Below are 115,343 nucleotides of genomic sequence, written 5' to 3'. Positions count from 1 at the left end.
TATCTCTGAATTACCATCAGAAGCAGGTAATACTCCAATAGAACTTATAATATTACTTGTACTGCTTATAGTTAATAAACCATCTAAACCTCCAAAAGTTATCCCTCCTGTATAAGCAGGACTTGTAGAATCAGCCCCTAAAGTTACATAACCTTTTGTTAAATTAATAGTTCCAGAACCTGCAATAACTCCGTTAAACTCTACAGGGTTAGAACCTGCACCTAAACTATTATCTATATTAATTGTATTAGCATTTAAATTAAATGTATTTCCAGTTGCGAAAACAAGATATGAGTTATCTCTATTTCTATTATGAATATCTTTACCGTCAACATTTACATCTATATTACAATCTATTGTCCAAGTATCATTAGTGATTCGGTTTCTTATGATTTGATGATCAAAAGCAGTTGTAGTAGCACCAACAAGAGTTAAAGTACCTCCAGAAATTGAAACAGAAGGTGCTGGATTGTTTGTTTGAATTGATCCTATAGATTGATTACCATTCAAGTCTAGAGTAGCCAGCTGAAGAACGGTACCAGTTCCAGATGCTATTGTATTACTTGACCAATTTGTATCTAAAGTCCAAAGAGCATCGGTTGTTGCATTAAAGGTTCCGTCGGTTTGCGCATTTAATTGAAAACTACTTAGGCCAATAAAAGCAAATAGCAAAAATGCTGTTTTTTTCATGTTAAAAATTTTTAGTAATTGTTTTTTCATGATTGTTTTTTAGTTTTAATTAATTAGGTTTATTATTTACAAAGTTAGGGGGTGTAGTACGAAAACGATTTCCTGATACTCATCATTCTTTTGCTCAAAGTCATCATTTTGATCTTTTTGAGTATTCTGAAGGAGTTACACCATGTAACTTTTTAAAAGAAGTTGAAAAGTAAAAGTTAGATTCTATACCAACCTGATACATTACCTTAGCAACGCTAAAACCACTATTACTAGTTAATAGTACTGCAGCTCTTTGTAATCTAAAATTGTGTAAAATGCATTTGGTACTTGACCCAAGTTGTTTTATAAAAATGAGACGAACTTAAGCCTTCTTTTTTTTGCTCAAAACTATCATTTCGACCTTTTTAAGTATTCTGAAGGAGATATACCGTGCAGTTTTTTAAATGAAGTTGAAAAGAAAGAGTTAGATTCTATACCAATCTGATACATTACCTCAGCAACGTTAAAACCACTATTACTAGCTAATAATTCTGCAGCTCTTTGTAATCTAAAATTACATAAATATACATTTGGCACTTGCCCTGTAAGTTGTTTTAATTTTCTATAAAAATGAGAAGAACTTAAACCTTCTTTTTTTGCTCAAAACTATCATTTCGACCTTTTTAAGTATTCTGAAGGAGATACACCATGCAGCTTTTTAAATGAAGTTGAAAAGTAAGAGTTAGATTCTATACCAATCTGATACATTACCTCAGCAACGTTAAAACCACTATTACTAGCTAATAATTCTGCAGCTCTTTGTAATCTAAAATTACGTAAATATACATTTGGCACTTGCCCTGTAAGTTGTTTTAATTTTCTATAAAAATGAGAAGAACTTAAACCTGCTTCTATAGAAAGTTCTTCTACTCCAAAATTTGAATTAGATAAATTTTCTTCTATTATACCTGTAATTTTCTCTAAAAACGTTACATCTCTTTTAGATAAACCTAATTCTTTTTTATTTTTTGGAGGCAAACTATTTTTTGAAAAATATTCTTTAATCTTATGATTATTTTCAATTAATTTTTTCAAACGAAGTTCTAAGTGTTTTAAAGAAAATGGTTTGCTAATATATTCATCTGCTCCAAACTCTAACCCTTTAATTAAATCGGCATTATCTCCCAAAGCAGTTAAAAGTAACACGGGTAATTGACAAGTTTCTGGATTCGCTTTTATTCTTTTACATAATTCAAAACCATCCATCTCTGGCATCATAACATCACTTATAATAGTACTAAATTCTGCTTTTTTAATTTCTTCTAATGCTTCTACACCATTGTTTGCTATTGTAACATTATAAGAATCTGAAAGGGCACTTTTTAGAAAATCTTGTATGTCTAGCTCATTTTCTACAACTAAAATATTGTGTTTCTTTTTACTTTGTTGCTTACTACTATCACTTTCTAAATTTTTAGGCTGTAAAGGCACCCAATTTTTTATAAATGATTTTTTTACACTATTTTCTTCAATTGAAACTTCTTCTAGTTTTGACGATGGAATAATAACTGTAAAACGTGTTTCTTTATTCGGTTTACTTTTTGCAGAAATACTACCATTAAATAAATCTATCAAAGATTTACAAAATGACAAACCAACACCTCCACCACTTACATTACCTTCCTGATTTCCTAATTGATAAAACCTTTCAAAAATATTCTTTAAATTTTCTTTTGGAATCCCTTTTCCAGTATCTACAACATCAATTTTAATACTTTTAATATTTTCTACAAATACAATTGAAGCATCAATATTTATAGTTCCTTGTGCTGGCGTATTTTTAAACGAATTTGAAAGTAAGTTAAAAAGTATTCTTTCAACTTTTTCTACATCTATAACAATTTCTTCATTTGGAGAACTAATTTTATAGTAAAAATTAATATTTTTTTCTAAGGCATAATTTTCAAAAGCTTCTGTTGTTGGATATAAAAAATCACCTAAAGTAGATTTTGTAAAGTTTAAATTTAGAAAACCTTGTTCTGCCTGTCTAAATGTTATTAATTGGTCTATTAAACTTAAAAGTCTGTGAGTATTTCTCTTAATAATCGTCAAAAAACGCTCATTTTCTGGGTTGATATTATTTTCTATTACTCTATCTAAAGGACCAGAAATTAATGTTAAAGGTGTTCTAAACTCATGAGATAAGTTTGTGAAGTATCTAAACTTACCTTGGTTAATAACCTCCATTTTATCTTTATCTATTTGCTCATAAATCAATTTTTGCTTTAACTTTTCATGCCTAACAAAATAGAAAACGATCCCTATACCAACTCCTAAAAACATCAGCATCAATAAAGAGTAACTCCACCAAGTTTGATACCAAAGCGGTAAAATAATTAAAGTTAATGTTTTTGTTGAGGCACTCCAAATACCATCACCATTAGCAGATTTTACTTTTAACTTGTATGTACCAGCAGACAAATTGGTATAAGTTATACCAGATTTACCTTTATTTATTTCTACCCAATCTTTATTAAAACCTTCTAATTTATAGGCTATTTTATTTTTTGCTGGCGCAGATGTGTGTTCTGCAACAATATTAAAAGATATAATTCGTTGATTTTTACTTACAGTAATAGTATCTGTTTCTGAAATAACTTTATTTAGAATAACAATATCATCTAATTTCTCACCTATCGTTATAGGTTTATTATTAATTAATAAAGAGGTTATTAAAACCTTTGGAGGTTGTTTATTTAAAACCATTTTCTTCGGATTAAAAATAGTTAAGCCATTTAATCCCCCAAAATACATCAATCCAGATTTTCCTTTTGTATAAGCAGATTGTCTAAAGTTGTTGTGAAACAAACCATCACTAACATCAAAAACATTTACTTTATTAGTTTCTTTATTAAAACGAACTAATCCCATATCTGTACTAATCCATAAATCATTGCTGTTTTTCTGTGCTAAGATTCCATAAATTGCATCATCTGGCAAGACATCGTTTTTTCTAAAATAATCCATTTTAATAGGATTATGATCACTGTCTAACGTTAATTTATTTAAACCACCACCAAAAGTACCAATCCAAATATTCTTTTTATCATCTTCAAGCAAAGTAAAAACTCTATTGTAACTTATTTTACTACTCCCTGTTTTATTGTCTTGGTATTGTCTTATTACTTTAATATTTCCATCTTTATATTTACATTGTAATAAGCCATAATCTGTTCCAAACCATAATTGATTGCTACTATCTTGCAAGAAAGATTGCACTCTACTTGCAGCTATTTTTAAGCTAGATTTTATCTTAATTTTTGGGTTTCTTTTTTGCTCTATTTCTTTCCAGGGATTTTCTATTACTATAATTTTATTACCAGATAAAACAATATCTGTTTCATTTATCTGAGCAATTTTTCTTGTTAAAAATAATTGTGCATTATTATCTTTTGATAAAAATTGAATTTCTTTAAAATCTTTTTTTATGGGGCTGTATACAAATACTTTTTTATCGGTACCAAACCAAATATAATTTCTTTGATCTTGATAAATGCATCTTATTATATCATTTTCTTCAATAGGTAATTTACTTTGTAAATCTTCAAACTTAATTTTATCTAGACTGTTTTCATTAATTGTATCTATGCTTCTAAATAGTTTTTTATTATAACCAGAAACCCAGATTTTGCCATTATTATCTTCAAGTATTGATGTTATTAAATTATCACCAATAGAAAACTTATTATATGGGTTGTGTGTGTATGAGTAAAATGGTTTTTGAAAAAGGTCTAATTTATTAATTCCACCTTGTGCAGTACCAATCCAAAGAACATTAAAACTATCTTGAAAAACGGCATTAATTTGATGACTACTAATACTATTTTTATTCTTTGAATCGTAATTAAAGTGACTAAAGGAATTTAAAATGGGGTTATATTTATACAATCCATCTCCTGTTGTACCAATCCATATTGTATTTTGATTGTCTTTAAAAAGACTATTTACAAAGAAAGAAGTTTCTTTATTTTGAATCTTTATTTTTTTAACTAAATATTTTGAGTTTGAGTCTAAATTTGAACTATATAAACCGTCGTTTGTACCAATCCAATATATGTTATCTACTTTAATAATTTCAGTAATATCTTTATTATTAAAGTAATTAAATTCATCTAAATTAAAAGTCGCATTATTTACCAAAGAGAATTCTGATTGATAACTAACTTTTTTCAGTCCATTATTTGTTCCTAAAATTTTAGAAGAATTTAGTCCAAAAGCAAAAGTATTAATTTTTATATTTTCTGTTTTTTCATCAAGAATATTATCAGACACTTCAAAAATACCTTTACTAACATCTTTTAATTTACATCTTATTAATTCTTTAGATGAAGATATCCAAACAAAACCATCGTTTTCAGAATCAATTTTATTTACATCAATATTATATTTAAGCGGCACTGTAAAAAAGCGTTCTAACCAAGGCACATAAATGTTAACACCTACATTTGTTCCTATCCAAAGTATTCCGTTTTTATCATTAAACAAATAAGTAATATTATTACTAGAAATTGCTCCATCACTCTTAGATTGAGTAGTAAATGTTTTAAACTCATACCCATCATAACGAATTAAACCATTTGGGGTTGCATACCATAAAAAACCATATTTGTCTTGTTCTATGGCATTTACTGTATTTTGATTAAAACCTTCTTTATTAGAAATTCTCTCAAAATTTTGAGAACTAATTTGTTGAATACATAGTAAAAATACAAAACCAATGAAAAATAGAACTCTGTTCATATTACTTTTTAATTTTCACTAAATATAAATACTAGATTTTATTTTTCAATAAATTCTTGTAATTTTTTTACCATAGAACTACTACCACAATAAAAAGGAGCTCGTTCATGAATATCTGTAGGAACAATATCTAATATATTTTCTACACCATTAATTGCAATACCATCTGCTTGCTCTGTTAAAAAAGCTATTGGATTACACTCATAAAGTAGTCTTAATTTTCCTTCTATATTTACTGTGCTATTTGGATATAAATAAATACCTCCTTTTATCATATTTCTATGAAAATCAGATACTAAAGAACCAATATACCTATGTGAATAAGGTCTGTCTTCTTCTACTTTTTGACAGTATTTTATATATTTTTTTACGGGTTCTGGAAAATGACTATAATTACCTTCATTTACAGAGTAAATATTTCCTTTTTCTGGAAATTTCATATCTGGATGAGAAAGATAAAAAGAACCAATTGCTGGATTTAGTGTAAATCCATTAACTCCATCACCTGTTGTATAGACTAACATTGTAGAAGTACCATAAACAACATAACCTGCCGCAACTTGCTCTCTACCTGGTTGTAAAAAATCTTTTTCTTCTACTGGTGTTCCTATTGGTGTAATTCTTCTAAAGATTGAAAAAATTGTTCCTACAGAAACATTCACATCAATATTAGATGACCCATCTAAAGGATCCATAAGAACTACATATTTACCATTAGATTTTTTGTCTAATCCTTCTATAGTTAAAAATTCATCATTTTCTTCAGAAACAATACCACAAACAATGTCTCTATTTTTTAAAGATTGTATAAATGTATTGTTTGCAAAAACATCTAATTTTTGTTGATCTTCACCTTGTACATTTACATCACCAGAATTTCCAAAAAGATCTACTAAACCTGCTTTGTTTACTTCATGGTTTACAACTTTTGCTGCTAAACGTAATGCATTTAAAAGGCTGGACAACTCCCCACTCGAAAAAGGAAAAGAAGATTGATTTTCAATAATAAATTCTCCTAAAGTTCTTTTTTGTTGGTTCATAGATTTTTTAATAATAATTAAACTTATAAATAAGATTTCATCATTAACGCAGCACCTAACGCGCTTTCGTTTTTACAATCAGAAATTTTTATTACAATATCATTTTTTAGTAATTTTAAAAATGATATAAATATTAGATTTTTATTAAATCCTCCAGAGATAAAAACCTCTTTAATAGAAGAATTTTCATCAGAAATTAATTTAATTCCTTTAATTACTTTTTTACTAATTTCAAAAACTAGTTGATAATATGCAGTTTCATAGTTTGCATAGTTTGCTAATAAATTTGGATGTGCTTCAAAATCTTCATCTATTCCTTCGGATAAGAAAACACGTGAATTTTCGTATAATATTTCTTGACACAATTTTTTATTTAATTGAAGATGTAAATGTTTGTTTACATCAACTTTATAAAACTCACTTAATGCTGTTAAGTAAACTTCATGTATTTTTCCTAAAAACTGCATAGATGATTTTATCTGCTGCTTTTCTGGAGTCATAAAGCACAAACAATTATTTTTTAACTGTTGTTGTGTTAAACTATCTTTACTAAAAGGATTCATTGCTATAATCCAAGTTCCTGTAGATAGTAATATAAATTCTTTATTTTTTCTTTTTTCTAACAACGGAATGATCGAAGAAGAACTATCGTGTAAACCAGTTCCTATTGCAATATTTTGACTATTAAATTCTACACTTACAGCTTCTGTACCTTTCTGGGGAGTTGGTAAATTTAATTTATAATCAGAAACCCATTTATGGTATTCCATATTATCAAAATCCCAAGTTGCTGTATGTGCTCCTACAGAAGTAAAATCTGCAGTTATATTTTTTGTAAAAAGATAACTTAAGTATTGTGGGTAATGTAAGATAGTATCTACTTTACTCCAAAATACTGGTTTTTCTTTTTGTAATTTTAAAATTTGAAGCCCAGTATTTAACATTCCATAAGCAGGAGAAGCTGTTTTTCTAGAAAACTCTTCTTTTCCTCCATAAGATTCAAAAGGCTCTTTGTAATCTTCTATGTCTAATGGCTTTAAATAATTATATAAAGGTGTAATTCTTTCTCCATTCTTATCTAAATAAATTAGACTAGCTCCATGTGTAGAAAAATTAATAGCTTTTATAGAATATTCACCTTCAGATTGTATTCTTTTAATTTCACTCTTTATCCAATTTTCGATAGAATCTATATCATCACAAGGATATCCATCTTCATCAGAAACCTCATCAAATTGTGTTGAATTTTGATATACATCTTCAAAGTTTTCATCAAACAAAAGTATTTTTTTATTTGTCTTCCCTATATCAATAACAGCAATTACGTTTATCATGACTGTTCAAAATTTAAGAAAGGTGTTTAACTTAAAAAGTCAAACACCTTTTAATAGTTATTCTTTAAATCCGTATAACGGACCGTAATTTTTACAAGCTCTGTAATCAGCTCCTTCTAATCCTTCTCCAAAAGCAGACCATGCACTTGGTCTAAATACGTCATCTTCACTAACATTATGCATGTTCACAGGAATACGTAACATTGCTGCTAAAGAAATTAAATCTGCACCAATATGTCCATGAGAAATTGCACCGTGATTTGCTCCCCATTTAGCCATTACTGTATACACATCTTTAAAGAAACCTGTACCTGTTGTTCTAGGCACAAACCATGTAGTTGGCCAAGTAGGATTTGTTCTTTCATCTAAAACTTCATGAACATCTTCTGGCAACTCAACACTCCATCCTTCTACAATTTGTAAAACTGGTCCAATTCCTTTAACCAAGTTTATTCTACACATTGTCATTGGTAACTCACCTCTCGTTTTAAATTGTGATGAAAAACCACCACCTCTAAAATATTCTGCAATTGCTGCAGGCCACTTTGTATTATCTAAACATCTTTGAACTTCTTTTTCAGAAATATCCCAGAATGGTTTCATTGTAGGGTTTCCTTCAGCATCTTCTTGTTGTGCAGTTGCATCTAACGTTGTAGATCCAGAATTGATTAAGTGGATAATTCCATCTTTAGCAATACCTGTTAATTTTTTACCTGTAACTCTTTCTACAGACTCAGGACTCCAGTACGTACGTACATCAGAGAATAACTGAGCTTTGTTTGTTAACAAGTGTCCGAACAACATAGAAATTGCATTTAAACAATCGTTTTCTGTTGCAAAAGTATATGCTTGTCTAATTCCATTCCAATCAAAAGATGAATTTAAAATAGACTCAGTATAATCTGCATTTGGTTGGTAATCGGTCCACTGACGTTGACCTTGGAAACCTCCCATAATTGCATTTCTACCTTTAGATTCTTCACCAAAGCCCATTTCTTTTAACTTTGGGTTTCCGTTCATTAAATCTTTACAGATTAAAGTCATTTTCACAACTTTTTCCCACTCAGCTTCTTTTACTTCTGCTGATTTTTGAGCTTCAGGGCTGTTATAGTCTTTTCCTTCTATACAGTTTTCTTTTGTCCAAGCTAATGCTTTTGCATATTCTTCTTGATCAAAAATACCTTCATCTATACGTCTTAAAATTTCTACAGATTCTACAAACTCAGATCTAACACCTAAGTAATCTTGTAAAAAGTTTACATCTACCATAGAACCAGCAATACCCATAGAACTATATCCTATAGATAAATAAGATTTACCATTCATTTGAGCAACAGCCAAACCACCTTTTACAAAACGTAAAATCTTTTCAGAAACGTCTTGAGGAATTGTTTGATCTCCACCATCTTGAACTTCTTTACCATAAATACCAAAAGCTGGTAATCCTTTTTGAGAATATCCTGCCAAAGCAGCTGCTAAATACACAGCACCTGGTCTTTCTGTTCCATTAAATCCCCAAACTGCTTTTGGAGTTGAAGGATCTGTATCCATAACTTCTGTTCCATAACACCAACATGGAGTTACTGTTAATGAAACTTCTACTCCTTCTCTTTTAAATTTATCTGCGCAAGCTGCTGCATCTGCAACACCTCCAATAGTAGTATCTGCAATAACACATTCTACTTTTTCTCCACTAGGAAAACGCAATGTTTCCTCAATTAGTTTAGCTGCAGCCTTAGCCATGTCCATTGTTTGAACTTCTAAAGACTCTCTAACCCCTAATTCACGTCCATCAATCACAGGACGAATTCCTACTTTTGGTAGTCTACCAATTAATCTACTCATGATTTATAATGTTTTTAAGTTTAAATAAACTGTTCTAATTCCGTTAATTGATCGTTAGACAAACCTGCTGGTTTAAAACCTGCTGCCCAACATGTTAACAATAATTTAGCTCCTTTGTTTGATACATCTAAAAAGTCCCAAGCTTTCATTACATCTGGTGCTGTTGCAGTAGCTCCGTGTTTTTCCCATAAAGAAACATTTCTAGTTTTAAAAGCTTCCATAGTTACTTCTGCTAATTGTGCTGTACTAGATAATGCATAAGGTGTGCAATGAACTCCTTTAGGTACAAATACTCTCACCTCAGGACACATCATCCATAATTGTCTATTTAATTCTTCTTCATCATCAAATAACTCATGATGACTCATACAAATCAATTCAATTGGATGCGTATGAACAACTGCTAAATTTTCTGGGTGATATTTAGAGTTAAATAAATGGATACTTGCATGAGAAATCAACTCACATGTTGGTCCAAAATTAGGTCTGTTTCCTCCCCAAATAATAGAATATGCTGATGCATCTTCATTTATATAAAGAATACATGATACTTCTTCTAGCATATCTACTAAATCTCTTAAGTAACATCCTGTTCCAGTAATATAAATTACAAATCCAGCTGATTCTTTAGGAAAATCGAAAGGAACTTCTTCTCCAATTCCCTGAACATCTTCTTTTTTAAAAAACGATGTTAAGTTCATGGAAATATTACCAGCATTTCTTTCTGCCCATTCTCTTTGCCATAAATATCCTGCTACTTTAGATACTTGTTTTAATTCTTGTTGTACTTCAATTGGAAGTTTTAAAGTCTTCATAATCTATTCATTAATTTAGTCAACAAAATTATTAGATTATTCAGTTTAAAAAATATTCAAAAAACGTATTTTTGTATCTAATTTAAACATTGTTTAAAAAATGAAGATTTCTAAAAACACAGGATTAGGAGATCCCTCTACAAACAATCAAAACTTTATTAACCTAAAACTAAAGCTGTTATGCTGCAGATACTGGTTGTTAGATTTATGGGATTGCCATGATATGGTTTTTCCATACTGGAGAATATATTGGAACAAAAATGAAGGTGGTGAATTAATACACAATGATAAAATTACATCTATGAGACCAGAGATGTTATACATTATTCCTCCGTTTACATCATTTTCTTCTCGATTTACCAAAAACCATATTTACAAAACAGGTATCCATGTTTCAGGTAAACATTTAACAAATACTATTGAAGAAATCAACTATGAAGATAAATCGTTGTTTCATTTCTTTACGCATTTTAATTTAGGAGTACCTTTTGATAATGTGTATCCTCGTATTATTGAAATTGAATTAACCGATTATTTAAAAGAAAGGTTAACATACTTAACAGAAAGGTTAAAAATAGAAAATACAGACTTTAAATTAACTTTTAATTTAAAATTACAAGCTTTTATAAAAGAAACACTTACTAATATAGGTCCAGAATTATGGAAAACTATAAACATGGATGACCGAGTTTTAAAAGTAATTCGTTTTATAGAAATAAATGTAAATAAAAAATTAAGTAATTCAGAAATTGCAGACGTAGTGCATATGGCCTCAAATTCTTTTGCTAGATTATTTAAACAAGAAATGAATATTTCTGTTCATAATTTTATTCAGAATAGAAAAATTGCAAAAGCTTGTGATTTATTTGAACATTCTAACAATACAATTGAAGATGTTGCATTTAATCTAGGGTTTTCAGATCGATATCACTTTTCTAGAGTTTTTAAATCCGTAACAGGCTTAACACCTGCTGTTTATAAATCAGGGAAATACACCTAACAGCACTCCTTTTAATCAAGGAAAAATCATCACGAAAAAGGTAAATGTTTAAATTGTACATATTATTGATTGTTCTAGATAAATACTTTAGAGCATTCTATTTATATGTTTGTACAAAACCAAAATATTAAATTTCTTATTCGCTTATAGAAAACACATTCCTCAATAAGCATAAGTCTATAATTAACCGTAAAAACCTTTTAACATGAAACAATTTGATCAATTTATAAACGGAAAGTTTGTTAAATCAACTTCCACAGAAGTAATTGAAATTTTAAACCCTTGTACTGAAGAGGTGTTATCATTAATGCCTGTAGGAAGTGTTACAGATGCAAATTTAGCGTTAAATGCTGCTCAAGCATCACAACATGCATGGAAATCTCTTCCAGCAATTCAGAGAGCAAATTATTTAACTAAAATGGCTACTATTATTCGTGAAAACAGAATTTCTTTAGCTAAAACACTAGCTGCAGAACAAGCTAAAGTAATAGGGTTAGCTCAAGTTGAAATTGATGTAACTGCAGATTATTTTGATTATTATGCAGGTTTTGCAAGAAGAATTGAAGGAGAAATTATACAAAGTGATCGTGCAAAAGAGCACATCTTTTTACATAAAGCACCAATTGGTGTAGCAGTAGGTATTTTACCTTGGAACTTTCCATTCTTTGTAATGGCTAGAAAAGTTGCAGGTTCTTTAATTACAGGAAACACATGTGTAATTAACCCAAGTTCTATAGCACCTAATACAGTTATGGAGTTTGCTGAGTTAATTGAAAAAATAAATATTCCTGCCGGTGTATTAAATTACGTTTGTGGTAAAGGTAGTATTGTTGGTAATGCACTTTCATCAAGCCCTATTACAGGTATAATTAGTTTAACTGGTAGTGTTGGCGCTGGTCAAATGGTAATGGAAGCTGCTTCAAAAAATATTACAAAAGTATCATTAGAATTAGGAGGTAAGGCTCCTGCAATTGTATGTGCAGATGCTAATTTAGAATTAGCTGTTAACGCTGTTGTAACTTCTAGAGTTACGTTTAGCGGTCAAGTATGTAACTGTGCAGAACGTCTTTATGTAGAAGAATCTATTCATGACCAATTTTTAGACATGGTTGCTGCAAAAATGAAAACTTTAAAAGTTGAAGACGCATTTTCTGAAAACAACCCGGATATGAGCTCTTTAGTTTCTAAAGCGCAATTAGATAAAGTTTCTGAAATGGTAGAATATGCGAAGAAAGAAGGAGCTGAAGTTGTTTTAGGTGGGTCTAGAACTCCAGGATATGATAAAGGGTATTTTTATCAACCAACTTTATTAACTAATGTAACTCAGAACATGCAAATTATTCAAGAAGAAGTATTTGGTCCTGTTTTACCAGTGATGAAATTTAGTACACTTGATGAAGCAATTGCTTTAGCTAATGACTGTGAATTTGGATTAACATCTTCTATATTCTCTGAAAACTTTAATAAAGTTATGCATGCTGCAGAAGAATTACAGTATGGAGAAACATATATAAACAGAGAACATTTTGAAGCAATTCAAGGTTTTCACGCTGGATGGAAAAAATCTGGTATAGGTGGTGCTGATGGTAAACACGGAATGGAAGAATACCTTCAAACTAAAGTTATTTACGCACAATACAGGTAAGAATTTTCTGACATAAAATAAAACACTTTTAAATTCCAAGATAACCTCTCAAATCAAGTATCTTTTTAAAAGTGTTTTCTTATTTTTAAAAATAAATATATATATATAATGAGTAACTTAAAAAAAATACCCGTAGTTTCAAAAGAGTATTTGCTTCCATTTATAGTAATAACTTCATTATTCTCTCTATGGGGGTTTGCAAATGATATTACGAACCCAATGGTGGCAGCCTTTGGTACTGTTATGGAAATTTCTACAGCAAAAGCAGCATTAGTACAATTGGCTTTTTATGGTGGTTATGCTACAATGGCAATTCCTGCAGCTTTATTTGTAAGAAAATATAGTTATAAAAAAGGAATTCTTTTAGGTTTATCATTATATGCTGTTGGAGCATTATTATTTTTTCCTGCTGCAGAATTTGAAGTATTTGGTTTCTTTTTAGGATCTTTATATATCTTAACTTTTGGGCTAGCTTTTTTAGAAACAACAGCAAACCCATTTATCCTTTCTATGGGAGATTCAGAAACAGCAACTCAACGTTTAAATTTAGCACAAGCTTTTAATCCTATTGGTTCATTATTTGGAATGTTTGTAGCTTCAAAATTTATCTTAGTTGCTTTAGATTCTGATAAAAGAAACGAAGCTGGAGAACTTATTTTTTCAACATTAAGTGATGCAAAAAAAGCAGTAATTAGAACACATGATTTAGAAATCATTAGAAATCCTTACGTTATTTTAGGTTTTGTTGTTATTGCGATGCTTATCTTAATTGCTGTTATTAAAATGCCACAAAGAACAAAAGTAGAAAAACATTCAAGTGCGGCAGATTCTTTTAAGAGATTATTTAAAAACGGAAAATATAAAGAAGGCGTTTTAGCACAATTATTTTATGTAGCAGCTCAAATTATGTGCTGGACGTTTATTATTCAATACGCAGGTAATTTAGGTATCGCAAAATCAGAAGCACAAAATTACAATATTGTTGCGATGTCTATTTTTTTAGGAAGTAGATTTATTAGTACTTTTTTAATGAAGTATATAAACTCAAAAAAATTACTAATGATTTTTGCTCTTTGTGCAATGACAACTATATCTGGCGTAATTTTAATTGAAGGAATAACTGGTTTATATTTATTAGTTGCTACTTCTGCATTTATGTCTTTAATGTTTCCAACCATTTATGGTATTGCATTAGATGGCCTTACAGAAGAAGATACAGCTTTAGGTGCAGCAGGTTTAGTAATGGCAATTGTAGGTGGTGCATTAATGCCTATTTTACAAGGATTAATGATAGACATGGAATCTATTGGACCATTCTCTGGAGTTAATTTCTCTTTTATATTACCATTTATTTGTTTCTGTTTTATTGCTTTATATGGTTATAGAACATTAAAATTTTATAAATAAAATTTTCGATTTGATGAAGAGATATTGTTTTGCTCTAGATCTAATTAATGACCCTAAATTAATTTCAGAATATAAAAAATATCATGAAAAAATTTGGCCAGAAATCACGAAAAGTATAACATCTGCTGGTATTGAAAACTTAGATATTTACTTAACTGGTAATCGCTTATTTATGATTATGGAAGTAAACGATTCTTTTACTTTTGAAAAGAAAACTATGATGGATTTAGAGAACCCAAAAGTCCAAGAATGGGAAAATCTTATGTGGAAATATCAACAAAAATTACCCTTCGCAAAAGAAGGTGAAAAATGGATGTTAATGGATCAAATTTATAAATTAAAATAACCTCTCAATGAAAGTAGGATTATTCATTCCTTGTTATGTAAATCAATTATATCCACAAGTAGCAATTGCAACTTTAGAATTACTAGAGAAGCTAAATGTTGATGTTTATTATCCATCAACTCAAACGTGTTGTGGACAACCTTTAGGAAATTCAGGATATGAAGACGACTCAAAAGGAGCTTGTCAATTATTTGTTGAAAATTTTAAAGAATATGACTATATCGTAGGTCCTTCTGGAAGTTGTATTTATCATGTTAAAAAACATTTTGACATTTTAGAACAAACACCAGATGTAATAAAAGTTAGAAACAATGCTTATGAATTATGTGAGTTTATCACTAAAATATTAGGTAAAACTGATTTAGGTGCTAAATTTCCACATAAAGTAGGTTTACACAAAAGTTGTCACGGATTACGTGGTTTACACTTAGGATCTTGTTCAGAAAGAATGGATCCACATTTTTCTACTGAAGAAAATTTATTAAATGCTGTTGAAGGATTAGAATTAATGTCCTTAAATAGAAAAGATGAATGTTGTGGTTTTGGAGGAACATTTTCTGTTTTTGAAGAAGCTATTTCAGTAAAAATGGGAAAAGATAGAATCCAAGATCATATAGATAGTGATGTAGAAGTAATTACAGGAGCAGATCATTCTTGTTTAATGCATTTAGAAGGTTTAATTAATAGACAAAAAAAACCTTTAAAAGTGATGCATATAGCAGAAATATTAAACAAAAGTATATAAACAACTATGGCTCACGCAGAAAAAGCAACAGAATTTAATAAAGACGAGGCTAAGGTTAATTGGCACGACAAAGCTTTGTGGTATGTTAGAGAAAAGAGAGATAAATCAGCGCATGGTGTTATTGGTTGGGAACATTTAAGAGATGTTGCTTCTGGTATTAAAGCCAATGTTTTATCTAACTTAGATAACTATTTAATTGAATTTGAAAAAAATGCTCAAAATAATGGCATAAAAGTTCATTGGGCTTCGGATGCAAAAGAACACAATGAAATTGTTTCTAAAATATTAGCAGACAACAATGCTAAAAAAGTAGTAAAAAGTAAGTCTATGCTTACTGAAGAATGTCATTTAAACCCACATTTAGAAGCGCAAGGTATTGAAGTTGTTGATACAGATTTAGGTGAGTATATTGTACAAATTGCAAAAGAAACACCAAGTCATATTGTTTTACCTGCAATTCATAAAACAAAAGAAGAAGTAGATGAATTGTTTCAAGAACATTTAGGAACTGAACCAAGTGGTGGAAATCCTGAATATTTAACAAATGAAGCAAGAAAACATCTTAGAAATAAATTTTTAAATGCAGATGCAGCTATAACTGGTGTAAATTTTGCTATTGCAGAAACTGGCGGAATTGTAGTTTGTACAAATGAAGGTAATGCAGATATGGGTTCTCATTTAGCAAACGTTCATATTGCTTCTATGGGGATTGAAAAAATTATTCCAAAAGAAAAAAATTTAGGAGTCTTTTTACGATTGCTTGCAAGAAGTGCTACAGGACAACCAATTACTACCTATTCTTCTCATTTCAACAAACCTGCTAAAGGAAAAGAAATGCATATTGTTATTGTTGATAATGGAAGAACAGAACAATTAAGTAGAGAAGATTTTAGAGCATCTTTACACTGTATTCGTTGTGGTGCTTGTATGAATACATGTCCTATTTACAGAAGAAGTGGTGGTCATAGTTACGATGCTACTATTCCAGGACCAATTGGATCAATTTTGTCACCAGGAAAAGACTTGACAAAACATAGTTCTTTACCATTTGCATCTACTTTATGTGGATCTTGTTCTAATGTTTGTCCTGTTAAAATTAACATTCACGAACAGTTGTACAAATGGCGACAAGTAATTGTTAAAGATGTAAAACAACCTGTTGTTAAGAAATCTATTTTAAAAGTTGCAGGAGGAGTTTTAGCTAATCGAAAATTATATAATTTTAGTGGTAGAATGGCTAGGTTTATGCTAAAGTATGCTCCAAGATTTATTGTATACTCTAAATTGAATGCATGGGGTAAAGCTCGTGATTTACCTGAAGTAAAAGGTCAAAATTTTGATCAATGGTATAAAGTTAAAAGAAAGAAATAATGGGTAGAGAAGCTATATTAAAATCGATTAAAGAAAACAAACCAACAGGTATTCCTCTACCAGAAATAGATTTAAATAATTTTATCGAAGACATCAATTTATTAGAAGAATTTAAAGAAAAAGCTCAAGTAGTTGGTGGTACTATTAATGAATTAGAATCTTCTGAAACTATTGAAGATGTAATAAAAAAACAATATCCAAATGCAAAAGAAATTGTTGACTGTAGTAAGAAGTTAACTTCTTTGACATCAATATCAATTTCTGAGGAAACTAATCCAAAAGATTTACAAAATATCGATTTAGCGATTATACAAGGCGAATTTGGCGTTGCTGAAAATGGTGCTGTATGGATTTCTGAAAATTCGTTTCCAGTTAGGGTTTTACCTTTTATCACAAATGATTTGGTTCTCGTTTTAGAAAAAGAAAAAATATGCCAACATATGCATGAAGGATTTCAATTGATATCAGAAAGAGAGAGAACGTTTGGAGTTTTTATTTCTGGTCCATCAAAGACTGCTGATATTGAACAATGTTTAGTTGTTGGAGCACAAGGAGCAATGAGTTTATCTGTTATTTTGATATAAAAATTAGACAAACCTAAAATATTGTAATATCTTTTTTTTAACTATTGCAAATCATAAGTTGTTTACTCACAAAAAATAACAGTTATTAAAATAAATTTAAAATTTAATTGAAAATACCTATCAGTTGATGATTTAAGAAAAAGAGCAATGGTAAAAGTGCCAAAGGTTGCTTTTGAATATTTAGATGGTAGATGTAATGAAGATTTCAATTTAGATAAAAACAGAACTGTTTGGTCATACATATGATGTGCCTTTTGGAATTGCTTCTGTAGATTTACAAGGACTGATGTAACCAAATTCTCGAGAGATTTTGGCTAAATCTGCAAAGAAACATAATATTCCATTTATATTAAGTACAGTTAATACTTCTAGTATAAAGCGTATGGCAGAAATTACAGAAGAAAAATCATGATTTTTATTATATCACCCAGCAGAAGAAACTGTAAAACGTGATTTGTTAGATAGAGCTGCTGCTGTTGGTACAGACTTACTAGTTATTTTAGCTGATGTGCCTACATTTGGATTTAGACCATGTGATGTTTTTGATGGATTGGCAATGCACCCAAGTATGAGTCTTAAAAATATTATTGAAGTAATGAGAAAGCCAGATTGGACTTTACAGACTTTAATGCATGGACAGACAAGTTTTAAAACTTTGAAAAAATATATGCCCAAAAAAGAACTTAGCTTAAAAAAGTTAGGAGAATTTATGAATGCTACTTTTTCTGGTAGATTAAATGAAGATAGAATTGCTTCAATTCGCGATCATTGGAAAGGTAAATTAATTATAAAATGAGTAGTAAGCAAAGAAGATGCTAAAAGATCTATTGATTTAGATGGTATTATTGTATCAAATCATAGAGGTCGTCAATTAGATGCGGGGCAATCTTCTATAGTTGCTATGAATTATTTAGTAAAAAAAAGTTTTTAGAAAATTACAGTTCATTTCCTGAATTGCACAAAAAAGTTTTAAAACAAGGAGGAGTAGAATGGAAACTTCTTATTGAACATCCACAAGATTATTATGTTGCAGATAGCGGATTCGCTAGACACCTCAAAAGCCTTAATCTTTTAGATTGAGGCTTTTTTTTGTATATTACAAAACGAAACATAAGATATAAAGGTCTTTATTTATGATTTTATGACATTTGTCATGAATCATAAAATTTGTTAAAAGTACTTTTGATTTATATTAAAGTAAGCCTAAATACAATTTGAGTTAAATCATTTTTTAGATAAGAGAAATAAAAATCATATTGAAAAATAAAATAAAAATTTTACCAAAAGAGTCTAATTGGAGAAAAACGGCATTATTTTTTATAGCTGTCATTATCGGTTTAGGTTTGTTTATGGCAAAAGAATCTAAAGTGATTTCTTATCTTTCAGACGATCCTCAAGCTTGTGTAAATTGCCATGTGATGACACCAGTTTATAATAGTTGGATGCATAGTTCTCATAGACAATGGGCAAAATGTAATGATTGTCATGTACCCCATGATAATGTTTTTAATAAATATTTCTTTAAAGCCAAAGACGGTTTGTATCATGCCTCCGTTTTTACAGCAAGAGCAGAGCCAGATGTAATTGAAATGAAAGAAGCTTCTCAAGAAGTGGTTCAAAACAATTGTATTCGCTGTCATGTTCAGTTAGTAACTCAAACAAAGTATGATGGTTATTTAGAAAATCATAAAGAGAATAGAACTACAAGAAAATGTTGGAGTTGCCATAAACAAGTTCCTCATGGAAAAGTACATGGTTTATTAACAATTAAGTTTAATGTTGCGCCTTTGCCAACAGATCAAGAAGAAACTGTTATTCCTTCTTGGTTAGCTGAAAAAATAAAAAAATAAATATTTTAAGATGAAAAATAAAGTACTATTTGTAGTAACAATTATAGTGGTTTTCTTATTAGGGCTTTTAGCCTCGAGTATTGTAAATAGAAAATCAGAAGCAAAATATAAATATGTTCCTCAGGTAAATATTTCTGAAAATGAACCAAGAAATGAGGTTTGGGGAGAAAATTTTCCATTAGAATATCAATCTTCATTACAAACATTAGATACTACTTTTGCCTCTTTTCAAGGTGGTTCTGCAATGCGTGATGTTTTAGAAGAAGATCCTAATTTAGTAATTCTATTTGCAGGTTATGGTTTTTCAAAAGATTACAATCAAGGTAGAGGACATGCTTATGCAATTGAAGACCTTAGAAACTCATTAAGAACTGGTGGACCTAAAGGAAAAGGTGATGGACCAATGCCAGCAACTTGTTGGACCTGTAAAAGTCCTGATGTACCAAGATTAATGAACGAAATTGGTGTTGCTGAATTTTATAGTGGAAAATGGGCAGATAAAGGAGCAGAAATTGTAAATAATATTGGTTGTGCAGATTGTCATAATCCAAAGACAATGAAATTACAAATTTCTAGACCAGCACTTGTAGAAGCTTTTGATGCTATGGGTAAAGACATTAATAAAGCAACTCATAACGAAATGAGATCTTTAGTTTGTGCTCAATGTCATGTTGAATATTATTTTGATAAAAAAATATCTGGTAAAGAAGGAGTTCCTTATTTAAAGTTTCCTTGGGAAAACGGTATGACTGTTGAAGCAATGGAAGAATATTATGATAATATTAAATTTTCTGATTGGACTCATAAAATTAGTAGAACACCAATGTTAAAAGCACAACATCCAGGATATGAAACTTTCGTAACTGGGGTTCATGCAGATAGAGGTGTTTCTTGTGCAGATTGCCATATGCCTTATAAAAGTGAAGGTGGTCAGAAATTTACAGATCACCATATTCAATCTCCTTTAAACAATACATCAAATGCATGTCAGGTTTGTCACAGAGAAGATTCTAAAAAGTTAATTGCTAATGTTTATGAGAGACAAAACAAAGCAAAAGAAAATAGATTAAACTTAGAAGATTTATTAGTGAGAGCTCATTTAGAAGCAAAAAAATGTTGGGATTTAGGTGCAACAGAAGCACAAATGAAAGATATTTTAGTAGATATTAGACACGCTCAATGGCGTTGGGATTATTCTGCAGCATCTCATGGAGCTTCTTTTCACTCACCTGTTGAAACAGCAAGAGTTATTGGAGGAGGTTTGGTAAAAGCACAAGATGCAAGAATAAAATTAGCAAGAATGTTAGCTACTTTAGGTCATAACAAACCAATAGATATGCCAGATGTTTCTACTAAAGAATTAGCCCAAGAATATATTGGTTTAGATATGAAAAAATTAAGAGCTGAAAAGGCAGCATTTAAGAAAAATCTATTACCAAAATGGTTAGAAGAAGCTAAAAAACGAGAAGATAAAATGGAAATTAATACAAATGCTTCATTAAAAAAATAAGCATCAATCAATAAAAAGAAAGATACCTTTTTTAATTTAAGAAGGTATCTTTTTTATGTATAAAAACTAAAGCGCCATTCAATGAATAGATTATCAAAAATTTTTTCCTCATCTTTTTTAGCAATTATCTTATTGCTAACATTTGCAGTATCTATGGCTGTTGCAACTTTTATAGAGAATGATTATGGTATAACAACTGCTTGGAAAATTGTTTATGATGCTTGGTGGTTTGAAATGGTAATGTTAGGTTTAGGAGTTTGCTTTATTTTTAATATTTTTAAATATAATTTATGGTCTCTCAAAAAATGGCCTATTTTATTATTTCATTTATCATTTGTGGTTATTCTAATTGGAGCAAGTATTACAAGATACGCTTCGTATGGAGGAATTATGAGGGTAAGAGAAGGAGCTTCATCAAATGTAATATTATCTAGTAATAATTACATTCACATTCATTTAACAGACGGAAAAAAAACAAAGACAATTAGTAAACAATTAAGTTTCTCTCCTATAAGTAATAATAATTTTAGTGTTGAAACAGATTTTAATAATCTACCTATTACTGTTTCTTATAATAACTTTATTGCAGACGCTGTTCCTCAAATAGTAGAAGATACTAAAAATGGAAAATTTATAATTGAAATGGTTGTTTCTGCAGGTAACGGAAGAGAAACTGTCTTTTTAGAAAGAGGAGAAGTAGAAGCTATTGGAGCGCATCAACATAAAATTGGTTTCGAATCTGATGAAGAAGATGTCATTAATATTACTGAAAAAGAAGGTGTTTTTAACATTCTTTCTCCCAGAGATTTAAGCTCATTTGTAATGGCTACTGAAACTGCTAGTACAATTAAAAAGGATAGTTTACATGCTTTAAATTTGAGAACATTATATAGAGATGGAGATGCATCTTTTGTGCTTTTATCATATCACCCAAAAGGAAAAATAGATTTGGTTAGTGGTGCTGAAAAACCTAAAGATAATGATGAACTAAAAGACGATGCTTTAATTGTAAATGTGAAAGTAAATGATAAACTTAAACAAACAAAATTACTTTATAGACAAGGGTTTTTACCAACAGAACATAAAGTAGAATTTGATAATTTAAAAATGTCTTTATCTTATGGTTCTAAAATTATTAGAACTCCTTTTTCTATTCATTTAGATGATTTTCAATTAGATCGTTATCCTGGTTCTACAAGTCCTTCTGCATATGCAAGTGAAGTTCAGGTTATTGATGGAGAGGAGCGTTTTTTACATAGAATTTTTATGAATAATGTTTTAGATTATAAAGGGTATCGTTTTTTTCAGGCAAGTTATGATACTGATGAATTAGGTACCGTTTTATCTGTAAATCACGATGCTTTAGGAACAAATGTTACTTATTTAGGATATTTTTTAATGATGATTGGTATGTTTTTTACTCTTTTTGGTAAAGGATCTCGTTTTACTCAAATTAACCAAAAACTGAAAAAACTAAAGAATAAAACGGCATTATTGTTATTAATGTTCTTATCAATTACAAGTAGTTCTTTTTCTCAGCAAAAAAATCCGGTAATTAATATTGAAACAATTCAGAAACAAACTATAGACGTGCAACATGCAGATTTGTTTGGACGTTTAATGGTACAAGATTTAGATGGACGAATAAAGCCAATAAATACATTGGCTTCAGAGTTTTTGAGAAAACTAACTAGAAAACCTTATTTTAAATTTACTCAAAATGGAGAAAGTATTCGTTTAGATGCTAATCAGGCGTTTTTAGCAATGCAATCTGCAGCCAATGTTTGGCAGTACATTCCATTAATTAAGGTTGATGAGAAAAAAGGTGGAGAATTGTTTTCGAACTTAAAGATAAGCGAAAATGGCATGGTTTCTTTTGTTGGTATGTTAGATGATAAAGGAGATTACAAATTAGGAAAAGTAGTTGAAAACGCAAATAAAAAGAAACCAGCAGAAAGAAGTGAGTTTGATAAAGAGGTTTTAAAAGTTGATGAGCGCTTCAATATTTTATACAATGTTTTTTCTGGAAATTATTTAAAAATTTTTCCAAACAGTAATGATGAGAATAACAAATGGCATAGTCCAACACACGATTTTAAAGATTTTCCTATTGAAGATGGAAACTTTGCTAAAAGCATAACTGCTACTTATTTTAAAGATGTAAACAATAAAAATTGGGTTGCTGCCAGTGAGAAACTAGAGTACATAAAGAAATTTCAAGATGTTTTAGGAAAAGAAATTATTCCGAGTAGAAAAAGAGTAGAAGCAGAATTATGGTACAATCAATTAAACTTAAATTTTTGGTTGTTTCAAGTGTTTTTTGTTTTAGGAACCCTACTTTTAATTTTATCAATAGTAAAAATTCTAACAAGAAAAAAGCTAGTAGATGCTATTTGGAACGGAACCATTGTTTTAACCCTTATCTTTTTTCTTTGCTTTACAGCAAACATCATTTTAAGATGGTATGTTGCACAACATGCACCTTGGAGTAATGGTTACGAAATGTTAATCTTTGTTGCATGGGTTTTATTACTGTGTGGTTTGTTAACGTTTAGAAAATCAGATTTTTCATTGCCACTAGCAACGTTATTTTCAGGAGCACTTTTATTTGTAAGTTATTTAGATTGGTTAAGTCCAGAAATTACCAATTTAATGCCTGTTTTAAAATCATTTTGGTTAAAAATCCATGTTGCAACCATTGTAAGTAGTTATGCGCCATTAGCACTTTCTGCAATTTTAGGTTTTATGGCTTTGTTATTAATGATTTTTAAAACGGAAAAGACAAAGAAAATCATTAATATTAAAATTAAAGAACTTACTTATATCAATGAAATATCAATGACAATTGGTTTGTTTGTATTGGCTGTTGGTACTTTTTTAGGCGGAATTTGGGCAAACGAATCTTGGGGACGTTATTGGGCTTGGGATCCAAAAGAAACTTGGGCGCTAATTAGTATAATTGTGTATGCAATAGTTTTACATTTAAGATTTATACCCGCTTTAAGAAGTAATTATGTTCTAAATACAGTGAGTGTTTTTGCTTTTGGATCTATAATTATGACCTCTTTTGGAGTAAATTATTATTTATCTGGTTTACATAGTTATGCAGCAGGAGATCCTGTACCAATCCCAACATTTATTTATGTATTAGTTGCGATAGTTATTATAGTTTCTGTAATGGCATATCTTAGAAATAAGAGGTTTAAGAAGGGTAAGTAGTTGCCAGTTGTCTCTTTTAGTGAAAACAAAAAAATGTTGAGTTTTGTAGCTACAATATAACTAATACAGTTTCATTTTTTAATTTAAATTGAGTTAAATAACTGTAAAATAGCGATTTACTTATAGTTGGTAAATTGCAATTCACCGAACTTTAACTACCGTTTATCGAAAATTAATATAAAAGACTGAAGTTCATTAGTACTTTTGTTGAACCAAACAAAATACTATAAATTATGTTTTTACAAATTTTACCACCAGACAACGTTGCAACAGCACAATCAATCTTTGAAAGCCAATTAGTACCTGTACTTTTAGGTTTAGCAGTTTCAGTTTTTGTTATTATAAGAATTGCCAAGTTTTTAAGTAAAATAAAGGTGAATAGAAAACCAAGTTATACTTCAAGAACTGCATAAATTAAAAAAAGGTTTAATAGGTAACCTTTAGAGTTTTTTAACAAAAACCTATTTTATTTTCTTCATATTTGCTTTCTGTTTACTTTTATAAAGTAATGTTTAATATTGAATCTTAATTTATTATTTTTATAGATAATTTATTATTGATTTTAATTTACTCAGAATGAAAATATATCCAATAGAGACTGGTAATTTTAAGTTAGATGGAGGGGCAATGTTTGGTGTTGTTCCTAAAACTATTTGGCAAAAAACAAACCCAGCAGACAATAATAATTTAATAGATATGAGCATGCGAAGTATGCTTATTGAAGATGGAAATCGTTTAATTCTTATTGATACTGGTTTAGGAGCCAAACAATCTAATAAATTTTTTAGTTATTACTATCTTTTTGGAGATTTCTCTTTAGATACTTCATTAGCAAAACATGGTTTTCATAGAGATGATATTACAGATGTTTTCTTAACACATTTACATTTTGATCATTGTGGAGGAGCTATCGAATACAATTCTGATAGAACTTTTTTACAACCTGCTTTTAAGAATGCAAAATTTTGGTCTAATGATAAACATTGGAAATGGGCAACAGAACCAAATGCAAGAGAAAAAGCATCCTTTTTAAAGGAAAATATCAATCCTATTAAAGAAAGCGGACAATTAAATTTTATTCATAGCAATTACAAAGATCAAATTGGTTTTGATATCCTTTTTATGGATGGTCATACAGAGAAACAAATGTTACCTATGTTATCTTACCAAGGAAAAACCATCGTTTTTATGGCAGACTTATTACCAACTATTGGTCATATTCCTTTGCCATATGTTATGGGTTATGATACAAGGCCTTTGTTAACGATTAAAGAAAAAGCAGCATTTTTAAACCAAGCTGCAGATAAGGATTATTACCTTTTTTTAGAACATGATGCTTACAATGAACTTTGTACAGTTCAACATACAGAAAAAGGGGTTAGATTAAAAAACACACATAAATTTTTAGATATATTTAATTAAGATAAGAGAGATTATGAGAATTTTAAAACCAATTTTATACACAGCAGTTGCTGGGTTAGTTTTTTCTAGTTGTAAGTCTATTTCTAGCCTTCCAGTTCCTCAAGGTTCGGATGTAGCAATAATAGCTGTAGCTAAAAAGGCGCCATTAACAGATGAACAAAAAAATAACTGGGGACATTTAGATTTAATAAAAGACTCTATTCCTGGAATGTCAGTAGACAAAGCATACAATTTCTTAAAAGGAAAAAAGAGTGTAGAGGTTGTTGTTGGTGTTGTAGATTCTGGAACAGATTTGGGTCATGAAGATTTAAAAGATGTTGCTTGGGTTAATAAAAATGAAGTTGCAGGAAACGGAATTGATGATGACAAGAATGGTTATGTAGATGATATTAATGGATGGAACTTTTTAGGAGATGCTTATAAAGAAAACTTAGAAGCTGCTAGAATTTTACACAATCCATCTTTAGAAAGTGCTGAGATTGTTGCAGAAATTAAAGCAGCACACGAAAAGAATGTTGCAAATGCTGGAAAAACAAAAATTAGATTCGAGCAAATGCTAAGTGGAGTAAAAGGAGCAGATGAAAGTTTAGCAAAGCACCTTGGTAAAAAAGACTATACTGCTAAAGACGTAGAAGCAATAACAACTGAAGATGCTTCATTATTACAAAGTGTTGCAGTTGCAAAACAAATGTATAGTTTTGGTTTATCTTCTTTAGGTCAAGCACAAACAGAAATTAAAAAACAATTAGATAAGTCAATTGCTTTATTAAATAATGAGTATACAAATTATAGAAAAGGAGACAATCCTGAAGATATTAATGATTCTCCAGGTTATGGAAATGGAAATCCAGGGGTTTCTATTAAAAGTGAAGCTCATGGGTCTCATGTTTCTGGAATTATTGGAGCATCAAGAAATAATGGAAAAGGAATGAATGGTGTAGCAGATAATGTAAAAATTATGGCTGTACGTTCTGTGCCTGATGGAGATGAGTATGATAAAGATGTTGCTTTAGGTTTACGTTATGCTGTAGATAATGGAGCAAAAGTAATTAATACTAGTTTTGGTAAAGGATATTCTCCTCATAAAGAATGGGTGTATGAAGCAATTCAATATGCAGCAAAACATGATGTATTAATTATAAATGCAGCTGGTAATGATGGTAAGAATATTGATGTAGAAAGAACATATCCTAATGATTCTAAAGATTTATTAACTGAGGTTTCTGATAATGTATTAACTATTGGAGCAATGAGTGCAAATTATAACGAAAATTTACCAGCTGGTTTTTCTAATTATGGTAAAAAGAATGTAGATATTTTTGCTCCAGGTGTAAAAGTTTATTCTACTACACCAGAAAATGAATATAAACACTTTAGTGGAACATCAATGGCTGCACCATCAACAGTAGGAGTAGCTGCTTTAATACGTTCTTATTATCCAAAATTATCTGCAAGTCAGGTAAAACACATTATTATGAACTCTGGAACTAAAATTAATTTACAAGTTACAAAACCAGGTTCTAAATCTAGAGAAAACCCAGAAGGAGAAAAAGTTCCTTTTGCAGATTTATCAGTTTCTGGTAGAGTTGTAAATGCTTACAATGCCTTAATAATGGCAGAAAGAATTGTAAGTAGAAAATAATAATTATTTAAACCAGCAATTTTTTAATTGCTGGTTTTTTATGAACTTTAATCAACGTAAAATGAGAAAAATATTTTTATTAGGATTATCAATTATTGCATTAATTTCTTGTAAAGTTACTAAAGAAGCAACTTTTGTAGCTAAAGAAACATATTGGCAGCAACATGTAGATTATACAATGGATGTTGATGTAGATATAGAAAAATATCAATATAAAGGAAAACAAACATTAGTATACACTAATAATTCTCCAGATAAACTAGATAAGGTATTTTATCATTTATATTTTAATGCATTTCAACCGGGTTCTCAAATGGATATTAGGTCCTTAAATATTAAAGATCCTAGTAAGAAAATTGGAGATAGAATTAGTAAATTAAAGCCTAATGAAATAGGTTATATAAAAGTAAATTCTTTAAAGCAAAATGGCGTTGCTGTTGCTCATGAAACTGTGGGTACAATTTTAGAAGTAAAATTAAATCAACCTATAAAAGCAGGAGAAACTGTAACTTTAGAAATGAATTTTGATGCGCAAGTACCTGTTCAAATTCGTCGTTCTGGAAGAGAAAATAAAGAAGGAATTGCATTATCAATGTCTCAATGGTATCCTAAATTAGCAGAATACGATTTTCAAGGTTGGCATACCCCACCTTATATTGCAAGAGAATTTCAAGGTGTTTGGGGAGATTTTGATGTAACTATTCATATTGATAAAAACTATACAATTGGTGGGTCAGGTTACTTACAAAATCCACAAGAAATAGGTCATGGTTATCAAGATGTTTCTAAAGATTTAAACTTGCCAAATGGCGATAAATTGACATGGCATTTTAAAGCGCCAAAAGTGCACGATTTTATGTGGGCAGCTGATGATGAATACAATCACGATGTTTTAAAAATGGAAAACGGAATAGATTTACATTTTTTATATAAGAAAAATCTAGAAGAAAAATATTTAAAAAACTGGAAAGATTTACAACCTAAAACAGCTGAATTAATGACCTATTTTAGCGAAAACATTGGTCAATATCCATATAAACAATATTCTGTAATACAAGGAGGAGATGGAGGTATGGAATATGCAATGTCTACTTTAATTACCGGAAAACGTAAGTTTAGTAGTCTTTTTGGAGTAACTGCACATGAAATGGCACACACTTGGTTTCAATTTTTATTAGCATCTAACGAAAGTTTACATCCTTGGATGGATGAAGGTTTTACAAGTTATATTTCTACTAAAGCTTCTTATGAAATCATGAAAAAAGGTGATAAAAATCCAAATGCTGGTCCTTATAAAGGATATAATAGAATGGTGAAATCTGGCGCAGAAGAAGTGCTTACAACTCATGCAGACAGGTATCATACAAATAGAGGTTATAGTTTTGCGAGTTATGGAAAAGGAAGTATGTTTTTATCACAATTAGAATATGTAATTGGTGCAGAAAATGTTGCTAACGGACTAAAAAAATACTTTACTGATTTTAGTTTTAAACACCCAACACCAAATGATGTAATTCGTTCTATGGAAAAAGTTTCTGGTATTCATTTAGGATGGTATTTAAATGAATGGACACAAACCTTACACACTATAGATTATGGTATAAAATCTGTTGTAGGAAATAAAATTACCTTAGAAAGAATTAGCCAGATGCCAATGCCAATAGATGTTGAGGTTACTTATTTTGATGGCAGTAAAGAGAGTTTTAATATTCCTCTAGAAATAATGAGAGGTAGCAAGCCAACAATAGCAACAATTTTAAAAGATTGGGGTTGGGCTTATCCTACGTATTCTTTTAACGTTTCTAAAAAAGTAAAATCTGTTGCTATCGATAAAAGCCTTTTAATGGCTGATGTTAATTTAGAAAACAATTTTTTTGAAGTGAAATAAATTATAAGTTTAGATGAAAAAAAGCGAGGTGAAAACTTCGCTTTTTTGGTTTAATGAATTAAACTGTCAATTTTTTCATTAGGAATAAAACCTTTTAGCATTAAAAATACACCACAAACAATTAGTATAATTCCCATAATTCTTTTTAAACGGTAAATTACCAAATGTGTCATTTTGTTTTTTAGCTGTTTTGCTAAAAGTATTTTTCCTAAATCTGTTACTGAATAACCTAATATGATGGTTGCAAAATACCAAAAAATTGCGTTTTCATTCATTTTTAAAGTAGGTCCAATCACAAGAACAGTACCCAACCAAAAAGCTAAAACACCAACATTTATAAAGTTTAAAAAGTAGCCTTTTAAAAAAAGTTTCACATAATTACTTTTAATTGGCACATCAATAATTTCGGCAGATTCTAAGGCTTCTTTTTTGTTTTGCCTATCAAAATAAGTAATGAGTCCGTAAATTATTAAAACTAAGCCACCTATAAAGAATAAACGAGGATCATCTTTAATTTTTTCTAATAAAGATCTACTTCCATAATAAGCGATTAAGATAAAAGTTACATCACCTAAAATAACACCTAAATCAAAGGCAATTGCAGCTCTAGCGCCTTTTAAAATACTGGTTTGTATCAGCATAAAAAAAACAGGGCCTATCATAAAAGCCATGAAAAAACCTATAAGAAAAGCATTTTTAAAGTCGTAAAAATCCATAGTATAAAAATACTGCTTTTTAATTTAAGGGTAAAAAGAAAGGATGGAAAAACCATCCTTTGTAAATAAAATATTATTGTGAAATTTGTTTACACATCATCAAAATCAACAACAATTTTTGCTGTTGTTGGATGGGCTTGACAAGCTAAAACAAAGCCTTCTTTAATTTCATCATCCGTTAAAATTGAGTTTTTTACCATAACTGCTTTTCCTTCTGTAACTTTACACAAGCAAGAGCTACAAACTCCACCTTGACAAGAGTAAGGTGCATCTAAATTATTACGTAAACTTGCAGCTAAAATATCATCTGTTTGTTGCATTATAAAGGTGGTTTCTTCATCATCTAACAAAACAGTTATTTCAGTGGTTCCTTCTTTAACTTCTGCAGCAGCTTCTTCATCAACCGAAGCAGTAAATAACTCGAAATGAATATTTTCTTTAGGAATATTGTTACTTTCTAAAGTTCTAGAAACTTCTTGTATCATTTCTTCAGGACCACATAAAAAAGCTTCATTAAAAGAAGTTTCTTTATACATGTTCTTTACAAAATAATTAGTTACGTTTTGATCAATTCTACCTCTTAATTCATTTTTTACATTTTCTCTACTAAAGATAAAGTGTAAGTTTAAGTTTTTAGGAAACGATTCTTTTAAACCTTTTAATTCACTAAGAAAAATAGTGTCAGCTTCAGATTTGTTTCCATAAACTAAAGTAAATGTTGAAGAAGGTTCGGTTTCTAAAACCGTTTTTACCATCGATAAAAGTGGTGTTATTCCAGAACCAGCAGCAAAACCAATATAGTTTTTGTTTGCTTCAGGATTTAAAATAAAACGCCCTTCTGGAGCAGAAATTTCTATTTCATCATCAACTTTTAAATCTGAAGTTGCATACACAGAAAATGTTCCGTTTTCTACAGCTTTTATAGCGACTCTTAAATCTTCACTTTTTTGAGTAGAGCAAATAGAATATGCTCTTCTTATTTCTTTTCCGTTTAATTCTTTTTGCAGTGTAATATACTGTCCTGCAGTAAAATTAAACTCAGATTTTAGATTTTCGGGTATGTTAAATAAAACAGAAACCGCATTTGCGGTTTCTTGTTTAATCTCTTTTATGGTTACTTTTTTAAATGTTTCCATTAAATGTATTTTATACCAAATTATTTGCTACTAAATATTCGGCAATTTGAACTGTGTTTGTAGCTGCACCTTTACGTAAGTTATCTGCAACAATCCACAAATTTAAGGTATTTTCTTGAGATTCATCCCTTCTAATTCTACCAACAAACACTTCGTCTTTATTATGTGCATTAATTGGCATTGGGTATACATTATTTGCTAAATCATCTTCAACAATTACACCAGGAGTTTCAGATAAAATTTTACGAACTTCTGCTAAATCAAAATCATTTTCAAACTGAACATTTACAGCTTCAGAGTGTCCACCAGCAGTAGGAATTCTAACAGCAGTTGCAGTTACAGAAAAAGAATCATCACGTAATATTTTCTTTGGTTCTTTAACCAATTTCATCTCTTCCTTTGTGTATCCATTTTCTAAAAAAACATCACAATGAGGTAATGCATTTCTTCCAATTTTATGAGGATACGCCATTTCGCCTTCAATACCAGCTTCTTCATTATCTAATTGTTGAACTGCTTTTACACCAGTACCAGAAACAGATTGGTAGGTAGAAATTACTAAACGCTTCATTTTATATTTTAAATGTAAAGGAGCTAAAGCCATTACTAACTGAATTGTAGAACAGTTTGGATTTGCAATAATTTTATCATCTGCAGTTAAAACATCTCCATTAATTTCTGGAACTACCAATTTCTTAGTTGGATCCATTCTCCAAGCAGAAGAATTATCAATAACAGTAGTGCCCACTTCAGCAAATTTAGGAGCCCATTCTAAAGAAGTATCTCCACCTGCAGAAAATAAAGCTACATCTGGTTTCATTTTTACTGCCTCTTCTAGAGTAACTACTGTATAATCTTTTCCTTTATAAGATAGTTTCTTACCAGCAGATCTTGCAGATGCAACAGGTATTAATTCTGTGATAGGTAAATTACGTTCTTCTAAGACTTGTAACATTACTGTTCCAACCATTCCAGTTGCTCCAACTACAGCTATTTTCATCAGTATTTATATTTATTGATATTAATTATGGTACAAAGATGCTAACAAATTATATACCCACCATTTTTTTGATAAATATTTACCAAAATAATTTCTATTGTTTAAATTTTAACAAGTTGATATAATTTTCGTAAAAAGAAAAACCTTTCAGCTTTTAAAAACTGAAAGGTTTTATTATTATTAAATATTTAAAAGTATACTCTGATGGACTTATATTTATTAAAAGGAACGTAGACTTTTAGATTAACTAATGTTTATAAATATGGTAGAATACCATAGCTAGATTCTAACATTCCAACAGCAAGCATTGCTATAATACAGATTACAAGTATACTTAGAGGAATAATCCATTTATCTACAAAAGATAATGTTTTAGGTCTTTCTTTATCTCCTATTAATCCATTATTATCTAAAAACATGGCTAAAGCCCAAGCTAGTACTGGGTTTGTTACCATGGCTGTAAAAATACATATTCCAGCAGCCTGAGAACAAGAACTTTTCTTAACCATTTGAATTCCAGCTTCAATCATAGGTAAAAATACACCAACTAATAAAGCTATAGATCTTACAGGAGGCCAAACAGCAACGTCCATAGGAGTTCCCAAAATAGCAACAGCCATAACCATTATTCCTAAAAGAATAGCTCCTGCAGGTATTGGTCTTTTTGCAATTGCAGCAGGAATCATATAAGTTCCCCAAGATGAAGTAATATTACCTCCACCAACGGCTGTACCTACCATTTGGCGGATAGAACACATTGTCATAGTATCATCAACATCCATTAATACTTTTTCTGTTTTTTTAGGGTAATTCATTTCCTGAAAAATACGATGGCCTAAAAAATCTGGTGACCACATTGCTACAGCTAAAATAGCAAAAGGTAATGAAGCTATAAAATGTTGTGAGTTTGGTAGACCAAGCATCCACCCTTCTTCGGTGCTTCCCCACCAATATGCGGGATTAAGATTTGGTAATCCCATTTCAGTTGTAAATTGAAGGTCAAAACTAGCTCCACCAATTAAGGCAATTATTAAAGCAGTAATTGCACAGGCAGGAATAGCTAACCAACGTTTTTCTATTCTAGCTAAATAACTATATAAAACTACTGTAATTGCTAAAATAACTAAGCCTAGATACCCCATAGAACCAACTTCAATTGTTGAAGATTCTAAACCCATACTCCAATTTTGAATGGTTTTAATTTGAACTAAAGCGCCAGAAAACCCTAAGAAAATTAATAAGCCTCCGGCAACTCCTTTACTAGTTAAGTTTACTAATCGAGAACCACCTTTAACAAAACTGAGTATTAGTCCAAAAACACCAATTAAAATAGCCAATGCTAAAGGATGAGCACCTGCTAAGGCGATACTTGCAATAAGAGGAATCATTGGTCCATGATTTCCTGCTAAATTTGCCTTTGGATTAAAAAAACCAGAAGCTAAAATTACAAACAAAAGTGCTGGTATTAACATCTCTACTCGAGATACCTCGATGGCAAATTCTTTACCAAGGGTTACATGATCCCAAGCTTCAGTTAAACCATCTGCCCAAGCCATCATAACAGATGAGTACATTGCAATAATACCAAGTGTTCCAGCAAAAGCAGGAACTAAATCTTCCCATTCAAATCTAAAATCTCTTCCTGGAAGATTTAATTTATATCTTCTAGGTTTCATGATTTGTAATTCATGATCTAAATATTCTGATCGATTCTCAAATTCTGAAGCGGGTCTATGTTGTTCTTTATAAGTTTTCATACTATAGTCTTTTTGGGAGCTAAATTTGTTTCTTAATTAAATTCTTGTTGAAAGTTACTCTTATAATTAAATATTTAATACATTATTTTTTTTACAAGGAAAGCTCTAAGAATCTTGTATAATGGAAAAAATACTTTCTTTAAATGTTGGCTGAATTTATTGAATTAAGAACAAGGTTAGTTAATTTTTACTTTTTTGAAATAGTTACTTAAAATATCTGATGCTTGTTGTAATTCTTCTTTTGTGTTTTCTCTAGCGTCTTTCAATTCATATTTCCAACCTAAAGCTTCCCATTTATGGATGCCTAGTTTATGGTAAGGTTGTAATTCTATTTGTTCTATTGTTTTATAATCTTTGAAATAGTTTCCTAATTGATGTAGCAATTCTGGGGTGTTAGTTATTCCTGGGATTAAAACATAACGCAACCACATTTTTTTACCAGAAGCTTCTCTATGTTTTGCAAAATTGAATGTAGTTTCTATATTTCTTTTACCAGTAATATGTTGAAAACCTTCTTCAGTCATGTGCTTAACATCTAGCATTATTAAATCTGCATAATTATCTAATAATTCAATAACTGGATGATTTAACATACGTCCATTAGTATCAATATTAGTGTTAATTCCTTCTTCTTTTAAGCGTTTAAAAAACGGAATTAAATTAGTTGCTTGTAATAGTGGTTCTCCACCAGAAACGGTAATACCACCTTTATCACCATAATACCCTTTCATTTTAATGGCTCTTTGAACCAAGTCTTCGATATGATGTTCCTCGCCTCCATGAGTGTCTATAGTATCTGGATTATGACAATACAGGCATTTTAATTTACAACCTTGTAAAAAAATAACTGTTCTAATTCCTGGTCCATCATGAGTTCCAAAAGACTCAATAGAATGAATGTTTAATATGTTTTTTGAAGTTTTAATAACGTATAAGTTTAAATGAATAAAAAAAGGGATTCGAAAAAATAAAATTAGTACTTTCTTAAAAAGTAGGCTCTAAAAAGAGTCAATTTTATTTTTTGAATCCCCTATAAAATACATAAAAAGGACTACATAGATTCGTGGAACGAACGTGAAATTACTTCCATTTGTTGTTCTTTAGTTAATTTTATGAAATTAACTGCGTATCCAGAAACTCTAATTGTTAATTGAGGGTGATTTTCTGGATGCTCCATTGCATCTATTAAAGTTTCTCTATCGAATACATTTACATTAAGGTGTTGTGCACCATTTTCAAAGTATCCTGTCAAGGTAGCTGCTAAATTGTCTATTCTTTCTTCTTCTGTAGATCCTAATGATTTAGGTACAATAGAGAATGTATTAGAAATTCCGTCTTGAGAATCTTTATAATCTATTTTTGCTACAGAGTTTAAAGAAGCAATAGCACCATTTGTGTCACGCCCATGCATTGGGTTTGCACCTGGAGCAAAAGCAACACCTAAAGCTCTACCATCTGGTGTTGCACCAGTTTTCTTACCATAAACAACGTTAGACGTAATTGTTAACACAGACATTGTTGGTTCTGCATCTTTATAAACTTTTAATTTTTTTAATTCATTATTAAAGTCTTCAACACCATTGTGAGCAAAAATATCTACTCTATCATCATCATTTCCATATTTAGGGAATTCTCCTTCAATTTTAAAGTCTACAGTTAAACCTTCTTCATTTCTAATAGGTTTTACTTTTGCGTATTTAATTGCTGATAAAGAATCTGCTACAATTGATAAGCCAGCGATACCATAAGCGATATTAATTTGTGGGTTTGTATCAATTAAAGCCATTTGAGCTTTTTCGTAGTAGTATTTATCATGCATGTAATGAATAATGTTCATTGCATCATTGTAAACACGAGCTACTTGTTTCATAGCTACTTTAAAATTCCCCATTACTTTATCGAAGTCTAAATATTCGCTGTTATCAGCTTCAATTCCATCAACCATCTGAGTTCCTGTGATTTCACATTTACCTCCATTAACAGCTAATAATAAAGTTTTAGCTAAGTTTGTTCTTGCTCCGAAAAACTGAATTTGTTTTCCAATTTCTTGATAAGAAACACAACAAGCAATTCCATAATCATCAGAACCTCTTGATGTTCTCATTAAATCATCATTTTCAAATTGAATAGATGAAGTATCAATTGCTACTTTTGCACAGAATTTTTTAAAGTTTGCTGGCAATAAAGGCGACCATAAAACAGTAATATTTGGTTCTGGTGATGGGCCTAAGTTGTATAAAGTATGTAAGAAACGGAAAGCAGTTTTTGTAACTTTAGAACGTCCATCGTTTAACATACCACCAATTGCTTCAGTTACCCAAGTTGGGTCTCCCGCAAAAATATCATCATAAGCAGCCATTCTTAAGTGACGCACCATTCTTAGTTTCATCACAAACTGATCTATATATTCTTGTGCTTCAACCTCAGTAATTGTTCCATTCTGTAAATCTCTTTCAATATAAATATCTAAGAAAGTAGAAACATTACCTAAAGACATTGCAGCTCCATCTTGTTCTTTTACAGCAGCTAAATAAGCCATATAAGTCCATTGTACTGCTTCTTGAGCAGTTTCTGCAGGTCTATTTAATTCTAAATTGTAATGATTACCCATTACAATCATGTCTTTTAATGCTTTAATTTGTTCAGAAACTTCTTCTCTTAAACGAATAACAGCATCTGTCATTGGTCCTTCAATATTTGCTAAATCGTATTTTTTAACAGCAATTAACTTGTCAATTCCGTATAAAGCTACACGTCTATAATCACCAATTATTCTACCACGAGCATAATTATCTGGCAATCCTGTTAAGAAACCTAAAGATCTAAATTTCTTGATTTCTGCATTATAAGCAGAAAATACACCATCATTATGTGATTTTACATATTTAGTGAATAATGTATTCACTTCTTCACTTGGTTCTAAACCTTGTTCTTGTAATGCTTTTTGAACTACTTTGTAACCTCCAAAAGGTTTCATAGCTCTTTTTAAAAGTGAATCAGTTTGTAAACCAACAATTGTTTCATTTTCTTTGTCGATGTAACCAGCTTCAAAATTAGAAATTGCAGAAATAGTTTCTGTATCAATAGAGTGTACTCCACCATTTTCTCTTTCTATTTGAGTCTCTCTTATACAAACTTCCCAAAGTTTTTGAGTTTTTTCACTTGCACCAACTAAAAATTGGTCATCTCCATAATAAGAAACGATGTTTTTTACAACGAAATCTCTAACATTGATTGATGTATTCCAAGCTCCCTTGTTAAATGCTGCTTTTTGTGGTTTTTCTAAGATTATTTCTTGTACTTCCATTATATAATTTATTTTTTATGTATTTATGTAATCCTCATTAACGCTACAAATCTACTTCTGAAGTATTTTTCAAAATATGATAAATATTAGTTTTTGAAAATATTTAAGAAAACGTTGTAGTTATTTTTAGGTTGATAATCAGGTAGATAAAAAGGGTTGTTTTTAAGAATTCAATTTTAAAAATTAATTACATTTGCAAAAATATTTAGTTTAACCTAATTAGTATAGTATGCAACTGTACAATAAGTTAAGCGCAATAGAACGCGCTGCATTAATTGATGAAGCTGGCAAAGACCGCCTCACAATATCATTCTATCAATATTATAAGATAGAAAACCCACAATTATTTAGAGATAAGTTATTCCTAGAATGGAACGCTTTAGATGTACTTGGTAGAATTTATGTTTCTTACGAAGGCATCAATGCTCAATTATCTGTTCCTTCAGAAAACTTTTATACTTTAAAAGATCAATTAGATAGTATTTCTTTTTTGAAGGATATTCGTTTAAATGTTGCTGTAGAACACGATAATAAATCATTTTTAAAACTAAAAGTAAAAGTTAGAAACAAAATTGTTGCTGATGGTTTAAATGATGCAACTTTTGATGTTACTGCCAAAGGAGTTCATTTAAACGCAAAGGAATTCAACGAAATGTTGGCAAATCCTGATACAGTTTGTGTGGATATGCGTAATCATTATGAAAGTGAAATTGGGCACTTTGATGGTGCTGTTACTCCAGATGTAGATACATTTAGAGATTCTTTAGATATTATTGAAGAAGATTTAAAAGATAATAAAGAAGATAAAAATTTATTGATGTATTGTACAGGTGGAATTCGTTGCGAAAAAGCATCAGCCTATTACAAGCACAAAGGATTTAAAAATGTTTTTCAGCTTGAAGGTGGAATTATAGAATACACTCGTCAGGTAAAAACAGAAGGAATAGAAAATAAGTTTATTGGTAAAAACTTTGTTTTCGATCATAGAAGAGCAGAACGTATTACAGATGATGTGGTTTCTAATTGTCACCAATGTGGAAAAGCCTGTGATGAACATACAAATTGTGCAAATGAAGCGTGCCATCTATTATTTATTCAATGTGATGAATGTTCAGAAGCTACAGAGAACACCTGTTCTACAGATTGTCAAGAAGTAATTCAATTGTCTTTTGAGGAGCAAAAAGAATTAAGAAAAGGAAAAGGAAATAGTAATAAGATATTTAAAAAAGGACGTTCAGAAGTTCTAAAATTCAAAAAGTAAAATCATGCAAAAAATCGAATTAATGGCGCCAGCAGGAAACTTTGAAAGTTTACAAGCTGCCCTAGATAATGGTTGTGATTCTATTTATTTTGGAGTAGAACAACTTAATATGAGAGCAAGAGCTTCTATCAATTTTACTTTAGATGATTTAGAAGAAATTTCTAGAAGATGTTCAGAAAAAAATGTTAGAACTTATCTTACATTAAATACCATTGTTTATGATCATGATTTATTAATTGTAAAAACATTGATAAAAAGAGCAAAAGCAGCAAATATAACTGCTGTAATTGCAATGGATCAAGCTGTAATTTCTATGGCAAGAGAACAGCAAATGGAAGTTCATATTTCTACACAAATCAATATTACAAATATTGAAACAGTAAAGTTTTATGCGCTTTTTGCAGATACAATTGTTTTGAGTAGAGAGTTGAGTTTGCGTCAAGTAAAAAAGATTACAGAAGCTATTGAGAAACATCAAATAAAAGGACCTTCTGGAAGATTGGTGGAAATTGAAATTTTTGGTCACGGAGCTTTGTGTATGGCAGTTTCTGGCAAATGTTATATGAGTTTACATTCTGCAAATTCATCAGCAAACAGAGGAGCTTGCAAACAAAATTGTCGAAAAAAATATACAGTTATAGATCAAGAAACTGGGTTTGAAATGGAGTTGGATAATGAATATATTATGTCTCCAAAAGATTTATGTACCATCGATTTTTTAGACCAAGTTGCAGATGCAGGAATTAAAGTTTTAAAGATAGAAGGTAGGGGTAGGGCGCCAGAATATGTTGCAAAAGTAATTAAATGTTACAGAGATGCCATTGATAGTTTAGCTAATGGAACTTACGATAAAGAAAAAGTAATATCTTGGATGCAAGAATTAGAGAAAGTTTATAATCGTGGTTTTTGGAACGGATATTATTTAGGTCAAAAATTAGGAGAATGGAGTAAAGAATCTGGATCTCATGCAACACAAAAGAAAGTCTATTTAGGTAAAGGAGAACACTATTTTGACAAAGCAAAAATTGGTCAATTTAAAATTGATGCCTACGACGTAAATATTGGCGATACAATTCTAATTACTGGGCCAACAACAGGAGCTCAAGAAATGGAATTGAAGCAAATGTTTGTAAATGACAAACCTTCAGAAAAAGCTACAAAAGGAGATGAGGTTACCATGAAATTAGACTTCAAAATTAGAAGATCTGATAAATTATATAAGATTGTTAAAACTGAATTTGCTGAGAACTAATGGTTGTAATTACGTTGCAAAGAAATAAATGTATTGGTTGTAATTACTGTGTTGAGGTTGCTCCAAGTCAGTTTCAAATGTCTAAAAAAGACGGAAAATCAGTGTTGTTGCATTCCACAGAAAAGAAAGGTTTTTTTACGATAAAATCTTTTGATGAATCTATTTTTGAATCTTCTAATGAAGCAAAAAAAGTGTGTCCTGTTAATATAATAGAAGTGAAGCAAATTTAAGAAATACATAAATTTAATATAGAAAGATCTCAATTTTTGAGGTCTTTTTTTTGTTTAATTAAATACAGTAATACTTAATTAAGAGGATAAGATGTTAGTTTTACACTTATCTTGGAACAAATAGACCTTTTTAAGAACAAATAATTTTAGAATACCTTTTTTTTATTTAAACTTGTCTAGTAATTATTTAATTTGAAAACCTTAAATCATAATAAAAATATAACTTTTTTATTATCGCTGTTATTTGCGTGTCAATATTTTTGTGCACAAGATTTAGATAGCATTTATAAAAAATTAGAAATAGATTTATTAAGGTTTCATAGTCCAATTGTTATTAAAGAAGTAGATAGTATACTCCACAAAAATGAAGTTTCTGGTTTTATTATAAATGATTTAAAAGCATTAAAAGTAGAAGCATTAGCTGAGTATAGTTTTTTTGTAGAAGCATTAAATCTCTCAAATGAAGTTTTATCAATTAAAGATAGTTTAAGTGAAAGGGCAGAAGTTCGAATTCGAATACAAAGAGCATTAATTTTTGAGTATTTTGAAAAAACGAAGGAAGCATTTTCTGAGTTAGATAGACTAGAAGAAATTTATACTACTAGAATAAAATATAGGTATTATGGACAGTATTTATTTAGAAAATCTTCTAGCTATAGAGTTTTGAAACCAGTAGAAAAAAGCGACAGTATTGCATTGTTTTATGCTAATAAAGCTGCAGCTTTTGGAGATCTTTATAAATATTATGATGTTAGTGCAATTGCTAAAATGTTACAAAGTTTTTTTGTTGATAAAAATGATTATATAAATAGAACAAGGCTTTTAAAAGCGTCTTTAAAAGACTTTAAACTTTTAGAAAATCCTCTTTCTGTGAGTATGATGTATACTAGTTTAGCTCGTATTTATCAAAAAAATAAACAGTTAGCAAAAGCTCGAAAATATTTAGACTCAGCACTTACTGAAGCAAAAGTAACAAAAGATTTATATTTAATGTCTTCTGTGTTTAAACAAAGATCAATTTTTTTAGAAAGTATAAACCAACAAGATTCTGCGCTCTACTATTTTAAAAAGTATCATAATGCTGAAACAGAGATTAACTATGAAAAGCAAAACTTAGAGGTTGCAGAAATTAATTTTAAAAACGAATTAAAGTATCATAAACTAGAGGTGTTAAAATCTAAATCTGAACTTTTAGAATCAAAAAAGAATAATTATTATTTGATTGTGTTTTCAATAGGATCTCTTTTTTTAATAGGGTTAATATTTGTTTTATATAGAAGGTTGAGTAAAAAGAATAAAGAAGTATTTTCTAGAAACGAAAAATTGAATCAAAGTATTAATGAGAAAAAAGTTCTGCTTAAAGAACTTAATCATAGAGTGAAAAATAATTTATCTTTAATTATAAGTTTAATCAAATTTCAATCAAAAGAATTTGATAATGATATTTATAAGGAGAGTTTTGTTCATTTAGAGAACAGAATAAATACAATTGTAATTGCTCATGAGCAGTTTATTTATTCAGAAAACGAAATAGAAGGTAAGTTTTATAATCTACAAGAGTATTTGCAAAAGATATCAGAACCTCTAATAAATTTATCTACTCGTAAAATCGACTTTAAACAAAAAGTAAAAAATATTAGAATAAATTTAGATACAGCACTTCCTATTGGAATATTAATGAACGAATTAATAAGTAATAGCTTAGAGCATGGAGTTACCAATGATGTTCTTGTAATTAGAGTTTCGATAAAAAGTGATGGCAATAATATTTTTATTAACTATTTTGATTCTGGAAGTACTTTTAAAGTTAAAGAAAATAATAATAGTTTAGGGTTATTTATTATTGATAGTATGATTGCACAACTTAACGGGACTTATACAAGGAAAGGGTCTGCGTATGAAATAGTTTTAAAACACAAAAATTAAAATCTAATATGGAAAAAATAATAGATTCTAAAAAAAGTATTTTAATAGTAGAAGATGAGTTGTTAATTGCTTTTCAGCTAAAAAACGCTGTCATTCAACAAGGGTATTTATGTGCAGGAATTGCAATTAACTATAATTCTGCAAAAGAAATTTTAGACTCTACTAAAGTAGATTTGGTACTGTTAGATGTAAAAATTTCTGGAGAAAAAACAGGTTTGGATGTAGCTTTATTATTGAATTCTAAATTTGGTATTCCATTTTTGTTCATCACTTCATTTAATGATTCAGAAACATTAGCAAATATTAAAAAACTTTCACCAAAAGGTTATATAAATAAACCCATTAATGAAGCCACATTACTAACTACAATTGACATTGTTTTTGATAATTTAAAAGATAAAACAAAAGAATTTATAAATATAAATATAGGGACAACTACATATAATATTAATTTAACAGAATTATTGTACATAGAATCAGAACATGTTTATGTTAGGTTGCATTACAGAACGAGAAGCCTTTTAATAAGAAGTTCTTTAATTAATTTTTTAGATTTATTACCAAACAAAGTATTTTTACAAGTAAACAGAAGTAATGCTGTAAATATTAATTTTATTGAAAATGTTGGTGCTAGAGATATTAAAATAAATACTGAAACAATAAAGCTCTCATCAAAATATAAAGAAAACTTTTTGAGTATTTTTAATTCTTAGTTGGTTGTTTAGTTATTTTAAAAATAAATATTAGGTAAAAACACCTGTTTTTTAAAATAAATTTGAGAGTTCAGAACAAATTACCCTCTTTTCAGAACATAATTTATTTTATAGTATAAATTTTAAGATATTTTTAATCGATTTTTTAACAAAAAACATAAAAAATGAAATTAAAATTATTTTTAATCTTTTTAATGGTGGGGGCTATTAATGGATTTTCACAAACAACTTTCACTCAGAAAACAAGCTCAAATCTAACTAATGCTGAGAGTTTTAAATTTAGCCAAATAACAACATCAGCAACAAATGGTGTAGCTGCATCTGGTTCTAATATTTATGTAGCAACTACTTCTGGGTTATTGATTTCTTTAGATGGAGGAGTTACTTTTGCCACTAAAACAACTTCAAATGGTTTAGGTTCTGATAGTATAAACGATGTTTTTTTAGATGGTACAATTATATATGCAGCAACATCTGCAGGTATTTCTATTTCTTCAGATGGAGGAAATAGTTTTGTAAATTATGCACCAGGATCTTTTCCTTTAGCAAATAATATTCTAGATGTTTATGCAAGCGGTAATAATATATATGTAGCTTCATTTTATAGAGTTTTTATTTCTACTGATGCAGGATCTACTTTTGTAGAAAAGTATACTTCAGACGGATTAGGTAAAGAGTTTTATAGAGGTATTGTTGCAGATGGTTCTAATGTATATGTTGCTAACGATGGTGGTTTGTCTATTTCTACTGATGGCGGAGTTTCTTTTACAAATAAAACAAAAGCAGATGGTTTAGCCAATACAGGAGCAAATGGAGTTTCTTTTAGTAATGGAGTATTATATACAGCATCAGAAGGATTTGATCCTGTTGGAGGAGTGTCAATAACTACAGATAATGGAAGTACATTTAATGTAGTACAACAATCTGATGGATTGGCAGCCAATTCAGTAAACTGTGTTTACAGTAAAGATGGTAATGTGTTTGTAGGAACAAGCGGTTCATCAATTTCAGTTTCAAATGATGGAGGTTCTACTTTTACAATTTACAGTTATTATGATGGAATAATAGGAGTAGTAAATGATATTTACTTTGATAATAATAAAATTTATGTTTCAACTAATAATGGGTTGGTTATTGGAGAAGAAGCTTTAAGTTACACACAGATACCAGATGCAAATTTTGAGCAACGTTTGATTGATTTAAATATTGATTCAGATGGCGTTATCAATGGAAAAGCCTTAACTACTGATTTAGAAGTTGTAACCACTTTATCAGCACCAATTAATACGATAACAGATTTCACTGGAATCGAAGCGTTTAGAGATTTAGAAGTATTGAATATTTATAATGCTCCAATAACAAGTATTGATTTATCCAACAATTTACAATTAAGAGAATTATATACAAGTAATCAAACAGTTATTGAAGGTAAATTTTTAACTTCTTTAGATATTACGAACAATGTATTATTAGAAAAGTTGGAAGCAACCAATAATGCGATTACGAGTTTAGATGTAAGTAACAATCCATTGTTGAGAGTGCTTGATATTTCGGAGAATGAGTTAACAACACTAGATGTTTCAAATCAAACAGGATTATTAGAGTTAGATTTTGCAAGCAACCAATTAACAGCAATTGATGTTAGTAACAATACTTTATTGACTAAGTTACAAGGAAATGCTAATAATTTAACAGGCGCAGTAGATGTAAGTCAGAACACAGCGTTATTAAACTTAACGTTAAATAACAATGCCAATTTAGGAAACATAAATGTTGCTACAAACATAAATTTAACGAGATTAAATTTATCAACAACAGGATCAACAAGTGTAGATGTTTCAACCAATGTTGCCTTAGAAGAGTTCTTTGTGGCAAGTAATATGCTTACAGCATTAGATGTTTCAACAAATACAGCCTTAAGACAAATAGGATTTGCTTACAATCAAATTACATCTTTAGACTTAAGTACAAATGGAGGCTTAACAGTAATTAGAGTAGAGAATAATGCATTAGAGAGTTTAAATATTCAGAATGGAAACAATGCAAATATTACACAGTTTGATATCAGTAAAAACCCTTTATTAGAATGTGTTTTAGTAGATGATGAGAATGTAGTTTCAAATTTAAACAACAAAGATGCACAGACAAGTTATTCTAGTGTAGCATGTTTTTCAGCATCCGATTACACACAGATACCAGATGCAAATTTTGAGCAACGTTTGATTGATTTAAATATTGATTCAGATGGCGTTATCAATGGAAAAGCCTTAACTACTGATTTAGAAGTTGTAACCACTTTATCATCACCAATTAATACGATAACAGATTTCACTGGAATCGAAGCGTTTAGAGATTTAGAAGTATTGAATATTTATAATGCTCCAATAACAAGTATTGATTTATCCAACAATTTACAATTAAGAGAATTATATACAAGTAATCAAACAGTTATTGAAGGTAAAGTTTTAACTTCTTTAGATATTACGAACAATGTATTATTAGAAAAGTTGGAAGCAACCAATAATGCGATTACGAGTTTAGATGTAAGTAACAATCCATTGTTGAGAGTGCTTGATATTTCGGAGAATGAGTTAACAACACTAGATGTTTCAAATCAAACAGGATTATTAGAGTTAGATTTTGCAAGCAACCAATTAACAGCAATTGATGTTAGTAACAATACTTTATTGACTAAGTTACAAGGAAATGCTAATAATTTAACAGGCGCAGTAGATGTAAGTCAGAACACAGCATTATTAAACTTAACGTTAAATAACAATGCCAATTTAGGAAACATAAATGTTGCTACAAACATAAATTTAACGAGATTAAATTTATCAACAACAGGATCAACAAGTGTAGATGTTTCAACCAATGTTGCCTTAGAAGAGTTCTTTGTGGCAAGTAATATGCTTACAGCATTAGATGTTTCAACAAATACAGCCTTAAGACAAATAGGATTTGCTTACAATCAAATTACATCTTTAGACTTAAGTACAAATGGAGGCTTAACAGTAATTAGAGTAGAGAATAATGCATTAGAGAGTTTAAATATTCAGAATGGAAACAATGCAAATATTACACAGTTTGATATCAGTAAAAACCCTTTATTAGAATGTGTTTTAGTAGATGATGTAAATGCAGTATCAAATTTAGGTAACAAAGATGCTCAGACGAATTATAATAGTACAGTTTGTCCAAATGCGTCAGATTACACACAGATATTAGATGCAAATTTTGAGCAAGCATTAATAGACCAAAATATTGATAGTGATGGAATAATTAATGGTGAAGTTTTAACTTCTGATATTGAAACAATTGCTGAATTAACAATTTCAGATTTAAACATCGCAGATTTAACAGGAATACAAGATTTTGCAGAACTTGTTTATTTAGATGTAAGAGGAAATGAATTAGTAAGTTTAAACCTATCTTCAAACACAGGTTTAGAAACTGTTTTTGCTCAATTTAATGATTTAACGAGTATAGATGTTTCTAATAGTTTAGGTTTGGTGGAATTAGCATGTCAATTTAATTTTATTGAAAGTTTAGATGTTTCAAATAATACAGCCTTAATCACTCTAAGTTGTGAAGCAAATCAAATACCAAGTTTAGATGTTACAAACAATGTGTCATTAGAAGCTCTAAGTTGTGGAGCAAATAATATAGCAGCTATTGATGTAACAAACAATACAGTTTTAACAATTTTAACGGTAGATAATAATAAACTTACAACTTTAGATGTTACAAATAATACTGGATTAGAAATTTTAGGTTGTGGTACAAATGATATTACATCTTTAGATATTTCAAATCAGCCATTATTAAAGAATTTAAATACAAGTAAAACGAAATTAACTTGGTTAGATGTAACGAATAATACTGTTTTAGAAATATTATCTTGTCAGCATAATACTTTAACTTCTTTAGATGTTAGCAATAATATAAATTTAGAAATCTTAAGAGTAGATAATAATTCATTAACAGGGATAGATGTTACAGAAAACACTCAAATACATGAATTAGATTTAAGATCAAATTCTATAGTTAATATTGATGTTAATCAAAATACACTTCTTACAAAATTATTATTAGCAAACAATTCTTTAGAAAGAGCATATTTAAAAAATGGTACAAACTCTTTAATTACAACTTTTAGTATTAATAACAATCCAAATTTAACTTGTATTGCAGTTGATGATGTAGCTTTTTCTAATACAAATTGGACTGATAAAGACCAAGATGCTAATTATAATACAGATTGTAATTCAGAATGGACTGTATATACAACAGATGAAGAATTAGAAACAGCTCTAGTAACTGCAACAGGTCTAGATACAGATGGAGATGGAGAAATAACCTACGAAGAAGCACAGGCATTTACAGGGACATTAGATTTAACAGGTAAAAATATTTCTAATGTAATAGGTTTAGAAGCATTTACTAATGCAGATATAATTGATGTTTCTGGAAACATTATTACAGATGTTAGTTCTTTATTAAAAGCAAATTCTGTTATAGTACAATCTAAAACAACAGGTGAAAAAAGAAGTTTTAATAGAACAGAAAATAATGTTAAAAAGCTAATTCTATCTGATAATTTAATAGAAAGCATAGATATTTCTGAAGTTAAAAATATCACTGAGTTAATTGCTAGAAACAATAAATTAACTTTCTTAAATTTAAAAAATGGAAACAATTCAACTTTAGAAATTGTTGATGTTACAGGTAATGCTAACTTAGGGTGTATTGAGGTTGATAATGTTGCAGATGCAGAAGCGAATGAAAATTGGAAAAAAGATGCTACAGCAATTTACAGTACATCTTGTAACGCTTCATTATCAATAGATGATAATTTCTTAAAAAACAACATTAATATTTATCCTAATCCAGCGGCATCAATTATTAAGATTTCTATATCTAATGGTTTACAATTAAAATCAGTTGAAATTTTTAATTTAGTTGGAAAAAGAGTTGTTAAAACAACAAAAGAAACTATAAGTGTAGCGCATTTACCATCTGGAATTTACTTTGTAAAAACTAGTACAGATAAAGGTTTTGTAAACGCAAAATTGATTAAAAGATAATTTTAATCCCCCATTTTTTAAAAAAAGCTACTGAATTTTCAGTAGCTTTTTTTTTTTAACACCTTACCTCATTCCTTTAGAATTCGTGTATTTTACGAATTAGAGAAATAACAACAGTTTATTTTTTTCTACAAATTCTCATTAAAAGGATGCGGATTCTAAAAAGAATAAAATTTAATAAAAGGATTATACTACTTTTGATGTAGAATCAAAAAAGTAGTTCTAAGAACTTTAATTTTGGTATTTTTTCATTCTTAGAGAATGCGTATATTTACGAATTAGTGAAGATTAGGCGATGTTTTTGTATTAGCTTGATAATCAATTTATGAACCAAGAGGTTTTTGGCCTTTATAGAGTTGTTTTTTAGTGGATTTGCTGCTAATAATAATCCTTAAAGAATATCAACTATAAAAATATATATACTTACATGGCATGTGGAAGTTGTGGTACAACAGAAAATGGAGTACCAAAAGGTTGTAAGAGTAATGGTAATTGTGGTACAGGAACTTGTGGAAGTGGTAGTAATAAACTTGCCGTTTTCGATTGGTTGTCTAACATGACTCTACCAAGTGGACAAGAAAGATTCAATATTTTTGAAGTTCGTTTCAAGAACGGAAGAAAACATTTCTATAAAAACCCTGATAATTTACCCATAACAATGGGAGATATTGTAGCTACAGAAGGTTCTCCTGGGCACGATATTGGTACAGTTTCTTTGGCAGGAGAATTGGTAAAAGTGCAAATGAAAAAGCGCAAAATCACTGCAGATCATGAAGATGTAAAGAAAATTTACAGAAAAGCAAGTCAAAGAGATATTGATATTTGGCAGCAAGCAAGAGCAAAAGAAGAAGAAACTCAAAGAAGAGGAAGAGAAATTTTAGGACGTTTAGGTTTGCAAATGAAATTATCTGATGTAGAATATCAAGGTGATGGAAACAAAGCAACTTTCTATTATACAGCAGATACAAGAGTAGATTTTAGACAATTAATTAGAGATTTAGCAAGTGCTTTTTCTATTCGTGTAGAAATGAAACAAGTAGGCGCAAGGCAAGAAGCTGCACGTTTAGGCGGCGTTGGTTCTTGTGGTAGAGAATTATGCTGTTCTACTTGGTTAACAGATTTTAGAAAAGTAACAACATCTGCAGCTCGTTATCAACAATTGTCTTTAAATCCATTAAAATTAGCAGGACAATGTGGCAAGCTTAAATGTTGTTTAAACTTTGAGCTAGAAACCTATTTAGATGCTTTAAAAACGTTTCCAAAACAAGATGTTGTTTTAAAAACAGAGAAAGGAGATGCTGTTTTTGTAAAGATGGATATTTTTAAAAATCATCTTTGGTACACATATAAAGAAGAACGTTTCAAATGGTTTAGACTTACTTTAGATCAAGTTCTAGAAATAATTGATCTCAATAAAAATAATGAGAAATCTATTTCGTTAGAAGAATATGAAGCTGATGTAGAGATTCCTGTAAAAGTAGATTTTGAGGATGCTGTTGGTCAAGATAGTTTAACACGTTTTGATGCGCCTAAAACTAGCAAACGTAAAAGAAATAACAGAAATAGAAATAAGAAAAAACCTGTGGCTGCAGTTGCTAACAATAATAATAAGCAAAAGCCAAATCCAAATCAAAAAAGGAAACCACAGGCAAGAAAGCAATCTAATAATAACCCAAATAAGCAGAATAATCAACAGAAACCAAAACCTCAGTCTAGGCAAAAACCAAAAACTCAAGCAAAAGCAAAGCAACCAGAAGGAGAGGTTAAGAAGGTAAATAAACCAAGAAGAAATAATAAAAATCGTAAAAATAATAATCCAAAAAATGACAACAATTCTGAAAATAAATAAGTTTTCAATTGTTTTAGTATCTGTTTTTTTAATGTTTTCTTGTAATGATAAGGTTGATTTTAATGAATATAAATCAATTGATAATGAAGGTTGGAAAGCGAATGAAAAAGTATTGTTTGAGTTTGATGTAAAAGATACAATTTCACCCAAAAATTTATTTATCAATATTAGAAATAATAATGAGTATGGATATAGTAATTTGTATGTTATTACGGAGCTTATTTTTCCAAATAAAACCATTGTTGTAGATACTTTACAATACGAAATGGCAGATGAAATGGGTAGATTTTTAGGTACTGGTTTTACAGAGATTAAAGAAAATAAATTATTTTATAAGGAAAAAAAGACGTTTCCAGTTTCTGGAAAATACATGTTTAATGTACATCACGCAATGCGAAAAAATGGCGCTATTAATCCAATTGAATTTTTAAAAGGAATTCAAGATGTTGGTTTTAGCATAGAAAATTAGAAATAAATTCCCGTTTTCACGGGAAAGACAAATTAAAGAAATCTCAAAAATATTGAGAAGTAATTTTTATTATGACAACAAAAAAAGTGACAAGTTTTAAAAAATATATCAAATGGTTTTGGGGAATCGTTCTTGGAGGGTTTTCGTTACTAATATTAATATTTTTATTTGCTTCATGGGGGTTTTTAGGAGCTTTACCAACGTTTGAAGAATTAGAAAATCCAGAAAATAACTTAGCTACAGAAGTTATTTCTGCTGATGGAAAAACATTAGGTAAATATGCTACAGAAAATAGAACACCAATAAAATTTAAAGCTTTACCAGACAATTTAGTAAAAGCATTAGTAGCAACAGAAGATGAACGTTTTTTTGAACATTCTGGTATTGATTTTTACAGTACAGCAAGAGCAGTATTAAAACCAGGAAGTGGAGGAGCAAGTACAATTACGCAGCAATTGGCTAAAATGTTGTTTACTGGAAGAGCTTCTAGAAACATTTTTTTAAGAATTGGTCAAAAAGTTAAAGAATGGGTTGTAGCACTAAAATTAGAAAAGCAATACACCAAGCAAGAAATTTTAACCATGTATTTAAATAAATACGATTTCTTAAACCAGGCAGTTGGTATTCGTTCCGCAGCAAGAATTTATTTTGGTAAAGAACCAAAAGAATTAGATGTACAAGAATCTGCTATGTTAGTTGGGATGTTAAAAAATTCATCATTATACAACCCTCTAAGAAGAGAAGAAAGGGTAAAACAACGTAGAAATGTTGTTTTAAAACAAATGAATAGAAGTGCGTTTATTACACTACAGGAAAAAGATTCTTTGCAAAAATTAGACTTAGGTTTAGATATTCATAAAGAAGGTCATAGTGATGGATCTGCAACTTATTTTAGATCTCATTTACAAAAAGTACTTAGAAAATGGGTACAAAACAACCCAAAACCAAATGGTGAAGAATATAATATTTTTAGAGATGGTTTAAAAATTTATGTAACCATAGATTCTCGTATGCAAAAGTATGCAGAAGAAGCTATTGAAGAACATATGTCTAATTTACAATCGTACTTTTTTAAGGAACAAAAAAGAAATAAAACGGCTCCTTTTTACGATTTAGAAAAAGATCAAATTAAAGGGATTTTAGATAGAGCTAAGAAAAATTCTGATAGATATAAGCGTTTAAAAATTGCAGGAAAATCTAATAAATATATTGATAAGGTTTTCAAAACAAAAACAAAAATGAGTGTTTTTTCTTGGAAAGGAAATAAAGACACCCTTATGTCTCCAAACGATTCTATAAGATATTATAAATACTTTTTACGTTCAGGATTATTGTCAATTGAACCACAATCTGGTCATATAAAAGCGTGGGTTGGAGGTATAGATAATAAACATTTTAAATATGATGCAGTTGCTCAGCAAAAAAGACAAGTTGGTTCTACTTTTAAGCCTTTTGTATATGCAACAGCCATTAATCAATTAAAATTATCTCCTTGTGAAGAGTTTCCTAATATACCATATACAATACCTAAAGGAAAATATGGAATTCCAGAAGAATGGACACCAGAAAATTCTAATAAAAAGTATGGAGGAATGCTTACTTTAAAAGATGGTTTAGCAGGTTCTGTAAATACAATGTCGGCAAGATTAATAGATATGGTTTCTCCAGAAAACGTAGCACGTTTAGCAACATCTGCAGGTATTGAGAGCGAAATTCAAGCAAATCCATCAATTGCACTAGGAGCAGTAGATTTATCTTTAATAGAAATGGTAAGTGCCTATTCTACGTTTGCAAATAAAGGTTTACGAGTTTCACCAATGATTTTAACAAGAATTGAAGATAAAAACGGAACTGTTTTACAAGAATTTATACCAGAAACTAAAGAGGTTTTAAGTGAAGAATCTGCTTATGTGGTGTTAGATTTATTAAAAGGAGTAACACAATCTGGTTCTGGTGTTCGTTTACGTTTACCATGGAAAAAAGCAAGTTATATAACAGGTCATCCTTATAAATTTACAAACCCAATTGCTGGTAAAACAGGTACTACACAAAATCAATCTGATGGTTGGTTTATGGGAATTGTACCAAATTTAGCAACAGGAGTTTGGACAGGTGGAGAAGATAGATCAACTCATTTTGCAGGAATTGATAAAGGACAAGGAGCAACAATGTCTTTACCATCTTGGGCTTTATTTATGCAAAAATGTTATGCTGATAAAACATTAAATATCAGTCAAGAAGATTTTGAAAAACCAGACAATTTATCAATCAATATTAATTGTGTAGATAAATCTGATAAAAAAGATGATGACAAGAAAGAGGTAATTCCAGAAGAAGATACAGACTTTTAATTTTGCTAAATTTACTTGTATTGAACTAATTTTAGTATTTTTAAATATAAATCATAAAGAGAATTAGTATGATAAATAAAAAAGTAAACAACGTACAAGAAGCTTTACAGGGTGTTAAAAGTGGAATGACTTTTATGCTTGGAGGTTTTGGTTTGTGTGGAATTCCAGAAAATGCTATTTCAGAATTGGTCAAATTAGATATTAGAGATGTTACTTGTATTTCTAACAATGCAGGTGTTGATGATTTTGGATTAGGATTACTTCTTCAAAATAAACAAATCAAAAAAATGATTTCTTCTTATGTTGGCGAAAACGATGAGTTTGAGCGTCAAATGTTATCAGGTGAATTAGAGGTAGAATTAACACCCCAAGGAACTTTAGCAGAAAAATGTAGAGCTGCACAAGCTGGTTTTCCTGCATTTTATACACCTGCTGGTTATGGAACTGAAGTTGCAGAAGGAAAAGAAACAAGAGATTTTGATGGAAAAATGTATGTTTTGGAGCCTGCATTTAAAGCAGATTTTGCATTTGTAAAAGCTTGGAAAGGTGATGCTGCAGGGAATTTAATTTTTAAAGGAACTTCAAGAAATTTTAATCCAAATATGTGTGGAGCTGCAACAATTACAGTTGCAGAAGTTGAAGAATTAGTTCCTGTTGGAGAACTTGAACCAAATAATATTCATATTCCAGGAATATTTGTACAAAGAATCTTTCAAGGAAAAGATTATGAAAAGAGAATTGAACAACGAACTGTAAGACAAAGAAATTAGTTATGGCTTTAGATAAAAATGGTATAGCAAAAAGAATTGCACAAGAAGTTCAAGATGGATTTTACGTAAACTTAGGAATTGGGATTCCAACTTTAGTTGCTAATTATGTAAGAGATGATATTGAAGTAGAATTTCAAAGTGAAAACGGAGTTTTAGGAATGGGGCCTTTTCCTTTTGAAGGAGAAGAAGACGCAGATATTATAAATGCAGGAAAACAAACCATAACCACAATGCCAGGAGCAAGCTTTTTTGATTCGTCAATGAGTTTTGCAATGATTCGTGGTAAACACGTACATTTAACAATTCTTGGAGCAATGGAAGTTGCAGAAAATGGTGATATTGCTAACTGGAAAATTCCAGGAAAAATGGTAAAAGGAATGGGTGGTGCAATGGATTTAGTTGCATCTGCAGAAAATATTATAGTTGCAATGATGCACACCAATAAACGTGGTGAATCTAAGATATTAAAAAAATGTTCTTTACCCTTAACAGGGGTTGGTTGCGTAACTAAAGTAGTTACTAATTTGGCTGTATTAGAGGTAAAAAATAATGCGTTTCATTTATTAGAAAGAGCTCCTGGAGTTTCTATTGAAGAAATTAAAAAAGCAACAGAAGGCACTTTAGTTATAAATGGAGAAATTCTAGAAATGAGTATTTAATATGAAATTATTTAAAAAAACATATTGGTTAATTTATCCGGTCTTATTAGTGCTTTTTTTATTCATTTTTGATCAAATTTATACAACAGATAATTTTCTTTTAAAAGTTGGGATTTGTGGTCCTTTAGCTTATATTTTATCACCAAGAAAAAAGATAATAGAAAATCAAACAGGAAAGTTCAAACAAATTACCTGGATTTTTCTTAAAAACTCAATTATTTTAGATAAATGAAAATAATATCATACAATGTAAACGGAATTAGAGCAGCTTTAAAGAAAGGATTTTTAGATTGGTTAGAAGCCGCAAATCCAGATGTAATTTGCATCCAAGAAACCAAAGCACATAAAGAACAATTAGATTTGTCTTTGTTTGAAAATGCAGGTTATCCTCACCATTATTGGTTTTCTGCACAGAAAAAAGGATACTCTTCTGTTGCCGTTTTTTGTAAAGAAAAGCCAAATCATATAGAATATGGAACAGGAATAGAATCGATGGATTTTGAAGGTAGAAACCTTCGTGTAGATTTTGACGATGTTTCAGTTATGAGTCTATATCTTCCATCAGGAACAAATTCAGAAAGATTAGATTTTAAATTCAACTTTATGGACGAATTTCAGGAATATGTAAATGATTTAAAGAAAGAAATTCCAAATTTAGTAATCTGTGGAGATTATAATATTTGCCATGAAGCAATAGATATTCATAACCCAAAAATGAAAGGAGTTTCTGGGTTTTTACCAGAAGAAAGAACTTGGATTGGAGATTTTATTAATAGCGGGTTTATAGATAGTTTCCGTTTTTTAAATCAAGATAAACAAGAATATTCTTGGTGGAGTTATAGAGCAAATTCTAGAGCAAATAATAAAGGTTGGCGTTTAGATTATGCTATGGTTTCTGAACCTTTAAAAGAAAATATATCGAGAGCTTATATTTTACCAGAAGCAAAACATTCAGATCATTGTCCAATTGTAGTTGAGTTAGATATTTAAAATAGATGATAAAAAACCTAATTATATTCCTTTTTTTAACCAATGCTGTTTTTTCGCAAGAAACAAAAGACAGTATTTTTAATATAGAAAAAGATACTTTATTCGTTAAAGTAAAAACAGATACTTTATTTATAGCAAAAGATTCTCTTGTAAAACCAGTTAAAGAAGAGTTGTTTTCTGATAAGGATTTAAACACAATTGATAGCTTATTGGTAGAAGAAAAGTTTTACTCATCATTAGTAGATTCATTAAGTTATGTAATTAATGATAAAGATATTATTGGAAACACAACATCAGTATTAACAACAGATTTGCTAAAACTGCGTCTTTCTAATTTAAATGATAAAACTCCATTTAACCTAGGATACAATTCTTCCTTAGAAAAAGTAATAAACAGTTATTTATTATATCGAAAAAAGTATTACCCAGCTTTAATGGCAAAAGCAAAATATTATTTTCCAATGTTTGAGCAACATCTAGATCAGCATGATATTCCTCTTGAAATGAAATATTTAGCAATTGTAGAATCTGCATTAAGACCTAAAATTAAGTCTAGAGTTGGTGCAACAGGTTTATGGCAATTTATGTACGGAACAGGAAAACAGTTTGATTTAAAAGTAAGTTCTTATGTAGATGAACGTCAAGACCCTGTAAAAGCAACAGTTGCAGCTTGTAAATATTTAAGTCAGTTATTTACAATTTTTGGCGATTGGGATTTAGCTTTAGCAGCGTATAATTCTGGACCAGGAAATGTAAGAAAAGCAATAAAACGCTCTGGAGGGTATAAAAATTATTGGAATATAAGACCTTATTTACCGAGAGAAACAGCAGGCTATGTTCCTGCATTTTATGCAACAATGTATATTTTTGAGTATGCAGATAAACATAAAATTTACTCTGAATTACCAAAATTTTTCAATTTTCAAACTGATACAGTTCGTATAAAAAGAACCATTAGTTTCGATCAAATTGCAGAAAAAATAGATGTTGATGAAGAAGTTTTAGCAGAACTAAATCCTTCTTATAAGCTAGATATAATTCCTTTTGTAAAAGATAGAAATTATGCTTTAAGATTACCTAGCAACAAAATTATTGCCTTTTTAGATAAAGAAAAAGATATTTATGCTTTGGCTGATGCAGATGATTCTCAAAGAGAAAAACCATTGCCAAAATACTTTGAAATGGATAAACGAATTCGTTACAAAGTGGTAAGTGGAGATTTTTTAGGAAAAATTGCAAATAAATTTGGTGTAAGAGTAAGTGATCTTAAACGTTGGAATAGTCTAAAAAGTAGTCGTTTAAAAATAGGACAAAGATTGTATATTTATCCAAAGAAACTTGCATTCTCAAAAGGAAAATCTACTAAAAAGAATGAGTTAAAACCTTCCATAAAAGGACCCCACAAAGTTTATATAGTTCAGAAAGGTGATTCACTTTGGAGCATTTCTCAAAAATTTAAAAATGTTTCTGTCGATAAAATTAAAAAATGGAACAATATTTGGAGTGCTAAAGGTTTAAAACCAGGAACTAAACTTAAAATATTTAAAAGCTAAACTCATGAAAAAATTATATACCCTATTTGCAATTACAGTTTTACTCTCATCATGTGTAGGTAAAGATAAATTTGTTTTACGTACATCAATCGGTAAAGTAAATAAAGTAATGGTAGTTACTAAAGCAAGTGACTGGACTGGTATTATTGGTAAAGAAATAAGGAATTCTTTTGGAGAATTAATGGTTGGTTTACCACAACCAGAATCACTTTTAACGGTTTCACAAGTTGCTCCAAATGGTTTTGGAAATATGATGAAAGTTGGTAGAAATATTTTAGTAATAGGTGTAAGTGATAAAGAAGAATATTTTGTTAGAAATAACGTTTATGCACAACCACAAACTATTATTTACGTGTATGCAAAGGATGATGAAGGTGTTGTGAAATTGTTTAAAAAGCACGAAAAAGAAATCATAAAAACGTTTATACAATCTGATATTAACATGACTCAGAATTTGTTTGCAAAAAACAAATTAGACGATTCTCAATTTAAAACTCTACAAAATTTAGGAATTTCATTAACCATTCATGATAAATTTAAAACTGTAGATGATACAGGAGATTTTTTGTGGTTACGTCATCATTTAACTAGTGGAATTGCAAAAACTGGAAGTAATAATATTTTAGTGTATTCAGTTCCCTTAGAAGATGAAACTCAAGTAGCAGATAGTATTGTAGCTGTTAGAAATAGAATCGGTAAGAAATATATTCCTGGTTCAGAACCAGAAACGATGTACATGATTACTGAAGAAGCATACACTCCTTTTACTTTTGATGCAACTATTGATGGAAAAAAAGCGTATGAAACTCGTGGAAAATGGGAAGTTCAAAACGATTTTATGGCGGGTCCATTTTTAAACTACACTGTAGTTGATAAAAAAAATAACAGATTGGTTATTTTTGAAGGATTTACCTATGCCCCTTCTGTAAATAAAAGAGCTTTTTTGTTTGAACTTGAAGCTATCGCAAAATCTATGAGGATTAAATAAAATTAACATAATTATAAATTGAAACCGAAAGTATTTACTTTCGGTTTTTTTATGGGATTTAATTATCAATTTCATATTTCCTATATTTGGTATTCAACCAAAACAATTATAATATGAAATTTAATCTTTTAATGACAGCATTTGCTGCTCTTGTGCCTATGGTAATCGGCTTTTTATGGTATGGTCCAATGTTATTTAAAAATGCATGGATGAAAGAAGTAGGTTTTACAGACGAATCTATGGAAGGTACTAATATGTTTAAAATGTTGGGTCTAAGTTATGTGTTGAGTTTTCTTTTTGCTTTTTTATTACAAACATTGGTAATTCACCAATTTGGAGCACAATCAACTTTAATGGCAGAACCAGGTTTTGCAGAAGGAACAGGTGAAGCATTTACATATTTTCAAGAATTTATGGCAAATTATGGCGATCGTTTTAGAACTTTTGGTCATGGAGCCTTACATGGAGGTTTATTAGGTGTATTTGTAGTTTTACCAGTTATGGGTACTAATGCTTTATTTGAAAAGAAAAGCTTTAAATATGTTGCTATTAATGTTGGTTACTGGATAGTGACAATGGCTATTATGGGAGGTATTCTTTGTCAATGGGTATAAAATTATATCATTTATAAAATAAAAAACCACGCATTATGCGTGGTTTTTTATGAATTAAAAATAAGTTTAGTAACCTATTTTTACTCTTACTTTTTGTAAAACATTATTGGCAACTTTTGTTGCTTTTTTTGCTCCAATTTCTAGAGCTTCATCAATTTCATGTTTATTTTCCATAAAATGATTGTAACGCTCTCTTACAGTAGCAAATTGCTCAATAATTAATTCGTATAAAGCTTGTTTAGCATGTCCATAACCATAATTTCCACCTTCGTAATTTGCTCTCATTTCTGCAATTTGAGCTTCAGAAGCTAATAATTTATACAAACCAAAAACGTTATCAGTATTTGGGTCTTTTGGTTCTTCTAAACCTAAACTATCTGTTTTAATAGACATTATTTGTTTTCTCAATTTTTTATCAGACAAGAAAATATTGATAATGTTATTTCTAGATTTGCTCATTTTTTCACCATCAGTTCCAGGAACTAATTTGGTGTGTTCTTGAATTTTAGCTTGAGGAACAACTAACGTTTGTCCTACAATATTGTTAAACCTATTTGCAACATCGCGAGTCATTTCTAGATGTTGTAACTGATCTTTACCAACAGGAACAATTTCTGCATCATACAATAAAATATCTGCAGCCATTAACATTGGGTAGGTAAATAAACCTGCATTTACATCTCCTAATCTATCTGCCTTATCTTTAAAACTATGGGCTAATGTTAATCTTTGATAAGGGAAAAAGCAACTTAAATACCAAGTCAACTCTGTTGTTTGAGGCACATCACTTTGTCTGTAAAAAACAGTATTATTTATATTTAAACCACAAGCTAACCAAGTGGCAGCAGTGCTATAAGTATTTTCTCTCAATTCTTTTCCATCCTTTATTTGGGTTAAAGAATGCATATCAGCAATAAAAAGAAAAGCTTCGTTTTCTGGGTTATTAGCCATTTCTATGGCTGGTAAAATAGCACCTAATAAATTACCTAAATGTGGTGTTCCTGTACTTTGAACACCTGTTAAAATTCTTGACATTTATCTTATTTTGAAATGCAAAAATAATCAAACAAAAGAATATTACTACATTAGCATATATGAAATATTTACTTTTTCCATTTCGTTTAATTTGGCGACTATGGTTTTATTTTTTAATGTTTATAACCATATTGTTAATGGTACCTTTATTATTGGTGCTTTTATCTGATGAAAAGTATTATAATTCTTTCTGGAAATTGATGAGAATATGGTCTTTTCTATTAATCTATGGTATGGGTTTTAGGTTAAAAATAGATAAAAAGCAAAAAACAGATCCTAAAAAAAGTTACATGTTTATTGCAAATCACGCCTCTTTATTAGATCCTTGGATTATGATAGCTATGAATAAAAACCCAATATTATTTGTTGGAAAAAAAGAACTAGTAAAACTACCAATATTTGGATTTTTTTATAAGAAAGCTGTAGTAATGGTTGATAGAGGCGATCCCAAAAGCAGAAAAAATGTTTATGCTAGAATTAAAAAAAGATTAGATACTGGTTTGAGTATTGCAATTTTTCCTGAAGGATTAGTTCCTGCAGAAAATGTGATACTTGCTCCTTTTACAAATGGAGCATTTAGTTTAGCTATAGAATATCAAATGCCAATTGTTGCACAAGTTTATTATGATGCAAAACGATTTTTTTCTTGGAATTTTTTTAAAGGAAGACCTGGTGTTTTTAGAGTAAAACAACTTAAATTTACAGAAACTAAGGGTTTATCAAATGATGATAGGGTTAAATTAAAAGAAAAGACGTTTATAGTAATGTATGATGAATTGTTAAATGATAAACGTTATATGAAAGATACAAATAGACCAAATAATGAGCGAGAAATTAAATCACCTTTATAGTAAATCCGAAGAAAATTTAAATATTTGGTCTCATGGTTTAGGTTTAATTGCAAGCATTATTGCATTTCCCTTTTTAATTATTAAGGCATTTTCGTATTCAAATTTTTGGGATGTTTCTAGTTTTATAATTTATGGGTTGAGTTTAATTATTCTTTATGCAGCTTCCACTTTTTATCATGCAGCTACAAACCCTAAGAAAAGAAGAAAATTAAATATTTTTGATCACGCTGCAATTTATGTACTAATTGCTGGTAGTTATACACCTTTTTGTTTGGTAGGTTTAGAGTCTCAATTAGGTTGGTATATGTTTATTGCAGTTTGGGTATTTGCTTTAACAGGTATTATTCTCAAACTTTTTTTTACAGGAAGATTTGACAAAATTTCAACTGCAATGTATCTTTTAATGGGTTGGCAAGTCATGTTTTTTATAAAACCTTTAATAAGTGCATTATCAAGTTTTAGTTTAAATTTGTTAATTGCTGGAGGTGTTTTTTATACAATAGGAGCAATATTATATTCTATTAAAAGAATGCCTTACAATCATGCAATTTTTCACGTATTTGTTTTATTAGGTAGTGTTAGTCATTTTTTTGCACTATACTTTCTGTAGCTAAAAACTTCTTTTAAAATGACTTAAATAATTTTTAAGACCTTTAAACTGGGTAAAAGTTTGACAATCCCATAAAAAAAAATTACTTTTGTAGTGCTTAATGATATTAACCTTGGTTAATACATTAGGTGTTATAAATCTTATTTAGGGGGTAGGTTTATTAAATTTCCTCGAACTTTTGTTCGAGGTTTTTTTATGCCCAATTTTTAAAAGGAAGCTTACTAATGCTTGAATTATAGTATTTTATATTACCAGTAACTTCTTTTCCTAACCAGTTTGGTTTGATGAAAGTCTCAAATTCAGAATTTAATTCTACCTCTGCAATGACTAATCCGTTATTATCTCCGTAAAATTCATCAACTTCAAAAGTATGCTCACCTGCATTCACTAAATATCTGGTTTTTTCAATTATTGAAGGTTCACAAAGTAAAAGTAAACTTTCTGCTTCTTCTTTTTTAATTTCCTTTTCCCATTCAAACCTTGTTGTTCCTGCTGTGTTAGATTTCCCTTTAATTGTCACAAAAGCTTTATTATTAGCAATTCTAACTCTTACGGTTCTATTTTTATCAGAATTTAAATAGCCTTGTTTAATGTGTTTTTGTGTATAGCTTTCATTTTTATAATCATCATTTTTCACCAAAAACTTTCTTTCTATTTCTACACTCATAAAATCTTTTGATTTTTGTACTAATGTAAGGTGTTTTATCGTTATTGTAACAATTAATAAATATCTTTGAGAATCAAAATTAAACAATGAGAAAACACTTTTTACTTTTTAGTTTATTTTTTTCACTAATACTTTCCGCTCAAACAGATTACAGTGATTCTTGGGAGGATTTTTATTCTTATAACAATGTAAAAGATTTTGTAAAGGTAGATGATGTAATTTATGCATTGGCTGATAATGCTGTTTTTACTTATAACATAACCACAGAAGAGATTAATAAATTGTCGTCAGTACAAGGTTTATCTGGAGAAACTACATCTTCAATTCACTATAATACAACTTTTAAAAGATTATTTATTGGATATGAAAATGGGTTGGTAGAAGTAGTAGATGGTGATGGTACCATTACTATTTCATCAGATATTGTAAATTTTAATCAATCGGGTAGAAAAGTTATAAATGATATTACAGAGGTTAACAATAAGCTTTATTTATCAACTCCTTTTGGAATTGTGGTTTATGATATAGAAAATTTAGAGTTTGGAGATACTTATTTTATTGGTAATAATTCAAGTTCGTTAGAAGTTAATCAAACGGCTATTTTTAATGGATTTATATATGCAGCTACAGATAGAGGACTTTTTTCGGCAGATTTATCTAGTAATTTATTGATTGATTTTAACAATTGGAATGAACAATTTTCTGGAAGAAATTTTAGTAATATTACATTTTTTAATAACCAAATTTATGTTACAGAAGGAAGTAAGTTATTTCAATTAAATACAGCTATTTTAACGGAAGTAAGAAGTTTTTCTCAAACGATTCTAGCAATTAAAGCTGCTAGTTCTCACTTATCTATTACATTAGATACTTCTGCAATTATTTTAGATTTATCAATGAATGAAGTTTTTAATTTTTCTCCAAATACAGAATTTGATTATGTTTTAAATAATTCTTTTTTTGATAATAACAATGCTTTTTTGGCAACAAAAGAATCTGGGATTTTAATTACAAATTCAGGTCAAATATCAAATTATAAGGAAATACACCCAGAAGGACCTTTGTCTAATGATATTTTTTCAATTACAACAAGTAATAATAGTATTTGGGTTGTGTATGGAGGTTATACATCTGCTTATGTTCCATCTGGAAATAGAAAAGGATTTAGCAACTATAATGGTGTAAATTGGATAAATAACAAATTTTCTGAAGATTTACCAATCAAAGATTTGGTTGATGTAACTATAGATACAAGTAAAGAAAATAAGGTTTTTATTGCTTCTTTTGCTCAAACGAGTAATGGTAATATTTTTTCTGGAGGTGGGCTTTTAGAAGTAGAAAATAATGAAATTACTAATTTTTATCATTCTAAAAATAGTCTTTTAGAAGATGTTTTTCCAAATTCTACAAATAGTATTACAACAAGAGTTAGTGGGGCTAGTTTTGATAGTCAAGGAAATTTATGGTTGGCAGATGCATTGGCTTCAAAAAAATTAAAAAAATTATCTGCAAGTGGAACATGGTCAAGTTATGATTTAAGTAGTTTGCAAACAAATACAGCACAAGAAACAAATATTGTTGTTGTTGATAGAAACAATAGTATTTGGATTGGTACAAGAAGAAATGGAGTTTATGTTTATAATGAAAACGGAGATAGAAAAAAAGCATTGGTTGCTACAACAAACTCAGGAAATTTACCAGACGTAAATGTAAGAGCTATTGCTGTAGATGGTAGTAATAGAGTTTGGATAGGTACACAATCTGGTATGGTAATGTATAATAATGCTTCTGGAGTTTTTGATGACACAACACCTAATGCTAGTGCAATTGTAATTAACGGAAATGAAGATGGATTTGGAGAAAGACTTTTAGGAGACCAAACTATTAATTCTATTGTTGTAGATGGTGCAGAAAATAAATGGTTTGGTACAGATAATGGAGGTGTAATTTATACAAATCCAAATGGGCAAACAACTTTGGCTAATTTTAGTACACAAAATTCTCCTTTACCATCTAATAAAATTGTAAAAATTGCTATAGATAATAGTTCTGGAAAAGTGTATTTTGCTACTAATAAAGGTATGGTTGCTTATAATAGTAATGTTGCACCTTTTGGAGATGTTTTAGGCGATGTTTATGCATATCCAAACCCTGCTCTTAAAAATCATGAAAAAGTTACTATAGATGGTAGAAATGGAACACACTTGCCAAAAGGAACAAATGTAAAAATTCTTGATGTTTCTGGTAACTTAGTTTATGAAACCAATGTTGTAGAAGGGCAAGAATTAGAAGGAGGAAAAGTTGTTTGGAATAAAAAAAATCTTGCAGGAAATAAAGTTGCTTCTGGAGTATATATAGTTTTATTATCTAATGATGATGCATCAGAAACTGCAGTAACTAAAATTGCAATAGTAAACTAATGGCTTTAATAACTACAAAAGCAATTGTTTTAAGTTCTCTTAAATATAGTGACTCAAGTTTAATCGTAAAATGTTATACACAAGAGGAAGGACTAAAATCTTACTTAATTAGAGGTGTTCTAAAAGCTAAAAAAGGAGGATTAAAAATAGCCTATTTTCAGCCATTAACTCAACTTAATATTGTTGCAAGTCATAGTAATAAAGGTTCTTTAAATTCTATAAAAGAAGTACAGGTTTCTAACCCATATAAGACAATTTATAAAGATATTATAAAACAATCTGTGGTGTTGTTTTTGTCAGAAGTTTTATCTTATTCCATTAAAGAGGAAGAAAAAAACAAAGCGCTTTTCGAATATTTAGAAACGGGGCTTATTTGGTTAGATTTACATGATAAAATTGCTAATTTTCACTTATTATTTTTATTGAATTTAACTCGTTTTTTAGGATTCTATCCAGACTTATTAGAAAAAGATAAATTTGGGTTCGATTTATTAGAAGGAAACTTTACAAATCTAACTTCTCAAAAAAATGTGATATCAGGAAGCAATTTTTATCAATTTAAGAAGCTGTTAGGCATTAATTTTGATGGTATAGAAAATATGTCTTTTAGTAAACAAGAAAGACAGGTGGTATTAAAAATAATAATTCAATATTTTGAACTACATTTGGACGGTTTTAAGAAACCAAAATCATTGCAAATTTTAGAAACTGTTTTTAGTTAATGAAGCATATATTTTTCATATTCGTTTTTTTAGTAAGTAGTGTTACTTTTTCTCAGAAAGTAAAGATTATAGATAAACAAACAGGTAAAATAGTAAGAAACGTTACTGTTTTTAATAATGCTTTAACTATTAATTTATCTTCAGATAATAATGGTTTTGTTGAAATTTCTGAATTTAAAGAAAAAGAAGTTATTGTTTTTTCTCATATTTCATATGCGTTGTTAAAAATTAAAAAATCTTTATTACAACAACAAAATTTTACAGTTTTTTTAACCAAACAATCAGAACAATTAGATGAGGTTGTTTTGTCTGTTTTTAAAAAAGCGGAAAAAACAAATAGAATAGCAGAACAAATTGCTGTGATATCAGCAAAAGATATTCAACAAGTATCTCCTCAAACTTCTGCAGATTTATTAGCAACTATACCAGGTATAAAAGTACAGAAATCTCAATTTGGAGGAGGAAGCCCTGTAATTCGTGGTATGGAATCTAACCGTGTTTTATTAGTGGTAGATGGTGTTAGAATGAATAATGCTATTTATAGAAAAGGGCATTTGCAGAACTCAATAAGTGTTGCACCTAATATGTTAGATAAAACCGAAGTTATTTTTGGTCCTTCTTCTGTAGTTTATGGTTCTGATGCATTAGGAGGTGTGATTCATTATTATACAAAAACACCAAAATTATCTGAAGAAAATGAAGTGAAAAGTCAGTTTTTTTCTCGTTTTTCAACCGTTAATCAAGAAATTACAACTAATGTTTCTGCAGAATTAAGTTTTAGTAAATGGGCTTCTTTTACAAGCATTTCTTATAGTGATTTTGGAGATTTGCAAAGTGGTTCAAGTCGAAATCATGGTTTTGATGATTGGGGTAAAGTATTTTATTATTCAGAAAATTTAAATGGTAACTATAATGAAAATCCTACTATAAATTCTGATCCAACCTTATTAAAAAACACAGGTTATAATCAAACTGATGTTTTACAAAAATTCTTTGTTCCTCTATCTAAAAACACAGATTTAAAAGTAAACTTACAATATTCAACTTCTTCAGACATCCCAAGATTTGACAGGTTAACAGAATTAGATGATGAAACAGATGTATCTGATTTAAAATTTGCTGAATGGTATTATGGACCACAAAATAGATTGCTAATTTCTTCTCAACTATTAATTAATCCTAATAAAAGTTGGGTAGAAAACGGAACCATTACTGCTGCGTATCAAAATTTACAAGAAAGTAGAATTCAACGTAAATTCTATGATGATGGTTTGCCAGATTTAAATCGTTCTTATAGAGAAGAAACTGTAGATGTATTTAGCGTAAATGGAGATTTTTCTGTGTCACTTTCTAAGAATAAAAAGAGAGCTCTTTCTTATGGTTTTGAGTTTGCTTACAATGATGTAGCTTCTAATTCTTACGGAAAAACATTAAATATTATTGATGGAGAAATCAATGGTTTTTCTGATGATTTTTTAGTGCAATCACGTTATCCAGACGGAGGAAGTAATTATATGAATTCTGCTGTTTATGTAGATTACAGGCAAGATATTAACAGTAAATCTACTTTAAATACGGGGATTCGTTTTACAAATACAAATTTAAATGCAACTTGGATAGATCAAACATTTATTCAATTAACAGATACAGATATTAGTACAAATAATTCTGCGGTAACTGCTACTGTAGGGTATGTATACAGGCCAAGTAAAAATTGGCAAATCAATAGTGTAATTTCTTCTGGTTTTAGATCTCCAAATATAGATGATGTTGGGCGTGTAAGAGAAAAAAGTGGTAATGTAACTATACCAAACATCAATGTAACTCCAGAGTTTGCTTACAATGCAGAAATTGGAATTCAGAAGTATTTTAATGATAAAAAATTTAGATTAGGAACAAATATTTACTACACTTTATTAGATAGTTATATTCAAAGAGATTATGTGTATGAGTCTGATGGAAGTATAAAACAAGTAGAATTTGATGGCAAGTTTGGTGATGCTGTTTCAAATCAAAATAAAGGAACTGCATATATTTTTGGTTACACGATTAATTATTTAGGAAAAATATCTTCAAAAATAAATACTTCTGGTTTTATAACTTACACTAAAGGTAGAACGTATGATACAGAAGAACCAATGTCTTCTATTCCTCCACTTTTTGGTCAATTTGAATTGAATTACAAGAATAATAAAATCGAATTAGGTGCAGATGTAAGGTTTAATAGTAAAAAAGACATAGCAGATTTTAATTTTACAGAAGGTATAGATAATCATGATTTAACACCAATTGTAGATGCAAATGCAACTGCAGATATAGATAAATATTATGGTACTCCAAGCTGGACAACTATTGGGGTAAATGGTAGATATCTTTTAACTGATAACTTATCAGTACAAGCAAGATTAAATAATTTGTTTGATGAACATTACATAGAATTTGCATCAGGAGTTTCTGCTCCAGGAAGAAATTTATCAGTTTCTTTTGTAGCTAATTTCTAGTTTTACCTTTTTTTCCTTCTTCTGTAAAATTATCAGACAAAGCTCTTTCTGTTTTTATAATACTAACTAAAACAGATAGTAATACTAAAACCATCGGTTGCCAAGTTAATTCTTTGGAAGCAAAATTGGCAAAAACTAAACCACCTAGAAAAGAAATTCCTGCGTAAATGAGTAAGTTTTTACTAAAAACTGTATTTGCAAAATCCCAGATTTTTTGATTCAGCATTGTTTTGTGTGTTCTGTAACCATACCAATTATTAATTTTCTTTGGTGGAAATTTCCAGAAAATAATACTCAATAAAAATAGCAAACCATTTGTGGTTATAATGTAAATAAATGGACTCATAAATTATATTTTAAGTTTCTAAATTGAGATTTCTGAATATTTTATATTTGATAACTACTTTTTCGGTCTTAATAATCCTTCTTGTGCAAAAGAGGCAACAAGTTTACCATCTCTTGTAAAAATATTTCCTTTTGATAATCCTCTTGCTCCAAAAGCGTTAGGAGATTCAGCAGAAAATAACATCCAATCATCAAAATCAAAATCCCTAAAAAACCACATAGAATGATCTAAGCTCGCAGTTTGTGTGTTTCCAAAATTATATTCACTTGCATTTGGATTAAAAGCAGCATTCAACACATTATAATCAGAAATATAAGTTAGAATTTCTTGTTTTGTTCTAAAATCCATTTCTTGTTTTTCACCTTTTAAACGAAACCAAACTTGTTCTGTTGGTGGTAAATCTTCTGGTTGTAATGGGTTTGGAATTCTAACAGGCTTAAATTCTATTGGTCTTTCAATACTTAAGAAGTATTTCATAGATTTTGGTAAAAAGTCACCAAATTGTTCCAACATATCATCCCAACTAAACAATTCTTCTGGTTGTTTTATGGTTTTGTCAAATTTAGTTTGATGTTCAAAACCATCTTCTTTTTTATGAAATGAAGCCGCTAAAATAAAAATAGTTTTATCATGCTGACTTGCAGTAACTCTTCTGGTAGAAAAACTACCTCCATTTCTTACTTCTTGTACATTATAATTTATAGGAATTGATAAATTTCCTGCTTCTAAAAAATAGGAATGTAAAGAATGTAAAATTCTATCTTGTGGTATTGTTTTATAAGCAGCATTCACTGCTTGAGCTAATACTTGTCCGCCAAAAACATTTGGACTTCCAATGGTTACACTATTACCACTAAAATTATGGTTTCCTAAATCTTCTAAATTTAGAAGCTCAATTAATTCTTTACTGTTTTTCATGCTTCATTTATAGGGTTTTAAAAGGAAATTTTTGTTGAAAAGGAGTTGGTTGAACTCGCTGCAAAAATAACTTTAAAATTTTGTTTGTAATGGTTTTCTTATGACGAAGATACATGGTTAAATCTTGAGGAACAGCACCAACAGAACTTTTTATTTCGCTAGCAGTTCTTCCAAAATTAATAGTTTTTAGTTTTTTGTTGATGGCAATTTCAATGTAATCGTATAACATTCTTTGATAAATTGCATGTTCTCTATTTAATTGGTAATCAATACCTACAAAGTGCGCGTCTAAAGAGTTTTTATTGATAACACCAGACATAAAACCTACAATTTTACCATCTAACCAATAGGTTTTTAATATGTAATTATCGCCTAATTTCTTTTTTAAAGATTTATAAGTTTCTAAATTAAAATTACCCAAATTAAAATCTGCCTTCGAAGCAACTTTTTCATATAAAGCCGTCATTTCAGGTAGTTTTTGATCAATATTTTTTAAACTAACATCTTCAATACTAAGATTGACACTTTGTTTATAAGCTTTTCTTGCTTTTACACGAAATTTGGTTTTCATTGAAGCTAAATAATCATCGATACTTTGCCAGTTTTCTTGTAGTTGAAGCTGCATATTTGGCTCTACCAAAAAAGGATGATATTTAAAATCTTTTAACTCATCAGTGATAAATAGTGATTCTTTTGCAAAATCTTTTATCAGAAAAGCATCAATTTGTTTTTTTAGTTTTTTATCAGAATTTACAAAATGATTGATACTTTCTGCTAGTTCTTTAACAATGGCTTTTTTATCTTGATTTTCCTTTATAAAAACTCCATGCTCACCACTTACAAACGTGTTTCCACAGATTAATAATTTTAATGGTTTTTTATCAGGAAATACATGTAGTTTTCTTCCGATGTTTTTTAAAAACTCAAAATCATTTTTAATGGAGTTTAGTTCAAATTCTATCATTTTTAAACTTGCAAAAGCTGTTGGTTTGTTAGTTTCATCAACTAATACAATGTATGAAAATGTAATTTCTGGATGGTTTTTTTCAATTGATTTTAAAAAACTTGGATGAAAATAAATGTTTTTTGTACAACTTAAATCTTCCCAAATTTGGGAAGGGATTTCATCAATAGAAGAAAAAAATTGCGCGGTATTTGTGTTAGAGCAACAAATCAAATTAATTCATATAATGTGTTAAATTTCCTGGACCTTCTAAAATGGTTCTTTTAATTTGCATAGTTCCGTTTTCTTGGGTAATTATATGCCATTTTATAAGGCAAATTTCATTATTTTCAATTTCAATTCCTGTAATAGATCTTGGATGCACACAGCTTCCATCATTAAAAAAAGGAATTTCACTTTTATCAGGAAAACGAGGTCTGTGTGTATGACCAGTAATCATCATTTGATTATTGTTTTCTTCAATCCATTTTTCTAATTTATGTTCTACTTTTATGCGTTCTCTAAAATTTTGAGCTGGACTTGTTGGATCTGAAAAACCTAAAATTTGCAATGGTTTCCATAGCACTTTTACTAAGAAGCTACTAAATTTCCAAAAAACATAATTAAACCAATCTGCTTGATGACCATGTAATAAAAATATCTTTTTTCCAGTTTGATCATCTTCTAAAACAATAGCCTCAGAAAAGGACGCACCTATTAGTAGTTCTTTTTTGGTATCTGTTACAGAGTCGTAATAATAGTGTAAGTTCTTACGAATTATTTTAGGGTTTTTATATTTCATGTCATGATTTCCCCAGATAAAATGAAGTCGGTCTTTATCATGAAATTTTTTAAGCCACAAATAAATGTGTTTGTTTGCTTTAAAAATATTTGTAAAATTTCGATTTTCCCACAATTCATCACCATCACCCAACTCAATATAAGTAAAATCGTTTTTATAATAATGCTCTAATGCATGTTTAAACATGTTTCTATTACGTGCAAAATCATCAGCAAAACCATTGTCTCCTCTGTGAGAATCACTAAAAAAAACAAACTTAGAATCTACATTATAACAGATTCTTTTAGCATTTTTAAAAGCGCGAGAAATTCTATGGTTAGAAGACATTTTGTTTTTTTAAAAATATAAAGATGCATAAAAAATGTGAATCAATAAAATTTGATTTTTTTTAAGAAAACTTTAATTAGTTGCATGTGCAACTAATTAAAGTTTTCAGTTACATTTGCATCGTGAAAAAAGAACACACACATATTGATTTTGAAAATTCAATTGGTCCTTGGTTAGGAAGAACTGGAAAGTTGGTTGATTATTTTTTTCAAGAATCATTTAAATTGAACAATCTAGACCTAACAAAAGAGCAGATGATTGTTTTAAAAAAATTACATGATCAAGATGGTTTAAATCAGCACGATTTGGCTTTTTTAACATTAAGAAATAAATCTTCATTAACACGTTTGTTGATTAAAATGGAGAAGAAAAATTACATTTTTAGAAAGCAAAACAAAGATGATAAACGCATTAAAAACGTCTATTTAACAAACTTTGGAAAAGAAATATTTGAAAAAACAAAACCTGTTATTCAGAATTTAATATCAACTATGGAGAAAAATATTTCTTTAGAAGAAAAACAACAAATAATTAATATTTTTAAAAAAATACAAACCAATTTTTGTTCTAAAGTAGAACATATTTAATAACCAATATATGAGAAAAATTATACTAGCTGTTCTTGGAGTTTTAACTATTGTTGGAGCAATAATTCTGGGTAATTATCTAATTGATAAAAACCAAAGACCTAAACCAAAATATAAAAAGCAAATTAAAACAGTTTATGTAAAAAGTGTAGAAAATACTAATATACCAATTACGTTATCTGCTAATGGAAATTTATTAGCAAAAAATAAAATAGAAATTTATTCTGAAGTTTCAGGTGTTTTAAAACCTTCTAGAAAGTTATTTAAAGCAGGTACAAATTATCATAGAAATGAAACATTATTAAGTATTAATAGTGATGAGTTTTACGCTAGTTTACAGTCTCAAAAGAGTAATTTAAACAATTTAATTACTTCAATTTTGCCAGATTTACGTTTAGATTATCCAAAGGAATTTAGCAAATGGGAAACCTATTTAAAAGGTTTTAGTATAAATAAACCTACACCAAAATTACCAATATTTTCTTCAGATAAAGAAAAGTATTTTATTAATGGTAGAGGTATAGTAACAGCATACTATAATGTTAAAAATTTAGAAGTACGTTTGTCTAAACATCAAATTACAGCACCTTTTAAAGGGATTCTAACAGAAGCTTTGGTTAGTCCAGGATCGTTGGTTAGAGTTGGACAAAAATTAGGAGAATTTATAGATCCAAGTGTTTATGAAATGGAAGTTTCAATAAAATCAGAATTTGCAGATCTATTAAAAGTAGGCAATACTGTTGCTTTAACAAATTTAGAAAAAAGTAAAAATTATACAGGAAAAGTGGTTCGTGTTAATGGTAAAGTAGATCAGGTTTCTCAAACTATAAAAGTATTTATTGATGTAAAACATCCAGATTTAAAAGAAGGTATGTTTTTAGAAGCTGTTTTGGTGGCAAAATCAGAATCAAATGCAATTGAAATCTCAAGAAAATTATTGGTAAATAATGAAGCAGTTTACACCGTTAAAAATGATAGTATTTTAACGCTAACTACTATTAAGCCTGTTTATTTTAATGCAGAATCTGTGGTTGTAAAAAGGTTAGAAAATAATCAAAAAATGCTAACACAAGTTTTGCCAGGAGCATTTAACGGTATGATTGTAAAAATTAATAAATAGTAATTGTATGAAGAAAATAATTACATATTTTATTAAATATCCGGTTGCAGTAAACATATTTATTATTGCTTTTATTGTATTCGGATTAGTGGGTGCATTAAGCATGAAATCGTCCTTTTTTCCACTAACAGATTCAGAATTAATAAATATCTCATTAGCATATCCTGGAGCCTCACCTCAAGAAATGGAAGAAGGTGTTGTGTTAAAAATAGAAGATAATTTAAAAGGTATTGTTGGTGTAGAAAGAGTTACCTCTGTTTCTAGAGAAAATTCTGCAACAGTAAATATAGAAGTAGAAAAAGGTAAAAACATAGATGTTGTTTTATCTGATGTTAAAAATGCAGTAGATAGAGTTCCTTCTTTTCCTTCAGGGATGGAACCCGCAGTTATTGCAAAAGTAGAAAACATTAGACCCACAATTAGTTTTACAATTAGTGGAGATAATCTTAGTTTAAAATCGATAAAACAATACGCTAGAAATGTAGAGAATGATATTAGAGGAATAGATGGTATTTCTCAAGTTTCGTTGTCTGGATTTCCAGATGAAGAAATAGAAATTGCAGTAAGAGAAAACGATTTATTAGCCTATAATATGTCTTTTTCTGAAGTTGCAACAGCAATACAAAACTCTAATCTTTTAATAACTGGTGGTAATATTAAAACCCAGCAAGAAGATTATTTAATTAGAGCAAGTAATCGTTTTTATTATGGTAGCGAACTTCAAAATTTAATTGTTAGAACAGAAACTAACGGAAACATAATCCGTTTAAAAGATGTTGCACAAGTTAGAGATAGTTGGTCAGAAACACCAGATAGATTATTTTATAATGAAAATTTAGCGATAGATATTACAGTAAGTAATACTAATAATGAAGATTTAATTTCTTCTGCAGATAAAATAAAAGAATACATACACAAGTACAATCAAGAAAATCAAAATGTACAACTAAATATTACAAGTGATAGAAGTACAACATTAAACGGAAGAACAAAATTATTAATAGAAAATGGTGTTGTAGGTATTTTGTTAGTACTTTTCTTTTTAGCATTATTTTTAAACCTTCGTTTAGCAATTTGGGTAGCTTTTGGTTTGCCAATAGCATTTTTCGGAATGTTTATTTTTGCAGCTCAATTTGATGTAACTATCAATGTATTATCACTTTTTGGAATGATAATCGTTATTGGTATTTTGGTAGATGATGGTATTGTAATTGGTGAAAATATTTATCACCATTATTACGATTTAGGAAAAACTAAAATTCAAGCAGCAATAGATGGTACAATGGAAGTAATTCCGCCAATTGTTTCTGCAATTCTAACAACAATTATAGCTTTTTCTACCTTCTTTTTTGTAGATGGAAGAATTGGAAATTTCTTTGGAGAAGTTTCTACAATTGTATTATTAACACTTTCAGTATCATTAATAGAAGCTTTAATTATTTTACCAGCACATATTGCACATTCTAAAGCATTAGATAGAAAACGTTTAGAAAATGGAAAAGAAATTAAAAAGAATGCGATAGATACTTTTTTTAATAAAGTAAATAATACTGCAGATGTTGGTTTGGGTAAACTTAGAGACAGGTATTACGTGCCTTTTTTAGAGTTTTCTTTAAAAAATAAAATCTTTGCATTTTCTATACCAATTGCTTTTGTAATTTTTAGCATATTGGCAATGAATGCAGGTATTGTTAAACAAGCATTTTTTCCAAGAGTAGCAAGTGATAGTGTTAAAATTACACTAACAATGCCACAAGGTACAAACGAACAAATTACAGATTCTATTATTTCATCAATAGAACAAAAAGTTTGGTTGGTTAATGAACAGTATACTAAAAAACAAACAGGTAATGTACAAGTTGTAGAAAATGTAATTAAAAGAATTGGACCTGGAAGTGCAAATGCAAGTTTAACAGTAAATTTATTACCAGGTGAAGCTAGAGATTTTTCATCACCAGAAATTACAAATACCATTAGTGATAAAGTTGGTAAAATTACGGGTGTAGAAAGTTTAGTTTTTGGTTCTGGTGGTAATTTTGGAGGAAGTCCTGTAGCTGTTTCTTTATTAGGAAATAATATTGAAGAATTAAAAGCTGCTAAAAAAGAATTAAAACAAGAGTTAGAAAATAATCCGCTATTAAAAGATATTTCAGATAATGATCCTGCAGGGATTAAAGAAGTAAAAATTACTTTAAAAGATAATGCGTACTTATTAGGTTTAAACTTACAATCTATTATGGCGCAAGTTAGATATGGTTTCTTTGGTTTTCAGGCACAACGTTTTCAACGTGGACAAGATGAAATTAAAGTTTGGGTTCGTTATGATAGAAAAGACAGGTCTTCTATAAAAGATTTAGATGATATGCGTATTATAACACCAACAGGAACAAGAGTTCCGTTTTCTGAAATTGCAAATTATACAATAGAAAGAGGAGATATTGCTATTAATCATTTAGATGGAAAAAGAGAAATTCAAATTACAGCAGATTTAAAAGATCTAGAAACGAGTGCAACAGAAGTTTTAGATGATATTAAGTTAAAAGTAATGCCAGAAATACTTTCTAAATATCATAGTGTAACTCCTTTATATGAAGGTCAAAATAGAGAAGCTAAGAAAACTACAGATTCTGTTAAACTTGTTGGTCCTATAATTTTATTATTAATATATATTGTAATAGCATTTACATTCCGTTCTTATAGCCAACCAATTTTATTAATTATTATGATTCCTTTTAGTATGATTGGTGTTGTTTGGGGGCATTATTTTCATAATTTTTCAATAGGGATTTTATCATTTCTAGGAATTATTGCTCTTGTGGGTATTATGGTAAATGATGGTTTGGTTTTAATAGGAAAATTTAATACTTACTTAAAAGAAGGTATGAAATATGATGAAGCTCTAGTAAGAGCAGGTCAATCTCGTTTTAGAGCTATTTTCTTAACATCTTTAACAACAATTGCAGGTTTAGCACCTTTATTATTAGAAAAAAGTAGACAAGCACAATTTTTAATACCAATGGCAATATCTATTTCTTACGGAATAGCAATTGCAACTGTTTTAACATTAGTAATGTTACCATTATTATTGTCTGTTTCTAATTCAATGAAAGTGATTATTAAATGGTTAAAAACTGGTGGAGAAGTTACAAAAGAAGAAGTAGAAAGAGCAATTATAGAATCTAAATTTGACGAAAATGAAGATCATTAAAAATATAGTATTTATAGTCGTTTTGTTATCGACATTACAGGGGTTTTCGCAAGAAATTTTAACAAAAAAAGAGGCATTAGAAATAGCTTTAGAAAATAATTTTGGAGTTAAAATAGCAAACAATAATTTAGAGGTTGCAAAAAACAATACAAGTATTTATAATACTGGTTTTTTGCCAACAGCCTCTCTTTCTTCTGGCGCAAATTATAGAAACGATAATCAAACAATTAATAGACAAGATGGAACATCTACAAGTGTAAATGGAGCAATAACCAAATCTTATAATGCATCGTTAAATGTAAATTATACCATTTTTGATGGTTTGGGTAGAAAGTATAATTATCAGCAATTAAAAGAAACCTATAATTTAACAGAGTTACAAGCAAAAGCAACTATAGAAAACACCTATTTACAGTTATTTACAAGTTATTTTCAAATTGCTAGATTGTCTGAAAATAGAAAGAATGTAAAAGAAGCTTTATCAATTTCTAAACAAAGATTAATACGCTCAAAATATCAATATGAATATGGACAAACTACAAAATTAGAATTGTTAAATGCAGAAGTAGATGTAAATAATGATAGTATTACTTTAATAAATGCCAATCAATTATTAAGTAATGCTAAACGTGGTTTAAATGTGGTTTTAGGAATAGAAAAAGATGTAAATTATGTTGTAGAAACGAATGTAGATTTTAGTAATATTTTAAATTTTGATGAGCTTCAAGAAAAAACAATTGAGAATAATACTACATTAAAACAAAACGAAAAAAACATTGCTATAAGTGAGTTTAACATCAAAATAAACAAGTCAAATTATTTACCTTCTTTAGGTTTAAATACTTCTTATGGTTGGAATAAAAGTGAAAACCCAGCAACATCTTTTTTAGCGGCATCTACATCTAATGGATTAAATGCGGGCTTAAGTTTATCTTGGAATTTGTTTGATGGTGGAAGCACAAAAACCAGAGTTGCAAATGCTAAAATTGCATTAGAAAGTCAGCAAATTTTATTAGAACAACAAAAAGTAACGATAGACAATAGTTTAAAAAATACTTGGGAGAATTATCAAAACCAATTATTCATTTTAAAAGCACAAGAAAAGAATGTTTTAACTACTCAGAATAATTTTGACAGAAGTGAAGAGCGTTTTAAATTGGGACAAATTACTTCGATAGAATTTAGACAAGCTCAGATCAATTTAATTAATTCTAAAACAGCTTTTAACAACGCAAAATTTGATGCAAAATTGATTGAATTACAATTATTACAATTAAGCGGAGATATTTTAAACGTGAATTTTTAAGAAACTGATTTTTGTCATAATTTACATTTAAGATTGGTTTTACCTTTGCAGTCAAATAAGAATAAGAATAAATGAGTTTTTTAACTTTACCACAAGTTTCTTGGATAAATGGTACCATTATGATTGGTATTTTCGCCTTAGTTGTTGTAGGCTTAGTTGTTGCGGTATTCCTTTTAATGAATAACGACAAGAAACCTAAAGAGTAGTTAGATTAAATAGTGTAGTAGTTTAGTAGATGAAATCCGAGTTAAAACTCGGATTTTTTATTTTGTTAACTTCTATTTCACTAAATTTATACCCAATCAACCAAAATACTTTTAAATGTCAGAAATTGAAAAAAAACTTACAACAAATTTTGGATATCTTTTTGAAGAAGAATTAATATCAGAAATTAAAGAATTAGGAGTACCAAAGAGTTTTAAAGAGGATACTACTATAATAGAAGTTGGAGATTATATAAAATCGATGCCTTTATTAGTTTCTGGTGCAATTAAAATTCTTAGAGAAGATGAACATGGAGAAGAATTGGTATTGTATTATTTAGAAAAAGGAGATACTTGTGCAATGACACTTTCTTGTTGTATGGGACAAACAAAAAGTAAAATTAGAGCGGTTGCAGAAACAAATGTTGAACTTATTATGTTGCCAAAAGAAAAAATGGCAGATTGGTTAGGGAAGTATAAAACATGGCAATCTTATATTTTACAAACATATCATCATAGATTAGATGAACTTTTAGAAGCTTTAGATACCATTGCATTTCTTAAAATGGATGAACGTCTTTTTAAATACCTTAAAGACAAAGCAATGGTTACTCATAATGATCTTTTACACGTAACTCATAAACAAATTTCTGAAGATTTACATACTTCAAGAGTTGTAGTTTCTAGATTGTTAAAAAAGCTAGAAAACGAGCGTAAAATTCAACTTTTTAGAAATAGCATAAAAGTATTAGAACTGTAACAATTGTTACTGTTTGTTAGTTGGTCTCTTCTTATTTTTGTATTTAAAAAAAGATGAAACCTCTAACATTATTAATAATAATTGCTTTTGTTTTTAGTTGTAAAGACTCTCAAAGACCTTCATATTCTAACAAGAAATCAGTAGCAAAAACTCAAGAACATCCAGGTAAGAAGTTAATGAGAACAAACTGTTATGTTTGTCATAATCCAACAACTACAGAAGATAACAGAATTGCACCACCTATGATTGCAATTAAAAAGCATTACATAGGAGAAAATACTACTAAAGAAGCATTTATTAATTCTATGCAAAACTGGATTAAGAATCCAACTCAAGATAATGCTAAAATGTATGGAGCAGTTAGACGTTTTGGGTTAATGCCAAAACAAGCGTATCCAGAAGAAACTATAAAACAAATTGCAGATTATATGTTTGATAATGAAATTGAAAAACCAGAATGGTTTGATGATCATTACAACAAAGAAAGAGGCATGGGAAAAGGTCGAGGAAAAGGCATGGGAATGCAAAAAAATCAACAATGAACTGACCTTAATAAACTGCCTTATAATGAAAGAGGTTTAAAGTACGCACTTTCTACAAAAGCAGTTTTAGGAAAAAATTTAATGGCTAAAATCCAAAAAAGTGGAACCATTGCAGCTTTAAAGTTTTGTAATGAAAAAGCATTTTCCTTAACAGATAGTATGTCCGTTTTTCATAAAGCAGCTATAAAAAGAGTTACAGACAAACCAAGAAATTCTAGGAATATAGCAAACTCTAAAGAAAAAGGGTACATAGAAATTTTTAAAGAAAATATAGAATCAAACAAAGAGTCAGAACCAATTATTGTAGAATCTGCAGAAAATATAAAATTCTATTATCCAATTAAAACAAATAGTATGTGTTTGCAATGTCATGGAAAACCAACATCAGATATTAAAGCAAGTACATTAGCAGAAATAAATGAGTTATATCCAAAAGACTTGGCAATAGGTTATAGTGAAAACCAGATTAGAGGAATTTGGAGTATTACTTTTAATAAATAATAATTCTTAGTCATGAGTAATTTTTCAGAAATTATAAATCAAGATAAACCAGTTTTAGTTGATTTTTTCGCAGAATGGTGTGGACCTTGTAAAATGATGAGTCCAATTTTAAAAGAAGTAAAAGATACTTTAGGTGATGGTGTTTCTATTATAAAAATAGATGTAGATAAAAATCAACCTTTAGCAGCAAAATATCAAGTTAGAGGAGTTCCTACATTAATCTTATATAAATCTGGTAAACAGGTTTGGAGACAATCTGGAGCAGTACAAAAAAATGAGTTAGTTTCTATTATTAATAATTTTGGTTGATTATTATAATAGTTTGTTGGTTGATAAGCATCTGATTAATTTTAGGTGCTTTTTTATTTTATAATACAATCTAAACTATAAAAGCCACCACAATTTTCTGTTCTTTTTTTAGAGAACTGAGTAATTAAATAGGCGGTTGTAATTAGGTTTCTTAATTCACATAAATCTACAGATAATTCAGAATGATCATACAGACGTTTGTTGTCTTCATAAAGAACTCTTAAACGTTTTTCAGCCCTTAATAAACGTTCGTTAGAGCGAACAATACCAACATAATTAGTCATAATAGTTTTTACTTCATTTCTATCATGAGTAATTAATATTTTCTCCATATTTTTTATAATTCCACTATCATTCCATTCAGGAACATTCTTAGGGATTTTAGCTTTTGGAAATTTTTTAGAAACATTTAGAAAAGCTCTATGTGCATAAACCAAACCTTCTAATAAAGAGTTAGATGCTAATCTGTTTCCTCCATGTAAACCAGTTTTAGTAACCTCACCACAAGCATATAATCTTTTTATAGATGTTTTTGCTTTTTTGTTTACATTAACTCCACCACAAATATAATGTGATGCTGGTACAACAGGAATTAGATCTTTTACCACATCAATATTTAAAGAGGCACATTTTTCTGTAATATTAGGAAAATGTTCTTTAAATTTTTCCATATCTAATTGTGTGCAATCCAAATAAACATGTGGCGTTCCACTTTTTTTCAACTCATTATCGATTGCTCGAGCAACAATATCTCTAGATGCAAGTTCTTCTCTTTCATCATAATTATGCATGAAAGGATTGCCGTAAAAATCTTTTAATTTTGCTCCAAAACCTCTAACAGCTTCAGAAATTAAAAAAGCGGGATACTCTCCAGGGTTATATAATGCAGTTGGGTGAAATTGAATAAATTCCATGTCAGAAATTTCTGCTTTGGCTCTATATGCAATTCCAATTCCATCTCCAGTTGCAACAGTTGGATTGGTTGTTGTTTCGTAAACTTGACCATTTCCACCAGAAGCAAGCAAAGTAAATTTGCTTATAAAAGTTTTTACGAAAGCTTTTTTTACATCTAAAACATACGCTCCATAACAAGAGATTTTGTCATTTCTTTTTGTTCTTTTTTGTTTTACTTGATGCTCTGTAATTAAATCAATCGCATAATGATGGGTTAAAAAATCAATATTTGGTAAAGCATTTACTTGAGCCAATAAAGCACGTTCTATTTCTGCACCTGTAATATCTGTGTGATGTAAAATTCTATTTTGAGAATGTCCTCCTTCTCGACCTAAATCATATTCTCCCTCTTCGTTTTTATCAAACTTAGTTCCCCATTCAATTAACTCTTGTAATCTATCAGGAGCATCTTTTACAACCATTTTAACTACATCTTCATCACATAAGCCATCACCAGCAATTAATGTGTCTTCAATATGTTGTTTAAAGCTGTCAACAGTCTTATTATAAACACTTGCTATACCTCCTTGTGCATATTTAGTGTTAGATTCACTTTGTTCATCTTTAGTTATAATAATAACTTTAGAATCTTTGTATTTAGTAGCAACTTTTAAAGCAAAGGTTAATCCTGAAACTCCAGAACCAATCACTAAAAAATCTGATGTAATTATCTTATTGTTGCTATCCATTGTTTATTTTTATTTAGAAAGTTCTAACATTCTATTAATTGGAATTATTGCTTGTTTTGCTAATTCGGTTTCAACCTCAATATTTGGCAATTCATGTTTTAAGCATAAATACAATTTTTTCATTGTATTCATTTTCATATAAGCACATTCACTACAAGCACAAGTATTGTCTTCTTTTGCTGGCGCAGGAATAATTATTTTATCAGGATTTTCTTGCATCATTTCAAATAAAATACCCGCTTCTGTAGCAACAATAAATTTATTCTTATCGCTATTTTTAACATGATTTAATAAACCAGAAGTAGAACCAATATATTTAGCAACTTTAAGCATGTGTGCTTCAGATTCTGGATGCGCAATTAATTCTGCGTCTGGATGTTCTAAATGTAAATCAATCAATTTTTCCATAGAAAAAGCTTCATGAACCATACAAGCTCCATCCCAAAGTAACATTTCTCTGCCAGTTTCTTTATTTAAATAATCTCCTAAATTTCTATCAGGTGCAAAAATTATAGGTTGATCTTGAGGAATAGAATCGATGATTTTTTTAGCATTAGAAGATGTACAAACATAATCACTTAATGCTTTAATTTCTGCAGAACAGTTAATATAAGTAACTACTAAATGATCTGGATGTTGTTTTTTAAATGCTGAAAAATCTTCTGGCGGACAAGAATCTGCTAATGAACAACCTGCTAATAAATCTGGTAAAAGTACTTTTTTAGTAGGGTTTAAAATTTTTGCAGTTTCTGCCATAAAATGAACTCCTGCAAAAACAATTACATCTGCATCTGTTTTAGCAGCTTGTTGTGCCAAAGCCAAACTATCACCAACAAAATCTGCAATTTCTTGGATTTCATCAATTTGATAATAGTGCGCTAGAATAACTGCATTTTTCTCTTTTTTTAGTTTTAAAATCTCCTCTACATAATTAATATTTGGAGTTTCAATATCTAAAAATCCTTTTTTGTTAAGATTCTTCTTTGCAGTATCTAAAGTTTCCATAAAAAGTGTTTAATTTGACGGTACTGCAAATATAAACTCTATTTTGTAGGTAGGAAAATGATTGATGTCATTCTATTAAATTATAACCATAACGCAAGAAATGTTGAATTTATCTCAACAAAATTGTTTTTTTTACTTCCTGTTTGATTAAAATGAGGTGTTAATGATGTCTTCTTCTTTTTGAAGGTTCAAATTTTTTGCTTGCACCACCTAAGCTGTTAAATTTCCAAGTAAATGATAACATTGCATATTGGTTTAAAACAGTACTAGATGAATCTTGAATATAATCTTCAGAAGCTATTCTTCGCGCATTTGTATTTTGGTTTAAAAGATCATATATCCTTAAACTAATTGCACCTTGGTCTTTTAATATAGCATAACGTAATGAAGTATTCCAAAACCAAGCACTTTTTTGAAAACCATCGGCAATATTAGGATTGTAATTATATTTTATATCATTTCTCCATTCAAATTTCTTCGGAAGAAAAGTGGCTGTTCTAATCGTTATATCATGACTTATAAGATTTCTATTTTCAAATTGGTCAATGTCATAAATAGTATTACTAAAAGAGACTGAATATTGTGGTCTAATTTGTAAGACGTCATCCCAATTAAAATCAAAACCAATTCTAGGAGTAAAAGCTGTTTTTTTACTTGAATATTGAACACCATTATTAAAGTTGATGTTTTTATCATAATTACCAAAAAGAGTAAATTCTGTTTTTAAACTACCAAAGTCTTCCCATTTTTTTGATGAACTGTAACTTCCACCAACTCTAAAGTTAAAGAAGCCATCTACATTTGCATAAGTCGTTTCTCTAATTAAAGTATTTGTATCAATAATAGTTTTAGATACTACTCTGTCATTTGTAAAAGAGAAGTTTGCAAATGACCAAAAACCGGTTCTTTTTTGCCAATTAAAATCAGAACCACCAAAACGAAAGTTGTGGGTTTTAGAAGGTGTTAAAGTAGGGTTTCCTGTAACAATGTTAAGAGGGTTAGATTCATCTCTAAAGGGTTGTAATTGATTTAAACTTGGTGTGCTGTTTCTAAAGTTATATCGCATTCTATAGCTACTACTTTTGCTTTTTCTAAATCGTACTCTAAATCCGTATTCTAAATTATTAAAATCTCTTTCAAGGTTTGTTTCTGGTCTTAAAAAATCTTTATTTTCTAAAGTTCTGTTAACGTATGCAATTTCAGCAGAAGCAGACCATTTATCATTTCTAAACTCAAGTTCTGCACTTGGTCTTTTTGTTTTGTTTAAATACTCGAAATCTGTACTTAATAAGGTGCTAAAATTTGTGTAATCGTTTGTAGTTGTATTAAAATCGAATGTGTTGCGTACTGTTTTCGTCTTTGTATTTCCATATTCATAAGCAATATCAAAAAATAATTTATGAGCCAAAAGTGGTAAACGATATGTAATTTCACTACCAATTTGTTCTCTGTCAGAACTACCATCTGAATATTGATCTCTTATAATTTGATCTGGATCTGTGCCATAAATATTAGTTTCAGATTTTACAAAATCGTCTGTTTCACTCTGTCTAAAATTAGCGGTAATTTCTGCTCTTATAAACGCACCTCTATTCCCGATTTTTTTAGAAATATTGATTTCATTATCAAATTGGTTTTTCTTAGAATCTGCAATAGAATTTGTTTTAGAATCATTTGTAAGCGACTCATCATTGTTTAAACTTTCTGAAGCACTATTATAAGTATTTCTGTTTACATTTCTATTAAAGTCAGTTTCTATATCAATTCTAAAAGTACTGTCTATTTCCATTTCAAAATCTACACTTGCATCATGGCTATCACTTTCGTTAAATGAGCTGCTTTTAGAATTTCTAAAAAAACTATCTCCGTCAGATAAAAAGGTTTCTCTATTGCTAGTAGATGTATTGTCTGATTCACTGTTTTTGTAGAAATAATCTCCAGAAAACTCAAATATTTTTTTAAATGTATTAATATAATTGATCCCGTAATTGTTAGAAGTAACAATTCCTTGTCCACCGCCAAAACTTCTATTGTTTCCGCCAAACTGTACTCTTTGGTTTCCAAAACTAAAACCTGGTGAATTCACATTGTTTCCTCCAGCAAGCAAACCAATTCTTTCATTTTGTTTAAAACGAGTCGCTAAACCAGCATATTCATATCTATCATCAGTTCCTTTTCCTGCAGCTACTTTACCAAAATATCCTTTATTGTTTTCTTTTTTAATCGTTAAGTTAATCGTTTTATTTTCTCCATCAGAATCTTCACCAGCAAAAGCTTGCGCATTCGTTTTAGTGTCTAAAATTTGTACTTTTTCAATAATATCTTTTGTTAAATTTCTTGTTGTAATTGTAGGGTCATTTCCAAAAAAAGGTTTTCCGTTTACTAAAATTTTATTTACGGGTTTTCCATTTACGGTAATAGCACCTTCAGCATCAACTTCTAATCCAGGTAACTTTTTAAGTAAATCTTCAACATTTGCATCTGCTTTTGTTTTAAAAGATTTTACATTAAATTCTACGGTATCTTTTTTAATGGTTATTGGTGCAGAAGATCGAATTACAATAGCGTCTAATCTGTTTGCCGTTTTTAAATATAAGGAGCCAATATTTTGATTTTTTACTGTTATAATTTTAGAATAAGGTTTAAAGCCGATAAAAGAAACAATTAGTTTTGTTTTAGAATCAGAAGTACTAGCAGCAATTTCAAAATTCCCTTTTGCATCAGTAATCGTATATGCTACAATACTACTATCTTTTAATCTTTCTAAATGTACAGTAGCAGATTCTAGTATTTCTTTATCATCAGACGCTTTAATGTTTCCTGTGATAATAACATCTTTTGATTGAGAATATATAAAGGAGGTTAAAAAAAAACTAATTAGAATTAAAATTTTTTTCATTTGATTTTTTGGGAGTTAATTTTTTTATAAAAAATTAGGACTAATGTAGGTTACAAAGGTTTAATTTTAAAACACAAAAAACCGACCTTTTAACAAAACTTTAAGACAACTAGGTGCATCGGTTTTTTAAAAACTTCAAAAAATTATTAAATGTATTTTTGTGATGAAACAAAAGAACATTAATTTAAATGAATTTATCTAAAGAATTTTGGGAAAACAAGTATAAAACAAACAAGATTGGTTGGGATTTAGGTGAAGCTTCTCCACCTTTAAAATCTTATTTTGATCAATTAACAAATAAAGACTTAAAAATATTAATTCCTGGAGGAGGAAATTCTTACGAAGCAGAGTATCTTTTTAACAAAGGTTTTAAAAATATTTATGTTGTAGATATTTGTCATAATCCACTAGATAATTTAAAAGCTAGAGTTTCAAGTTTTCCAGAAAAACAATTAATTCATGCTAATTTTTTTGATTTAAATGATAGTTTTGATTTGGTGATAGAACAAACTTTTTTCTGTGCAATAGATCCTCATTTAAGAGTAAAATATGCATTGAAAATGAAGGATTTGCTAAATGATGAAGGTAAATTGGTTGGTTTACTTTTTGATGCAAAACTAAATGAAGATCATCCCCCTTTTGGTGGAAATAAAGAAGAATATCTCTCTTATTTTGAGCCTTATTTTTCTATGAATATTATAGAAAAGTGTTATAATTCTTATCAGAATAGACAAGAAATGGAGCTGTTTGTAAAACTGATGAAAAAATAAAAAAGGAAGCTGTCTAAAATTTTAACTTGTCATTTCGACTTTATGGAGAAATCTAAACTACTGAAATTTAATTCACTAGATTTTTCGACTCCATTACATTTCGCTCAAAATGACAAAATTTATTATTATTTAGAAAACTTCCTTTTTTCTATTAGAACTTATATTGTAAAAAAGCAGAGAAATTACGACCAGGTTCTGTAACAGGCGTTCTTCCAAAGTTTGCTTGGTTTGTAAATGAAAAGTTTAAATGACTGTTGTAGCCTTTATCAAAAACATTTAAAACTGCTAAACCTAAAGTTACATTTTTAAGAGGTTTTCCTCCAAAACGTAGATCTAAGGTTTGGTATCCATCAGTTTCTGTTTCTCCAAAACTTTCAGAAATATTATCTTGTTTAGAAACTAAATTATACTGTGCATTTGCCCAAATATTTTCCTTTTCAAAACCAAAAGTAAGTTTGGTTGTAAAAGGAGGTGTTAAAGGTAAAGATTCACCTAAATCTTCATTCTTTGTATACACGTAAGAAAACTCAGTTTTAAAATTATAATTTTCTAAAAAGTTTAACTGAGCTTTTGCTTCAAAACCAGTTTTGTAAGCATCATCTAAATTTTGAAAAACTTTTGGATTTACTGGGTCTGAAGTTGGGTTAAATTTTCTTGTTAACGTATTATCTACAATACCAACTATGTAGTTTTCGAAAGCAGCATAGTAAACTGATGTTTCAAACTGAAAACTATCAAAACCGTTTTCTAATTCTTCTAAACCTTTAATTCCAATTTCAAATTGGTTATTTACTTCTGCTTTTAAATCTGGATTTCCAATATATTCATACGGATCTTGACCTATTGTAAAATGATTAATAAATCTTTCAATCATATTTGCAGTTCTTGTTCCACGTCCGTAAGCTGCTTCTAAAGTATAGTTTTCAAAAAGTACTTTTTTAATTGAAATTGTTCCGCTAAAAGTATGTTCTGTTCTTTTGTCTAAATCATACATTGCAGCAAAATCTGCTTCTGGATCTTTTATTTCTGAAGTAACATTATCGTAACGAATTCCTGCTGTAAGAATTGTTTTTGGCGCTAAATTGTATTTAGCTTCTGTAAAAAAACCAAGGTCTGTTATTTGTGAATCTTGCCAAACTTTGTCGTTAAAAGTAACAGGAGTTGCTAATGTGTTTCCGTTCATTATTTTTACAATTCTAGTTCTTCCTCCATCTCTTGCAATGTTCATTAAATCTATTCCAGAAAATATATCTAAATTTTTACTTGGTTGCCAATTCATTTCAAATTTCCCACCAATTGTTGTTGCTTCAACTGCAGATGCTGCTTCCATCATCATAAAAGTAGGTCTGTTATCATTTGTCATTAAATGATCTACATAACTGTGATATCCTTTTACAGAAATAGATTTTATAACTTCTCCAATATTCTCAATTTTATAATCTACAGAAAGTATGCTACTGTTGTCATATTCTGTATCCATAGGTAAAGCAGCATGTAAAACATCGCGTCCAAAAGATTGTCTCCAATCAATTTTTAAGCGCTGATTTTTAGTAAAATTATATCCAACTTTTATTCCGTAATCAGAACTTTTAAATGAAGAAGGAATTTCAGTTCCAAATCCGTCTGTATAGTTTCCAAAATTTCTATAACCAGCATTGGCAACAATATCAAATTTTTCATTGATGTATTGCAGTTCAGCCAAATTTACTAATGAGTTTCCATTACTTTCAAACCCGCCAGAAACTTTTCCATGAAAACCATAATCTTCATAATCTGGTTTTTGAGTAACTAAATTTATAATTCCGCCAAAAGTTGCTCCATATCTAACCGTATAAGGTCCTTTAATAATTTCTATTTTAGAAACTTCTTCTGGAATGATGTGTGTGGTAACAGGATCCATTCTGTTAGGGCAAGCATGCATTGCTTTTGTACCACCATCATATTGAATATTTAATTGCTCATATTGAGCACCTCTAAAAGACGGATCTATAGCATAGTTTCCTCTTTTAATTACAGAAAAACCATTAATGTTGTTAAATAAATCAGCAACATTTTTAGGTTGTACAATTTTCTTAGCGTATTTGTTTGATGATGAACTAAAAACTGGATCCTTTTTTAATTTACCTGTTACGATTACTTCATCAAGTTTTACTGTTTTTTGTTTAATACTATCTTTTTTAGTCTCTTTTGTATTTTGACTATAAGATGTAGCAGAAATTAGCGCGCATAAAAGCACACTATAAAATATTTTCATTTTTAATTGTTTTAATTTTTAAGTATTTATTGTTTTATAGAAATTCTATAAAATGAAAAAAACAATTATGCGTTTGGTGGATGAAAACAAGTTTCTAATAATTTAAAACTATAAAGATTTAAATAATAAAAATTAGACTTTTTTTGAAGAGTCTTAGAACTTAAATGAAGTGTAGAAACCTTTTGATTATATAATAAAATATCTTTGAAATCAATTAGTTGAATTGGTTGATTCTTTTCTTCATTATTAGTTTTGGTAATCTTTTTTAAATGACATTTACCATTACAGGCCAACTCTGGTTTGTCTTTGTTTTCACATAAAGCTTCAATAAAACCAATGGTATCAACATTATAATATATATACGTAATAGACACTCTTAAACTATTATATAGTATAAGAAAGCTAAATAATATTGAGAAAATGAATTTCCAATTCTTCACAAGTGCAAAAATAATAACTACAATGTTTTAACCCTATTTTATTTGATAAAAATAATATAGTCTGCTTTTTGTTGTAAAAATTTTTGAAACCCACAGTATTATAGGAAATAGCTATCATAACATCAAAATTTGATATGGCTTAAGTGACTAATGTTACAATGATGTAAAGGGATTAAGATTAATTTTATGCTATAAAAATATAAACTATAATATTATGAATGCAATAGAAACAACACAAGAAAAACAAGAGGTATTTGCAATGCCAAGAATTGGTGATAAAGCTCCTCAATTTACAGCGGTAACTACACAAGGAGAAATTAATTTTCCATCAGATTATAAAGGAAAATGGTCTATATTATTTAGCCATCCAGCAGATTTTACACCAGTTTGTACATCAGAATTTATGACATTTGCACATTTAGAAGAAAAATTCGAAAAAGCAAATTGTAGTCTAATAGGTTTATCTATTGATGGTTTATATAGCCATATTGCATGGTTAAGAACTATTAAGGATAAAATTGAATTTAATGGAATGAAAGACATAGAAGTTAAGTTTCCTTTAATCGAAGATATTTCTATGGATGTTGCAAAAAAATACGGAATGATTCAGCCAGGAGAAAGTAAAACACAAGCAGTTAGAGCTGTTTTTTTTGTAGATCCTAATGAAACTGTAAGAGCAATTATTTATTATCCATTAAGTTTAGGTCGTAATTTTGATGAATTATACAGAGCTTTAATTGCAATGCAAACTTCAGATAAATTTAATGTGGCAACTCCAGCAGATTGGTATCCTGGAGATGATGTTATTGTATCTCCAGCAGGATCTTGTGGTGTTGCAGAAGAAAGAATGACATCGACTGAAGAATTAGATTGTAAAGACTGGTTTTTCTGTACTAAAAAATTAGATAAAGATTTAGTATTAAATGAAATTCTAAAAAAATAAATCCAAAATATTAATTTATAAAAGAGTCTCTAAATTGAGACTCTTTTTTATAATACAAATTATCAACTATTAGATTGAGATTTGTATTTTTATAGTTTAAAAACAGAATATGGAAGACATGCTCTTTTACGATAGATTGCAATTTGCATTTACTATCACTTTTCACTATATATTTCCACAGTTAACAATGGGGTTGTCATTAATGATAGTCTATTTTAAATGGAAATATTTAAGAAACAATATTGAAAAATATAATAATGCAGCAAAGTTTTTTATGAAAATTTTTGCTGTAAACTTTACAATGGGAGTTGTAACAGGAATTCCTATGGAATTTCAATTTGGAACAAATTGGGCAAGATTTTCTGAATTAACAGGAGGAATCATTGGTCAAACATTAGCAATGGAAGGCATGTTTTCTTTCTTTTTAGAATCATCCTTTTTAGCCTTATTTATTTTTGGTGAAAAGTTAATGGGACAAAAACTACACTTCTTAACAGGGTTTTTAGTGTTTTTAGGTTCTTGGGCAAGTGGTTGGTTTATTTTAGCTACAAATGCTTGGATGCAACATCCAGTTGGATACGAAATTTTAGATAATGGTAAATTTGTTTTAGAAAATTTTTCAGCATTGTTTAGTAATCCTTGGTTGTTACCTGCTTTTTTACATAATCAATTTGCTTCTGTTGTAACTTCTGCTTTTGTAGTAGCAAGTATAGGTGCATTTTATGTTTTAAGAAATAAACAGGTAGAATATGGAAAACTTTTTTTAAAAACAGGTGTAATTTTTGGATTGGTTTCTAGTTTGTTAGTTGCTTTTCCAACAGGAGATTGGAATGCAAAGAATGTAGCAAAATTTCAACCAGCAGCTTTTGCAGCTATGGAGGGAATCTTTGAAACAGAACATGCAGGAGCAGAAATTGTTTTAATAGGACAACCAAATATGGTTGAAAAAAAGCTAGACAATAAAATTGCGGTACCTAATATATTAAGCTTTTTGACCTATCAAGATTGGAATAAACAAATTCCAGGAATGGATCAATTTAAAAAAGAAGAATTGCCAGATAATATACCTGCGCTATATTATTCTTATCATATAATGGTAGGTTTGGGTACTATATTTATTGGAGTTATGGCATTGGCGTTTTTCTTTTTATGGAGAAAAAAATTATTCAATTTAAAACCATTATTATGGATAATTATGTTTTTAGTTCCATTTCCTTACATCGCAAATCTTACGGGTTGGTATGTTGCAGAATTAGGGAGACAACCTTATTTGGTGTATGGTTTATTAAAAACTAGCGATGGAATTTCTCCAACAGTTTCATCAGGAAACACATTGTTTACTTTGCTTGGTTTTGTGGCTTTATATATGCTTTTAGGGTTATTATTTTTAGTATTAGTTGGTAAAACTATTAACGAGGGTCCAAAACCTAAAACACATTAAATTATGGAAATATTTTGGTTTATTTTAATAGCAGTTGTTTTAGCTATATTTTTTGTACTAGATGGTTATGATTTTGGAGCAGGAATCATTCATTTATTTTTTGCAAAAAAAGAAAAAGACAAAGAAGTAATTACAAAATCTGCAGGTTTATTTTGGGATTCTAATGAAGTTTGGTTAGTAGCTGCAGGAGGAATGCTTTTTATGGCATTTCCTACTTTTTATGCCTCTGTTTTTAGTGGTTTTTATCTGCCATTAATAATTGTTTTATGGTTAATAATTTTTAGAGCTATTGGCTTAGAATTTAGAGGTCAGTTTAAATATAAAATGTGGAAAGACATTTGGGATGCATCTTTTGGAGTTTCTAGTTTATTGTTAGCATTATTTTTTGGTATTGCTTTGGGTAATATTGTGAGAGGTGTAAATTTAGGTGGAGTAGAAAATGGAGTTTCGGCTTATGAAGGTCATTACTTTTTCTTACCACTTTGGGATAGCAGTTTTAGCCCATTAAGTGAAACACCAGGAATCATAGATTGGTTTACAATAGTTATAGGATTAATATCTGTAGTTACGTTAGCAATTCATGGCGCAAATTGGATTATTTTAAAAACAAATTCATCAATTAACTATAAACTGAAAAGTGTTATTTTTAAGTTGAATATTGTATTAGCTTTACTAACTCTGTTTTCTATAATTCTGTGGCAAGTTGTAAACCCAGATTCTTTAGATAATTTTATAGATAAACCTTATTTATTAGTGTTTCCTGTAATTTATTTTTCTGGATTAGTTGGGTTGTTTTTTATCAAAAAAATCAAAAAAGATATTCATGGTTTTTTATTGTCTACTTTATTAATTTTAGGAGGTATTACTTCTTCATTAGCATCAATTTTTCCTGTTATTTTACCATCAATACATAATGTACATGAGCCTTTAACAATTTACAATACTTCTACAACAGAGTATGGATTGTCGGTTGCTTCAATTTGGGCAGTTATTGGTGTTATTCTGATAATAATTTATGCCATTATTCAAAAAAGATTATTAGCAGGTAAGATTGATAAAATGGATTATGGTCATTAATTTAAAAAACCATTATGTCTGAAACTTTAATTTCTCTAATTAGTATTTTTATAGGTATTATTGGAGCTGTTAGTACAGGTTTATTTTTCAAAAAATATTCTTTTGGAGTTGTAGGAAATACTATTGCTGGTGTTTTTGGAAGTATATTTTTAATTAAACTATTTGGAAGACTAGGCTTTAATCCTTGGTACATTATGCAAAACGAAACATTTAATGGTTTGTTATTTAGTGTTAATTGTATCGTATCTTTTTTAGGAGGAGCTTTTGGGTTGATGTTTATGAGGTTTATTTACAGTAAGTTAAATAGAATAAATTAAAAAAATAATCAAACATGTTTTGTGTTTGATTATTTTTTGTAAATTTGTTAACCACTTGGTTAAACTATTTAGTTAAAAATGAAAAATAAAAAAACGAAAACACAGAAAGTTTAATTTTAGAAGCTGCAAAACGCATTTTTCAGGCAAAAGGAATGGATGGAGCACGTATGCAAGAAATTGCAAATGAAGCTGGTATAAATAAAGCAATGTTACACTATTATTATAGAAGTAAACAATTGCTTTTTGAAGCCGTTTTTAAAAATGCATTTTCATTATTAGCACCCCAGTTAAATACTATTTTAAATGATGATTCTTCTATAGAAGATAAGGTTAGAAATTTTTGTTCAAATTACATTTCGTTTATCATAAAACATCCCTATTTACCTAATTTTATCATTCAAGAGCTAAATAGAAATCCAGATTTTCTTTTAAAAATGAAAAATAATCCAGGTTTTCCAACCACAGAGAAATTTAAAAAGCAAGTTGCTTTAGAAATTGATAAAGGAATCATAAAACCTATAAATGGAGAACAACTATTTATCAATATAATGGCTTTAAATGTATTTCCTTTTGTTGCAAAACCATTAATTCAAACTTTAATTGGAGTAGAGGATGAAGAGTTTGAGAAGATAGTGGAAGAACGTAAAACATCAGCAGCTGATTTTATAATAAATTCAATAAAAATATAAGATGAAAAAAAAGCTATTCATTTTAATCTTAACAATAAGTTTTACAGCGTTTTCTCAACAAAAAATAACACTTAATGAGTGCTATACTTTGGTAGAAACGAATTATCCTTTAGTAAAAAAGCATCAACTTTTAGAGCAACAAAGTGCGCTAGAAAATGGGATAATTTCAAATTCAAAATTACCACAAATCAATTTTGATGCACAAGCAACTTATCAATCAGATGTAGTAACAATTCCTATTGCAAATGCTAATATTAAACCATTAAATAAAGATCAATATCGTGCAACATTTTCTGTAAATCAATTAATTTATAATGGAGGTTTAACAGATGCTAATTTAAAAATGAAATTGGCACAGTTAAAAACGAAAAAGAAACAAGTTGATGCAAATATTTATCAATTAAAGTCTCAAATTAATCAACTATATTTTTCAATTTTATTAACGCAAGAAACGTACAAGTTATTAGAAGCAAAAAAAGTACAATTACAATCTAAATTAAAGGAAGTAAAATCGGGTATAAAACACGGAGTTTTATTGCCTGCTTCAGACAGTGTTTTAGAAGCTGAATTGTTAAAAATAGAACAACAATTTATAGAAGTAAAAAGTGGAAAATCATCTTTATTAGAGACCTTATCAACTTTAATTGGTTTGTCATTAGAAAGTGATACTAATTTCGAAAAACCTTTAGTAGAAACTCATCTTCAAACAAAAATTATGAGACCTGAACTAGAACTTTTTCAGTTGCAAAAAGAAGAAGTTAAAAACCAGGAAGCAATTATTTCTTTGCAAAATTCACCAAAGTTAAATGGTTTTGCAACTGGTGGTTATGGAAACCCAGGTTTAAATATGTTAGATAATTCTTTTCAAACATTTTATACTATTGGTGTTAAGTTTCATTGGAATGTTTTTGATTGGAATACCAACAAAAAACAAAAACAAACAGTAGCAATACATAAAGAAATTATTGAAGCAGAAAAGGCCGTTTTTAAATTGAAAACGAACATAGAATTAGATAAACAGAAAAAGGAGATTAAAAAAATTGCTGACTTTATAAATTCTGATATTGAAATTATAAAACTTCGAAAAAAAGTTTTAAAAACTTTAGAGTCTCAACTTAAAAACGGAGTGATAACGTCATCAATTTACATTACAGAATTTACTAATTTATTTGAAGCACAAAATACTTTGTTAAAACATAAAATTCAAGTGCAATTAGCAAAAGCAAACTACAATACTATAAAAGGACAATAAATAATTAAAAATGAAACACAATTATATATTAGGAATAAGCATTATGGTTTTTGGCTTGTTATCTTGTGGAAAAGATAATGGAAAAGCAGATGGTTATGGGAATTTTGAAGCGACAGAAATAACCATTTCTGCAGAAAATAACGGAAAATTAATTCAGTTTTCTGTTGATGAAGGAGATCTTCTTAAAAAAGATCAATTTGTTGGTTTTATAGATACAATTCAATTGGCTTTAAAAAAAGAACAAATGGCAGTTTCTAAAGCAGTTATTAGTTCTAAATCTAAGGGAGTTTTATCACAGATTTCTGTGTTAAAATCAAGATTAAAAACGGCTAAAATCAATAAAAATAGAGTAGAAAATTTAATTAAAGAAAATGCTGGCACACAAAAACAATTAGATGATGTTTCTGGACAAATAGATATTATTAAAAGTCAAATTAGAAGTGTAGAAATACAGAATGCTCCAGTTGTTAACGAGCTTAAATCTATTGATGTACAATTGAAACAAATAGATGATCAAATTCAGAAAAGTAAAATTATAAATCCTGTAAACGGAACCGTTTTAACCAAATATACTGAGATAAATGAAATTACTTCTTTTGGAAGACCTTTATATAAAATTGCAGATTTAAGCACTATGGAATTGCGAGTATATATTAGTGAAACACAATTATCAGGAATTAAAATTGGCCAGAAAGTAACAGTTAAAATTGATGCTTCTGAAGAAATGAAATCTTTTGATGGTGAAGTAAGTTGGATTGCTTCTGAAGCAGAATTTACACCAAAAATTATACAAACAAAAGAAGAACGTGTTGCTTTGGTATATGCTGTAAAAGTTGCTATTGTAAATGATGGAAGTTTAAAAATTGGGATGCCAGCAGAAATGTGGTTAACAGAAGAATAAATGAGCATTAAAATAGCCAACATATCAAAATTTTATAAAAAAGTAAAAGCTTTAGAAAATATTTCTTTTGAAGTTAAACCTGGTGAGTTATTTGGTTTAATTGGTCCTGATGGAGCAGGTAAAACAACATTGTTTAGAATTTTGACGACACTTTTAATTCCTAACGAAGGAATTGCAAGTGTTGTTGGTTTTGATGTAGTTAAAGATTATAAAAGTATAAGAAATAGTGTTGGTTATATGCCAGGGAGATTTTCTTTATATCAAGATTTAACAGTAGAAGAGAACTTAGATTTTTTTGCAACTATTTTTGGGACAACTGTTGAAGAAAATTACGATTTAATAAAAGATATTTATGTTCAAATAGAACCTTTTAAAAATCGTAGAGCAGGGAAATTGTCTGGTGGAATGAAGCAAAAACTGGCTTTATGTTGTGCCTTAATTCACAAGCCAAAAGTGTTGTTTTTAGACGAGCCAACAACAGGAGTTGACCCAGTTTCTAGAAAAGAATTTTGGGAAATGTTAAAACGTTTACAGCAAAAAGATATTACAATTTTGGTTTCTACACCTTATATGGATGAGGCTGCTTTGTGTGATAGAATTGCATTAATTCAAGATGGGAAAATTTTAGAAATTGATACACCAAAAGCAATTGTAAAGCATTATCCAAAGCCAATTTATAATGTTTCTGCAAATAACATGTATCTATTAATAAATTGTTTAAACGAGTTTGAATCGAATCACAGTGTGTATCCTTTTGGTGAGTTTGTGCACTATACAGATAGCAGATCAGATTTTAATCCAACGGAGTTGGAAACATATTTAGAATCTAAAAATTTATTGAATATTAAAATAGAAAAAACAGTCGCAACGATTGAAGATACCTTTATGGAATTAGCAAAATAATGGAAAAAAATAAAGTAATACAGGTAGAGGGATTAACTAAAAATTTTGGTGATTTTACAGCTGTAAATGCAATTACATTTGATGTTAAAAAGGGAGAAATATTTGGTTTTTTAGGAGCAAATGGAGCAGGGAAAACAACAGCAATGAAAATGTTAATTGGTATTTCTAATCCAAGTTCTGGTAAAGCAAATGTTGCAGGTTTTGACGTACAAACAGAAGCAGAAGAAATTAAAAAGAATATTGGTTATATGAGTCAAAAATTTGCTTTGTATGACGATTTAACCGTGAAAGAAAATATTACTTTTTTTGGTGGAATTTACGGTTTGTCAAGAAAAAAAATAAAAGAAAAATCTACTCTTTTAATTGAAGAACTTGGTCTTGAAAAAGTTGCAAATTCTTTGGTAGGATCATTGCCATTAGGATGGAAACAAAAAATCTCGTTTTCAGTTTCTTTAATTCACGATCCTAAAATTGTTTTTTTAGATGAACCAACAGGTGGTGTGGATCCAATTACAAGACGTCAGTTTTGGGAATTAATTTACAAAGCAGCTCACCAAGGAACAACCGTTTTTGTAACTACACATTATATGGATGAAGCAGAATATTGCGATCGCGTTTCTATAATGGTAAATGGTAAAATTGAAGCTTTAGACACACCAAAAAAATTAAAAGAACAGTTTAATGCAGAAGATATGAATGATGTTTTTTTAAAATTGGCCAGAGGATGAAACGATTTATAGGTTTTATAAAAAAAGAATTCTACCATATTTTTAGAGATAGACGCTCATTGTTTATTCTTTTTGGAATGCCAATTGCACAAATTTTGTTGTTTGGTTTTGCAATTACAAATGAAATTAATAATGTTGATATTGCAATTTTAGATCATTCTAAAGATGCAACGACTAAAGAGATTATCAATAAAATTTCAGCATCAAAATACTTTAGTATTAATCAATTTATTGAAAAAGAAAAAGATATTGAAATTGTTTTTAAAAAAGGAAAAGTAAAAGCTGTTTTAAATTTCGAAAAAGATTTCAGTAAGAATCTTATCAAAGAAAATAATGCCAACATACAGGTAATTACAGATGCTACAGACCCAAATACAGCAAATACTATTAGTAATTATGTAAATGCCATACTTCAAAATTATTTAAAAGAACAGAATAAAGGTGTCGTTCAAGCTTATAAAATTATTCCACAAACTCATATGGTTTATAACCCAGAATTAAAAAGTGTATACATGTTTGTACCTGGTGTTATGACAATTATTTTAATGTTAGTTTCTGCAATGATGACTTCCATTTCTATCACAAAAGAAAAGGAATTAGGAACTATGGAAATTTTATTAGTTTCACCTTTAAAACCTTTTCAGGTAATTATTGGTAAAGTATTCCCTTATATTTTTCTGTCTATAATTAATGCAATAATTATAATTGTGTTGAGCATTTTCATTTTTAAAATGCCAGTTCAAGGAAGCTTAATTTTATTAGGGTTAGAAAGTATTTTATTTATTATAACAGCTTTGGCGTTAGGTATTTTAATTTCAACAATTTCAGCAACACAACAAACAGCAATGATGATTTCTTTAATGGGATTAATGTTGCCTGTAATTTTACTTTCAGGATTTATTTTTCCAATAACAAGCATGCCTCTTCCTCTGCAAGTAATCAGTAATATTATTCCTGCAAAATGGTTTATCATCATTATTAAAGGAATTATGTTAAAAGGAGTTGGATTGGAATTTATTTGGAAAGAAACCTTAATTTTATTAGGAATGACAGTGTTTTTTATTGGGTTAAGTGTGAAGAAATATAAAATAAGATTAGAGTAATATGAACACTATTTTATTTATTATTCAGAAAGAATTCAAGCAAATATTTAGAAATAAAGGAATGTTGCCTATCATTTTTGTGATGCCTTTAATTCAGTTGATTATTTTATCTAACGCAGCAACTTTTGATGTTAAAAATATAAAATTTGGCTATGTAAATCATGATCATACTTCAACATCTAGGGCATTAATAGAAAAATTTAATGCTTCTACTTATTTTAATGTTTTAACAAATTTTCCTTCAGAAAAATTAGCAAGTCAAGCAATGTTAAATGGAGAAGTTGATGTTGTTTTAGAAATTCCATCTTATTTTGAAAGAGATTTTCAAAAAGAGAAAAGGTCAGCTTTAGGAGTTACTATTAATGCAATTGATGGTGCAGCAGCAGGTATAGAGAATGTGTACGTTACACAAATAATTCAAAGTTTTAATAAAGATTTAAAAGTTAATGTTTCTCAATATGGTCAAAAGCAAAATCAACCGATACAAATTACTACAATTCCATCTTTTTGGTACAACAAAACTCTAAATTATAAAACTTTTATGGTTCCAGGTATTTTGGTTTTGTTAGTAACTATGATTACACTTTTTCTTTCTGGGATGAATATTGTTAGAGAAAAAGAAATTGGAACACTGGAGCAAATAAATGTAACGCCAATTAAGAAAAGTCAATTTATAATTGGGAAATTATTTCCGTTTTTAGTTTTAGGATTAGCCATTTTAAGTGTTGGCCTATTGATTGCAAAACTCGTTTTTAATGTGCCAATGGTTGGTAGTTTACTGCTAATGTATTTTTATACTTCAATTTATATATTGGTAGTTCTGGGCATTGGTTTATTCATTTCAAACTATACAGATACACAACAACAAGCTATGTTTATTGCATGGTTTTTTATGGTGATTTTTATTCTAATGAGTGGTTTATTTACACCAATTGAAAGTATGCCAAAATGGGCACAAACAATAACTGATTTTAATCCGATTAAATATTTTGTTGAGGTATTGCGTATGGTAATGCTAAAAGGTTCTGGTTTTGTAGATATACTTCCTCAACTTCTAAAAACACTAGTGTTTGCAATAATTATGAATGGTTTAGCGGTTTGGAGTTATAAAAAAACAAATTGATGTAGCTCTGTAACAAAAGTTACTGTTTCTAATTATTATTACTTGTAACTTTATTTGTTAAGGAATAAGTTATGAAGAAAATATATGTAGTATTAGCTGTCTTTTTATTAGCAGCTGTAAATTCATTTTCACAAGACCAATTTACAGTTGAAATAGAACCTTTAATTATTGAAAATGCACCAAATATTCATTCTTTCTCTTGGGGAAAAACCACCGATGGAAAATGGATAATTATTGGAGGAAGAATTGATGGATTACATCAAAGACAACCTTTTGCATCTTTTCTTGAAAATGATAATAATAAAAATATTTTTGTTGTAGATCCAATTAATAATAAAACTTGGAGTACTTCTATTAGTGTTTTACAAACGTCAATTTTCGAACAATTACAATCTACTAATCAAGAGTTTTATCAAAAAGAAAATACACTTTACATTATTGGTGGTTATGGTTTTAGTACAACAGAAAATGATCATGTTACGTACGATAAATTAACTGCTGTTGATGTTGATGGTTTATCTAATTCCGTAATTAACGGAACAACTATAACTCCTTTTTTTAGACAAATTTCAAATACAAATTTGGCAGTTACTGGTGGGCATTTAGGTTGGTTAGATGATGTGTTTTATTTGTGTGGCGGACAGTATTTTGAAGGTCAATATAATCCTATGGGGCCAAGTAATGGACCTGGTTTTATTCAGGAATATACAGATGAAATTAGAACTTTTAAAATTAATGATGATGGTACAAACCTTTCAATTGTAAATTATTTAGCACAAAATGACACTGATAATTTACATAGAAGAGATTATAATATGGCACCACAAATTTTTCCTGATGGAACAAAAGGGTTTACCATGTTTAGTGGTGTTTTTCAACATACAGCCAATATTCCTTGGTTAAACACAGTAGATGTTACTGCTTCTGGTTATACTGTAAACAATACATTTAATCAATATTTAAGTCAATATCACAGTGCTAAAATTCCAATTTATGATACTGATAATAATACGATGCATACCTTGTTTTTTGGAGGAATGAGCCAATATAAACTTGATGAAAATGATAATCTAATACAAGATGATGAAGTACCATTTGTAAAAACCATAAGTAAAGTTTCTAGGTTTAGTGATGGTTCTATGATAGAAAGTAGTTTAGATATAGAAATGCCAACACTTTTAGGTACTGGAGCAGAGTTTATTCCAATAAATAAGAATTCAAATTACCTAACTGATGAAATTGTAGACATTAATAATTTGCAAGTTGGTAAAACATTAGTAGGTTATATTTTTGGTGGTATTGAAAGTACCCAAGAAAATATTTTCTTTATAAATGATGGTACACAAAGTAGTGCAAGTAGTTTAGCTTTTAAGGTGTTTATTAATAAAACAACATTAAGCACAGATGAAGTAGAGTTAACTAAAAGTAATATTTATAATCTAAAAATATATCCAAATCCATCAAAAGATATTTTTTCAATTGATGTGTTTATCCCAAATACAGAATCAAGTATTTTGGAAGTTTTTAACATTTTAGGAGTAAAAGTAAAATCGATAAAAATTAATAATACTATTGGTTTAAAAACAATCCCTTTAGATCTATCAAAAATGGCTTCTGGGGAGTATATTTTAGTATTTAATAATAATTCTAATATTATAGAGAAAAAAATAATTAAACTTTAATTATTTTTAATATAACAAAAGTTACTGTGAGTTAATATTTAAAAAGTAATATTAATGGGTTAATTATAAGTTATTCAACAAGTTACTTTAAATGATCTAAGTCATTTTAGTTTGTAATTTCTTAAAGTAATTTTGTTAGCATCAAATCAATCAAAATGTCTAAAATTGTCATTTTAGGAGCAGGAATTTCTGGTCACGTTGCTGCTTCTCATTTAAGAAGAAAGTTGTCTAAAGATCATGAAGTTGTTGTCGTTTCTCCAAATAGTAATTATCAATGGATTCCTTCTAATATTTGGGTTGGAATTGGTAGAATGAAATCTGAAAGCATCTACTTTCCACTAGCTCCTTTATATAAAAAGAAAGGTATTGGTTATAAACAAGCAAAAGCAATTTCGTTTTTTCCTGAAGGAGATATAGAAGAAGAAAAACCCTATATTTTAGCAGAATATGTGGTTGGAGAAAACAAAGGGAAACAAGAAAAAGTAACCTACGATTATTTAATAAATGCTACAGGACCAAAACTTAATTTTAAAGCTACTGAAGGTTTAATTCCAGGGAAAAACAAAGCTTTTTCTGTTTGTACTTACACACATGCAGATCATGCATGGGCAGCCTTAGATTCCTTAATTAAAGAAATGAAAAAAGGTAAGAAGGTGAAGATTCTTATTGGTACAGGTCATGGAAAATCTACCTGTCAAGGAGCCGCTTTTGAATATATTTTAAATGTAGAACAAGAATTACGCAGGCACAATGTACGTGATATGGCAGAAATCACTTGGATAGCAAATGAGCATAAATTAGGTGATTTTGGAATGGATGGAATGCTTCTAAGTTATGGGAGTTTAACAATGAAATCTAGTGAGTTGGTAGAAATTATTTTTGAAGACAGAGATATTAAATGGATACTTGGAGCTGGAGTTAACAAAATTGAAGATGGCGTAGCATATTATGAAAACCTTGAAGGTGATTATAAAACAGAAACGTATGATTTTGCAATGTTAATTCCTTCATTTTCTGGTCATGGTTTTAAAGCTTATGATAAAAATGAAAAAGAAATTACAGAGAAACTTTTTAAAGGTTTTATGATTGTTGATGCAGATTATACTGAAAAACCATATGAAGAATGGTCGGTTAAAGATTGGCCAGAAACGTATCAAAACCCAAGTTATAAAAATATTTTTGCACCAGGAATTGCATTTGCACCTCCACATGCAATTTCTAAACCTAGAAAAAGTAAAAACGGAACCATTATTTCACCTGCACCACCAAGAACAGGAATGCCTTCTGGTATTACTGCAAAATTAGTGGCAGATAATATTATAGATTCTATAAAAAATGGAAAAGAATCACTAAACCATAAAGGTTCTATGGGAAATATGGGAGCAGCTTGTATTGCTTCTGCGGGTTATGGATTAGCATCAGGAAGTGGAGTTAGTATAACAACATTTCCAATTGTTCCAGATTATGAGAAATATCCAAATACTCAAGGTAGACAATTAGGAAAAACCTTTGGAGATATAGGTTTAGCAGGTCATTGGCTTAAACTCGCCTTGCATTATGCTTTTATTTATAAAGCGAAGATGAAACCGTTTTGGTGGTTGATTCCTGAATAAGAATCAAAGTATAAATCTAAACGCTGAAAGATTTATCTATAAAAAAAGCAAAATATTATGACACAAAGAATATCAAAATATCAAAAATTTAAAATGAAGAATCCAATCATTCAGTTTTTCAAATTCATTTATTTAAGTATAAAAATAATGGTTGTTGTAGCTGGAGGACATGGGGGAACTAGAAAGTAAGCTGATGTGGTTATCAGTTTTTATTTGCTTCAAACCTAGTTTTACCACAAAACAAATCAGAGTTAATTATTGATGATATTTTAGTTAAAGAAGATTTAGAAACAAATTTCTATTAGATCTTTGGCGTTATTTATATGTTTTTAAAGTTGTTCTATTTGTAATAGCTAAATAATTACCACTCTTTATTTTAAAAACAATCCTTTTTGATGTATCAAAAATGGCTTCTGGTGAGTATATTTTAATTTTTAAAAACAATTCAATTATTATAGAGAAAAAAATAAAACTATAATTATTCTTAATGTAACATTAGTTACAGTATAGTTTTTTTATTGGTAGTACCTTTATTTAAAATATAGATAGAGACCTTTATTTAAAAGAGGCTCTAGATAATTTAACTGATGTGGTTGTCAGTTTTGGTTGGTTAAAGATATTGGTGGTTCAATATCTTAAAAAAAAAGAGAGCTTTATGCTCTCTTTTTTTGTTTTACTAAGTAACATTTAGGTTTATATTATTTCTTTTTAATTCCATAAATGTTAGAGAATAAAAACACTTTACTCTAGATTATAATAAAAAATAGTATTTTAATTTCTTTTGCCTGATTTAGGTCATTGTAACTTTTCTTTTTAAGACATACTTTTAATAGTAATTTGAGTATTTGCTTTTGTAATTATATACCCATTATTAATATCTTTTTATTTAATCTAAAAAAGAACCTTTGATAAAAGGTAGGAGTTCCCCAAGTAACATTAGTTACAAATAGACATTTATTCTCATCATACTTTTGTACCAGATAATTAAAGAATAAATGAAAAATAGAATATACATAACTATACTTTTCTTGATTGGAAGCACATTGTTTTTTCAAGCACAAGAAATAAAATCGATTTCAAAAAATGAGGTTTTAACAAAAGTTGAAGAAAATAATACAACTATTAAGATTTCTAAAAAGGAATTTAATGCTGCAAAAGCAGATTATAATCAAACAAATGCAGTGTTTTTACCAAACATTACAGCGAGTCATACAGGTATTTCAACTACAAACCCTTTAATGGCATTTGGTTCTAAATTAAATCAAGAAATTTTAACTCAGAATGATTTTAATCCTGCATTATTAAATGACCCAACAACTACTAGAAATTTTGCGACGAAAGTAGAAATTCAGCAACCTTTAATAAATTTAGACGGCTTTTTTCAAAGAAAAGCAGCCAAATCTAAAATGGAAGCAATGTCTTTAAAAACTGAACGTACTCAAGATTATTTAGTTTTTGAAGTTGAAAAAGCATACATGCAACTTCAATTAGCATATAAAGCAGTTACTGTATTAGAAAAAGCGTTAGAAGCTGCAAATGCAAATAAACAAATGGCCGATAATAGTTTTAAACAAGGCTTTTTACAACGTGCAGATGTTTTAAATGTTGAAATACGAGTTATTGAAGTTAAAAATCAGTTACAGACAGCAAAAAGTAATGTGCAAAACGCCTCAAATTATTTGTCTTTTTTAATGAATGATGAAAGTGATGTGGTTTATAAGCCAACAGAAAGTTTAATTGTAGCTAGTTTTAATACAGATGATAAAATTATTTCTGAAAACAGGTCAGATATTAAAGCTATGCATTTAGCTTCTAAAGCATATGAAGCAATGAATAAAGCTGATAAAATGGCTTTTTTACCTCGTTTAAATGCTTTTGGTAGTTATGAAATGTATGATAATAAAGTGTTTCAAGGTAATGCAAATGGATATTTAATTGGTGCTCAATTAAGCTGGGATATTTTTAAAGGTTCTAAACGTTTTGGAAAAGCACAAAAAAGTAAAGCAGAATTTGAAAAATCTAAGTTAGAATACAATCAGTATGTATCTAAAAGCAATTTAGAATTAAACAAAGTAAAACGTCAATTAGTAGATGCTAAAAATAGATTAGAATTAACAAGTTTAGCTGTTCAACAATCTGAAGAATCTTTAAGAATTAGAAAAAATAGATTTAAAGAAGGTTTAGAAAAAACATCAGATTTATTAATAGCAGAAACTCAATTTGCACAAAAGCAATTAGAATATTATCAAACAATTTTCGAATACAATTTTACACAAACTTATTTAGAATTTTTAACCAAAGAATAGAAAGAGTTGGCAGTAAGCTGTCACAGTTTTCAGTAAAAATAAAACCAATAAAAATGAAAAAATATATCAACATAATTACACTAATCGCTTTATCATTATTTATAGTGAGTTGTGGTAGCGAAGAAAAAAAAGCAGCAATAGATACTACACCTGCAATTAAAATTACCATTAGTAAAGTTGCAGTAAATAACAATAGTCAGTTTTTGTCTGTAAGTGGTAAAATACAAGCAGCAAATAGTACAGATTTAAGTACTAGAATGATGGGTTACGTAAAAAAAGTACACGTAAATGTTGGCGATAAAGTAAGAAAAGGTCAGTTGTTAGTTTCTATTAATAATACTGATTTACAAGCCAAAAAAGGGCAGGTAAATGCAGGAGTTATTAAGGCGAAAGCTGCTTTTAAAAATGCAGAAAAGAATTACAATCGTTTTAAAAATTTATTTGCAAGTAACAGTGTTACTCAAAAAGAAATGGATGACATGACTGCAAATTACGAAATGGCAAAAGCAGGTTTAGAATCTGCAAATCAAATGAAAAAAGAGATTAATGCTCAGTTTACCTATTCTAATATTACTGCTCCATTTAGTGGAGTAATTACCAGTAAAAATGTAGAAAATGGAGATATGGCAAACCCAGGAATGCCATTAATTAGTTTAGAAACAGCTAAAGATTTTGAAGTGATTGCAATGGTGCCAGAATCTGAAATTTCTCAGATTAAAAAAGGAGCAACAGTTAATGTTCTTGTAAAATCGATACATAAAACGATTAAAGGAAAAGTTAGTGAAGTAAGTACTTCTGCAAAAAATACTGGAGGACAATATTTAGTAAAAATTGTTTTAGAAAAAACAGATGTTCATATTTTATCTGGTATGTTTTCTACGGTTCAGTTTCCTGTAGAAAGAAAAGTAAAATCTGAGTTGGTTTTAATTCCTACAAAAGCAGTAGTTAAAAACGGACAATTATCTGGAGTTTATACGGTAAGTGAAAGTAATACAGCAATGTTGCGTTGGTTACGCTTAGGTAGAACTTACGGAAATGAAGTTGAAGTTTTATCTGGTTTAAATGCAGATGAATCTTATATAGTTTCTGCTGAAGGAAAATTATTTAACGGAGCAAAAATTACAATTCAATAACTAACATTCCGCGTTAAGGATAGCAATGGAAATCCTTTTTTTGCTGCCATTTATGGCAAAAAAAGATTGAAATGGATAGCCTGTTAAAACGCCCAAAAAAATAAAAAAAAATGAAAGAAGGTTTAGCTGGTAAAATTGCAAAAGTCTTTATAGGATCTAAACTTACAGTATTGCTAATGATCGTTTTTATGGTTGTTGGTGTATATGCTTCGTTTTTAATTCCTAGAGAAGAAGAGCCGCAAATTGATGTGCCAATGGCAGATATTTTTGTGGGTTATCCAGGTGCAAGTCCTACAGAAGTAGAAAATAGAGTTGTAAAACCTTTAGAGAAATTAATTTCTAATATTAAAGGTGTTGAGTATGTGTATGCTACTGCTATGAATGAAAAAGCAATGGTAATTGTGCAGTTTTACGTTGGCGAAGATATAGAGCGTTCGTTTGTGAAATTGTATAATGAAATTAACAAACATATGGACCAAATGCCAGCAGGTGTAACGTTCCCATTAGTTAAAACACGTGCTATTGATGATGTACCAATGTTGGGTTTAACATTGTGGAGTGAAAACTACAATGATTATCAAATTAGCCAAATGGCGCAAGAGCTAGAAACTGAAATTAAGAAAGTAAATGATGTTTCTATTACGCATAAAATTGGAGGAAGAAACCGTCAGTTAAGAGTTGTTTTAGATAAGGATAAATTGGCTGCTAGTGGATTGGATTTTTTATCTGTTTCTGAAATGATAAAAGCCAACAATACACAATTAAGTTCGGGTAGTTTTGATAAAAACGATACTGAATTTTTAGTAAATACAGGTAAGTTTTTAGCTTCTGTAACAGATGTAGAAAATTTGGTGGTTGGCGTGCAACAAAATCAACCAATTTATTTAAAACAGATTGCAAGCATTGTTGATGGACCAGAAATTCCACAAAATTATGTGTCTTTAGGTTTTGGACAAGCAAGTGATAAATCACAAACATATAAATCTGAATATCCTGCAGTAACAATTTCTGTTGCCAAGAGAAAAGGAGCAGATGCAATGAAAATTGCAGAAGTAGTTTTAGATAAAGTTGCTCATTTACGTACAACTTTAATTCCAGATGATGTTCATGTAGAAGTGACAAGAAATTATGGTGAAACAGCTTCTCATAAAGTATCAGAATTGTTGTTACATCTTATTGGCTCTATCTTTGCTGTAACGTTGGTTGTTATGCTAGCAATGGGTTGGCGTGGTGGATTGGTAGTGTTTTTATCTGTACCAATTACATTTGCTTTAACGCTGTTAAGTTATTATATGTTAGATTATACCTTAAACAGAATTACATTGTTTGCATTGGTTTTTGTAACTGGTATTGTAGTGGATGATTCCATTATTATTGCAGAAAACATGCACAGGCATTTTAAAATGAAACGTCTGCCTTTTAAACAAGCAGCTTTATATGCAATTAACGAGGTTGGGAATCCAACAATTTTAGCAACATTTACAGTAATTGCTTCTGTTTTACCAATGGCTTTTGTGTCTGGTTTAATGGGGCCTTATATGGCACCAATGCCAATTGGAGCTTCAATTGCAATGATTTTATCATTATTTGTAGCTTTAACAATTACACCATATTTAGGATATATTTTCTTAAGAGAAAAAGATAAAAAAGGAGGAGAAGAGAAAGTAGAAAAACCTTTAGAAGAAACTTTTATTTATAAAGTTTATAACAAGTTTGAAAGACCTTTAATTGAAAATAAAACTAAAAGATGGTTGTTTTTAGGAGGAACATTCTTTGTGTTAATGGCAACAATGGTGTTGTTTTTCACGAATTCTGTTGCTGTAAAAATGTTACCTTTTGATAATAAAAACGAGTTTCAGGTTGTAGTTGATATGCCAGAAGGTACAACTTTAGAAAGAACAGGAGTTGTAACTCAAGAAATTGCTCAGTATTTATCTACAAGACCAGAAGTAGTGAATTACCAAAATTATATTGGTACTTCTGCTCCAATTACTTTTAATGGTTTAGTACGTCATTATGATTTACGTGGTGGATCTAATATGGCAGATATACAAGTGAATTTGGTTGATAAAGCTGAAAGAGATATTCAAAGTCATGGAATTGCAAAATTATTAAGACCAGAAATTCAGAAAATTGCTAAAAAATACAATGCTAATGTAAAATTAGTTGAGGTGCCACCTGGACCTCCAGTTTTATCAACAATTGTTGCTGAAGTATATGGACCAGATTATAAAAAGCAAATTGAAGTAGCAAATAGTGTTCAGAATATTTTAAATAATACAGATGATGTAGTTGATGTGGATTTAATGGTTGAAGCTGATCAAAAAGAATATCAATTTGAAATAGATAAGGAAAAAGCAATGTTGTATGGAGTTGCTCCTCAACAAATTGCTTACACCATGAATATGGCTTTATCTAACAGCCCAATTACAAATTTGTATGATGAAGATGCTGTAAATCAAGTTGGTTTGGTATTGAGTTTAGATGAAAAAGAAAAATCTACAATTTCTGATATTTCTCAATTAAAAGTAAAATCGAAATTGGGAATTATGGTTCCTATTGCAGATTTAGTTGAAATTAAAGAAACTATTGCAGAAAAAAGTATTTTCAGAAAAAATCAAAAACGTGTTGTTTATGTAATGGCAGATATGGCTGGAGAATTAGAAAGTCCTGCATATGCAATTTTAGGAATGGAAGAAAAATTGAACAAAATAGAACTTCCTGAAGGTTATAAATTAAATGAAATGTATTTAGGTCAGCCAGATTTTGAAGATGATTATACTGTAAAATGGGATGGAGAATGGCAAATTACCTTAGAAGTATTTAGAGATTTAGGAATCGCTTTTTTAGGTGCAATTATTTTGATTTATATTTTAATTGTTGGTTGGTTTCAAAACTTTAAAGCACCAGTTGTAATGATGGTTGCTATACCACTTTCATTAATCGGAATTATTTTAGGCCACTGGATTATGGGAGCATTTTTTACGGCAACTTCATTTATTGGAATGATTGCTTTGGCAGGAATTATGGTGAGAAACTCGGTTCTGTTGATAGATTTCATCAATTTAAGACTAGAAGAAGGAGTGCCTTTAAAACAGGCAGCAATAGAAGCAGGAGCGGTTAGAACAACACCTATTTTACTAACTGCAGGTACAGTTGTAATTGGAGCATTTGTTATTCTTTTTGATCCAATTTTTCAAGGATTGGCAATTTCATTAATGGGTGGTACAATTGTTTCAACCGTATTAACATTATTGGTTGTGCCATTGGTATATTATATGATAGAAAAGAAAAATTATAAATAGTTCTCGACTGCGTTCGAACGAACATAAAAATAAAAAATCATGAAATTAGTAATAGTTACAGCAGTAGAAGAGTTTCAAGAAGATGTTTTAAAAATCTTCAAAAAAGCAAATATTGAAAACTTTAGTAGTTCAGATATTGATGGCTATAAAAATGCACCTTCATTATTAATGGCAGCTAATTGGTTTTCTGCAGGTAAAAGTGGCAACGAATCTATTATGTTTTTCTCTTTTACTAATAAAGAAAAAATTGATGGTTTGTTTACTATAATTAAAGAGTTTAATAATAATTTAGAAACGAATAACCCTGTAAAAGCAATTGTTGTACCGGTTGAACGATTTATATAAACAAAAAATAATAATAAAAAATGTTAAATAAATATTTTAGAGTTATAGTAGGATTTATGGTTTTGTTAAGTATAGCATTAACCTATTATGTAGACCAAAAATGGATGTGGTTTGGAGTGTTTATTGGAGTAAACTTAATTCAATCTGCTTTTACAAAATGGTGTTTATTAGAAACTATTTTAGTTAAATTAGGTATAAAAAAGTAATTTACTTAAGAATAAAGTAGAGCATGAGTGAACTTTGGATAAAAATTTATTTTTATTCAGAGTTCACTTTTTTGATTGAATTTAATGTTTAGTAAGTTGATATTTATCATTTTATAATCTATATAAGATGACTAAATTTGGGTTATAAAAGCCTTAAAATTCTACAAGATGAAAAGAATATTGCACGCTACAGATTATTCAGAAAATGCAGTTCCAGCATTAAAATATGCTTTTAATTTAAGTGAAAAATTAAATGCAAGTTTGTTTGTAGTTCATGTTTTCGATTATCCAACAATTTTTAGTAAAGAATTGAAAGAACCTTATGAAAATCTTGAAGAAAAATCTTACAAAACACATCATGATATGTTAGTTGATTTTTGCACAAAACATTATGAAGGTGATATAGATGAAGTAGATTTAAGCTTTGATGCAATTGAAGATAAATCCATTGTAAATGGAATTATGAAAAAAGCAAATAATTTAAATGCAGATTTAATAATTACTGGAACTAAAAGTGAAAAAGTATTGAAAGAGTTACTTTTAGGAAATACAGCAAAAAAACTTATTGAAAAAGCACCTTGCCCTGTGTTAACAGTTCCAAAAGTACAAAATGTAAAAAATTTAGATACAATTGTTTATGCTTCAGATTTTGAAAAATATGATATCTCTGCAATTTATAATTTAGTAAGTATTGCTAAACCATTTAATGCTACCATAAAAATAGTTCATATTTCTTTAAAAGAGGATGATGAAGAAATACGTAAAATGGAATGGTTTACAGAATTATTAAATGAAAAAATAGAATATGATAATATTGATGTTGAAATCATATTTTCTGACAATATTTTCGATGCTTTGTCATCTTATCTAGAAGATAAAAATGCAGATATGGTTGCAATGTTAGAAAGAAATTCTAAAGGAATAATGAATATGCTATTTCATATAGATTTAGTGAAAAAAATGGAAACCTTAGGTAATGTTCCTTTGATGAGTTTTAATGAAAATCGATTATAAAATGTTTTGATATAACTAAAATATTAATAAAATGGAAAGAAAAATATATAGAATAATAATTGTTGTTTCTTTAGTTTTAGGTGGTTTTCTTTACACAATAAAAGATGCTCATTCTGTGCTATTTATTTCAGTAGCTCTTGGTTTTGTTTTTTTTCTTTTTAGTGGTGGATTACATGGCTTGTTAGCACATTCTATCAATCCTAAGTTAAAAAGTTACACTATAGCTTATCCACTTATAATGGGATTAGTTTGGATGTTTTTATTAATGATTTTAATCTTTTTTGTACTGCCAATATTTTGTCCAAACTTTCTTTATAAGTTGTAATTTTTTACATTATTAAAGTAAATTCCGATTAATCTGCGTTTATTTAGATTTCTTTATTTTTATTTATTCTAAATAAACGCTTATATTTGCAATATATTTATTTCTAATGATTATTTTTTATAAACCAAAAGATACTTCCATTGTTTTACAGAACACAGCTGTCTGTGATAGTATTTGTAGTACAAATTGCATAAAACCTAAAAGTAGCTGTTGCAATAAGTACAAAAAGAAAGGTGTCAATTGTAAAAGATGTCCAAATATTTTATTAAAACTTGCTTCATAATTGCCATCAATTATTTTTAAGCAGTTAAGTTGTCTTCTTTATGATAACATTTCCAAAAAATATTCTTAGATTAAATTTAATTAAAAGAAAACTTTAAAAGATTTTCAATCTATTTTTCCCTTTTTATAATACTTTTTTCCACTATAACTTATTGGTTTTAATCATGTAAAATATATTTTTTATTCACTAGATACTGATTGTTAATGATCTATGTTATTTCGAAAGTAATTTTAGATATGTAGTTTTACAATAAACTCCGAGATATGGAACTGATTGAAACAACTAAAAAAATTGAAATTGATTTAGGAGATGTAAGTCTTAATGGAATTTTAACGATTCCTGAAAATGTAAGAGGGATTGTAGTTTTTTCTCATGGAAGTGGAAGCAGCCATTTGAGTCCAAGAAATAATTTTGTAGCTAAACTAATTAATAAAAAAAGATTTGGAACATTACTTTTCGATTTGTTAACAGAAAAAGAAGATACTGTTTATGAAAATAGATTTGATATTGTTTTATTAACAGAAAGATTAATTAGAGTTACCCAATGGCTTAAAAATAATTATTCAACTTTAACTATTAATGATATTGGGTATTTTGTGCAAGTACAAGAAGTGCATCAGCTTTAAAAGCAGCAGCATATTTTGGAAATTCAATAAAAGCGGTTGTTTCAAGAGGTGGAAGAACAGATTTAGCAGGTAAAGATTTAAGTAAAGTAAAGTCTCCTACACTTTTTATAGTTGGTGGTTGGGATGATGTTGTAATTGAGTTAAATCGTATTGCTTACAGTAAATTAGAATGTGAAAAGAAAATTGAAATCGTTCAAAATGCATCACACCTTTTTGAAGAATATGGAAAACTAGAAGAGGTAACTAAATTAACAATAGATTGGTTTAGTAAATATTTAAAAAATTAAATGATGTTTAGAGATAGAATTGAGGCTGCAGAATTACTTGTAAAAAAACTACTTCATTTTAAAGGTGAAAATGTTGTTGTATTAGCTATTCCAAGAGGAGGTCTTCCTTTGGGTTATGTAGTTTCTAAAGAGTTAAATGTACCTTTAGATATTGTGTTAACAAAGAAAATAGGACATCCAACTAAAAAAGAATACGCAATTGGTGCTGTTAGTTTAAAAAACTCTGTTTTAGGTTATGGTTCTGAAAGTGTTTCTGACGAATATATTATTAATGAAATTGATAACGTTCGAGAAACTTTAAAAAACAGACTTCAAAAATTTTATGCAAATGTTTCTCCTCAAAATATTAAAGGAAAAACTGTAATTATTGTTGATGATGGAATTGGGACAGGAAATACCATTTTGGTTACAATAGAGTTAGTTAAAAATGAAAATCCTGCTAAAATAATTGTTGCAATTCCAGTTGCTCAATCATCAGCAATAGAAAAACTAAAACGTTCTCCTTATTTAGATGAGGTTATTTGTCTTAAGCAACCACATGATTTTAATGCGGTAGGAAATTATTATAAAAATTTTAATCAAGTTAGTGATGCACAGGCAATTTATTTGTTAGAAGAAGCCAACAAAGTTTTTAATTAAATGCTTTAAAAAACTAAAAGGGTATCAACTTTAAGTGATACCCTTTTTTATTTAAATAAAAACAGCCTTTTAGCTATTACTTTTTTACTTTCTGCTTAATGGATCTGCTCCTATTGTTCCATTTAAATGGTCTACATATTCTGCAGAATTTACTTCAGTTAAACGTTCTTTAACTTGATCTAAACGATCTATAATACTCATTTCAGCAACTAGTTTATTGTTTCTAGTATTTCCAATAAAGTCTTCAAGGTATTGAATTTGTTTAGTGTAAAAAGCAATATCTTTTTGCTGTTTTAATACTAATCTTTCTTTATACCAATCACTGTTTACAACATAATCTCTATTAAAGTATTTTCTTAACTCAGGATCACTAATGTGTTTTCCTTCATAATTTCCATACGCCATAATGTGTAAAAGAATCTTTAAAGGTGGAGTTGCTGCTTCAATACTTCCATCCTCAAAATAGTTTAAAGCAACTTTTTGTTGAGCTTCAGTAATGTTTTTAATTCCATCTACATAATCTTCTAAACCTTGTAATTCTGGTTTTAGCATTCTTTCGCTAAATACAGCAGTTGGTTCATCAAAAATTCTACTCATACATCTGTAAGAGAATTTTTTAGTAATTCTATAACCTAATCTACTTGCTAAAACAGTTTCTCCTTCAAATTCAAAATCTTCAATTTTTTCAAGTGCTCCTTTTTTAATTAAGAAATTAGGATCTCTATCTTCTGGTTCTAATCTTGCCCAAATTTCAGGAATTAATAAACTAACATCATGGTCAATTTTATTTTCTGCTCCAACATAACCAGCTGCAGTGCTAAACCCGTTAGATTCTGTTAAGATATGAGATAATAAAGCATTATTTAAATCTGTTGTTGGAGTTAACATGTTAAATGGTGCTTTTGTTAAAGCTCCTTCAGAACCTGCCCCTGTTGTTGATGGAGATTTACCTGTTAAACTACAGATAAAGTCCATAAATAATTCTGGAGTTTCTTGGTAATGAATTGGACTATAAACAGCCAAAGGTCTTATTCCAGCAGCCTTGTCTACAGGGTTGTTTCTTCTTCCTGGTAAAACTGCATTTACAACATGATTTAAAGGATCTTTAAGAGACATTCTTCTTACTAAACGAATTCCTATATCTGCTAAATAAGTAGCTTCAGTTTCGGTTATAAATTTATTTGGCTCTAAATAACGAGGATTTTTTGTTGGTTCTCCATCTACAATTCTTGTATGAGAAGGAACTACAAAATACTCTTCTGGTTTATCACTTTTTACAATTTCTTCTATAAAATCTTGTACAGGTTGTGTGTACTTGTCAAAGTTTATAGTGTCTTCATATAATGCAATAGCATCTTCTTTTTTAAGTAACTCATAGTTTGTTAAAAACCTTCCTTCTGTTACTAAATCTAATTCTGCACCTTTATCATAACCTCTTACAACAGCTTCATCTGGTCTTTGAAATAAGTGAGCTTCACAGTTTGTAAGAATTTTTAAACTCTTATTTTTATATTCTGGATTTAAATGATCTAATCGATGTCTTGGTATTGTTATAGATGCTGTAATATCATCTTCTGTTTGAATTTTTTCACTTGGAGAAAAGTCAGAACGTAATTTATTTAACATCCAGTTTCCATGAGTATTAAACCCAACACGAACATAACTACCTACAACAGGAGTATTGTTATATAAAAGACCTGTACCTTTTTGTCCGTTAATAATTTCTACAGACATGTATTCTTTCCAGTTTAAACCTCCATGAGCTTGTCTGTATAAACGTTTTACAAATAACACCAAAGAACGAATATGAACAGGAATGTTGTTTAACATTTCATTAAATTCATCTGAATTTTGTTCTGATGGAGTTAATAATCTAACAGCTGAACTTAAAGATCTTTCTTCACTTAAAAAAGATCTAGAAATTGGTCTGTTTGGATCTTTAACTTTCCAACGGTTAGAATAAACATATTCTATAATTTCATCAGCTTTTTTGAAATCTTCTTCAATATCTTGGATGTTGAAATTACTATATGTAATTGCATTTTGCATCGATTTAGAAATTTCAGATTTTCCACCTCCAGAAACTGTACAAGGTTTATGACAGAATACTCCTTCTGCAAACGTATCTACAATTCTCCACAAGTTTACAGACTTATGTTTTTCTAGTTTAAATTTATTTCCTGTTGGATGAACATACGTTTTGTGAGGAGATAAAGTTAATTTTTGCTCTTTGCTATTATGCATCCAAGTAATACTATTTGTATTTGTGTTTACATAAGAAAACTCAGGGATATAAATAATGTTTGGGTATTTTTTATCTACTGCGTAGTTTTCTGGTTTTACCTCAATAGTATCACCTAAAAGTTGCTTAACGCCTTCAAATGTGTGTTTAAAATTATGGAACTCAGAATAGTCTTTACCATCTAAAGTATCTCCCATAACTCTTCTTGCAAAAGCAATTGCACCACCTGCATGTTCTTCTTCTACTAAACCAAATAAGTTAGCTGAGTAACTAATTTGAGTTTTAATTTCTTTTTTAGAATAACCATAGTAGTTGTCTGCAATTAAAGTAATTACAACACCTCTGTCATCTCTACAAGTAATTTTAAAAGCACCACCATTATTATAAAGTTCGCTTTCATCTTTCCAGCACATACCGTCTTTTCTCTGACGCTCTGTAGCATCATCAAAATGAGGTAAACCAACTTCTTTCTTCTTTAATTTTAATAATTGAGGAGCTAAAACGATACAACCTGTATGACCTGTCCAATGTTCTGGGTCTAAAGCAGCATCATTATGAGCTAAATTAGGGTCTCCTGCATTTCCAAAAATAGATTCTACAAAGTCTAAATTACTTACTAAGTTTCCAGGTACAAAAAATCTTACTTCTAAAGATTTCTCAGAAATTACACCTTTAACTTCTGGACAAACTATTGGTCTTAATAACATTGAAGCCATTACTTTAGCTTGTTCTTCTTGACTAGATGTAAAAGGTAATATTTTTAAATCATCAGAAGGATTAAAGGCTGCATTTAAAAAGTGTGCTAAAACTATTTTAGGCACTTCAAACTTATCTAAAGGAACAGGTAATGGTCCTTCTACAATATGAAAAGTTCCTTTTGTAGTTCTTTTATCGTGCAAAGGATTGTTTAAAATACCTTGTTTTACTCTATTTGTAGTAACTAAGTTGCTTTTAAAAGAGTCTCCATCTGGTGGTAAACTAACTTCTCTGGCTTGTCCTTTTTTTGATAATATTAATGTGTTATTTGGAAGTTTAATAGACTTATCAAAAGAAACATCTTTTAAATAATCGTCTAAAAATGCTTGAATTCTTGAATCTACTGGAGAATGATGATCAGATAATAATCTAGATTTTTCTTGTAAACTTTTTACTAAACCTGAAGTTAGTTCTTCAAATTTTGGGTCTAAAAATTTCTCTGAGTTGTCTTCTTTGTCTTTAAATGTTGGTTGTCCTAAAGAAGCTAAGCGTAAGTTAATAAACTGAACTATGTCTTTTCTGGTTGCTTGCATGGTGTTTCACTTATTATTGTTAGTATATTTCTAGAGCAAAACTAAAAAATGAAACATTTATAAAACCTGTTAAATATCATGTTTTGAGTAATTATTAACGAATACGATTGAGGAAAGTAGTTTGATTATGA

The 115,343-nt window shown here is 29.2% G+C and carries 93 protein-coding genes and 2 pseudogenes (1 of these 95 cut by a window edge); 69 read left to right on the top strand and 26 right to left on the bottom strand.

Going from position 1 to position 115,343, the window contains the following annotated elements; translation table 11 throughout:
- The 8 genes and pseudogenes from PHEL85_RS09790 to rhaD form a co-directional block, all read right to left on the bottom strand.
- A protein-coding gene (locus PHEL85_RS09790) for a T9SS type A sorting domain-containing protein (protein WP_036824555.1) crosses the window boundary here: on the bottom strand, positions 1-690 show its 5' portion. 1,887 nt of this gene lie to the left of the window's left edge; 690 of the gene's 2,577 nt are visible here — the first part of the coding sequence; the start codon lies at positions 688-690; the stop codon falls past the left edge of the window.
- A 133-nt stretch (positions 691-823) separates the two neighbouring features.
- Positions 824-1,027 carry a helix-turn-helix domain-containing protein gene (locus PHEL85_RS18340; protein ID WP_410477250.1) on the bottom strand — a complete coding sequence of 68 codons (204 nt, stop codon included), beginning with the start codon at positions 1,025-1,027 and terminating at the stop codon, positions 824-826.
- A 44-nt stretch (positions 1,028-1,071) separates the two neighbouring features.
- Positions 1,072-1,308, bottom strand: a pseudogene (locus PHEL85_RS09785) (helix-turn-helix domain-containing protein); the annotation flags it as partial.
- Between the two features lie 21 nt (positions 1,309-1,329).
- The gene (locus PHEL85_RS09780; RefSeq protein WP_036824549.1) at positions 1,330-5,460 is read right to left on the bottom strand and encodes a hybrid sensor histidine kinase/response regulator transcription factor; all 4,131 of its coding nucleotides are present in this window, start codon (positions 5,458-5,460) and stop codon (positions 1,330-1,332) included.
- Positions 5,461-5,498: 38 nt separating this feature from the next.
- The gene (gene fbp, locus PHEL85_RS09775; RefSeq protein ID WP_036824547.1) at positions 5,499-6,500 is read right to left on the bottom strand and encodes a class 1 fructose-bisphosphatase; all 1,002 of its coding nucleotides are present in this window, start codon (positions 6,498-6,500) and stop codon (positions 5,499-5,501) included.
- A gap of 23 nt (positions 6,501-6,523) precedes the next feature.
- The gene (locus PHEL85_RS09770; protein WP_052108522.1) at positions 6,524-7,834 is read right to left on the bottom strand and encodes an FGGY family carbohydrate kinase; all 1,311 of its coding nucleotides are present in this window, start codon (positions 7,832-7,834) and stop codon (positions 6,524-6,526) included.
- Between the two features lie 57 nt (positions 7,835-7,891).
- Positions 7,892-9,679 (bottom strand): L-fucose isomerase, encoded by a 1,788-nt coding sequence (locus tag PHEL85_RS09765; RefSeq protein ID WP_036824545.1) that lies wholly within the window; start codon positions 9,677-9,679, stop codon positions 7,892-7,894.
- Between the two features lie 20 nt (positions 9,680-9,699).
- Positions 9,700-10,494, bottom strand: a complete 795-nt coding sequence (gene rhaD, locus PHEL85_RS09760; RefSeq protein ID WP_036824542.1) for a rhamnulose-1-phosphate aldolase — start codon at positions 10,492-10,494, stop codon at positions 9,700-9,702.
- A 100-nt stretch (positions 10,495-10,594) separates the two neighbouring features.
- On the opposite strand from rhaD, the gene PHEL85_RS09755 reads away from it, so the two are divergent.
- From PHEL85_RS09755 to PHEL85_RS09685, 15 genes and pseudogenes are all read left to right on the top strand, one after another.
- A complete protein-coding gene (locus PHEL85_RS09755; protein ID WP_036824539.1) occupies positions 10,595-11,494 on the top strand; it encodes a helix-turn-helix domain-containing protein in 900 nt (299 codons plus the stop codon).
- Positions 11,495-11,699: 205 nt separating this feature from the next.
- Positions 11,700-13,139: an aldehyde dehydrogenase gene (aldA, locus tag PHEL85_RS09750; RefSeq protein ID WP_036824537.1), complete on the top strand. Its 1,440-nt coding sequence runs from the start codon at positions 11,700-11,702 to the stop codon at positions 13,137-13,139.
- Between the two features lie 108 nt (positions 13,140-13,247).
- Positions 13,248-14,546, top strand: coding sequence for an L-fucose:H+ symporter permease (gene fucP, locus PHEL85_RS09745; RefSeq protein ID WP_036824535.1), 1,299 nt, complete (start codon positions 13,248-13,250; stop codon positions 14,544-14,546).
- Positions 14,547-14,559: 13 nt separating this feature from the next.
- Positions 14,560-14,892, top strand: coding sequence for an L-rhamnose mutarotase (locus PHEL85_RS09740; RefSeq protein ID WP_036824533.1), 333 nt, complete (start codon positions 14,560-14,562; stop codon positions 14,890-14,892).
- Between the two features lie 7 nt (positions 14,893-14,899).
- Entirely contained in the window at positions 14,900-15,637 is a 738-nt protein-coding gene (locus PHEL85_RS09735) for a (Fe-S)-binding protein (protein WP_036824530.1), read from the top strand.
- Positions 15,638-15,643: 6 nt separating this feature from the next.
- A complete protein-coding gene (locus PHEL85_RS09730; RefSeq protein ID WP_036824527.1) occupies positions 15,644-17,008 on the top strand; it encodes a lactate utilization protein B in 1,365 nt (454 codons plus the stop codon).
- Positions 17,008-17,592 (top strand): lactate utilization protein C, encoded by a 585-nt coding sequence (locus tag PHEL85_RS09725; protein ID WP_036824524.1) that lies wholly within the window; start codon positions 17,008-17,010, stop codon positions 17,590-17,592. Before PHEL85_RS09730 ends, PHEL85_RS09725 begins: the two co-directional genes overlap by 1 nt.
- Positions 17,593-18,046: 454 nt before the next feature.
- Positions 18,047-18,523 (top strand): annotated as a pseudogene (locus tag PHEL85_RS18270) (alpha-hydroxy-acid oxidizing protein).
- 325 nt (positions 18,524-18,848) lie between these two features.
- Positions 18,849-19,442, top strand: coding sequence for a cytochrome c nitrite reductase small subunit (gene nrfH / locus PHEL85_RS09715; RefSeq protein WP_081965110.1), 594 nt, complete (start codon positions 18,849-18,851; stop codon positions 19,440-19,442).
- 10 nt (positions 19,443-19,452) lie between these two features.
- A complete protein-coding gene (nrfA, locus tag PHEL85_RS09710) occupies positions 19,453-20,952 on the top strand; it encodes an ammonia-forming cytochrome c nitrite reductase (protein WP_036824521.1) in 1,500 nt (499 codons plus the stop codon).
- Between the two features lie 81 nt (positions 20,953-21,033).
- Positions 21,034-24,171 (top strand): cytochrome c biogenesis protein, encoded by a 3,138-nt coding sequence (gene ccsA, locus PHEL85_RS09705; protein ID WP_036824518.1) that lies wholly within the window; start codon positions 21,034-21,036, stop codon positions 24,169-24,171.
- A 233-nt stretch (positions 24,172-24,404) separates the two neighbouring features.
- Positions 24,405-24,584 (top strand): hypothetical protein, encoded by a 180-nt coding sequence (locus PHEL85_RS09700; protein ID WP_036824515.1) that lies wholly within the window; start codon positions 24,405-24,407, stop codon positions 24,582-24,584.
- A 163-nt stretch (positions 24,585-24,747) separates the two neighbouring features.
- On the top strand, positions 24,748-25,593 hold the full coding sequence (locus tag PHEL85_RS09695; RefSeq protein WP_036824513.1) for an MBL fold metallo-hydrolase: 846 nt from the start codon (positions 24,748-24,750) through the stop codon (positions 25,591-25,593).
- 13 nt (positions 25,594-25,606) lie between these two features.
- Positions 25,607-27,235 carry a S8 family peptidase gene (locus PHEL85_RS09690; RefSeq protein WP_036824512.1) on the top strand — a complete coding sequence of 543 codons (1,629 nt, stop codon included), beginning with the start codon at positions 25,607-25,609 and terminating at the stop codon, positions 27,233-27,235.
- 61 nt (positions 27,236-27,296) lie between these two features.
- The gene (locus tag PHEL85_RS09685) at positions 27,297-29,123 is read left to right on the top strand and encodes a M1 family metallopeptidase (protein ID WP_036824509.1); all 1,827 of its coding nucleotides are present in this window, start codon (positions 27,297-27,299) and stop codon (positions 29,121-29,123) included.
- A 50-nt stretch (positions 29,124-29,173) separates the two neighbouring features.
- On the opposite strand, the gene PHEL85_RS09680 is transcribed toward PHEL85_RS09685, so the two are convergent.
- The 6 genes from PHEL85_RS09680 to pflB all read right to left on the bottom strand — a co-directional run bounded on the left by PHEL85_RS09680 (position 29,174) and on the right by pflB (position 37,039).
- Positions 29,174-29,839, bottom strand: coding sequence for a LysE family translocator (locus PHEL85_RS09680; RefSeq protein WP_036824507.1), 666 nt, complete (start codon positions 29,837-29,839; stop codon positions 29,174-29,176).
- 89 nt (positions 29,840-29,928) lie between these two features.
- Positions 29,929-30,975 (bottom strand): ferredoxin--NADP reductase, encoded by a 1,047-nt coding sequence (locus PHEL85_RS09675; protein WP_036824504.1) that lies wholly within the window; start codon positions 30,973-30,975, stop codon positions 29,929-29,931.
- A gap of 10 nt (positions 30,976-30,985) precedes the next feature.
- Positions 30,986-31,975 carry an aspartate-semialdehyde dehydrogenase gene (locus PHEL85_RS09670; RefSeq protein ID WP_036824501.1) on the bottom strand — a complete coding sequence of 330 codons (990 nt, stop codon included), beginning with the start codon at positions 31,973-31,975 and terminating at the stop codon, positions 30,986-30,988.
- Positions 31,976-32,229: 254 nt separating this feature from the next.
- Entirely contained in the window at positions 32,230-33,732 is a 1,503-nt protein-coding gene (locus PHEL85_RS09665) for a DUF3360 family protein (protein WP_036824499.1), read from the bottom strand.
- Between the two features lie 176 nt (positions 33,733-33,908).
- Entirely contained in the window at positions 33,909-34,622 is a 714-nt protein-coding gene (gene pflA, locus PHEL85_RS09660; RefSeq protein ID WP_262501561.1) for a pyruvate formate-lyase-activating protein, read from the bottom strand.
- Positions 34,623-34,783: 161 nt separating this feature from the next.
- Positions 34,784-37,039: a formate C-acetyltransferase gene (pflB, locus tag PHEL85_RS09655; RefSeq protein WP_036824492.1), complete on the bottom strand. Its 2,256-nt coding sequence runs from the start codon at positions 37,037-37,039 to the stop codon at positions 34,784-34,786.
- Between the two features lie 229 nt (positions 37,040-37,268).
- Here pflB and PHEL85_RS09650 point away from each other — a divergent pair, with 229 nt between their 5' ends.
- The 16 genes from PHEL85_RS09650 to PHEL85_RS09575 all read left to right on the top strand — a co-directional run bounded on the left by PHEL85_RS09650 (position 37,269) and on the right by PHEL85_RS09575 (position 57,751).
- Positions 37,269-38,300, top strand: coding sequence for a rhodanese-related sulfurtransferase (locus tag PHEL85_RS09650; RefSeq protein ID WP_036824489.1), 1,032 nt, complete (start codon positions 37,269-37,271; stop codon positions 38,298-38,300).
- Between the two features lie 4 nt (positions 38,301-38,304).
- The gene (locus tag PHEL85_RS09645) at positions 38,305-39,552 is read left to right on the top strand and encodes a peptidase U32 family protein (protein WP_036824487.1); all 1,248 of its coding nucleotides are present in this window, start codon (positions 38,305-38,307) and stop codon (positions 39,550-39,552) included.
- Positions 39,552-39,782, top strand: a complete 231-nt coding sequence (locus tag PHEL85_RS09640; protein ID WP_036824485.1) for a ferredoxin — start codon at positions 39,552-39,554, stop codon at positions 39,780-39,782. Before PHEL85_RS09645 ends, PHEL85_RS09640 begins: the two co-directional genes overlap by 1 nt.
- Positions 39,783-39,974: 192 nt before the next feature.
- Positions 39,975-41,708, top strand: a complete 1,734-nt coding sequence (locus tag PHEL85_RS09635; RefSeq protein WP_036824482.1) for a sensor histidine kinase — start codon at positions 39,975-39,977, stop codon at positions 41,706-41,708.
- Positions 41,709-41,716: 8 nt separating this feature from the next.
- Positions 41,717-42,421 carry a response regulator transcription factor gene (locus tag PHEL85_RS09630; protein WP_036824479.1) on the top strand — a complete coding sequence of 235 codons (705 nt, stop codon included), beginning with the start codon at positions 41,717-41,719 and terminating at the stop codon, positions 42,419-42,421.
- Between the two features lie 164 nt (positions 42,422-42,585).
- A complete protein-coding gene (locus PHEL85_RS09625) occupies positions 42,586-47,508 on the top strand; it encodes a T9SS type A sorting domain-containing protein (RefSeq protein WP_036824476.1) in 4,923 nt (1,640 codons plus the stop codon).
- A gap of 427 nt (positions 47,509-47,935) precedes the next feature.
- On the top strand, positions 47,936-49,357 hold the full coding sequence (locus PHEL85_RS09620) for a stage 0 sporulation family protein (RefSeq protein WP_036824473.1): 1,422 nt from the start codon (positions 47,936-47,938) through the stop codon (positions 49,355-49,357).
- Entirely contained in the window at positions 49,332-49,826 is a 495-nt protein-coding gene (locus PHEL85_RS09615) for a gliding motility lipoprotein GldH (RefSeq protein WP_081965109.1), read from the top strand. Before PHEL85_RS09620 ends, PHEL85_RS09615 begins: the two co-directional genes overlap by 26 nt.
- Before the next feature lie 71 nt (positions 49,827-49,897).
- Complete coding sequence (locus PHEL85_RS09610; protein WP_036824471.1) at positions 49,898-52,177, top strand: penicillin-binding protein 1A; 2,280 nt, start codon at positions 49,898-49,900, stop codon at positions 52,175-52,177.
- A 68-nt stretch (positions 52,178-52,245) separates the two neighbouring features.
- Positions 52,246-52,947, top strand: a complete 702-nt coding sequence (locus tag PHEL85_RS09605) for a CoA transferase subunit A (protein ID WP_036824469.1) — start codon at positions 52,246-52,248, stop codon at positions 52,945-52,947.
- A 2-nt stretch (positions 52,948-52,949) separates the two neighbouring features.
- Positions 52,950-53,606, top strand: coding sequence for a 3-oxoacid CoA-transferase subunit B (locus PHEL85_RS09600; RefSeq protein WP_036824466.1), 657 nt, complete (start codon positions 52,950-52,952; stop codon positions 53,604-53,606).
- A gap of 1 nt (position 53,607) precedes the next feature.
- Positions 53,608-53,838, top strand: coding sequence for a hypothetical protein (locus tag PHEL85_RS09595; protein ID WP_036824463.1), 231 nt, complete (start codon positions 53,608-53,610; stop codon positions 53,836-53,838).
- A complete protein-coding gene (locus tag PHEL85_RS09590) occupies positions 53,835-54,596 on the top strand; it encodes an exodeoxyribonuclease III (protein WP_036824461.1) in 762 nt (253 codons plus the stop codon). The genes PHEL85_RS09595 and PHEL85_RS09590 overlap by 4 nt, the downstream gene beginning before the upstream one ends.
- 5 nt (positions 54,597-54,601) lie before the next feature.
- A complete protein-coding gene (locus tag PHEL85_RS09585) occupies positions 54,602-56,149 on the top strand; it encodes a lytic transglycosylase domain-containing protein (RefSeq protein ID WP_036824460.1) in 1,548 nt (515 codons plus the stop codon).
- Between the two features lie 4 nt (positions 56,150-56,153).
- Positions 56,154-57,137: a DUF4837 family protein gene (locus PHEL85_RS09580; RefSeq protein WP_081965108.1), complete on the top strand. Its 984-nt coding sequence runs from the start codon at positions 56,154-56,156 to the stop codon at positions 57,135-57,137.
- 113 nt (positions 57,138-57,250) lie between these two features.
- The gene (locus PHEL85_RS09575; protein ID WP_036824457.1) at positions 57,251-57,751 is read left to right on the top strand and encodes a DUF1761 domain-containing protein; all 501 of its coding nucleotides are present in this window, start codon (positions 57,251-57,253) and stop codon (positions 57,749-57,751) included.
- 66 nt (positions 57,752-57,817) lie between these two features.
- Here the strand turns inward: PHEL85_RS09575 and trpS are convergent, their stop codons facing one another.
- The gene (trpS, locus tag PHEL85_RS09570) at positions 57,818-58,786 is read right to left on the bottom strand and encodes a tryptophan--tRNA ligase (RefSeq protein WP_036824455.1); all 969 of its coding nucleotides are present in this window, start codon (positions 58,784-58,786) and stop codon (positions 57,818-57,820) included.
- 137 nt (positions 58,787-58,923) lie between these two features.
- Between trpS and PHEL85_RS09565 the strand changes: the two genes are divergently transcribed.
- Both PHEL85_RS09565 and trhA read left to right on the top strand, forming a co-directional pair.
- Positions 58,924-59,637 (top strand): lysophospholipid acyltransferase family protein, encoded by a 714-nt coding sequence (locus PHEL85_RS09565; RefSeq protein WP_156109167.1) that lies wholly within the window; start codon positions 58,924-58,926, stop codon positions 59,635-59,637.
- Positions 59,609-60,247 (top strand): PAQR family membrane homeostasis protein TrhA, encoded by a 639-nt coding sequence (gene trhA / locus PHEL85_RS09560; protein WP_036824448.1) that lies wholly within the window; start codon positions 59,609-59,611, stop codon positions 60,245-60,247. The genes PHEL85_RS09565 and trhA overlap by 29 nt, the downstream gene beginning before the upstream one ends.
- A 193-nt stretch (positions 60,248-60,440) precedes the next feature.
- Here trhA and PHEL85_RS09555 read toward each other — a convergent pair whose 3' ends face one another.
- Positions 60,441-60,914 (bottom strand): CYTH domain-containing protein, encoded by a 474-nt coding sequence (locus PHEL85_RS09555; protein WP_036826109.1) that lies wholly within the window; start codon positions 60,912-60,914, stop codon positions 60,441-60,443.
- An 86-nt stretch (positions 60,915-61,000) separates the two neighbouring features.
- Here PHEL85_RS09555 and PHEL85_RS09550 point away from each other — a divergent pair, with 86 nt between their 5' ends.
- Genes PHEL85_RS09550 through PHEL85_RS09540 form a run of 3 tightly spaced genes read left to right on the top strand, consistent with a single transcriptional unit; the run spans position 61,001 to position 66,557 of the window.
- Positions 61,001-63,334 (top strand): two-component regulator propeller domain-containing protein, encoded by a 2,334-nt coding sequence (locus PHEL85_RS09550; RefSeq protein WP_036824446.1) that lies wholly within the window; start codon positions 61,001-61,003, stop codon positions 63,332-63,334.
- Complete coding sequence (gene recO / locus PHEL85_RS09545; protein ID WP_036824444.1) at positions 63,334-64,056, top strand: DNA repair protein RecO; 723 nt, start codon at positions 63,334-63,336, stop codon at positions 64,054-64,056. Before PHEL85_RS09550 ends, recO begins: the two co-directional genes overlap by 1 nt.
- Entirely contained in the window at positions 64,056-66,557 is a 2,502-nt protein-coding gene (locus PHEL85_RS09540) for a TonB-dependent receptor domain-containing protein (RefSeq protein ID WP_036824441.1), read from the top strand. The genes recO and PHEL85_RS09540 overlap by 1 nt, the downstream gene beginning before the upstream one ends.
- On the opposite strand, the gene PHEL85_RS09535 is transcribed toward PHEL85_RS09540, so the two are convergent.
- From PHEL85_RS09535 to PHEL85_RS09520, 4 genes are read right to left on the bottom strand one after another with little or no spacing between them, the layout of a single operon-like run.
- Positions 66,547-66,903, bottom strand: coding sequence for an SdpI family protein (locus PHEL85_RS09535; protein ID WP_036824439.1), 357 nt, complete (start codon positions 66,901-66,903; stop codon positions 66,547-66,549). The genes PHEL85_RS09540 and PHEL85_RS09535 overlap by 11 nt on opposite strands.
- 54 nt (positions 66,904-66,957) lie before the next feature.
- Entirely contained in the window at positions 66,958-67,821 is an 864-nt protein-coding gene (locus PHEL85_RS09530) for an acyl-CoA thioesterase (protein WP_036824438.1), read from the bottom strand.
- Between the two features lie 7 nt (positions 67,822-67,828).
- A complete protein-coding gene (locus tag PHEL85_RS09525; RefSeq protein WP_235318258.1) occupies positions 67,829-68,998 on the bottom strand; it encodes a peptidogalycan biosysnthesis protein in 1,170 nt (389 codons plus the stop codon).
- A 1-nt stretch (position 68,999) separates the two neighbouring features.
- Positions 69,000-69,893, bottom strand: a complete 894-nt coding sequence (locus PHEL85_RS09520; protein ID WP_036824436.1) for a metallophosphoesterase — start codon at positions 69,891-69,893, stop codon at positions 69,000-69,002.
- A 122-nt stretch (positions 69,894-70,015) separates the two neighbouring features.
- Between PHEL85_RS09520 and PHEL85_RS09515 the strand changes: the two genes are divergently transcribed.
- From PHEL85_RS09515 to trxA, 9 genes are all read left to right on the top strand, one after another.
- Positions 70,016-70,480 carry a MarR family winged helix-turn-helix transcriptional regulator gene (locus PHEL85_RS09515; protein ID WP_036824434.1) on the top strand — a complete coding sequence of 155 codons (465 nt, stop codon included), beginning with the start codon at positions 70,016-70,018 and terminating at the stop codon, positions 70,478-70,480.
- 10 nt (positions 70,481-70,490) lie between these two features.
- Positions 70,491-71,600, top strand: coding sequence for an efflux RND transporter periplasmic adaptor subunit (locus tag PHEL85_RS09510; RefSeq protein WP_036824432.1), 1,110 nt, complete (start codon positions 70,491-70,493; stop codon positions 71,598-71,600).
- Positions 71,601-71,607: 7 nt separating this feature from the next.
- Positions 71,608-74,808, top strand: coding sequence for an efflux RND transporter permease subunit (locus PHEL85_RS09505; RefSeq protein WP_036824431.1), 3,201 nt, complete (start codon positions 71,608-71,610; stop codon positions 74,806-74,808).
- Positions 74,795-76,114: a TolC family protein gene (locus PHEL85_RS09500; protein ID WP_036824429.1), complete on the top strand. Its 1,320-nt coding sequence runs from the start codon at positions 74,795-74,797 to the stop codon at positions 76,112-76,114. The genes PHEL85_RS09505 and PHEL85_RS09500 overlap by 14 nt, the downstream gene beginning before the upstream one ends.
- A gap of 71 nt (positions 76,115-76,185) precedes the next feature.
- Entirely contained in the window at positions 76,186-76,320 is a 135-nt protein-coding gene (locus PHEL85_RS18210) for a hypothetical protein (RefSeq protein ID WP_262501557.1), read from the top strand.
- Between the two features lie 115 nt (positions 76,321-76,435).
- Entirely contained in the window at positions 76,436-77,077 is a 642-nt protein-coding gene (locus PHEL85_RS09495) for a Crp/Fnr family transcriptional regulator (protein WP_036824427.1), read from the top strand.
- 53 nt (positions 77,078-77,130) lie between these two features.
- Positions 77,131-77,619: a c-type cytochrome gene (locus PHEL85_RS18130; protein WP_235318257.1), complete on the top strand. Its 489-nt coding sequence runs from the start codon at positions 77,131-77,133 to the stop codon at positions 77,617-77,619.
- 81 nt (positions 77,620-77,700) lie between these two features.
- Positions 77,701-78,120: a DUF3365 domain-containing protein gene (locus PHEL85_RS18125; protein WP_235318256.1), complete on the top strand. Its 420-nt coding sequence runs from the start codon at positions 77,701-77,703 to the stop codon at positions 78,118-78,120.
- 12 nt (positions 78,121-78,132) lie between these two features.
- On the top strand, positions 78,133-78,429 hold the full coding sequence (gene trxA, locus PHEL85_RS09485) for a thioredoxin (RefSeq protein WP_036824424.1): 297 nt from the start codon (positions 78,133-78,135) through the stop codon (positions 78,427-78,429).
- A gap of 53 nt (positions 78,430-78,482) precedes the next feature.
- On the opposite strand, the gene nadB is transcribed toward trxA, so the two are convergent.
- From nadB to PHEL85_RS09470, 3 genes are all read right to left on the bottom strand, one after another.
- Positions 78,483-80,072 (bottom strand): L-aspartate oxidase, encoded by a 1,590-nt coding sequence (gene nadB, locus PHEL85_RS09480; RefSeq protein ID WP_036824422.1) that lies wholly within the window; start codon positions 80,070-80,072, stop codon positions 78,483-78,485.
- Between the two features lie 9 nt (positions 80,073-80,081).
- Positions 80,082-81,077 (bottom strand): quinolinate synthase NadA, encoded by a 996-nt coding sequence (nadA, locus tag PHEL85_RS09475; RefSeq protein WP_036824419.1) that lies wholly within the window; start codon positions 81,075-81,077, stop codon positions 80,082-80,084.
- A 160-nt stretch (positions 81,078-81,237) separates the two neighbouring features.
- Positions 81,238-83,976: an outer membrane beta-barrel protein gene (locus PHEL85_RS09470; protein WP_036824418.1), complete on the bottom strand. Its 2,739-nt coding sequence runs from the start codon at positions 83,974-83,976 to the stop codon at positions 81,238-81,240.
- A 188-nt stretch (positions 83,977-84,164) separates the two neighbouring features.
- Here PHEL85_RS09470 and PHEL85_RS09465 point away from each other — a divergent pair, with 188 nt between their 5' ends.
- A complete protein-coding gene (locus tag PHEL85_RS09465; protein ID WP_036824416.1) occupies positions 84,165-84,746 on the top strand; it encodes a methyltransferase domain-containing protein in 582 nt (193 codons plus the stop codon).
- Between the two features lie 151 nt (positions 84,747-84,897).
- Here the strand turns inward: PHEL85_RS09465 and PHEL85_RS09460 are convergent, their stop codons facing one another.
- Both PHEL85_RS09460 and PHEL85_RS09455 read right to left on the bottom strand, forming a co-directional pair.
- Complete coding sequence (locus tag PHEL85_RS09460; protein ID WP_052108518.1) at positions 84,898-87,000, bottom strand: TonB-dependent receptor domain-containing protein; 2,103 nt, start codon at positions 86,998-87,000, stop codon at positions 84,898-84,900.
- 65 nt (positions 87,001-87,065) lie between these two features.
- On the bottom strand, positions 87,066-87,374 hold the full coding sequence (locus PHEL85_RS09455; protein ID WP_036824410.1) for a hypothetical protein: 309 nt from the start codon (positions 87,372-87,374) through the stop codon (positions 87,066-87,068).
- 280 nt (positions 87,375-87,654) lie between these two features.
- On the opposite strand from PHEL85_RS09455, the gene PHEL85_RS09450 reads away from it, so the two are divergent.
- From PHEL85_RS09450 to PHEL85_RS09345, 23 genes are all read left to right on the top strand, one after another.
- A complete protein-coding gene (locus PHEL85_RS09450; RefSeq protein WP_036824407.1) occupies positions 87,655-88,383 on the top strand; it encodes a peroxiredoxin in 729 nt (242 codons plus the stop codon).
- 109 nt (positions 88,384-88,492) lie between these two features.
- Positions 88,493-89,824 (top strand): cytochrome ubiquinol oxidase subunit I, encoded by a 1,332-nt coding sequence (locus PHEL85_RS09445; protein WP_036824404.1) that lies wholly within the window; start codon positions 88,493-88,495, stop codon positions 89,822-89,824.
- 3 nt (positions 89,825-89,827) lie between these two features.
- Positions 89,828-90,901, top strand: a complete 1,074-nt coding sequence (cydB, locus tag PHEL85_RS09440) for a cytochrome d ubiquinol oxidase subunit II (protein ID WP_036824401.1) — start codon at positions 89,828-89,830, stop codon at positions 90,899-90,901.
- Positions 90,902-90,915: 14 nt separating this feature from the next.
- On the top strand, positions 90,916-91,218 hold the full coding sequence (locus PHEL85_RS09435; RefSeq protein WP_036824398.1) for a hypothetical protein: 303 nt from the start codon (positions 90,916-90,918) through the stop codon (positions 91,216-91,218).
- A 113-nt stretch (positions 91,219-91,331) separates the two neighbouring features.
- Positions 91,332-91,907, top strand: coding sequence for a TetR/AcrR family transcriptional regulator (locus PHEL85_RS09430; protein WP_052108517.1), 576 nt, complete (start codon positions 91,332-91,334; stop codon positions 91,905-91,907).
- Between the two features lies 1 nt (position 91,908).
- The gene (locus PHEL85_RS09425) at positions 91,909-93,159 is read left to right on the top strand and encodes a TolC family protein (RefSeq protein WP_036824395.1); all 1,251 of its coding nucleotides are present in this window, start codon (positions 91,909-91,911) and stop codon (positions 93,157-93,159) included.
- A gap of 10 nt (positions 93,160-93,169) precedes the next feature.
- The gene (locus PHEL85_RS09420; protein ID WP_036824392.1) at positions 93,170-94,060 is read left to right on the top strand and encodes an HlyD family secretion protein; all 891 of its coding nucleotides are present in this window, start codon (positions 93,170-93,172) and stop codon (positions 94,058-94,060) included.
- Positions 94,061-94,963 (top strand): ABC transporter ATP-binding protein, encoded by a 903-nt coding sequence (locus tag PHEL85_RS09415; protein ID WP_036824390.1) that lies wholly within the window; start codon positions 94,061-94,063, stop codon positions 94,961-94,963.
- Positions 94,963-95,691, top strand: coding sequence for an ABC transporter ATP-binding protein (locus tag PHEL85_RS09410; protein ID WP_081965107.1), 729 nt, complete (start codon positions 94,963-94,965; stop codon positions 95,689-95,691). Before PHEL85_RS09415 ends, PHEL85_RS09410 begins: the two co-directional genes overlap by 1 nt.
- Positions 95,688-96,794 carry an ABC transporter permease gene (locus PHEL85_RS09405; protein WP_036824386.1) on the top strand — a complete coding sequence of 369 codons (1,107 nt, stop codon included), beginning with the start codon at positions 95,688-95,690 and terminating at the stop codon, positions 96,792-96,794. Before PHEL85_RS09410 ends, PHEL85_RS09405 begins: the two co-directional genes overlap by 4 nt.
- 1 nt (position 96,795) lies before the next feature.
- Positions 96,796-97,917, top strand: coding sequence for an ABC transporter permease (locus PHEL85_RS09400; RefSeq protein ID WP_036824384.1), 1,122 nt, complete (start codon positions 96,796-96,798; stop codon positions 97,915-97,917).
- A gap of 71 nt (positions 97,918-97,988) precedes the next feature.
- Positions 97,989-99,599 (top strand): T9SS type A sorting domain-containing protein, encoded by a 1,611-nt coding sequence (locus tag PHEL85_RS09395; protein ID WP_036824382.1) that lies wholly within the window; start codon positions 97,989-97,991, stop codon positions 99,597-99,599.
- Positions 99,600-99,754: 155 nt separating this feature from the next.
- Positions 99,755-101,212 carry an NAD(P)/FAD-dependent oxidoreductase gene (locus PHEL85_RS09390; protein ID WP_036824381.1) on the top strand — a complete coding sequence of 486 codons (1,458 nt, stop codon included), beginning with the start codon at positions 99,755-99,757 and terminating at the stop codon, positions 101,210-101,212.
- A 57-nt stretch (positions 101,213-101,269) separates the two neighbouring features.
- A complete protein-coding gene (locus tag PHEL85_RS18205) occupies positions 101,270-101,401 on the top strand; it encodes a hypothetical protein (protein WP_262501556.1) in 132 nt (43 codons plus the stop codon).
- An 806-nt stretch (positions 101,402-102,207) separates the two neighbouring features.
- Positions 102,208-103,518 carry a TolC family protein gene (locus tag PHEL85_RS09385; RefSeq protein ID WP_036824378.1) on the top strand — a complete coding sequence of 437 codons (1,311 nt, stop codon included), beginning with the start codon at positions 102,208-102,210 and terminating at the stop codon, positions 103,516-103,518.
- A 53-nt stretch (positions 103,519-103,571) separates the two neighbouring features.
- A complete protein-coding gene (locus PHEL85_RS09380) occupies positions 103,572-104,651 on the top strand; it encodes an efflux RND transporter periplasmic adaptor subunit (protein ID WP_036824376.1) in 1,080 nt (359 codons plus the stop codon).
- A 110-nt stretch (positions 104,652-104,761) separates the two neighbouring features.
- On the top strand, positions 104,762-107,956 hold the full coding sequence (locus tag PHEL85_RS09375) for an efflux RND transporter permease subunit (RefSeq protein ID WP_036824373.1): 3,195 nt from the start codon (positions 104,762-104,764) through the stop codon (positions 107,954-107,956).
- Positions 107,957-107,995: 39 nt separating this feature from the next.
- A complete protein-coding gene (locus PHEL85_RS09370) occupies positions 107,996-108,301 on the top strand; it encodes a hypothetical protein (protein WP_036824370.1) in 306 nt (101 codons plus the stop codon).
- A 20-nt stretch (positions 108,302-108,321) separates the two neighbouring features.
- Positions 108,322-108,507 (top strand): DUF2892 domain-containing protein, encoded by a 186-nt coding sequence (locus tag PHEL85_RS09365; protein WP_036824368.1) that lies wholly within the window; start codon positions 108,322-108,324, stop codon positions 108,505-108,507.
- Positions 108,508-108,675: 168 nt separating this feature from the next.
- Positions 108,676-109,521 (top strand): universal stress protein, encoded by an 846-nt coding sequence (locus tag PHEL85_RS09360; RefSeq protein ID WP_036824366.1) that lies wholly within the window; start codon positions 108,676-108,678, stop codon positions 109,519-109,521.
- Between the two features lie 31 nt (positions 109,522-109,552).
- Positions 109,553-109,846, top strand: a complete 294-nt coding sequence (locus PHEL85_RS09355) for a hypothetical protein (protein ID WP_036824364.1) — start codon at positions 109,553-109,555, stop codon at positions 109,844-109,846.
- A 546-nt stretch (positions 109,847-110,392) separates the two neighbouring features.
- A complete protein-coding gene (locus PHEL85_RS18120; RefSeq protein WP_235318255.1) occupies positions 110,393-110,755 on the top strand; it encodes a hypothetical protein in 363 nt (120 codons plus the stop codon).
- 287 nt (positions 110,756-111,042) lie between these two features.
- On the top strand, positions 111,043-111,681 hold the full coding sequence (locus tag PHEL85_RS09345) for a phosphoribosyltransferase (protein ID WP_036824362.1): 639 nt from the start codon (positions 111,043-111,045) through the stop codon (positions 111,679-111,681).
- An 84-nt stretch (positions 111,682-111,765) separates the two neighbouring features.
- Here PHEL85_RS09345 and PHEL85_RS09340 read toward each other — a convergent pair whose 3' ends face one another.
- Positions 111,766-115,212 carry a hypothetical protein gene (locus PHEL85_RS09340; RefSeq protein ID WP_036824360.1) on the bottom strand — a complete coding sequence of 1,149 codons (3,447 nt, stop codon included), beginning with the start codon at positions 115,210-115,212 and terminating at the stop codon, positions 111,766-111,768.
- Between the last annotated feature and the right edge of the window lie 131 nt (positions 115,213-115,343).

Source organism: Polaribacter sp. Hel1_85, assembly GCF_000766795.1.
Taxonomy (GTDB): domain Bacteria; phylum Bacteroidota; class Bacteroidia; order Flavobacteriales; family Flavobacteriaceae; genus Polaribacter.
The sequence above is the reverse complement of the archived record's forward strand: the minus strand, read 5'-3'. Positions and strand labels throughout refer to the sequence as shown.

Bases quoted from the DNA above. Each gene is read 5' to 3' on its own strand.
- PHEL85_RS09780 (WP_036824549.1), bottom strand. From the start codon at position 5,460: ATGAACAGAGTTCTATTTTTCATTGGTTTTGTATTTTTACTATGTATT.
- fbp (WP_036824547.1), bottom strand. From the start codon at position 6,500: ATGAACCAACAAAAAAGAACTTTAGGAGAATTTATTATTGAAAATCAA.
- PHEL85_RS09770 (WP_052108522.1), bottom strand. From the start codon at position 7,834: ATGATAAACGTAATTGCTGTTATTGATATAGGGAAGACAAATAAAAAA.
- PHEL85_RS09765 (WP_036824545.1), bottom strand. From the start codon at position 9,679: ATGAGTAGATTAATTGGTAGACTACCAAAAGTAGGAATTCGTCCTGTG.
- rhaD (WP_036824542.1), bottom strand. From the start codon at position 10,494: ATGAAGACTTTAAAACTTCCAATTGAAGTACAACAAGAATTAAAACAA.
- PHEL85_RS09755 (WP_036824539.1), top strand. From the start codon at position 10,595: ATGAAGATTTCTAAAAACACAGGATTAGGAGATCCCTCTACAAACAAT.
- aldA (WP_036824537.1), top strand. From the start codon at position 11,700: ATGAAACAATTTGATCAATTTATAAACGGAAAGTTTGTTAAATCAACT.
- fucP (WP_036824535.1), top strand. From the start codon at position 13,248: ATGAGTAACTTAAAAAAAATACCCGTAGTTTCAAAAGAGTATTTGCTT.
- PHEL85_RS09740 (WP_036824533.1), top strand. From the start codon at position 14,560: ATGAAGAGATATTGTTTTGCTCTAGATCTAATTAATGACCCTAAATTA.
- PHEL85_RS09735 (WP_036824530.1), top strand. From the start codon at position 14,900: ATGAAAGTAGGATTATTCATTCCTTGTTATGTAAATCAATTATATCCA.
- PHEL85_RS09730 (WP_036824527.1), top strand. From the start codon at position 15,644: ATGGCTCACGCAGAAAAAGCAACAGAATTTAATAAAGACGAGGCTAAG.
- PHEL85_RS09725 (WP_036824524.1), top strand. From the start codon at position 17,008: ATGGGTAGAGAAGCTATATTAAAATCGATTAAAGAAAACAAACCAACA.
- nrfA (WP_036824521.1), top strand. From the start codon at position 19,453: ATGAAAAATAAAGTACTATTTGTAGTAACAATTATAGTGGTTTTCTTA.
- ccsA (WP_036824518.1), top strand. From the start codon at position 21,034: ATGAATAGATTATCAAAAATTTTTTCCTCATCTTTTTTAGCAATTATC.
- PHEL85_RS09700 (WP_036824515.1), top strand. From the start codon at position 24,405: ATGTTTTTACAAATTTTACCACCAGACAACGTTGCAACAGCACAATCA.
- PHEL85_RS09695 (WP_036824513.1), top strand. From the start codon at position 24,748: ATGAAAATATATCCAATAGAGACTGGTAATTTTAAGTTAGATGGAGGG.
- PHEL85_RS09690 (WP_036824512.1), top strand. From the start codon at position 25,607: ATGAGAATTTTAAAACCAATTTTATACACAGCAGTTGCTGGGTTAGTT.
- PHEL85_RS09685 (WP_036824509.1), top strand. From the start codon at position 27,297: ATGAGAAAAATATTTTTATTAGGATTATCAATTATTGCATTAATTTCT.
- PHEL85_RS09680 (WP_036824507.1), bottom strand. From the start codon at position 29,839: ATGGATTTTTACGACTTTAAAAATGCTTTTCTTATAGGTTTTTTCATG.
- PHEL85_RS09675 (WP_036824504.1), bottom strand. From the start codon at position 30,975: ATGGAAACATTTAAAAAAGTAACCATAAAAGAGATTAAACAAGAAACC.
- PHEL85_RS09670 (WP_036824501.1), bottom strand. From the start codon at position 31,975: ATGAAAATAGCTGTAGTTGGAGCAACTGGAATGGTTGGAACAGTAATG.
- PHEL85_RS09665 (WP_036824499.1), bottom strand. From the start codon at position 33,732: ATGAAAACTTATAAAGAACAACATAGACCCGCTTCAGAATTTGAGAAT.
- pflB (WP_036824492.1), bottom strand. From the start codon at position 37,039: ATGGAAGTACAAGAAATAATCTTAGAAAAACCACAAAAAGCAGCATTT.
- PHEL85_RS09650 (WP_036824489.1), top strand. From the start codon at position 37,269: ATGCAACTGTACAATAAGTTAAGCGCAATAGAACGCGCTGCATTAATT.
- PHEL85_RS09645 (WP_036824487.1), top strand. From the start codon at position 38,305: ATGCAAAAAATCGAATTAATGGCGCCAGCAGGAAACTTTGAAAGTTTA.
- PHEL85_RS09640 (WP_036824485.1), top strand. From the start codon at position 39,552: ATGGTTGTAATTACGTTGCAAAGAAATAAATGTATTGGTTGTAATTAC.
- PHEL85_RS09630 (WP_036824479.1), top strand. From the start codon at position 41,717: ATGGAAAAAATAATAGATTCTAAAAAAAGTATTTTAATAGTAGAAGAT.
- PHEL85_RS09625 (WP_036824476.1), top strand. From the start codon at position 42,586: ATGAAATTAAAATTATTTTTAATCTTTTTAATGGTGGGGGCTATTAAT.
- PHEL85_RS09620 (WP_036824473.1), top strand. From the start codon at position 47,936: ATGGCATGTGGAAGTTGTGGTACAACAGAAAATGGAGTACCAAAAGGT.
- PHEL85_RS09615 (WP_081965109.1), top strand. From the start codon at position 49,332: ATGACAACAATTCTGAAAATAAATAAGTTTTCAATTGTTTTAGTATCT.
- PHEL85_RS09610 (WP_036824471.1), top strand. From the start codon at position 49,898: ATGACAACAAAAAAAGTGACAAGTTTTAAAAAATATATCAAATGGTTT.
- PHEL85_RS09605 (WP_036824469.1), top strand. From the start codon at position 52,246: ATGATAAATAAAAAAGTAAACAACGTACAAGAAGCTTTACAGGGTGTT.
- PHEL85_RS09600 (WP_036824466.1), top strand. From the start codon at position 52,950: ATGGCTTTAGATAAAAATGGTATAGCAAAAAGAATTGCACAAGAAGTT.
- PHEL85_RS09595 (WP_036824463.1), top strand. From the start codon at position 53,608: ATGAAATTATTTAAAAAAACATATTGGTTAATTTATCCGGTCTTATTA.
- PHEL85_RS09590 (WP_036824461.1), top strand. From the start codon at position 53,835: ATGAAAATAATATCATACAATGTAAACGGAATTAGAGCAGCTTTAAAG.
- PHEL85_RS09585 (WP_036824460.1), top strand. From the start codon at position 54,602: ATGATAAAAAACCTAATTATATTCCTTTTTTTAACCAATGCTGTTTTT.
- PHEL85_RS09580 (WP_081965108.1), top strand. From the start codon at position 56,154: ATGAAAAAATTATATACCCTATTTGCAATTACAGTTTTACTCTCATCA.
- PHEL85_RS09575 (WP_036824457.1), top strand. From the start codon at position 57,251: ATGAAATTTAATCTTTTAATGACAGCATTTGCTGCTCTTGTGCCTATG.
- trpS (WP_036824455.1), bottom strand. From the start codon at position 58,786: ATGTCAAGAATTTTAACAGGTGTTCAAAGTACAGGAACACCACATTTA.
- PHEL85_RS09565 (WP_156109167.1), top strand. From the start codon at position 58,924: ATGGTACCTTTATTATTGGTGCTTTTATCTGATGAAAAGTATTATAAT.
- trhA (WP_036824448.1), top strand. From the start codon at position 59,609: ATGAGCGAGAAATTAAATCACCTTTATAGTAAATCCGAAGAAAATTTA.
- PHEL85_RS09555 (WP_036826109.1), bottom strand. From the start codon at position 60,914: ATGAGTGTAGAAATAGAAAGAAAGTTTTTGGTGAAAAATGATGATTAT.
- PHEL85_RS09550 (WP_036824446.1), top strand. From the start codon at position 61,001: ATGAGAAAACACTTTTTACTTTTTAGTTTATTTTTTTCACTAATACTT.
- recO (WP_036824444.1), top strand. From the start codon at position 63,334: ATGGCTTTAATAACTACAAAAGCAATTGTTTTAAGTTCTCTTAAATAT.
- PHEL85_RS09540 (WP_036824441.1), top strand. From the start codon at position 64,056: ATGAAGCATATATTTTTCATATTCGTTTTTTTAGTAAGTAGTGTTACT.
- PHEL85_RS09535 (WP_036824439.1), bottom strand. From the start codon at position 66,903: ATGAGTCCATTTATTTACATTATAACCACAAATGGTTTGCTATTTTTA.
- PHEL85_RS09530 (WP_036824438.1), bottom strand. From the start codon at position 67,821: ATGAAAAACAGTAAAGAATTAATTGAGCTTCTAAATTTAGAAGATTTA.
- PHEL85_RS09520 (WP_036824436.1), bottom strand. From the start codon at position 69,893: ATGTCTTCTAACCATAGAATTTCTCGCGCTTTTAAAAATGCTAAAAGA.
- PHEL85_RS09510 (WP_036824432.1), top strand. From the start codon at position 70,491: ATGAGAAAAATTATACTAGCTGTTCTTGGAGTTTTAACTATTGTTGGA.
- PHEL85_RS09505 (WP_036824431.1), top strand. From the start codon at position 71,608: ATGAAGAAAATAATTACATATTTTATTAAATATCCGGTTGCAGTAAAC.
- PHEL85_RS09500 (WP_036824429.1), top strand. From the start codon at position 74,795: ATGAAGATCATTAAAAATATAGTATTTATAGTCGTTTTGTTATCGACA.
- PHEL85_RS18210 (WP_262501557.1), top strand. From the start codon at position 76,186: ATGAGTTTTTTAACTTTACCACAAGTTTCTTGGATAAATGGTACCATT.
- PHEL85_RS09495 (WP_036824427.1), top strand. From the start codon at position 76,436: ATGTCAGAAATTGAAAAAAAACTTACAACAAATTTTGGATATCTTTTT.
- PHEL85_RS18130 (WP_235318257.1), top strand. From the start codon at position 77,131: ATGAAACCTCTAACATTATTAATAATAATTGCTTTTGTTTTTAGTTGT.
- PHEL85_RS18125 (WP_235318256.1), top strand. From the start codon at position 77,701: ATGGCTAAAATCCAAAAAAGTGGAACCATTGCAGCTTTAAAGTTTTGT.
- trxA (WP_036824424.1), top strand. From the start codon at position 78,133: ATGAGTAATTTTTCAGAAATTATAAATCAAGATAAACCAGTTTTAGTT.
- nadB (WP_036824422.1), bottom strand. From the start codon at position 80,072: ATGGATAGCAACAATAAGATAATTACATCAGATTTTTTAGTGATTGGT.
- nadA (WP_036824419.1), bottom strand. From the start codon at position 81,077: ATGGAAACTTTAGATACTGCAAAGAAGAATCTTAACAAAAAAGGATTT.
- PHEL85_RS09470 (WP_036824418.1), bottom strand. From the start codon at position 83,976: ATGAAAAAAATTTTAATTCTAATTAGTTTTTTTTTAACCTCCTTTATA.
- PHEL85_RS09465 (WP_036824416.1), top strand. From the start codon at position 84,165: ATGAATTTATCTAAAGAATTTTGGGAAAACAAGTATAAAACAAACAAG.
- PHEL85_RS09460 (WP_052108518.1), bottom strand. From the start codon at position 87,000: ATGAAAATATTTTATAGTGTGCTTTTATGCGCGCTAATTTCTGCTACA.
- PHEL85_RS09450 (WP_036824407.1), top strand. From the start codon at position 87,655: ATGAATGCAATAGAAACAACACAAGAAAAACAAGAGGTATTTGCAATG.
- PHEL85_RS09445 (WP_036824404.1), top strand. From the start codon at position 88,493: ATGGAAGACATGCTCTTTTACGATAGATTGCAATTTGCATTTACTATC.
- cydB (WP_036824401.1), top strand. From the start codon at position 89,828: ATGGAAATATTTTGGTTTATTTTAATAGCAGTTGTTTTAGCTATATTT.
- PHEL85_RS09435 (WP_036824398.1), top strand. From the start codon at position 90,916: ATGTCTGAAACTTTAATTTCTCTAATTAGTATTTTTATAGGTATTATT.
- PHEL85_RS09425 (WP_036824395.1), top strand. From the start codon at position 91,909: ATGAAAAAAAAGCTATTCATTTTAATCTTAACAATAAGTTTTACAGCG.
- PHEL85_RS09420 (WP_036824392.1), top strand. From the start codon at position 93,170: ATGAAACACAATTATATATTAGGAATAAGCATTATGGTTTTTGGCTTG.
- PHEL85_RS09415 (WP_036824390.1), top strand. From the start codon at position 94,061: ATGAGCATTAAAATAGCCAACATATCAAAATTTTATAAAAAAGTAAAA.
- PHEL85_RS09410 (WP_081965107.1), top strand. From the start codon at position 94,963: ATGGAAAAAAATAAAGTAATACAGGTAGAGGGATTAACTAAAAATTTT.
- PHEL85_RS09405 (WP_036824386.1), top strand. From the start codon at position 95,688: ATGAAACGATTTATAGGTTTTATAAAAAAAGAATTCTACCATATTTTT.
- PHEL85_RS09400 (WP_036824384.1), top strand. From the start codon at position 96,796: ATGAACACTATTTTATTTATTATTCAGAAAGAATTCAAGCAAATATTT.
- PHEL85_RS09395 (WP_036824382.1), top strand. From the start codon at position 97,989: ATGAAGAAAATATATGTAGTATTAGCTGTCTTTTTATTAGCAGCTGTA.
- PHEL85_RS09390 (WP_036824381.1), top strand. From the start codon at position 99,755: ATGTCTAAAATTGTCATTTTAGGAGCAGGAATTTCTGGTCACGTTGCT.
- PHEL85_RS18205 (WP_262501556.1), top strand. From the start codon at position 101,270: ATGACACAAAGAATATCAAAATATCAAAAATTTAAAATGAAGAATCCA.
- PHEL85_RS09385 (WP_036824378.1), top strand. From the start codon at position 102,208: ATGAAAAATAGAATATACATAACTATACTTTTCTTGATTGGAAGCACA.
- PHEL85_RS09380 (WP_036824376.1), top strand. From the start codon at position 103,572: ATGAAAAAATATATCAACATAATTACACTAATCGCTTTATCATTATTT.
- PHEL85_RS09375 (WP_036824373.1), top strand. From the start codon at position 104,762: ATGAAAGAAGGTTTAGCTGGTAAAATTGCAAAAGTCTTTATAGGATCT.
- PHEL85_RS09370 (WP_036824370.1), top strand. From the start codon at position 107,996: ATGAAATTAGTAATAGTTACAGCAGTAGAAGAGTTTCAAGAAGATGTT.
- PHEL85_RS09365 (WP_036824368.1), top strand. From the start codon at position 108,322: ATGTTAAATAAATATTTTAGAGTTATAGTAGGATTTATGGTTTTGTTA.
- PHEL85_RS09360 (WP_036824366.1), top strand. From the start codon at position 108,676: ATGAAAAGAATATTGCACGCTACAGATTATTCAGAAAATGCAGTTCCA.
- PHEL85_RS09355 (WP_036824364.1), top strand. From the start codon at position 109,553: ATGGAAAGAAAAATATATAGAATAATAATTGTTGTTTCTTTAGTTTTA.
- PHEL85_RS18120 (WP_235318255.1), top strand. From the start codon at position 110,393: ATGGAACTGATTGAAACAACTAAAAAAATTGAAATTGATTTAGGAGAT.
- PHEL85_RS09345 (WP_036824362.1), top strand. From the start codon at position 111,043: ATGATGTTTAGAGATAGAATTGAGGCTGCAGAATTACTTGTAAAAAAA.
- PHEL85_RS09340 (WP_036824360.1), bottom strand. From the start codon at position 115,212: ATGCAAGCAACCAGAAAAGACATAGTTCAGTTTATTAACTTACGCTTA.